Below are 111,254 nucleotides of genomic sequence, written 5' to 3' on the forward strand. Positions count from 1 at the left end.
TACGAGGATTCGTTCCGGGACTACGCAAAGCTCATCAAGGACAGCCCGCGCTACGAGAAGGCCGAATCCGTCGCCCAGTCCGGCTCGGCCATGGCCTATGCCTCGGCGCTGCAAAAGGCGGGCTACGCCACCGACCCCGAGTACGCCAAAAAGCTCGGCGGTGCCATCAATAGCGTGCTGCGCACGCTGCGCGCGCAGGCTTGACCATGCAAACACCCCCTGAGTCGCTTCGCGCCTTCCCCCTCTCTCGCTTCGCGGGAGGGGGACGCCCCCAGCGCGGCGGGGCGGCCCTTGCGCGGGGGCACTGGCTAGGGCCGCGCGAGTCTCACGCGCTGGGGGTGCAGGCAGCGCTGGGGATCACTGAAATGCGAGGTGAGTCATGAGCTTGCTCAACGTCGGCGCCCGCGCCCTGTTGGCCAACCAGGTGGCGCTGCAGACGGCGGGCCACAACATTGCCAACGTCAACACGCCCGGCTATTCGCGCCAGACCGTGGTGCTGCAGACCGTGCAGGGTCAGTTCACGGGCGGCGGCTACATCGGCCAGGGCGTGGATGTGCAGACCATCCTGCGCAACCAGAGCGAGCTGCTCACGCGCCAGTCGGCCACGGCGGGTTCGGTGCAGTCGTCCGACATCGTGCGGGCCGAGCGCCTGCGCCAGCTGCAGGAGGTCTTCAGCGGCGGCACGGCGGGCCTGGGTGCAGCCATCAATGACATGATGAATGCGTTCTCGGACGTGGTGAGCGCCCCCACGGACATCACTGCGCGCACCGTGGTGCTCACGCGCATGGACGAAACCGCCTCGCGCATGCGTGCGGCCGCCGACCGCATCAACGAAATCCAGTACACCGTGACCGAACAGCTGCAAAGCAGCATCACCGCCGTCAACAGCCTGGCCGGGCAGATGGCCAGCGTGAACGAGCAGATCGCGCGCGCCAAGGGCAATGGCCAGACTCCGAACGACCTGCTGGACCAGCGCGACCAGATCATCCGCGACATCAACCAGTACGTGCAGACCACGCAGATCCCGGCTGACGATGGCACCGTGGGCCTGTTTGTGGCGGGCAGCCAGCCGCTGGTGCTGGGCACCACGGCCACCAGCCTGTCCATCGATGACGCGACGGCCTTCCCCGGCAGCGGCCAGATCAAGCTGTTCTTCAACCGGCCCGGTGCGCCAGCCGTGGAGATGGACGAGAACGTGCTCGGCGGGGGCTCGATGTCGGGCCTGCTGCGCTTTAACAACAACGATCTGGCCGAAGGGCGCAACCTGCTGGGCCGCATGGCCATGGCCATCGGCATGACGATGAACGACCAGCACAACCTGGGCCTGACGCTGGACGGTGCGCTGGGCAAGGACCTGTTCGCGCTGCCCGCCAGCATGCCGGGCCACACCAACGGCGCGGGCGTGGGCACGGTGTCCTTCACCGGCCCCACGGAGTTCGCGGCGTCGGACTACGAAATCCGCTTTACCACCGGCACGGCCGGGCAGGTGGTGCGCTTGTCGGACGGCACGTCCACCCCGTTCACCGACGCGGCCAACCTGGCCACGCTGCAGATCGACGGCCTGAACTTCAACCTGACCACGCCCGGCAACCCCGGCGAGCGCATGTTGTTCAAGCCGTTCAGCACGGCGGCGGCCAACATCCAGTCGCTGGTGTACTCACCGCGTGATCTGGCTGCGGCCAACCCCATCAACGCGGCCATGGGCACCTCCAACGGCGGCACGCTGCAGCTGGCGGGCCTCAAAGCCACGGGCCTGCCCAATCCGCCGGGGCTGGTTCTGCCGCCCAACGCCAACCCGGCGGCGTTGCCCCCCATCCTGGGCGGTATCCAGCTGCAGTTCACGGCCGGCCCGCCCACCACGTACGACGTGCTGGACCGGGGCACTGCGCCCCCCACCACCATTGCCGCTGCGCAGCCCTACACGCCGGGTGCACCCATCTCGATCAACGGTTGGGAGATCAAGCTGCAGGGCAGCCCCAACACGGGCGACACCGTCGTGATCGGCAATGCATCGGACCCGCAGTACGGCGACATCTTCACGCGCAACGCGGGCAACGCGAGTGCACTCATGGGCCTGCGGGACGTGAAGATGTTCGACGAATCCACACTATCCGACGGCTACGCAGGGGCCATGGCCCAGGTGGGCACCCGCACCCAGAGCGCGCTGTTCGCGGCCGAGCTGTCCACCACCATCGCGGCCAACCTGGAACGGGACCGTACGGCGATTTCGGGCGTGAACCTGGACGAGGAGGCTGCAAGGCTGATCCAATACCAGCAGGCGTACCAGGCATCGTCCAAAATGATCCAGATTGCGCAAAACATCTTTGACTCGCTGCTGCAGGGCCTGGGCCGCTGACGGCGGGACAGGAGTTAGGAGTTCGACATGAGTAACAGCATCTACCGCCTTGGCACGGCCAACATGTATGACAACGCGCTGCGCAACCTGGGCACGCGCCAGACCAACCTGTCGAACCTGCAGGAGAACCTGACCTCGGGCAAACGCGTGGTGCGGGCCAGCGATGACCCCGTGTCGGCCGCGCAGGCCGAGCGCGCCATCAACCGGCTGGCACGCATCCAGACCGAACAGCGCGCCCTGGAAACGCAGCGCAACGCCATCGCGCAGGCCGAGTCCGCCCTGGGCGACGCAGTGGACTTGGTGCAGAACTTCCGCGAACTGGTGGTGAACGCCGGCAGTGCGGCTCTGACCCCCAACGACCGCAACACCATCGCCAACCAGCTGCAAGGCCTGCGCGAGCAGCTGCTGGAAGTAGCCAACCGCAAGGACACCAACGGCGTTCCCCTGCTCAGCGCCCTGGGCAGCGCGCTCGCGCCGTTCCTCGGTCCCCTGAGCACCAGCCCCGACTACAGCTTTGAAGGACTGCCTGGCCAGACAGCCAGCAGTGGCGTGTCGATTCCCAACACCCTGGATGGCGAAGCCGCCTTCATGTTCGACCCGCAGCGCGATGGTGTCTACACCGCAGGCGTCAGCGCCATTCCCTCCAGCCGCTTCCTCAACACCACGGCGGTCACCCCCGTGGACCCGAGCCTGGTAACGGGCGACAACTACACCATCACCTTCAGCGCGGTCGGCCCGGGTGCCACACCCGGCACCACCACCGCCACCTACACGCTCACCAACACCACCACAGGCGCCGTGTCACCGGCCGTGGTGGTGCCCGACTATCCCACCGATAAGCCAGTGACCATCGCCATCACCAGCATCCCGGGCCTGAGCTTCGACATCAAGGGCAACCCTGCCACCGGGGACACCATTACCCTGCAGCCCAGCCCGAGCATGTTCAGCACCCTGGACAACGCGATCCGCGACATCCGCAGCGCCCCCGACAGCAATGCAGCGGCGCAGGCAGTGGGGCAGGCCCTGGGCAACATGGACATTGGCCTGGAACGCCTGCACAACATGCGCGGCTACGCAGGCGAGCTGCTCAACCGAGCGGACCGCATCACGGGCGACCAGGAAAAGCGCTCCATCCAGCTCGAAGGCGACCGCTCGCGGGCCGAGGATCTCGATATGATCCAGGGAATTTCAGACTTCCAGAATCAGCAGGTGGGCTACGAGGCAGCGCTCAAGTCCTATGCGCAGGTTCAGAAGCTGTCCCTGTTCAATTTCATCAGTTAAAGCGGGCCTGCCCACGCTGCACAGCCCCGGGCGGGGACAGGCCCCAACGACGAGACAACCGCCTAAGAGCACATGGTCCAATCTGTCCTTGGCAGCCTGATTCTGGGTTACCGCCCTTTGTGGAACCGCGCCCGCAAGCTCGCGGCCATCCAGCTTTATGTGCACAGCGAGGCCTCGGCCCTGGTCGATACCGCCCACCTGCTGCGCACGCTGCAGGAGTTGTGGTCTGCCAGTTCTCCCCCGATTCTGCTGTCCCCCCAAAGCCACCAGCTGTTGTCCAACATGCTGGAGCACGCGCCACGTGGCGCGCCCTGGATCGAGGTGCGCGGCAACTGGCTGTCCGACTCCACCATCTATGCGCTGGTCAAGGCCGCCCACCAGCGGGGCCTGAAGCTCGTGTGGCGTGGCGAGCTGGGTCGGCTGCCCGAGCCCGACATTGCCCAGTGCTTTGACAACAGCCTGCTCACCCTGCGCCCCGAAGACGCCGTGGCGGCCCTGACGGCGGCCCCCGCCGCACGCCCTGGCGGCACCCCCACGCAGCCCGCGCGCACCACCAGCCCGGTGCTGGCCGGGCAGATGTACGAGAACATTGCCAGCCGCGCGCTCATGGAGCATTGCCTGGATCAGCACAACGCCCTGGCACTGGCCGGCTGGCCCACCGAAGATGTGCTCTACAGCCTGCGCCACCATCCCCAGCAGCCATCGCACGCGGTGATCTTCAAGCTCATGAAGGCCATCGACGCAGAGCAATCGCTGGAAACCTTTGAAGACATCATGGGCCAGGACCCGATCCTGGCGTACCGCTTCATGGTGTACACCAACTCTGCGGCCCTGGGCCTGCGCACCGGCATCGATTCGCTGCGCCGGGGCCTGGTGATGATGGGCTACGGCTCCATCAAGCGCTGGCTGTCTGACCAGCTGCCCCATGCCAGCACCGACCCGAACATGCAGCCGGTGCGCGAGGCCATGGTGATGCGTGCCCAACTCACCGCACAGCTGCTCGACGCGGGCGTGGAGAACGATCTGCGCCGCGAGATCTACCTGTGTGGCCTGCTGTCGCAGATCGACGACCTGCTGGGGGAGCCGCTTGGCACCATCCTGCGCCGTCTGCCCTTGTCTGAGCGCATCTATGACGCCACGGTGCTGCGCACCGGCCCCTACACCGGTGGCCTGCAGATGGCCTGCGCGCTGGAGACCGACGACGCCAGTGCCATTCGCAACCTCTGCGAGACGTTCGAGCTGGACCTGGAAGAGGTCAACCGCGCGCTGCTGCGGGTGCTGGCCGACCTGGAAGTAGAGAGAAGATAACCCCCCTGAGCCGCTGCGCGTCTTCCCCCAAGGGGGACGCCACCGGTGGCCCGGCAAAGCCGGTTCCACGGTGGCACTGGCTGGGGCCGCGCCAGTATTTGCCGACAGCGCCAGTCTGGGACATGGGCTCAAAGGCAGTGGGTCGGCTCACCGTGCCTGCTCATCGCGCACCCGCGCAAAAGTCTTCCAGAACTCCGCCTCCTGCGTGGTCGCAAAGTTGATGCGCATGAGGGTGCTGGGTTGGCGCTCTGCATGGAACAGCGCGCCCGGCGCCAGCAGGTAGCCCTCGTCGAGCATGCGCTGCGACAGCGCGTCGGTGTCCACCCCTGTCTCCACCCAGCCAAACAGGCCCACGGGCTCGGCTGCAAAGGTGCAGCCCGCGCCCAGCGCCAGCTTCACGCTGCGTGCACGCGCAGCGTCGAGCCGCGTACGGATGCGCTCGGCGTGGCGGCGCAGTTGGCCCTGTTCGATGCACAGGGCCAGGGCTTTTTCCAGCAGCGCGGGCGTGGTCAGCGTGGCCAGGAGTTTGGTGTCCAGCAATTGCTCCACCAGCGCGGGCGGTGCGGCCATGAAACCGATGCGCCAGTTGGGCGCGAGGATCTTGGCAAAGCCGCTCACGTAGATGGTGCGCTGCAGCCCATCGAGCGCCGTGAGGCGCGTGGCGTGCTCGGGCGCGATGTGGCTGTAGGTATCGTCCTCCACCACATGGAAGTTGTACTGGTTGGCCAGCTGCAGGATGCGATGCGCGCTGCCTGGAGACAGGCAGTAGCCCGTGGGGTTGTGGAACACGCTCACGCTCACGTAAAGCTTGGGCTGGTGCACCTCGCAGTACTTCGCCATGACCTCCAGGTCTGGCCCGTCGGCACGGCGCGGCACCGGCAGGATGTGCATGCCCAAAGCAGACAAGCGCGCAAACTCCACCGCCCAGCCGGGTTCCTCCACCATCACCGGGTCGCCCGGGCGCAGCAGCGTACGGCTCACGATGTCGAGCGCGTGCGTGGCACCCACGGTGGTGATGATGTTTTCGGGGGCCGCATGCACATTCAGCGTGGCCAGCTTCTTGGACAGCACCCGGCGCAGCCCCGTGTCGCCCAGAGGCTCGCCGTACTGCAGCGAAAAATCATTCAACGCGCGTGTGCTGGTCACCTTGCGCACAGCGGCGGGCATGAACGTGGACTCCAGCCAGGCAGGCGGAAACACGCCCATGCCGGGTTGCGGCTTGTCGCTGATCTTGTGGAACATGCCCCGAATCAGCGCCGTGGCGTTGACGGGCGGCGCCCCCCGCGCTGCACCGCGCCCGGCGCCCCGCGCGGCAAACCAGTGCGCGGTGCTCCAGTTGCCCATGGCACGCTCGACTTCCTGGGCGCCCGCGTCGTCGTCCTCAGCGCCCCTGTCCAGCAACCCGTTGGCCATCTCGCGCACAAAAAAGCCCCGGTTCTTGCGCGCCTCCACCAGCCCCTGCGCCAGCAATTGGTCGTACGCTGCAACCACAGTGGAAGGGCTCACGCCATGCTGCTGCGCGCACTGCCGCACCGAAGGCAGGCGCGCGCCGGGCGCCAGCAGCCGGTTGCGGATGCGCTCGCCGAAACGCGCCGACAGCTGCTCGGTCAGCGACTGGGTGGTGGTTTTCATCAGCATGGCGGTGTCCTTGTGTACTGTTATCGCAGCCAATACAGATCACGAACTGCGCTGCTTAACTGTACTGGTTGTGTACTGACATCGAAGATTACATTGAAGCCCAGGCGATGACAAGCCACCCGCCATAAAGCCCGGACCCACCTGCCCATGACCGCCCCCGAACTGACTGCCCTGCTGCTGTTCTGCACCGCGATGAGTTTTTCGCCGGGGCCCAACACCACCTTGTCCACTGCGCTGGCCGCGAACCTGGGCCTCAAGCGCGCCCTGCGCTTTTGCTTTGCAGTGCCCACAGGCTGGACGCTGCTCATGCTGGGCAGCGGCCTGGGCCTGGGCGCCCTGATCACCGGAGTGCCCGCGCTGCGCTGGGCCGTAACACTGCTGGGCGTGGCCTACATGCTCTGGCTGGCCTGGAAGCTCAGCAGGGCAGGCAAGATGACCGAGATCGACACCACGCGCCTGAACGTGACCTTCTGGCAGGGCGTGGGCCTGCAGTTCGTGAACATCAAGGCCTGGATGCTGGCGCTCACGCTCAGCGCGGGCTGGGTGGTCAACGCCGCAGGCCAGCCCTCGACCAATCCGGGCGAGCGCCTGGCCATCATCTGCGGGGTGATGATGGTGTTTGCGTTCACCAGCAACTTTGCCTACGCGCTCATCGGCTCGCTGCTGCGCCAGTGGCTGGCGCAGGGCCAGCGCCTGCTCTGGTTCAACCGCGCACTGGCCCTGGTGCTCGTTGCCACTGCCCTTTGGATGCTCGCGCTATGAACAACGCACAAGAACGCGAGGCGCTGGTCTGGGGGCTGGTGGGCGTCACCCTGTTTGCGGCCACGCTGCCGATGACCCGCCTCGCCGTGGGGCCCACCGACGCGCCGCAGCTGTCGCCCTGGTTCGTCACATTCGGCCGCGCTGCCGTGGCAGGGCTGCTGTCCATCGCCTACCTGTGGCTGCAGCATGCGCGCGGGCGCCTCAACCTGCCGCAGAAAGCAGAATGGCCGCTGCTGGCCATCACGGCCTTTGGCGTGATCGTGGGGTTTCCGCTGTTTCTGGCTCTGGCGCTGCGCCATGTGCCCAGCACGCATGGGGCCGTGGTCACCGCCTTGCTGCCACTGTCCACCGCCTTGCTCGGCGCGCTGTGGTATCGGCAAAGGCCCTCCGCCGGATTCTGGGCCTGCGCGGTGCTGGGCAGCAGCCTGGTGCTGGGCTTCATGGTGTGGCGTGCCGGCGGCATCTACCTGGGTGCAGCCAACATCTATCTGCTCATAGCCATGACCACGGGCGCGTTCGGCTACATCGGCGGCGCCCGCCTCACGCCAAGGCTCGGCGCCGAGCAGGTCATCTGCTGGGTACTGGTGTGCTCCCTGCCGCTGACCATTCCCATCGCCTGGTGGTTTGCACCGGCCATGCCCTCGGCCATCGGCGGCATGAGCTGGCTGGGCTTTGTCTACGTGGCGCTGTTCTCGATGTGGATCGGCTTCTTTGCCTGGTACCGGGCGCTGGCACTGGGTGCCGTGCGCGTGAGCCAGATCCAGCTGATCCAGCCGTTCCTGAGCCTGCTCTTCGCCGTGCCGCTGCTTGGAGAGCGGCTGGATACCGTCACGGTGGTGTTTGCACTGGCCGTGATCGCCACCGTATTTGTGGGCAAGAAGATGCCCGTTCACCAAGGAGCTGCCGCATGACCCCCATCACCCCAGAAGAACGCCTGCAGCAGCTGGGCCTGGTGTTGCCCGCCGTGACCGCACCCCGTGGCAACTTCGACGCCTATGTCCTCGACGGCAACACACTGTACCTGTCGGGCAAGGGCGCTCCCGCCCGCGAAGACATGGCCACCGTGCCCAAGGTGGGGCGCGAAATCAGCGCCGCAGAAGCCAGGGCCCATGCCCGCGAGGTGGGACTGCACCTGATCGCGACGATGAAGGCTGCACTGGGCGACCTCTCGCGGGTGCGCCGCGTGGTCAAGGTGCTGGGCATGGTCAACGCCACCCCCGACTTCATGCAGCACACCGAGGTCATCAACGGCTGCTCGGACCTGCTGGTCGAGGTGTTCGGCGACGCGGGGCGGCATGCGCGCTCTGCCGTGGGCGTAGGCTCCCTGCCGCGTGGCTTCGCGGTGGAGATTGAAGCGGTGGTTTCCGTGAAAGACTGACAGCCATGCAGATACACAACATCCCGTTTGCCACCACCGACTGGTCCAGCATTCCCCGCGAAGAAAAAAGCGCACAGGCAGGCCAGGCCTTCTGGCGCACGCAGCAGTTCGGCGACATGCGCGTGCGCATGGTGGAGTACACGGCCGGATACGTTTCGGACCACTGGTGTGTCAAGGGCCATGTGCTGCTGTGCCTCAGCGGAGAATTGCACACCGAGCTGGCCGACGGCCGCCGTTTCACGCTGACGCCGGGCTTGAGCTACCAGGTGGCGGACAACGCCGAGCCCCACCGTTCCAGCTCACCCCAAGGGGCAACCCTGTTCATCGTGGACTGACCAGGAAGATGGGAACGCCTGTGAAATACTCCGTGGAACACGCATTGCAGCAGCTACCTGGCCCGGGCGGTGAGCGGTTCGTGGAACTCTTGCGCCACGGCAGCATGCGCACGGAGCTGTATGCGCCACGCGGCCACGACCCGCAGCAGCCGCACGCGCAGGACGAGTTGTATTTCGTCCAGCGTGGAAGCGGAGAATTCGTGCAAGGTGAAGCCCGCCACCACTTTGCAGCCGGAGACGCCTTTTTTGTACCTGCGGGACAGCACCACCGCTTTGAGAATTTTTCTGACGACTTTGCAACATGGGTAGTCTTTTGGGGACCGCCCGGAGGAGAACGAGAGTGAAACTGAACGACCTTCCACAGACCAGCACCTGGACCCTGGCGCGCCGCGCCGAGCGCATGAACCCTTCGGTCATCCGCGAAATCCTCAAGGTCACGGAAAAGCCCGGCATCATCAGCCTGGCGGGCGGCCTGCCCTCGCCCAAGACTTTCCCGGTGTCGGCCTTTGCCGAAGCCTCGGCCGCCGTGCTGGCCAATGACGGCCCCGCTGCCCTGCAATACGCCGCCAGCGAAGGGTATGCCCCGCTGCGCCAGGCCATCGCGGACTTCCTGCCCTGGGATGTGGATGCCGACCAGGTGCTCATCACCACTGGCTCGCAGCAGGCGCTGGACCTGATCGCCAAGGTGCTGATCGACACCGACAGCCGCGTGCTGGTGGAAACACCCACCTACCTGGGCGCGCTGCAGGCCTTCACGCCCATGGAGCCTGCCGTGGTGTCCGTGGCCAGCGACGACGAAGGTGTGCTCATCGACGACCTGAAGGCCAAGGTGGGCACGGGTGCCAACAAGGCGCGCTTTTTGTACGTGCTGCCCAACTTCCAGAACCCCACGGGCCGCACCATGAGCGAAGCCCGCCGCGCCGCCCTGGTGCAGGCTGCCGCTGAACTGAACCTGCCGCTGGTAGAAGACAACCCCTACGGCGACCTGTGGTTTGACAACCCGCCACCCGCGCCGCTGACGGCCCGCAACCCTGAAGGCTGCATCTACATGGGCTCGTTCTCCAAGGTGCTGGCACCCGGCCTGCGCCTGGGTTTTGTGGTGGCGCCCAAGGCGGTTTACCCCAAGCTGCTGCAGGCCAAGCAGGCCGCCGACCTGCACACGCCCGGCTACAACCAGCGCCTGGTGGCCGAGGTGATGAAGGGCAATTTCCTGGACCGCCATGTGCCCACCATCCGCGCGCTGTACAAGCAGCAGTGCGAGGCCATGCTGGCCGCGCTCGACAAGGAAATGCAGGGCCTCGGTGTGCAGTGGAACCGCCCCGATGGCGGCATGTTCCTGTGGGTGCGCTTGCCCGAAGGCATGAGTGCCGTCGAACTGCTGCCCAAGGCGGTGGAGCGCAACGTGGCCTTCGTGCCCGGCGCGGCGTTTTATGCCGACAACGCCGACCCGCGCACACTGCGCCTGTCGTTCGTCACGTCGACGGTAGAGCAGATTGCCACCGGCATTGCTGCGCTGGCAGCGGCCATCCGCGATAACAAGTGAACAACCCCCTGTGGCGCTGCGCGCCTTCCCCCTTCTCTGACATCGCTGTGCGATGCGGAAGGGGGACGTCGCCAGCGCGGCGGGGCGGCCCTTGCGCGGCGGCCGCTGGCCGGGCCACGCCCGCTTCATACATCACAGTTCGTTCAACGCACATGAAAGTTGATTCAACATGCTGAGGCTCTGGGGGCGCCTGTCGTCCATCAACGTGCGCAAGGTGGTGTGGGCTGCGCAAGAACTCGGCATCACGGTGCAGCGCACCGACGCGGGCGGCCAGTTCGGGCTGGTGCGCGAGGCCGACTATCTGCAGCGCAATCCCAATGGCCTGGTGCCGCTGATGGAAGACGACGAGACCAGCACCGTGTTGTGGGAATCCAACCCCATCGTGCGCTACTTGTGCGCGCGGCACTCGCCGGGCGAGCTGTACCCTGAAACCTTGCGTGAGCGCTTTGTGGCCGAGCAGTGGATGGACTGGCAGCAGACCACACTGAACCCGGCCGGGCGCGATGCCTTTGTGCAGTGGATACGCACCCCAGCGGCCCAGCGGGACGACGGGCTGATTGCAGCATCCGTGGCGGCCACGGAGCCTCTGATGGGACTGCTGGATGCGCATCTGGCGCGCCAGCCCTTCATGGCGGGCGACCGGTTCACCATGGCGGACATCCCTGTGGCCTGCGAGATCCACCGCTGGTGGGGCCTGCCACAAGAACGTGTGGCGCGCCCTCACCTGGAGCGGTGGTACAACACGGTCAGCACCCGGCCCGGCGCACGCGGGGTGCTGGACCAGCCCCTGTCGTGATCCCGGAGCCCCCCATGCACCAGCGTCCCTTCAAGCAAATCGATGTGTTCAGCGATCGCCCGGGTTTTGGCAACCCGGTCGCCGTGGTGCTGGATGCAGAGGGCCTGAGCGACAGCGACATGCGCCGCTTTGCGGCGTGGACCAACCTGTCGGAAACTACCTTTCTGCTGCCCGCCACCGAGGCCGGGCGCGCCGCGGGTGCCGACTACCGCCTGCGCATCTTCAGCCCCAATGGCGAACTGCCCTTTGCGGGACACCCCACGCTGGGCACCTGCCACGCGTGGCTGCAGGCGGGCAACACGCCACGCCAGCAGGGCATGGTGATCCAGGAGTGCGCGCTGGGTTTGGTGCGTATTGCGCAGGCCGATGGCACCCTGGCCTTTGCCGCCCCGCCCCTGAAGCGCAGCGCGCCCAGCCCGGCCCTGGTGCCGCTGATTGCGAGCGCGCTGGGCCTGCGCCCCCCGCAGATCCTGGGGGCACAACTGCTGGACAACGGCCCAGTGTGGCTGGGCCTGCTGCTCGACAGCGCAGACACCGTGCTGGGCCTGCGGCCGGACCACGCGCGCCTGAAAGATCTGGGGCAGGACGTGGGCGTGATCCATGTCGGCCCCACCGCCAGCGACACCGCCCAGCCCGGCGTGGTGGTGCGCGCCTTTGCCGCCCCCATGGGCAACCCCGAAGACCCGGTCACCGGCACCTTGAACGCCAGCTTGGCCGAGTGGCTGGTCGCCGATGGCCTGGCGCCACGCAGCTATCTGGTCGCCCAGGGTGAATGCCTGGGCCGCGCCGGCCGCGTGCACATCCGCCAGGACGACGATCACCAGATCTGGGTGGGCGGGCGTGCAGTCACCTGCATCGAGGGCACGGTGCTGCTATGAATTTGATGGTTTCCGTGCCGCGCCCCAGCGGCTGAACTTCACGCCTGCGGGCTCCTGACGGGGCCTACCGAATCCACACCAAAAACACCGGGCAACACACCCGGTAAGCCCCCGGCGTGCCTCCACCGTCACCTCACTGGCCGCATCACCGATTTTTCTACCAAGGACCACCATGCAACAGCGCCCCTTCCAACAAGTCGATGTTTTCACCGCCCAGGCCTACCGGGGCAACCCGCTGGCCGTGGTGCTCGATGGCACGGGCCTGTCCACCGAGACCATGCAGGAGTTCACGAACTGGACCAACCTGTCCGAAGCCACCTTCTTGTTGCCACCCACTCCCGAAGGCCGCGCCGCCGGTGCCGACTACCGCGTGCGCATCTTCTGCCCCGGGCGCGAGCTGCCTTTTGCCGGCCACCCCACGCTGGGCAGCTGCCACGCCTGGCTGCAGGCCGGGGGCAAGCCCCAGGTGGCGGGCAAGGTGGTGCAGGAATGTGGCGTGGGCCTGGTCACGCTGCGCCAGGATGGCGACCGCCTGGCTTTTGCCGCGCCTGCATTGATCAAAAGCGGACCGCTGGCGGAAGACGACGTGGCCTTGATTGCCAGGGGCCTGGGGGTGGACCGCAGCGACATCCTGCACCACGCCTGGTGCGACAACGGCCCCAACTGGCGCGGGGTGATGCTGCGCTCGGCTGAGCAGGTGCTGGCGCTCAAGCCCGACGCCAGCATCCTCGGCCAGCTCGATGTGGGCGTGGTGGGACCGCGCGGAAAAGTGGGTGTCATCGGCAGCACGGACGCAGAAGGCATCGCCTTCGAGGTGCGCGCTTTTTTCCCCGGCAACAACGGCCTGGCCGAAGACCCCGTCACCGGCAGCCTGAATGCCGCGCTGGCGCAGTGGCTCATCGGCGCCGGGCTGGCCCCCACGCAGTATGTGGCCGCCCAAGGCACCTGCCTGGGGCGCGCCGGGCGGGTGTACGTGCAGCAGGACGGCGACACCATCTGGGTGGGCGGGAGCTCGGTCACCTGCGTGTCGGGCGAGGTGCAGCTGTGACCACGGCCATCCCCCAGCACCCACCCTGCGTGGACCATCTGGTTGTGTTGGCTACGGACCTTGCCAGCGGCGTGGCGTGGTGCGAGCGCACGCTGGGCATCACCCCCACGGCGGGCGGTGAACACCCGCTGATGGGCACACACAACCGCATCATCAACGTCTCTAGCCCGGCGCATTCGCGCGTCTATCTGGAGATCATTGCTATCAACTCAGGAGCATCCCCCGCAATACCAGCGGGCGCAAGGCGCTGGTTTGACATGGACGATGCGGCTCTGCAGCAGCAGGTGGCAGCGCACGGCCCGCAGCTCATCCACTGGGTGGCCTCCGTGCCCGACGTGGCCGAGCGGTGTGCCGCGCTGGGGGCGCTCGACATCGAGCGTGGCGCCATCGTCACCGCCAGCCGGCCCACGCCAAACGGCCTGCTGCAATGGCAGATCACCGTGCGCGACGATGGCCTGCGCCTCATGGACGGCTGCCTGCCCACCCTCATCCAGTGGGGCGGCGTGCACCCGTGCAGCAGCCTGCCCGCCAGTGGTGTGCAACTGCAGCAGCTCGCACTACAGCATCCGCAGGCCGCCACGCTGCAGGCCGCGTGCGAAGCGGTGGGGGTAGCAAACTGCGTCGCCGTCACACCCGGCGACACGCCCCAGCTCACCGCTCAGCTCAGCACGCCACGGGGTCCGGTCACCCTCTCGTCGTTCACCCCTCAGGAGTAACCGCCATGCTTTTCTCTGTACAGGAACTGCTGCTCTTCACACTCGCCGCGCTGGTACTGGTGCTCACGCCGGGCCCCAACATGGTGTATTGCGTTTCGCGCAGCCTCACCCAGGGGCCGCGCGCCGGGCTTGTCTCGCTGACCGGAGTGGTGCTGGGTTTTGTCGTGCACCTGCTGGCAGCGGCGCTGGGCCTCACAGCGCTGCTCGCCGCCGTGCCACTGGCGTTTGACGCCATCCGCTACGCCGGTGCCGCCTACCTGCTGTGGATGGCCTGGCAGGCCGTCAAACCCGGCGGCGCTGCTCCCTTCGAGGCGCGCAACCTGCCGCACGACAGCCCGCGCACGCTGTTCCTGATGGGCTTCATGACCAACCTCCTGAACCCCAAGGTGGCCATGTTCTACCTGTCGTTCTTCCCGCAGTTCCTGCACCCCGAGCGCGGCCAGCTGCTGCAACAAAGCCTGACGCTGGGCGCGGTGCAGATCAGCACCAGTGCCGCCGTGAACGCGCTGCTGGTGCTGGGCGCCGCGCGCGTGGCGCTGTTCCTCAACCGCAATGCTGCATGGATGCGCGCCCAGCGCTATTTCATGGGCACCGTCCTGGGTCTGCTCGCCCTCAAACTGTTGACTGAAAAGAAAGCCGCCGCATGAACACCCGCCTCGACCCCACCGCCCTGCTACCCACCCTGGCCGACATCGAAGCCGCTGCCGAGGTGGTGTACCGCGACTTCGCCGCCACGCCCCAGTACCGCTGGGGCCTGCTCAGCCAGCGCCTGGGCACCGATTGCTGGCTCAAGCACGAGAACCACACGCCCGTGGGCGCCTTCAAGATCCGCGGCGGGCTGACCTACTTTGACCAGCTCGCACAACACGGCTCGCTGCCCATGGAAGTGATCAGCGCCACACGCGGCAACCACGGCCAAAGCATGGGCTGGGCCGCGCGCCGCCACGGCGTGGCCTGCACCATCGTCGTGCCACGCGGCAATTCGGTCGAGAAAAATGCTGCCATGCGCGCACTGGGCGTCACGCTCATCGAACACGGCGACGACTTCCAGGAAGCGCGCGAACACGCCATCCAGCTCGCGGCCCAGCGCGGCGCCCACATGGTGCCCAGCTTCCACCCCGACCTGCTGCGCGGCGTGAGCACGTATTGGTGGGAGTTCTTGCGCGCCGTGCCTCAGCTCGACGTGGTGTATGTGCCCATCGGCCAAGGCTCGGGTGCGTGCTCGGCCATCGCGGCCAAGCTGGCCCTGCAGCACTCGGTGCGCGTGGTCGGCGTTGTGAGCAGCCACGCCACCACGTACGCCGATTCGCTGGCCGCCGGCCGCGTGGTCGAGGCGCCCGTCACCACCCAGCTCGCCGACGGCATGGCCTGCCGCGTGGCCGACCCCGAAGCCCTGGCCGTGATGGCCCCGCACATCGACCATATCGTGCAGGTAAGCGATACCGAAGTGGCCGCCGCCATGCGCGCCTTGTTCACTGACACGCACAACGTGGCCGAGGGTGCAGGCGCTGCGGCGCTGGCGGCAGCGCTGCAGGAACGCGACCAGCTCCAGGGCTTGCATGTGGGCCTGGCGTTGACAGGCGGCAACGTGGACGCGCCGATGTTCAGCAGCGTTCTGGCAGGCTGATCCCGTTGCACACACAAGCTACCACGCTATTCATTCAGTAGCATTGGTCGCTTGTGTGACAAGCGCCAGGGCCCTGTTCTGGCCACAATCCGCCGCATGGGAACCCTCTACCTCGTGCGCCACGGCCAGGCCTCGTTTGGCGCAGATGACTATGACGTGCTCAGCGCGCGCGGGCGCGAACAGGCCGTGCGCCTGGGCGAATACTGGCGAGCGCGGGGTATGGCGTTCGACGCCGTCATCACCGGCACGCTGCGCCGCCACACGCAAACGCTGGAAGGCATTGCCGAAGGCTTGCAGGCCATGCCCCAAGTGCTTCAATTGCCGGGCCTCAACGAATACGACAGCCACGCACTCATCGCGGCCATCCACCCCCAGCCGCTGGGCAAAGCCGACACGCCCGAGTTGTACCGCGCGCACTTTCGCATCCTGTGCGACGCGCTGGCGCAGTGGATGGCGGGCGTCATCAGCCCGCAGGGCATGCCGACGTGGAACGAATTTTCTGCTGGCGTGCGCGCTGCGCTCGACCATGTGCGCCACCACCACGCGGGCCACAACGTGCTGCTGGTAAGCAGTGGCGGCCCCATTTCCACGGCCGTGGGCGAGGTGCTGGGCACCGCACCCGAGGTGACCATTGCGCTGAACATGCGCATCCGCAACAGCGCGGTGACGGAGTTCTCGATCTCGCCCAAGCGGCTGATGCTGCAGACGTTCAACACGCTGCCGCACCTGAACGAGCTGGAGCATGCGGGATGGGTGACGCATGCTTGACGCCTGCGGTCGGAATTTTGGGTGTTTTTGGCTTCTAGCGCCTATTGGACAAGCGCTAAAAGCTATGTAATTTATAGCAAACTGACATTCCTGCCCCCCAAACTCCGCCAGGCAGCAGCACCGCGACTCCAGGCCGCTCCCACACCGGAATCCGTGTTGGGGGACCTTACCGCCCCTCTACAAATTCAGCGCCAGAAACCGGGTTCCCGGCACCGGGTTGAAGCTCACGGGCTCAGCCGTGACAAAGCCCAAGGATTCATAGAGCCTTTGGGCCGCGACAAATTCGGGAAGCACGTCCAGGCACATGCGCCGGTAGCCGGCCTCCCTCGCGACGCGCAGCATCTCCTCGACCAGCTTCCGCCCCAGATCCATCCCCCGGGCCACAGGCCGCACATACACGCGCTTCAACTCGCAGGTGCCGTCCTCCACACGGCGCAGGGCCGCACAGCCCACCACACGGCCCTCGACGACGGCCAGCAGGACACCGCCATCGGGCTCCGCGTACTTGCCGGGCAGCTCCGCGAACTCCTGCTCATAGTCCTGAAAATCGAGATTGGCGGTCGGACTCTGGACGTACTCGCGAAAGATCGCGGTGACTGCGGGGAGATCGTCGGGGAAGATGGCGCGCCGGATCGTGGTCATGCGGGGACGGACGGGAGGGGTTGCGCAAATGCGCTCATTCGGTCTCGGGGCGCACAGTCTGCAGCGGCAGGTGCACCAGCTCCTGCAGCAGCGCCACCAATTGCCCCGCCGCAGCGTCCACCACCGCCTGCCCTTTGTCGGCCGTGGCTCCAGCCGCATTGCCCACCGCACCGGCCGGGTGGTAGTCCTGCATCTGCCAGCCCAGCTTGGCGCTTTTGCCGTTGCCCAGAATGGCGTAGCGCTCCGACCGGTCCTGCGACGTGGAGCGGAAATCCCGCGCATGTTCCATGTGCACCGCGCCGGGTGCCAAGTGCAGCATCATCGAGGTCTCGATCTCGCCCGCGTGGATGCCAAAGCGGTGCTCCTGGGCGCTGAACTGGCCCGCCACCGCCTCGGGCAGCGGCAGGCTGAACCAGCTGGCGCTGTAGACGATCAGGTCGCAGCGCGTGCGCAGCTCGCGCGCGACGATGTCCATCACGCTCACCTGGCCGCCGTGGCCGTTGAACAGCAGCAGCTTCTTGACGCCCGCACGGGCCACACATTCTCCGATCTCGGTCCACAGTGCAATCACCGTGGCTGGAGACAGCGTGAGCGTGCCCGGAAAGCGGATGTGCTCCGGGCTCAGGCCCACGTTCTGTGACGGTAAAAACAGCACGGGCAGGTCGGCAGGCAGTTGCGGCAATGCAGCGTCGATCACGCCCTGCAGTAGCGTGGCGTCCACCGACAGCGGCAGGTGCGGGCCATGCTGCTCGACGGCGGCCACGGGCAACACCGCCACGACCTGATCGGCCTGGCCGCTGTGCTGCAGCGCGGCAAAGTCGCGGGTGGACAGGTCGGCCCAGAAGCGCGAGGGCAAGGAGAGTGGTGCAGATTGGGGCGCGGCGGCAGCGGTCATGCCGCGATGTTAGGGCCTGTTCCGGGGCGCGTCACTTCAGCGCCATCTTGCCCAGCCACACCAGCAGGTGTGCCACGCCCATCACCAGCAGAGCGGTGGATGCCAGCCCACTGGCCCAGCTGCCCAGGCCACGGCGGCGCTGCCAGGCGCGTACCACCAGAGCCACCACCCAGCCCACCGCTGCCAGCCCGGCCCACAGCATCCACAACAGCCCCACGCCCAGGCAGCCAAAGCTCTCGCAGTACAGCGAGAAGGTGTAGTAGGACAGGCCCCCCAATGCCACGCAAAGCCCCAGCAACAGCACGTCCAGCGTGCGCGAGACCCACACCGCCCTGCGCGAAAGCGGGGCCGAAGAAGACGACTGTGGCGATGAGGGCAAGGGCGTGTTCATGAAAAACCGAAGGTGGAGCGGCGCGGGATGATGCGTGGCAGAAACCCCTGCAGCCCAGCATAGCGCCCGCCCCACCGCCGCGCGCCGCTGCCCATCCCGCTACCATCACCGCATGACCCAAGACCTCTTCCGCCAAGACGCCTACCTGCGCGAATGCAGCGCCCACATCACCGCCGTCACCGATACCGGCATCGTGCTGGACCAGACCGTGTTCTACCCCCTGGGCGGCGGCCAGGCCGGTGACAGCGGCGTGCTGGTGCTGGCAGACGGCACCGAGATCGCCATCGCCGACACCCGCAAGGGCAAGGACGCCGACGGCAACCCCACCAGCGACATCGTGCACATCCCCGCCCCCGGGCAGGAAGACCGCGTGGCGCAGCTCAAGCCTGGCACGGCTGTCACCGCCCGTATCGACTGGGAGCGCCGCCACCGCATGATGCGCCTGCACACCACCAGCCACCTGCTGTGCCATGTGGTGCCGCAGCTGGTCAACGGCTGCTCCATCACGCCCGACTACGCTCGGCTGGACTTCGCGATGACCGACCCGCTGGACAAGGAGCAGCTGACCGCCGCCATCGCCACCCTGGTGGCCGCTGCGCACCCGCTCACCGTGGCATCGATCAGCGACGAAGAACTGGACGCCAACCCCGCGCTGGTCAAAAGCATGAGCGTGCAGCCCCCGCGCGGCACCGGGCGCATCCGCACCATCCGCATCGGTGGCGAAGACAACGCGCCGCTGATCGACCTGCAGCCCTGTGGCGGCACGCATGTGGCCAACACGTCGGAGATCGGCGCCATCGTGGTGACCAAGATTGAAAAGAAAAGCGCCACCACCCGCAGGGTGGTGCTGGGCTTTGCCCAGTGAGCGAAGCGAAGAGCGCTTTTCTTTGGGACGGAATCATTTGCACGCAGTGCAAGTGAGGCCGCGCCAAAAGTCCCAGCCATAAACCCACCACCCGCAGGGTGGTGCTGGGTTTTGCTCAGTGAGCGCAGCGACGAGCGCGCCCCTCAAATGTCAACAATCTTGAGCCGCCGCAGCCCCCGGTTGCAATGGCTTACCCCGCCAGACCCACAACGGGGACAATAGCGGCCCGCGCGCGCGGCCTTTTTTGGACTTCTTGCACCCGGCGTCCTGGGGCTGCGGCGCTCACTTTTGCCTGCCGCCATGCCGATCTCCCTGCGCTCCGTCTCGTTTGCCTCCCTGCGCCAGCACCGCTGGTTCCGCCCCGCCGTCCGCGCGCTGGCGGCGTTGATCGTGTTGTGGCTGGTCACCTGGCTGGCCATTCCGCCGCTGGTCAAGGGGCCGCTGGAGCGCATTGCGTCCGAACAACTGGGCCGCACCGTCACCGTGGGGGGCATCGACTTTGAGCCCTGGAGCCTGGAATTCGCGCTGCGCGACGTGGCCGTGGCGGGTGCCAACGGCGCGCCCCCACAGCTGACCATTGGCCGCGTCTATGCCGATGGGGAGTTGCAGTCGCTGCTGCGCCTGGCGCCCGTGGTGGACGCCTTCACCATCGAAAACCCGGTGCTGCGCATCACCCACCTGGGCGACGGCCGCTATGACGTGGACGACATCATCGCCAAGGTCACCGCTCCCACCACCGAACCCGAGCCCGACAAAGGCCCCGCACGGGTGGCGCTGTACAACCTGGCACTGACGGGTGGCAGCATCGACTTCTCGGACACCGCCGTGGATAAAACCCACGAGGTGCGCGATCTGGCCCTCAAGGTGCCTTTCATCAGCACCCTGCCGTCGCAACGCGAGGTGAAGGTCGAGCCCCACCTGGCGTTCACGCTCAATGGCAGCCGGTTTGACTCGTCCGCCCAGGGCACGCCGTTTGCGCAGACCGGCCAGGCTGACGCGCAGATTCGGCTGGACGGGCTGGACCTCGCGCCCTACTTGGGCTATTTGCCAGCCAACCTGCCCGTCAAGGTGTTGGGCGCCACGCTGGATGCGGATGTGAAGGTGGCCTTTGAGCAGCACCCGCGCATGGCCGTGAAGCTGACCGGCACCGTGCAAGCCAGCGGCGTACGCATCGCAGACCGCCAGGGCGCCGACCTTCTGAGCTATGAGCGCCTGAAAGTCGACATGGCCGATGTGCGCCCGCTGGACCAGGTGGTGCGACTGCAGCATGTGGAGCTGACCGCGCCCGTGGTCACCGCCACGCGCGATGCAGCAGGCCAGATCAACCTGGCGCAACTGGCACCGCCTGCACCGCCGCCATCGGCGGTCAAGGGCAAGACCCCCGCACCTGCGGCACCTGCATCTGCTGAACCGGCGTCTTCGCCACTGGCCAGCGCCAGCGCAGCATCGGCCTCTGCCTCGCCCGCTTCCTCCAGCAAAGCCAAGGCCAAGGCCGCACCCGCCTGGGTCGTGGAAGTCGCCACCGCCGCAGTGCGCGGCGGCACCCTGCGCTGGGCCGACCAAACCACGCGCCCCGCAGCGGCCCTGCAGGCCACAGAGGTCACGCTGGATGCGGCCGACGTCGCCGTCCCCTTCGCCAAACCCTTTACCTTCAAGGGCGGGCTCAACCTGCAGGGCAGCACACTCAGCTTCACCGGCGAAGCCACGGACCAGAAGGCCCAGGTCAACGCCACCCTGAACGCCCTGGCCCTGCAACTGGCCGCGCCCTACCTGGCCCAGACGCTGGAGCCCACGGTGACCGGCCAGCTCAGCGGAGATGTGGGTGTGCTGTGGCAAGCGCCCACGCCACAGGCCGCGCAGGCAGGCGCCACCGGCGTCACCCTCAAGGCAGGCCCCCTGGCGCTGGAGCAACTGGCCGTCAAGCAGGGCAAGACCACCTTGGCCAGCCTGGGCAAGCTCGACATAGCGGACGCCGAAGTGCCCCTGGACGCGCGCAGCGCCACGCTGGAGCGCCTGGCCATCAGCCAGCCACAACTGGCGGTGGAACGGGGCGCGGACGGGCGCTGGATGTTCGAGCGCTGGCTGAAGGCGGCGCCAGGCGGCACCACGGCCCCGGCGACAACGGCTGACGCAGCCCCCGCCAGCACCAGCACACCCTGGAAGCTGCGCGTGGCCGATTTCTCGGTGCAAGGCGGCACCGTCTCGCTGGCCGACAACGCCCAGCCGCGCCCCGTGGCGCTGGAGGTGACGGCCCTGGGCATCACCGCCCGCAACCTGGCCAGCGACGGCAGCAAGCCCGAAGCTTTCACGCTCACCGCCCGCGCCGCCGCACCGGGCAAGGGCAGCAAGGCCGCGCCGGGCAAGCTCGACTACCAGGGCACGCTGGCCCTGCAGCCGCTGACCACCCAGGGCAAGCTCGACGCCACCCGCCTGCCGCTGCACGCACTCGACGGCTACCTGGCCAGCCAGCTGTCGGTAGAACTGCTGCGCGCCGATGTGGGCTACCGGGGCCAGGTGGCCCTGGCGCAGACCGACAAAGGAGTCAGTCTGCGTCTGAACGGTGATGCCGTGGTGGAAGACCTGCAGGCCAACAGCACCGCCGCCTTCACCCCCAAGACCGAAGCACAGGTGGGTGAGGAATTGCTGGCCTGGAAGAGCCTGAACCTGCGCGGCCTGGCCGTGGCCACCGCCCCCGGCACCGCGCCGCGCGTGGAGGTCAAGGAGACCAGCCTGGTGGACTTTTTTGCCCGGGTCACCATCAACGAGGCCGGCCGCATCAACCTGAGCGACATTGCCAAGACCCCGGCCGAGGCACGTGCGGCCAATGCGGCCAGCGCTGCGGCCAGCACGGCCGCCCCCACGGCATCGGCCCCCGCCTCAGCCACATCGGCAACGCCCACCGCCCCTGCCCAGGCTGCGGTGGCCCAGGCCGACCCGCTGGCCCCTGTGGTGGTCTTTGGCCCCGTGAGCCTGGTCAACGGCAAGGTGCTGTTCTCGGACTTTTTCATCAAGCCCAACTACTCGGCCGACCTGTCGGAGCTGACTGGCAAGCTCAGCGCGTTCTCGTCCGAAGCCTCGGGTGGCGAGCCCGTGCTGGCCGACCTGGAGCTGCGCGGCCGCGCCGAGGGCTCGGCGTCGCTTGAAGTGACCGGCAAGCTCAACCCGCTGGCCAAACCGCTGGCCCTCGACATCGTGGGCAAGGTGCGCGACCTGGAGCTGCCCCCGCTCACGCCCTATTCCGTCAAATACGCGGGCCATGGCATCGAGCGCGGCAAGCTCAGCGTGGACGTGAACTACAAGGTGCTGCCCAACGGCCAGCTCACCGCCAGCAACCGGCTGGTGCTCAACCAGCTGACCTTTGGCGAGCCCGTGGAGGGCGCGCCCAACAGCCTGCCCGTGAAGCTGGCCGTGGCCCTGCTGGCTGACCGCCAGGGCGTGATCGACCTGGACCTGCCCATCAGCGGCTCGCTCAACGACCCGCAGTTCCGCATTGGCCCGGTGATCTTCAAGATCATCGTCAACCTCATCGGCAAGGCGCTGACCTCGCCCTTCAGCCTGCTGGCCAGCGCCTTCGGCGGTGGCGACGAGATGAGCCACGTGCCCTTTGCCCCCGGCAGCGCCACGCTCACGCCCGAGGCGCAGCAGAACCTGGACAAGGTGGCCAAGGCCCTGGCCGACCGCCCCGCGCTCAAGATCACTGTGACCGGCACGGCCAGCCTGCCAGACGAGCGCGAAGGCCTGCGGCGCGAGAGCCTGCAGCAGCGGGTGCTGGCCGAAAAACGCCGTGCCAACCCGGGCGATACCGCCCCCGTATCAGCCGCCGAATACCCCGCCCTGCTCAAGGAGGTGTACCGCCGCGCCGACATCCCCAAACCGCGCAACCTGGTCGGCCTGGCCAAGGAGCTCACCGTGCCCGAGATGGAAGCCCTGCTGCTGGCCAACCAGCCCGCCACCGAGGCCATGGCCGCCGAACTGGCCACGCAGCGCGGCCAGGCGATCCGCGCGTATCTGGTGGCACAAAAACTGCCCGTGGAGCGACTGTTTGTGGCGGCGCCCAAAGCGGGCAAACAAGCCGAAAAGTGGACCCCGCGTGCGGATTTGAGCCTGGCGACACAATAGGCGCCTGGCTGGCGGAAGGTTCCGGGGAATCCCCCTCCGCCAGTCTGATCGCCCCGCAGGCAGAGCACAGGGGCGCCGGAACCAAACCCGCCCTGCCAGCTCCCACACTGCACCATGCCTTCACGCCCGCTTTACCGCCTCGCAGTTACTCTGTTTTTGATAGCTGCAAGCGCTTTATGGACGGGCGCAAACGCCCAATTTAGCCCCAAAACCAGCGGACAGGGCACCAGCGTGGTCACCACGCCCTATGTGCGTGCCGAGCTGCTGGCCCATGCACCCCAGGGCGTGGCGCCCGGCCAGCCGCTGTGGCTGGGCCTCTCGATCACCCACCAGCCCGAGTGGCACACCTACTGGAAGAACCCTGGCGACTCCGGCCTGCCCACCGACCTGGCCTGGACGCTGCCCGCCGGCCTGGACGCGGGCGAGATCGCCTGGCCCCTGCCCAAGAAGATCCCCATCGGCACGCTGGCCAACTATGGCTACGAAGGCACGGTGCTGCTGCCCGTACCCGTCACCGTGGCCAGCAGTTTTGCCCCCAGCCCGTTGGCCAAGGACGCAACGATCAAGCTGCGCGCCTCCTGGCTGGTGTGCCGCAAGGAGTGCATTCCCGAAGAAGGCGAATTCACGCTGCAGTTGCCCATCCAGAGCACCACGGCGCTCAACGGCGCCGCCTTTGAGGCGGCCGCCAAGGCCCTGCCCCAACCCGTGCTGGCAGGCACCAACGGCATCGTGCCGGACAGCCAGGCGCAGATTGCCGACGGCAACCTGCTGAACGTCAGCGTGCAGGGCCTGCCCGTGGCGCTGCGTGGCAAGACACTGGACCTGTTCCCCGAAACCGCCGAAGTCATCGACAACGCCGCGCAGTGGAAGCAGGCCTGGAACGGCAGCGTGTGGACCGCGCAGATTCCCCTGTCTGCCCAGCGCAGCGCCAGCCCCAGCCTGATGCCCGTGGTGCTGGCCGAGCAGTCGCCCGCACATGCCACTGGCCCCGACACGCGCACCGGCTACCGCGCAGAGCTGAAGGTGCTGGGCACCTGGCCGCAGGTGGCGTCGGTTGCCAGCGTGTCGCCCGCGCTGGAGGCCGCGCTCAAGGCCAATGCTGCGCAGGCAAGCGGCGCTGCCGCGCCAGCCATGGGCTCCGGCGCCTCGTCCCTCACCCTCACGGCCGCGCTGCTGGGCGCCTTGCTTGGCGGGCTCATCCTCAACCTCATGCCCTGCGTGTTCCCGGTGCTGGCGATCAAGGTGGTGGGCTTTACCCAGCATGCGCAAGACCGGCGCGCGCACCGCGTGAGCGGCATCGCCTACACAGCGGGTGTGGTGCTGTCGTTCATCGCCCTGGGCGCCCTCATGCTGGGCCTGCGCGCAGCAGGCGAGGCGGTGGGCTGGGGCTTTCAGCTGCAGTCGCCCGCCGTGGTGGCATCGCTGGCGGCACTGTTCACGCTGATCGCGCTGAACCTGGCGGGCGTGTTCGAATTCGGGCATTTCCTGCCGTCCTCGGTGGCCAGCCTGCAGGCCCGCCACCCGGTGGCCGACAGCTTCCTCACCGGCGTGCTGGCCGTGGCCGTGGCATCCCCCTGCACCGCGCCGTTCATGGGCGCTTCCCTGGGCCTGACCGCCACGCTGCCCGCGCCCCAGGCGCTGGCCGTGTTTGCGGCGCTGGGCCTGGGGCTGGCGCTGCCGTACCTAGCGGCCAGCTTTGTGCCCGCCGTGGCGCGCGCCCTGCCCCGCCCCGGCGCGTGGATGGACACCTTCCGCAAGCTCATGGCCTTCCCCATGCTGGCCACTGTCGTCTGGCTGGTGTGGGTGCTGGGCCAGCAAAGTGGCATCGACGGCGCGGGGGCGCTGCTGATCCTGCTGGTGGGCCTGTCGCTGGTGGTGTGGGCCCTGTCGCTGGCCGGGCGTGCGCGCGTGTGGATGGCCACGGTGTCCATCGCGGCCATGTCCTTGCTGGTCTGGGCCTTTGCGCCCCACATCACGCACATTCCTACCGCGCAGGCCGCCACACCGTCCACGCAGGCTTCGGCCACCGGCTGGCAACCCTGGGCACCCGGCGCGGCCGAGCAGATCGTGGCCACGGGCCGCCCGGTGTTTGTGGACTTCACCGCCGCCTGGTGCGTGACCTGCCAGTACAACAAGAAGACCACGCTGGCCGACGCCGATGTGCTGGCCGACCTGCAGACCAAGAACGTGGCCCTGCTGCGCGCCGACTGGACGCGCCGCGACCCTGCCATCACGGCGGCGCTGACCCAGCTTGGACGCAGCGGCGTGCCGGTGTACGTGTTCTACCGCCCCGGCAAGCCGCCGGTGGTACTGACCGAGGTGCTCAGCGTGGACGAGGTGCGTGCCACCATCGCCCAGCTATAGCCCTCCCTGCTTTCGACCACCCGCCAACCCTTCAGGAGACCCCGCCATGAAGCTGCTTCGCCGTACGTTGATCGCCACCGCCGCCCTGGTTGCCCTGGGCGCACAGGCCGCCGCCACCGTGGGCCAGCCCGCACCCGACTTCACGCTCAAGGACACGTCGGGCAAAACCGTGCGCCTGTCGGACTTCAAGGGCAAACACGTGGTGCTGGAATGGACCAACCCCGGCTGCCCCTTCGTGCGCAAGCACTACGACAGCGGCAACATGCCCGCCACGCAGAAAGACGCCATCGGCAAAGGCGTGGTGTGGCTGTCCATCAACTCCACCGAAAAAGCCAGCAGCGACTACCTGGAGCCCGCCAAGCTGATGGCCTGGAAGCAGGAGCGCAAGGCCACCCCCACCGCCGTGCTGATGGACGAGGAAGGCACCGTGGGCAAGAGCTACGGCGCCCGCACAACGCCCCACCTGTACATCGTCAACCCGCAGGGCCAGCTGATTTACGCGGGCGGCATTGACAGCATCCCCTCGGCCCGCCCGGCCGACATCGAAAAGGCCACCAACTATGTGAAGGTGGGGCTGGCAGAAACGCTGGCGGGCAAGCCGATTTCGGCGGCCACGACGCAGCCTTACGGCTGCAGCATCAAGTACAAATCGGCCAGCTGAAAAAAGAATTTCAGCGCGCCACGCAGTTCACCCGCAGAGCGCGCGGACTGTGGAAGTACATGGTGTTGCCCTTGCCACGGATGTAGGTGCCGCCATCACCGTATCCAAAACCCGACGCCACGCGCTCAGGCTGCAGCGGCACGGTGCGGCCATTCATTTCCAGCAGCGCAGGGCCATCGGGCTGGGCGGGCCAGTGCACCACCATCATGGGGCCACGGTCACAGGCGTAGGTCGTGACGCGCTGGACCTTGGGCACATCGGGGGCACGGGGCGGTGTGCAGGCGCTCAGGGCAAAGGTGGACAAGACAACAGCCGTGGCGACAAGGCCAGTGGTGCGGCGGGCGCGTGGTGGGTTCTGCACGGGATCTCCTCGGATTCTGGGTCGGTGCCACCGTGTTGATGGCAGTGTGGGTGGACAACGCGGGGGTCTGGCGCCGCAGCGGTTCGCCCCCATACACTGCCATGTATGAAACGCACGCCCGACACCATCAGCACCCTGCGCGATATTCTGACGCACTGCCGCACCCTTGCGGTGGTGGGACTGTCGCCCCAATGGCACAGACCCAGCTATTTCGCGGCCAAGTACATGCAGGCACATGGCTACCGCATCGTGCCGGTGAATCCGCTCGTCGCGCGCGAGGGCGGGCAGATCCTGGGCGAAACCGCCTACGCCAGCGTGACCGAAGCCGCTGCCGCGCTGGCGGCGCAGGGGCAGAAGATCGACATGGTGGACTGCTTTCGCAAAAGTGAGGACATCCCGCCGCTGGCCGATGAAGCCATCGCCATCGGCGCAAAGTGCCTGTGGCTGCAACTGGGGGTGTTCAACGAGGCGGCCAGGCAACGCGCCGAGGCCGCCGGGCTGCAGGTGATCGAAAACCGCTGCGTGAAGATCGAGCACGCGCGGCTGTTTGGCGGCCTGGGCTGGATGGGCGTGAACACACGGGTCATCAGCGCCAAGCGCCTGCGGCAGCTGCCTTACTAGCCAATTCGCAGCCAAACTTAAAGCTATCAAATTCATAGCTATTAGCGCTTATCCATAAAGCGCTAGCAGCCAATTTCCTCAAGATCCCATGTCCTCAGCCCCCTCCAATGGCGCCGACCGCGAGTTCGGCTTCGGCACCCGCGCCATCCACGCCGGCGCCCAGCCCGACCCCGTGACTGGCGCACGCGCCACGCCCATCCACCAGACGACGAGCTTTGTGTTCGACAACGCCGAGCACGCCAGCAGCCTGTTCAACCTGCAGACCTTTGGCAACGTCTACAGCCGCATCAGCAACCCCACGGTGGCGGTGTTCGAGGAGCGCATTGCGAGCCTCGAAAACGGCCGTGCCGCCCTGGCCTGCGCCAGCGGCATGGCCGCGCAGATGGCGGCGCTGCTGGCCATCCTGAAAACCGGCGACCACATCGTGGCGGCCAGCACGCTCTACGGGGGCACGGTGGGCCAGCTGGGAGTGGGCTTCTCTCGCCTGGGCATCGAGACCACATTTGTGGACCCGGCCGACCCAGAAAACTTTGCACGCGCCATGCGCCCCAACACCCGCGCCGTGTATGGCGAAACCATTGGCAACCCACTCGTCAACGTGCTCGACATCGCCGCCGTGGCCGAGGTGGCGCATGCGCACGGCGTGCCGCTCGTCATCGACAACACGGTGGCCAGCCCCTACCTGTGCAACCCCTTGCAGCTCGGCGCCGACATCGTGGTGCACAGCGCCACCAAGTACATCGGCGGCCACGGAACCACCATGGGCGGCGTGGTGGTCGAGGGTGGCAAGTTCCCGTGGGACAACGGCAAGTTCCCCGAGATGGTGGAGCCCAGCCGCGCCTACCACGGCGTGAAGTTCTACGAGACCTTTGGCGACTTTGGCTACACCATGAAGGCGCGCATGGAGGTCAACCGCACCTTCGGCGGCGTGCTCTCGCCCATGAACGCGTGGCAACTGTTGCAGGGCGCCGAGACGCTGCACCTGCGCATGCGCGAGCACTGCCGCAATGCGCTGGCCGTGGCGAAGTTTTTGCAGAGCCACCCACAGGTGGCGTGGGTCAACTACCCCGGTCTGGCGGATTCGCCGTACTACGATCTGGCGCAAAAGCAGTTTCGTGCTGTGGACGGGGCGCCGGGCGCCTCGGGCATCCTCACGTTCGGCGTGAAGGGGGGCGCTGCGGCGGGCGAGAAGTTCATCGACGCCTGCGAGTTCCTGAGCCACCTCGCCAACATCGGCGACGCCAAGACGCTGGTGATCCACCCCGCATCGACCACCCACCGCCAACTGAGCGAAGAAGAGCTGGCCCGCGCTGGCGTGAGCGCGGACATGGTGCGGCTGTCGGTGGGGATTGAAGACCTGGACGACATCCTGTGGGACGTTGACCAGGCACTGGCGCGCTCTCAAGGAGCCTAGATCCAGCGCCGCACATCCCGGCAGTAGTCCGCGTACTGGCGTCCAAAACGGGCCGCCAGCTTGCGCTCTTCGAGCGGGATGTACCAGCACTGCGCGAGCACAAAAAACTGCAACACCAGCAACCACGGCGACAAAGTGCCCAGCGCCAGCGCCACACCCGCCAGGGCCAGCAGCATGCCCAGGTACATGGGGTTGCGCGTGTGTGCAAACAGGCCTGCTGTGGTGAGCGTGCCGGGCTCGCCAAAGGTGTTGATGTTGGTGCCGATGCGCTTGAACAGGCGAGCATGCCACTGGGCCATGGCCAGGCCCGCCAGCACCAGCACACCCCCCGCCCACCAGGCCAGCACGCGCCCATCGGCGGGCAGCACGGCCACGGGCCAGGTGCGCTGCAAAATCACCATCGCACCGACCGACGCAAACCAGACCACAGGGGGCAGCAGCAAACGTTGCATTCCAACTTCTCCTTGCACAATGAAGACATGGCCCGCAGTCTGCCGATGGCGTGCTGTGCTGGCGATAACCTGGGTTAACGGAGTCCTCTTTTGCCGACCTTTTCTCATTCCACCCACACGGTGCTGGAGCAACTGGCACAGGCCCCGCTGCCCGAGTGGGAGGCTCTGGACCGCGCCACCACGGTGCGGCAGCTGCGGCCGGGCGAGGTGCTGTTCCACGCGGGCGAGGCGCAGCCCCGGGTCTTTGTGGTGAACCAAGGGCTCATCAAGATGGTGTACGAGACGGCCGTAGGTGAGGCCTGGGTCAAGGGGTTTGTGCCGGCCGGCATGTGTTTTGCCAGCCTCACGGCACTGCAGCCGGGCGGCGTTACCAGCTACACCGCCCTGGCGGAAGGCGGGCCCTGCACGGTGGAGCAGATCGACCATGCCGCGCTGGAAGCGCTGGCCGCGCGCCACATGGGGTGGCAACGCGCGCTGAGCAATGCCTACCGCATGTACGGCCAGCGCAAGGAGCAGCGCGAGATGGAGTTGCTCACCCTGTCGCCCGAAGAGCGCTACCGGCGCTTTCTGCAGCAGCACCCGCAGATCGCCGCCCAGGTGCGCCAGCGCGACATTGCCAGCTATGTGCGCGTGACGCCGGTGGCGCTCAGCCGCATCAAGGCGCGCATATTGCGCGGCGGCTGACGGCGGCTCAGGGTTTGGTGCCCTGCGCGGCGCCCAGGCGCTGCGACAGGCTGCGCGCGGTGTCGCGCAGATGGCCTGCGGCAGCACTGCCCGGCCCCGTCTGCAGCGTGGCGCTGGGCCCTATCACCGCCAGGCACAACACCAGCTGCCCAAACCCGTCAAACACCGGCGTTGCCAGCGCGCTGATGCCGGGCAGCAGCTGGTCAGTCACTTCGCTGATCTGGTGCTGGCGCACAGCCTCCAACTCGGCCGCAAATGCGGGCTCATCCAGCGCGCCCGCAAACCCTTCGGCAGCCAGCGCAGCCGCAGCGCGCTCGCGCGGGCCGAAGGCTGCAAACACCTTGCCCGTGGCCGTGTGCCGCACCGAGGCCGTGGTGCCATGGCGCATGGCCACGTACACGGCCGTGGGGCCTTCTTCCACACGGATGATGGTGGGGCCGTTGTCACCCCAGACCGAGGCCGACACGGTGTAGCCGATGCGCTGGGCCAGCGCGGGCAGCTCGGCAATGGCTAGGCGCACCGGGTCCACCTGCTGCAGGCTGATGAGGCCCAGCTGCATGGCCAGCGGGCCCAGGCCGTAGTGGCCGCTCACGGCGTCCTGCTCGATGAGGCCCAGCTTGCCAAAGCTCACCAGATAGGGGTGGGCCTTGGCGGCCGTCATATCCGCCGCGCGGGCCAGGTCCTTGAGAGCCATGCGCCGGCCGGTGCGCGCCAGCACCTTCAGCAGCTGGCCGCCCACCTCAACGCTCTGGATGCCGCGCGGGCTGCGGGGCGTGTCTTCGTCGTCGGCGGGGGTCAGGTCGGGGGTCGTGGTGGGCATGGGGCGATTGTCCACGCAGCGCAGCATCCACCACCCGTTCGGGTTTACACCTAAACAAATGCGTTAGACATGAACGAATTTCTTGCCTAACATCAACACATTCCGTTTAGATAAACGCATTCACCATTAACAAATCACCACCATGAGCACCGTCAAAACCTTTGCCTCCGCCGCCGACCTCGAAGTGAAGAAGGTGAGCTTCGACAAGCTCTCCGACCACGCCTATGCCTACACCGCCGAGGGCGACCCCAACACCGGCATCATCATTGGCGACGACGCGGTGATGGTCATCGACACCCAGGCCACGCCCGTGATGGCGCAGGACGTGATCCGCCGCATCCGCGAGGTGACGGACAAGCCCATCAAGTACGTGCTGCTCTCCCACTACCACGCCGTGCGCGTGCTGGGGGCCAGCGCTTACGGTGCCGAGCACATCATTGCCAGCGAGGACACGCGCGACCTGATCGTGGAGCGTGGCCAGTTCGACAAGGACAGCGAGATCGGCCGCTTTCCGCGCCTGTTCCAGAATGTGGAGAGCGTGCCGGACGGCCTGACCTGGCCGACCATGACCTTCAACAGGAAGATGACCCTGTGGCTGGGCAAGCTGGAGGTGCAGATCCTGCAACTGGGCCGGGGCCACACCAAGGGCGACACGGTGGCCTGGCTGCCGCAGGAAAAGATCCTGTTCAGCGGCGACCTGGTGGAGTTCGACGCCACGCCGTATGCGGGCGATGCGTACTTCCAGGACTGGCCGCAGACCCTGGACAACATCGCGGCGCTGAAGCCCGAGAAGCTGGTGCCCGGCCGGGGCGCCGCGCTGCAGACGCCCGATCAGGTGCAGGCGGGCCTGGCGGGCACGCGCGCCTTCATCAGCGACCTGTACGAGAGCGTGAAGGCCAGTGCGGCCAAGGGCGAGGACCTGCGCAAGGTCTACGAGGCCACGTTTGCCAAGCTGCAGCCCAAGTACGGCCACTGGGTCATCTTCAACCACTGCATGCCGTTTGACGTGACCCGGGCCTATGACGAGGCCACGCAATACCCCGACCCACGCATCTGGACCGCCGAGCGTGATGTCCAGATGTGGAAAGCCCTGGAAGGCTGATCCGCCGAGGCTGGAGGAGACAAAAGATATGAATCCCAGAGACATTCCCACCGAAGCCTTCCACGCCAGTGGCGCTGAGGTGCAGGCCATCGACTTCGGCTACGTGCGCTCGCCCGACCAGGACCGCGCCACGCCCGCACAGCACCCCATCGTGGTCATCGGCGCGGGCCCTGTAGGCCTGTCGCTCGCCATCGACCTGGCCCAGCGCGGGCAGCGTGTGGTGGTGCTGGACAACGACCACAAGCTCTCCATCGGCTCGCGCGCCATCTGCTTTGCCAAGCGCACGCTCGAAATCTGGGACCGCCTGGGCGTGGGCCAGCGCATGGTGGACAAGGGCGTGTCGTGGAACCTGGGCAAGGTGTTCCTCAAAGACGAGCAGCTGTACGAATTCAACCTGCTGCCCGAAGAAGGCCACGAGCGCCCCGCCTTCATCAACCTGCAGCAGTACTACGCCGAGGCCTACCTGGTGGAGCGCGCGCTGCAGTTGCCGGGCATCGACATCCGCTGGCACAACAAGGTCACTGCGGTGGAGAGCCGCGCGGACGGCGCGCTGCTGAGCATCGACACGCCCGAGGGCGCCTACCAGATGGATGCGCAATGGCTGGTGGCTTGCGACGGCGCGCGCTCGCCCACGCGGCAGATGCTGGGACTGGAGAGCAAGGGGCGCATCTTTCAGGACCGCTTCCTGATCGCCGACGTGAAGCTGGCGGACGAGGCGAACTTCCCGACCGAGCGCTGGTTCTGGTTCGACCCACCCTTTCATCCCAACCAGAGCGTGCTGCTGCACCGCCAGCCCGACAACGTCTGGCGCATCGACTTCCAGCTGGGCTGGGACGCCGACCCCGAAGAAGAAAAGAAGCCCGAGAACATCATCCCGCGCGTGAAGGCGCTGCTGGGTGCGGATGCGCAGTTTGAGCTGGACTGGGCCAGCGTCTACACCTTTGCCTGCCTGCGCATGGACCAGTTCGTGCACGGCCGCGTCATCTTTGCGGGCGACAGCGCCCACGGCGTCTCGCCCTTTGGCGCACGTGGCGCCAACAGCGGCGTGCAGGATGCCGAGAACCTGGCCTGGAAGCTGGACTGGGTGCTCCAGGGTCGCGCCAGCACCGCACTGGTGGGCACGTATGGCCCCGAGCGCGAATACGCGGCCGATGAGAACCTGTGCAACTCCACCCGCGCCACCGACTTCATCACGCCCAAGAGCGAGGTGAGCCGCCTGTTCCGCGACGCGGCACTGCACCTGGCGCGTGAACACGCCTTTGCACGGCGCATCGTCAACAGCGGGCGCCTGTCGGTGCCGGCCACGCTGCACCAGTCGCCGCTGAACACGCCGGATACCGACACCTTCGTGAGCACGCAGGTGCCCGGCGCCGTGTTGCTGGACGCGCCCTTGACGAAGCAGGGCCAGCCCACTTGGCTGCTGCGCGAGCTGGGGCCGGACTTCACGCTGCTGGTGTTTGGCCCGGCCCCGGCATGGGCCCATGACCTGCCCGGCGTGAAGGTGCTGCAGATCGGCATTGACGTGAACGACCACCAGGCGCTGGCCGCCCAGCGGCTGGATGCGCTGCCGCGCACCGTGTACCTGGTGCGGCCCGACCAGCATGTGTGCGCACGCTGGCGCACGCCCACCGAAGCGGCTGTGCACAGCGCACTGGCCCGTGCCACGGCCGCAGCCGTCTGACCAGGAAGACGACAAGGAACATGCCCATGCTGAACACCCAACCGAACCTGCAGGCCTGCGACGACTTCTATGAAGCGCTGATTGCGGCGCACCAGGGTCTGTCCACGCCCGAGAGCCACGCCATGAACGCACGCCTGGTGCTGCTGCTGGCCAACCACATCGGCGACCAGTCCACGCTGCAGCACGCGCTGCAACTGGCGCGCGGCAGTGCCGTGCCCACGGCCGACCGTCGCAGCACCCCCGCCATCACGCCGGTGGTGCCCACCCACGCGGTGGCGGCCTAACCTCACCTTTTTTACCCCACAGCTCCAGCACCGCGCAGATGGTGCAAGGCCCGGGCTTTGCCTTGATTTTTTGACAACACCACGGAGACAACACATGCAGCGCAAACACTTCCTCGCCACCCTTGCCGGGTTGGCCCTGGCCACCACCCTCCCCCTGGCCCACGCCCAGGACACCAAACCGCTCGAATGGGTGGTGGGCTACGCGGCAGGTGGCGGCTCAGACATCGTGGCGCGCACGATTGCCGAATCGATGTCGGCGACGCTGGGCCGCCCCATCGTCATCAACAACAAGCCCGGCGCGGGTACCAACATTGCCGCCGAGTACAGCGCCCGCCACAAGGACTACGGCAACCTGATGTTCTCGGCCGACTTCGCCACGCTGGCGGCCAACCCGTTCTTGTTCAGCAAGCTCGCCTACAACGCCGAAAAGGACTTCCAACCCGTGGGCCTGCTGGTGCGCTTTCCGATGTTCCTGGTGGTGTCCAACAACGTGCCCGCCAAGAACCTCAAGGAATTCATGGCCTGGGCCAAAGGGATGCCCGATGGGGTGAACTGGGCGTCCGCCGGGCCGGGCAGCCCGCACCACCTGGTAGGCGAGCTGTTCCGCGAGCAGAGCGGACTCAAGCTCACGCATGTGCCGTATCGCGGCGCAGCACCGGCCATCCAGGATGTGATCGGCGGCCAGGTGCCCGCGATGTGGATCGACAGCGCCACGGTGTACCCGTTTCTCAACGGCGGCAAGGTCAAGGCCATTGGCGTGGCCAGCCCGCAGCGCGTGACCACCATGCCCGATGTGCCCACGATTTCAGAGCAAGGCCTGCAAGGGTTTGAAGGCTTTGCATGGCAGGGCCTGGTGGTGCCCGCGGGCGCATCAGCCGATGTGGCCGCGAGTTTCAGCAAGGCGCTGCAGACGGCCCTGGCCGACACGCGCACCAAGGCCCGGCTGCAGGCCCTGGGTGTGGAACCCATGCCCGGCACGGCCGCCCAGATGGGCAGCTTTGCGCGTGCCGAGCGGGAAAAGTGGGGCCGCGTCATTACGAAGGTGGGCGTGAAACTCGATTAACTCCCTGAACGGCTGCGCCGGTTTCCCCCGGAGGCGACGCCACCCGTGGCCTGGCGGCGCCAGTTCCACGGTGGCGCAGGCAAATGCCACGCTCCTGTCGCAGGGCACTCAGCGGCTGCGTGCCAGCCGCCGCTTGCGCTGTAGGGCGGGCGCCAGCCACAAAAGTTGCACCGTGGCATAGCCCAGCGCCGCCATCACCAGGCCCAGCGTGGGCAGGCCCACCAGCAGCGGTGTGCCCAGGGCCTGCATCCAGGCGCCCAGCGCCTGCACCGAGAAGTCTCCGCCCGGCACCACGCTGCTCCACGCGGGCAAAGTCTGGGTGCCCGGCATCACCAACGCGCCCACATAGAAGGCCAGTGCATACAGCGGCACGGTGGTGAGCGGGTTGGTATAGAACGTGGCCACCCCGCCCGCCACGATGTTGCCGCGCAGCCATGCGCAGACCAGCAGCGTGCCCGGAATCTGCAGCGGCCCGGGGATCAGCCCACAGAACAGGCCCGCCGCCACCCCACGCGCCAGGGGCTGGCGCTGAAAGCGAAACAGCTCGCGCCGCTCCAGCCAGGGGCGCAGGCGGATGAGCCAGTCCCGGTCCAGGTGTGCGCGGGCGCGTGGCTCCAGGGCGCGCAGCCAGCGGCGCATTGAACAAAGCATCTGGCTTACCACTGCACTCAGTCCTTGCGCGGCAGGGCCGGAGCGCCATGGGCGCTTTCGCCCGAGCTGCGCAGCGACAGGAAGATCGAGCCAGCAATCAGCGACGCCGTCACCAGCAGCGCATAGCCGATCGGGATCTTCACAAAGTCGATGAGCAGCATCTTGCCGCCAATGAACACCAGCACCAGCGCCAGGCCATAGGCCAGCAGGTGGAAGCGGTTGGCAAGGTCAGCCAAAAGGAAGTACAGCGCACGCAGGCCCAGAATGGCAAAGATGTTGGCCGTGAGCACAATGAACGGGTCGCTGGTGATCGCGAAGATGGCCGGGATGCTGTCCACCGCAAAGATGATGTCGGTGGTGCCGATGAGCACCAGCACCACAAACAGGGGCGTGAAGTGCTTGACGCCGTTGATCATGGTGGAGAGCTTCTCGCCATCGAACTGGTCGGTGATGCGAATGCGCTTCTTCAGGAACTTGAGCACCGGGTTGGTGGCGATGTCGGGCTCCTGCCCGGCGGCAAACCACATCTTCACACCCGTGACGACCAGGAACGCACCAAACACATACAGCAGCCAGTGGAAGGTGGCCAGCAGCCAGGCGCCTGCCAGGATCAGCAGCGTGCGCAGCACGATGGCACCGATGATGCCGATGATGAGCGCACGCTTCTGGTACTGCGGCGGCACCGCGAAGTAGCTGAACAGCATCAGGAAGACAAAGATGTTGTCCACCGACAGGCTCTTTTCGACCAGATAGCCGGTGATGAACTGCATCGACACCGTGTTGGCCACCTCGCGGCCCTGGCTGCCGTCCAGGTACCACCACAGGATGGCGACGAACACAAAGGCCAGCGAGAACCACAGCAGGCTCCAGCGCGCTGCCTCGCCCATGGTGACCTTGTGCGCCCCCTGGCGCTCCATGACCAGCAGGTCAACGCCAATGGCGATGACCACGAAGACGGCAAATCCCGCCCACATCCACCACGTTCCGATCGTTTCCATCAAGTTTCTCCAAAGATGCCCTCACACGCCCAGGCACGCTGGACGCCCAAGCCCCGGACTGTAGGGGCTGGGGTACTTCTTTAAAACCTGTGATCACAGTAGTATTGGTTCGGTTTTTACGAACCAACCGATTCATCCAAGAGGGATGCCCATGAGCCAGAGCTTCAACTACCGCCATCTTTTCTACTTCTGGGTGGTCGCCAAGGAGGGCGGCATCGCACGCGCCGCCGAGCGGCTGGACATGGCCGTGCAGACCATCAGCGCCCAGGTGCGCGAGCTGGAAAAATCGCTGGGCGTGAGCCTGCTGCGCACCGAGGGCCGCAACCTGGTGCTGACCGACGCGGGCGTGGCCGCGCTGCACGAGGCGGACCACATCTTTGCGCTGGGCGAGCTGCTGCCCGTGCGCGTGCGCGAGGCCGCCAGCGGCCAGACGCTGCGCCTGAACCTGGGCATCTCCGACGGCATTGCCAAGCTGGCCGTGCACCGGCTGCTGACCCCCGTGCTGGACGAGCCGCACCTGCGCCTGCTGTGCCACGAGGGCGAGTTCCAGCCCCTCTTGGGCGAGCTGGCGCTGCACAAGCTCGACGCGGTGCTGGCCGACCGCGCCGCGCCCCCCAACCCGGCGCTGCGCACCACCAGCCAGTTGCTGGGCAGCAGCGCCATCGCCTGGTACGCGCCGCCGCTGTGGGCCGAGGCGGCGGCCAACAACTTCCCCCACAGCCTGGCCGTGGTGCCCGTGCTGCTGCCCACCGACCACGCCGCCATGCGCGCGCGCATCGACCACTGGCTGGAGCGCGAACGCATCCGCCCGCGCATCGCGGGCGAGTTTGAAGACAGCGCCCTCTTGAGCACCTTTGCCGCCACCGGCATGGGCGTGATGCCCGCGCCGGTGTCGCTGGGCGAGCACCTGGCACAGACCCACGGGCTGGTGCAGGTGGGTACCGCACCCGACGTGCAGGAGCAGTTCCACCTGATCTACAGCGCCCGCAAGGTGATGCACCCGCTGCTCACGCGGCTGCTGGAGGCGGGGAGCAGCGGATCACTCCTGAATTGATAGCAATCAGCGCTTACCCAGCAGGCGCAAGAGGCCAAAAGCCTTGTAGTCAGCGCAAAAAAGCTCTGGTTCCCTTCAGTCGCGCCCTGCCCGCTCGATGTGCAAGGCAGCCGATGCCGGGTCGGAAAAGCACAGCTCATGGCTGCCCGGGCACTCCACCAAGCGGAACAGGCCCAGCCGCTCCGACAGGCGCGGGTGCCAGGGCAGGCTGTGCGGCAGCGCAGTGTCCTGCTGCGCGTTGAGGTAGCTCTTGCCCACCTCCAGCGCGGCCAGCGGCACGGGCAGTTGCGCGGGTTCGGTGAAGGTGCGGTAGGGATGGGGGTTGAGCAGCGCGTAGGTGCTTTGCGCCAGGGCCTCGTCGGCATCGTTGATGAAGGCCTCGCGCCAGATGGGGTACGACAGCATCACGGCATTGCCACTGCTGGCCGCCACCTGGTCGAACAGCGCGCGGTAATGCGGCGGCACCAGGTCGTTCAGGCATTCGCCTGGCTGCGGCACGAAGGCGTTCCAGTACACCAGACGGCAGATGCGCCCAGGCAGACGCGCGGGCATGTGGCTGATGACCATGCCGCCGTAGCTGTGGCCCACCAGGCGCACGTCGGTCAGGCCCTGGCCTTCGATGAAGGCCGCAAGCGAATCCACCGCGTCGGCCAGGCCCGTGGCCGCGCGGTCGTCGCCAGGGTTGTTGCCCGCGAGCGTGGGGCAGTGCACGGCGTGGCCGCGCGCCCGCAGGTGCGTGGCGGTGGCTTCCATTTCGGCGCCGGTGTGCCAGGCGCCATGGACCAGGACATAGGTATCCGGCATGCGTGTCTCCTTGGGGTTGTGTTGCTGGACCGGGCGATCCGCCCTGCCGCTACCTTAGAAACACCTGGTGGCAAGGAATGGCCTGCGCGTGCCAGCCGGCTGTGCTGGGTGTGCCAAAAGCTTCACCGCCGTGTAGCGCGGCAAGGCGAAGCAACAACGACGCGGATGATTTGTAAACGGAATCAGCCGCCACGCCGCCACTGCGCGGGCGACACGCCCATGGCGCGCTGGAAGGCGCGTGCGAAATGCGAAGGGTCCGCAAAGCCGCAGCGCCGCCCAATCTCGCCCACGGCCACATGGGCCAGCTGGGGGCGGCGCAGCAGCTCGCCTGCACGCGCCAGGCGCAGTTCGCGCAACGTGCCCGCAAAGGTGTGGCCTTGCGCCGCAAACGCCCGGTGCAGGGTGCGCAGCGACACGCACGCCTCCTGCGCCAGCGCCGGGGCCGAGAGGCCCGGCTGGTCGATGCGCGCCCGGATCAGCGCACACAGATGGGCATGCAGGCTGCGCGCCGCAGTGGGTGCCGGTGGCTGGGGCGGCTCCAGCGCAGCGCACAACAGCGCCCCAGGTGGTCGGACAGCAATGCTGGCGGCAAGGCCTGCGCCGAGGACGGGTCACGCGCCAGCTGCACGGCCAGCGCCCCCAGGCTCTGGCCCCAGCCCTGGTCGCGCCAGGCCACGCGCGGGCCGGGCGCCTCGGCCTGCTGCAGCCACTGCCCCACCCAGGCGCGCGGAAGCTGCAGCGACACACAGTGCACGCCTTCAGGAAAGTGCAGTTCATAGGGCCTAGCCGAATCCAGCAGCACCACATCGCCCGGGCGCAGATGGGCCAGATGGCCGTCCTGGCGCACATGCCACGCGGTCTCGGCCTGGCCGATCAGGTAGAAGGGCAGCTGGCGGCTGCGCGCAATGCCTGCGGGCGTGCGAAACACGTCCTGGGTGGAGGCCCGCACGCGGTTGATGGACAGCGTCTCCACCGGCAGGCTTTGCAGCTCCCCGCCAAACAGCGGCGCCTCGCGGGAGCTGCAATCCATCTCCAGAAACGCCTCGCAGATCGCGCCCACCCAGTAGTCCAGGCGCGCGGGCGGCGCCACCACGTCGGTGGTCCACTGGCGCACAGCAGCGGGGGACGAAGGCGCGAAGGCGGCGGCGGGCATGGCGCCCAATCTACCGGCAAGCGGGGCGGGCAGGCAACAGGGCAAGCCCTCCCGCCCACACTCCTGACGACCTGCCCGCCAGGCTCAGCGCTGCGGCATGTCCTTCACCGAATACCCCAGGCTCACCGTGGCATCGTCAGGAATGGCGGGCATGGTCGCATTCCAGGCCTCCCACGCGGCGCGCATGGTCTGCAGGCGTTCGGGCTCCACAGGCGCGCGGTTGGCGCGCTCGCGTTGATCGTCGGCCAGGTTGAACAGGTAGTCGTCGCCGTCCACGCGCAGGTACTTCCACACGCCCTGGCGCATGGCGCGCTGGCCCCGGTGGTTCATGCGCCAGAACAGCGGGGGCTCGTCGTGCAGGCTGGCATCGCGCAGCAGCGGCATCAGCGATCGGCCGTCCAGTGGGTAGTCCACATGCGCGCCGGCCCCTGCTGCGTCGAGCATGGTGGCCGACCAGTCCATGGTCATGCAGGTCTGCGCGCTCACACCGCCGGGTGCGATCACAGCAGGCCAGTGGGCAATCCAGGGCACGCGGATGCCGCCCTCGGTCAGGTCCATCTTGCCGCCCACCAGCGGCCAGTTGTCCGAGAAGCGCTCGCCACCGTTGTCGCTGGTGAACACCACCAGCGTGTCGCGCGCAAGGCCCTTTTCCTCCAGCAGCGCCATGATGCGGCCGATGCCCTCGTCCATGTGGTGGATCATGCGGCGGTAGGTTTCGATGTTGCCGCCGTGCAGGTGGAACAGGTTCGTCTTCACCTCCTGCGCCAGCGCCTCGTCGTCGCGGGTCTCCCAGGGCCAGTGGGGGGCGGTGTAGTGCAGGCTCAGGAAGAACGGCGTGCCCGCCTGCGCGCCCGGCGCCATGCGCTGCACATAGTCGAGCGCGTGGTCGGTGATGAGGTCGGTGAGGTAGCCCTCCTGCTGCTTTTCTTCTTCGCCCAGGTACAGGTCGTGCGTGCCGGTGGAGCTGCAGTGGGTGAAGTAATCCACCCCGCCCGACATGGGACCGAAGAACTCTTCATAGCCCGAGCGCAGGGGCCCGAACGCGGGCGGGTAGCCCAGGTGCCACTTGCCCATCAGCGCCGCGCGGTAGCCCGCTGCACGCAGCAGCGACGGTAGCGTGGGGTGCTCGGGGGGCAGGCCCAGCGTGGTACTGCCCCGGCTCTTGCTGTTGATGGGCTCCTCGGCCGCGCCGCGCAGGCGGTACTGGTAGCGCGCCGTCATCAGCGCAAAACGCGTGGGCGAGCAGACGGGGGAGTTGGAGTAGCCCTGCGTGAGCTTGAGACCGTTGGCCGCTAGTTGATCGAGCACCGGCGACACCGGGCCAAACGCCGCGTCGCGGCCGCCATAGCAGCCCAGGTCGGCATAGCCGAGGTCGTCGGCGACGACGAAGATGATGTTCGGGCGGGTGGTCATGGTTTGAAGCCCGAGCGTTGGACCACCGGGGCCCATTGCGCGCGGTAGGCCTTGAGCATGGCTTCGGTCTGCGCCATGGTCGCCACCACGGGCTCCATCTTGGCGGTCTCGAACTTGCGCTGGGTGTCGGGGTCCTTCATCACTTCATGGATCAGACCAGCCAGGCGCTCGGCCTGCGCCTTGGGCATGCTCATGGGCGCAAAGAACGTGTTCCAGCCGGTGGCGGCCAGGTCCAGGCCGCTTTCCTTGAAGGTGGGGATCTTTCCATCCAGCGCACTGCGCTTGGCACCCGACACCGCCAGGATGCGGATCTTGCCCGCCTCGTGCTGCGGCAGCAGGGTGTCAAACGTGTCGAACGCCACGGGCACCTGGCCGCCCAGCAGGTCGTTGAGCAGAGGCGCCGAGCCCCGGTAGCCCACCACCTCGGCGCGCACCTTGGCGGCGTCGCCCACCATCAGGCCAAAAAAGTGCGGCAGGCTCCCGGTGGCGGGCACGCCGAAGTTGGCCTTGTCGGGGTTGGCGCGCAGCCAGGCCATGAGGTGTGGCAGTTCCTTGACGGGCACGGCGCTGCCCACGGCCACGCCGAATTCGTAGCTGTTGACATGGCTCACGGGGCGGAAGTCGCGCTCGGGGTCGTAGCCTGCATCGGGGAAGACCAGCGGTGCCACCAGCATGACGGCGGGGTTGGCCAGCAGCAGCGTGGGCTGGTGGGCGGGGGCGGCTTTGACGGCCTGTGCCGACAGGCGGCCGCCCGCGCCGGTCTTGTTCTCCACAATCACAGGCGTGCCAAGCTTGCTACCCAGCTTGTCCGCCACGATGCGGGCCACGCGGTCGGTGGAGCCGCCGGGGGCGTAGCCCACCACGATGCGCAACGGGGCTTCCTGCGCTTGCGTGATGGAGGCGGCCAGGGCCAGGGCCAGCGCTATGGCCAGTACCGATGAAAGGGGTTTGCGCATCGTCGAAAAGTCTCCAGGGACAATTGCAGGGCCCTGCACCATCGCGCAGGTTGATGGGCGCACTGTATTGGCCACACAATCGATTGATCTAATCAACTATTGCACGGAAATACCCTGATGTCCGCGCCCACCCCGGCACCCCCAGGCCCCGCCGAGCCGGGCCACCGCCTGACCCATCCGGAAGCGGCCAACGACCTGTTGATGTACCGCCTGAACCGACTGCTGGCCGTCGCGGGCAGCCTGGTGGTGCGGCTGTGCGAAGGGGGCTACGGCATCACGCGGCGCGAGTGGGGGCTGCTGATGATGCTGGCGCAGCACCCGGGCATGCCCCCGGCCGAGCTGGCCCAGCGGCTGGGGCTGGACCGGTCGCGCACGTCACGCGCCATCACGTCGCTACTGGCCAAAAAGCTGCTCACCCGCGATGCGATGCCGGGCGACCGGCGCCAGGCGGTGCTATCGCTCACCCCGGCGGGGCAGGCGCTGCACGATCAGCTGTTCCCCCAGGTGAAGGCGCTTAACCAGGAACTGCTGGCGGGCCTGAACACGGGCACGGTTCAGGCCCTGGACCACGCGCTGGCCGATATGCAAAAACGGGCGGAAGCCCTGGTGGCAAGCCGCACCGATGTGCCGCGCACTTACCGGTTGCGAGGGGGCCGGAACACCTCGCGAACAGACCAAGACTGGTGACGGCAGCGCCACCAACGGTCCTTTCCAAACCCCCTGGAATCGCAGTTTCCTATTTTTCAGTATTTGCCTGAATGTCCATGAGCTGGTTCAAATCAGCTCGCAGCATTCCATTTGGATCCACAGCGGCATCGTTTGCTGAAGATCGGATTCCTGCCGCCGTAATGGCCGCCGTGACATCGGTAATAGAAATTTGAACCTGATAAAGGTTTCCATCATTTGCATACTCCTTGGTGAAAGCACAAACAGCCTCCCCTGGGTCTGCAAAGTAGATGACTGCCGCGTCGGTAGCCCGCTTAGGAATTCGCAAAAAGCTGGAATACAAAGACGCCGGTACAGGGGTTCGTGCTGAACCATTGACATAGTATTCCTCCTCCCAGTCGTCGTTCTGCATCACATAGTTGTATTTCAGCGAGCTGACTTTGAGCATGGGATCACGCCCAGTACCCATCGATTCGGCAAAGATATACAGCACCTTGGTACCACGGTACGACGCCCCATCGTACCCGGCTATAGTGCAAGCGATGGCCTCCAGATTGGTTGCGGAATGAACTCCGCCCGCGCTGATATTTTTGAGATCTGCATGTGCAAATCCAGCCGCACAAATAAACCCCAAAGAAATAATGCTTTTTTCCAACATACCCTCTCCTCCGTCGGTGAATTGACCTAGCCTTGCCACTGCTCTACACAAATAGCTACAACACGCACAAATACTAACAAACGCCCACCTCAGCGTCATCCCCCGTTTTGGGGATTGACTGCACAGGGCAGCACCCAACGGCGGGACGCGTTGGCAAAGGTCGCATCGGTGGGCGTGGCTGCTCCAGTGCATTCCTTCTGGTCCGCCTTTTTCTTTGCCCACACGCCATGTCATCACCCCCGACCTCTTTGTGGAGCCCCCTGCGCCAACCCGCTTTCCGAGGCCTGTGGATCTGCGGTGGCATTTTTTTTGTGGGCAGCGGCATGCAGACCATGGCCGCTGCGTGGCTCATGGTGGAGTTGACGGGCTCGTCGTTCCTGGCGGCGTTGGTACAGACGGCCGTGTTTTTGCCCATGTTTTTGCTGGCCCTGCCTGCCGGTGTACTGGCCGACACCACAGACCGGCGCAGGCTGATATCGGGCGCGCTGATGGCACAGGTGGGCGCCTGTGCACTGCTCACGCTGCTGGTGCTGGGCGGTTGGGGCGGTCCGGCGTCGGTGCTGTTTCTGGTGTTTGTGTGTGGCTGCTGCACGGCGGTGCTGACGCCTGCGTGGAACTCATCCGTCATCGACCCGGTTCCGCGCGACGAGTGGCCCCAGGCCATCACCGCCGTGAGCATCGCCTACAACGCCGCGCGCGCCGTGGGGCCCACGCTGGCCGGGCTGGTGTTTGCGCAGCTGGGTGCGGGCTGGGTGTTTGCCGTCACGGTGACCACAACGCTGGTGATGTGGGAGTCCATCCGCCGCTGGCCGCCCAAGGCACACCCACCGTCCAAGCTGCCCGCCGAGCGCCTGTGGGGCGGCACGCTCAGTGGCCTGCGTTTTGCTTGGCACTCGCGCATCATCCTGGCGCAGCTGGTGCGCGTGATGGCGTTCAGCGCGGCAGGCTCGGCCCTGTGGGCGCTGCTGCCGGTGATCGCGCAGCGCCAGCTGGGCACCGGTGCGCAGGGCTTCGGGCTGCTGATGGGTTGTCTGGGTACGGGTGCCGTGGCCGTGGGCCTGGTGCTGGGGCGGCTGCGCGCGCGCTTTGGCATGGAGGTCATCGTAGGCGTGGGCGGCGTGGTGTTCGCTGCCGCTATGCTGGTGGCAGCGCTGACCAAGGTGGCGTGGGTGGTTTACATCGCCATGCTGTTTGCGGGCGCGGCGTGGATGTCGGCGATGTCCACCTTCAACACCGCCACGCAGGCCAGTGCCCCGCAGTGGGTGCGATCCCGCGCCGTGGCCATGCACATGGTGGCCGCGCTGGGCGCGTTTGCCATGGGCTCGGCATTCTGGGGCGCCGCATCCGACATCGTGGGCCTGGCTCCCACGCTGTATGTGGCCGCTGCGCTCATGGGTGTGGGGCTGCTGCTGGCACGCCCCATGCCGCTGCGCATGGGCGGACTGCACGAAGTGACTCAGGCCACACCGTGGGATGAACTCTTCATCGAGGCTGAGCCTCTGCCCGAGGCCGGCCCCGTGGCCGTGGAGGTGGGCTACCGCATTGCGCCCGGCACCGATGCAGCGTTCCTCGACACCATCAGCCGCATGAAGGCCCCGCGCAGGCGCGACGGCGCCACCTTTTGGCGGGTGTACAAGGACCTGGGTGAACCCTCGCGGTACGTGGAGCGCTTCATCGTTGAATCCTGGGCCGACTACCTGCACCAGCGCGCCCGCGCCACGATGGCCGACCAGGCGCTGGAAACCGAAGTGCGGGCGTTTTTGGCGCCCGGCGAGACCGTCCGCATGTCGCACTACATCGCAGAACGGTGAAGCCCCCCTGAGCGGCTGCGCCGGTTCCTCCGGGAGGGGGACGCCACCCCTGGACCGGCGAAGCCGGTTCCGCGTGCGCTCTGGCTTGATGCGCATCAATTTCTGCCGCCAGGCCGGGTGCCGAGGCTGGCGGTCGGCCTGCGACAATCGCAGGATGACCTTCGCCCCCCTTGCCAACGACACCTTCCTGCGTGCCTGCCGCCGCCAGGCCACCGACTACACGCCCCTGTGGCTCATGCGCCAGGCGGGGCGCTATCTGCCGGAGTACAAGGCCACGCGCGCCCAGGCCGGCAGCTTCATGGGCCTGGCCACCAATGTGGACTACGCCACTGAAGTGACCCTGCAGCCGCTGGAGCGTTTTCCGCTCGATGCGGCCATCCTGTTCAGCGACATCCTCACCGTGCCTGACGCCATGGGCCTGGGCCTGTCGTTTGCCGAGGGCGAAGGCCCGCGCTTTGCCAAAGTGGTGCGCGACGAAGCCGCCGTGGCCGAGCTGGCCGTGCCCGACATGGACAAGCTGCGCTACGTGTTCGACGCGGTCACCAGCATCCGCAAGGCCCTGAACGGCCGCGTGCCGTTGATCGGTTTTTCGGGCAGCCCCTGGACACTGGCCTGCTACATGGTCGAGGGCAAGGGATCGGACGACTACCGCCTGGTCAAGAGCCTGATGTACGCGCGTCCCGACCTGATGCACCGCATCCTGGCCATCAATGCCGACAGCGTGGCCGCATACCTGAACGCCCAGATCGACGCAGGCGCACAGGCTGTGATGATTTTTGACAGCTGGGGCGGCGTGCTGGCCGACGGCGCGTTCCAGGAGTTCAGCCTGGCCTACACCACGCGCGTGCTGGCGCAATTGAAGCGCACCGGCGTGGACGGCACCGACGTGCCGCGCATCGTCTTCACCAAGGGCGGCGGCATCTGGCTGGAAGACATGAAGGACATCGACTGCGAGGTGCTGGGCCTGGACTGGACGGCCAACCTGGGCAAGGCCCGCGCCATCGTGGGCGGCCAGCCAGGAGGCCCGGGCAAGGCGCTGCAGGGCAACATCGACCCCAACGTGCTGTTTGCGCCGCCCGCGCAGATCGTGCAACAGGTGCACAAAGTGCTCGACAGCTTCGGCAAACCCCACACCGACCGCAACACCACCGGCCCCACCCACATCTTCAACCTGGGCCACGGCATCAGCCAGTTCACCCCACCCGAGCATGTGGCGGCGCTGGTAGAGGCGGTGCACAGCCACTCGCGCGCGCAGCGCCAGGGCTGATCCCCCGGGCGAGGGCTCCAGACCGCGCGGCGCACCCGGCAGGGACCAGGTGATGGCAATGGAACAGCCCGTACCGCCGCCAGCGGAGCCACCCACCGGCCCGCAGGCGCTGCCCGCCTCGACCCTGCAAGCCCCACCCGGCGCGCTCGCGGACTGCGTGCGCGCCTTTTTCTGGCGCGACCTGGGCCGCCAGCCGCCCCACACCCTGGCGGACACGCGCGTGCCGCCCAGCCCCTACCCGGGCATCATCTGGCTCACGCGGGGCACGGCCCAGCTCGTGGAATGTACGGGTACGGCCACGGCAGCGGCCATGCCCACCATCACGCTGTCGGGCGCCCACCGCCATCCTTACCACTCGGTCTCTTCCCGCGATGGCGATTCGTTCTGCCTGGCGTTCCAGCCCGGCGCGCTGGGGCTGCTGACCGGGCAGGACCTGGCGCCGCTGACCGACCGCATCACGGACGCGGTGACCTGGTTGCCCGAGGAGTGGCACCCATTCCTGGCAGCCGTCCACGCGGCGCCCGACCATGGTGCGCGCAAGGCGCTGTGTGTGGCCTTCCTCACCCCGCGCTGGGGCGCCGTGGCAGACCGGCACGCCGCCTGGCTGCAGGTGTTGCAACAAGACTGGCAGCGCGGCGCACGCCAGGCCCTGGCCACCACGCTCGGCTGGACGCCCCGGCACCTGCAGCGCCGCACACGGCAACTGGTAGGCCTGCGGCCTGGCGAGATCGAGCGCATGCTGCGGGCCGAACACGCCCTGCTGACCATGCGCGACGGCGATGCGGGTGCGCTGGATGCAGCGCTGCGCCATGGCTACGCCGACCAGGCACACTTCAGCCGCGAGGCACGCAGCCTTTTCGAACGCCCTCCTGCTGCACTCAAGGCCCACACCCAGCAGCCGGGTGACGATGCCGACTGGCTGCTGCGGCGCAGTTGAAGGGGCCGCCGCGCTTTGCGACCGCTTTACCGCTGGATCACACGGGGGCGCTTGATCTTGGCCTGCAACTGCAGGATGCCGTAGAGCAGCGCCTCGGCCGTGGGCGGGCAACCGGGCACATAGACATCCACCGGCACGATGCGGTCGCAGCCGCGCACCACCGAATAGCTGTAGTGGTAGTACCCGCCGCCGTTGGCGCACGAGCCCATCGAGATCACATAGCGCGGCTCGGGCATCTGGTCATAGACCTTGCGGATGGCGGGCGCCATCTTGTTCGTCAGCGTGCCGGCCACGATCATCAGGTCGCTATGGCGTGGACTGGAGCGCGGAATGATGCCGAACTGGTCCAGGTCGTAGCGCGCCATGGCGGCGTGCATCATCTCGACGGCACAGCAGGCCAGGCCAAAGGTCATGAACCACAGGCTGTCGGCGCGTGCGGCCTGCACCACATCGTCCAACCGGGCCAGCACAAAACCATCGCGCTCCATGGAGGGAGCTACTGCAAGGGAAGGAGAAGAGTTGTTAGCCATAGCCGCATCGTCGCCACGCGGGCCAACGTCGTCTTGAAGCAAAGCGACATCGGCCGCCATCACCGGGTACCTGTGACGACACCAGCCCCACCGCACAGCGCCCCGGCAGGCCCTGCGACAATCCTTAGAACCTGTTCAAGATCTTCAGGTGCCGGCGAGCCCGCTTCCAAGGCGCACTTATGCACAAAATTGGAGCATCCAGCGGCCCCGCCCCACCGGAGGTGGCAACTTGTAAAAAAACTTTGCGCAACCGCTAAGTCATTGATTTATATGAATTTAAATCCCCTGCTTTTTTGACAGGCAATCCAGCCAAAGCACGGATTTTCAAGGGCTTGCGGGGCAAACCCAAGGGATATCAACAAAGTTATCCACAGAAATTTTGGATTTCTTACAAATACCCTGTGAAATCAAGCACTTGCAGGCCATATCGAAGAAATGCGTGAACATGACATCACACCGCTAGCACAAAAAGGGGGCCATCTGTCCTCTTGACGAAGCTCTCGTGTCCGACTTATGCACACCAACCGTGATGCGGCGCAACATACGTCCGTCACAACGGCCTAGCACAAAAATTCGTGGGAAATTTCTTCAGATGCTTGATTCATAACGATTTTTTTGCTGTGCCGCATTTCCGGGCAATCTGTTCGCAGCCAGCATTCATGCGGGCTGGCAGGGTGTCCGGACAGGATGTCAACAAAGTTATCCACAGAAAGTCGGGATTACTTGGGCCCCCTCATCAAATCAAGCACTTAGCCCCCAAACCTCCACGCGACCTCCACAAGCTGCTGTAACCCGCCCTCTGCCGTGCCTACCCCCTCCACCATCGTCCAGGTTGCCCTGCACACCCCGTCACACAGCGGCGTGGGCGATCTGCTGAGCTACGCCAGTGAACACCCGCTCGCGCCCGGCACGCTGGTGCGCGTGCCGCTGGGCACCCGCGAGGTGCTGGGCGTGGTGTGGGATATCGACGAGGCCACCGGCGAGTTGCCTGACGGCGCCACGCTGCGGCCGATTGCCGGTGTGCTCGACGGTGTGGCGCCGCTGGACCTGCCTTGGCGCCGCCTGGTGGCATTCGCCGCGCGCTACTACCAGCGCGCCCTGGGCGAAGTCGCTACGGCCGCCTTGCCGCCCCAGCTGCGCGACCTGCGCCCCGAACAACTCGCCCGCCGCCTGCGCCGCCCGGCCAAGGCAGGGGGCGACGCTTCAAATGCTATTGAAAACATAGCACTTACCCCAGAACAGGAGAGCGCTAAGGCCCGAATTTCTGCTGAAAAAGGCCCTTTCCTGCTGTTTGGCAGCACGGGCAGCGGCAAGACCGAGGTGTATTTGCGCTGTGTGCAGGAGATGCTGGAGGCCGACCCCACCGCGCAAGCCCTGGTGATGGTGCCCGAGATCAACCTGACTCCCCAGCTCGAAGAGCGCTTTGTGGGCCGCTTTGCCCCGCGCTTCGGCCCCGGTGCCGTGGTGTCGCTGCACAGCGGCATGACGAACCCCCAGCGCCTCAAAAGCTGGCTGGCCGCTCACAGCGGCAGCGCGCGCATTGTGCTGGGCACGCGCATGGCGGTGTTTGCCAGCCTGCCGGGGCTGAAACTCATCGTGGTCGATGAAGAGCACGACCCCAGCTACAAGCAACAAGAGGGCGCACGCTACTCGGCCCGCGATCTTGCCATCTGGCGTGGGCGCGAGCAGGGCGCCAAGGTCATTCTGGGCTCGGCCACACCATCGCTGGAGAGCTGGTACGCCAGCCGCCCCCCCACGGCCGACGACCCCGAAGGCGGCCGCTATGTGCGGCTGCACATGCCCAGCCGCATCGGTGCCGGCGCCCTGGCGCGTGTGCGCCGGGTGGACATGAACCAGCAACCCCGCCGCACCGTGTTCAGTGCCCCCCTGCTGCAGGCCATCACTGAGCGCGTGGCGCGCGGCGAACAAAGCATGGTGCTGCTGAACCGCCGGGGCTACGCCCCCGTGCTGCACTGCGTGGACTGCGGCTGGAAAAGCGACTGCCCGCACTGCAGCGCGCACCAGGTCTTCCACAAGACCGACCGCACCCTGCGCTGCCACCACTGCGGCTACACCGTGCGCGTGCCCTACCACTGCCCCACCTGTGGCAGCCCCGACATTCACCCCATGGGCCGGGGCACCGAGCAGCTCGAAGAGCAACTGGGCGCCCTGCTGTCCGAAGTGCTGCGGCCCGACCGCACGCCGGCCCGCATCGCCCGCATCGACGCCGACACCACCAAGGCCAAGGGTGCGCTGGAGGCGCAGCTGGCGCAGGTGCATTCTGGTGAGGTGGATGTGCTGGTGGGCACGCAGATGATCGCCAAGGGGCACGACTTCCGGCGCATCACGCTGGTGGCCGCGGTGCAGCCCGATGGCGCGCTGTTCAGCAGCGACTTCCGCGCGGCCGAGCGGCTGTTTGCACTGCTCATGCAGGCCGCAGGCCGGGCTGGGCGCGATGCGGCCTACATGGCCGCGCAAGCGGTGCATGGCACGCAGCCCGAGATGTGGGTGCAGAGCTTTCACCCCAAACACGCCGTGTTCGAAGCGCTGCGCACGCACGACTACGAGGCTTTTGCCGCCCAGCAGCTCAAGGAGCGCGAGGAGGCCGCCATGCCGCCGTTCTCGTACCAGGCGCTGGTGCGGGCCGATGCCCGCACGCAGGAGGTGGCGCAGGGCTTTCTGTCAGCTGCCACCGCCGCCGCCCACGCCGCGCAGCTGCCAGGGCTGCCCGATGGCACGGTCATCCTGTTCCCGCCCGTGCCGCTGACCATCCAGCGTGTGGCCAATGTGGAACGCGCCCAGATGCTCATGGAAAGCAGCAGCCGCGCCACCCTGCAGCGCTTTCTGGCCGCGTGGCAGCCAGTGCTGCAAACCACCCGCAGTCAGCCCGAGCACAAGGGGCTGATACGGTGGCTGGTGGATGTGGACCCGCTCGCGATATGACGCCGGTCAACCGGGCAAACTGTCGTTATAGACCTTGATGTAACAGACTTCGTTGGGCTGCAGCACCAAGCCCACGGTGCATTCCGGCGTGAAGCCCGTGGGAGGAAGCACAACCAGTCCGGATATGACGCTGACGCCGGTCACCCGCTGCGCGCGGTCCGTCAGGTTCTGGGCGGTATAGATATGAAACAAATCCCCAAAGAAAAGATCGGTGCTGTGGGGAATGTTGGCTACGCCGCCTGTGGCCTGGTCAAAGGCGATCTCCACCGGCGCGGGGGTCGCAATGGCGGGGTGATTCCAGAGGCTCGCTGAGAGCACTCCGCAAACCAGCAGACCCGTTGCCCACGCCTTCAGCGCACGGCCGCCCTGGGCACGCATCGCGTGATAGGCCGCCAGGGCCACCAAAACCGCCATTCCGATCAGCCCCCATTCAGACACCGTGGGCACGTTCGAGGCCGCCAGGGGCGCGTAGGACACGCTACCCATGGATTGCGCGGCTGCGCCCTGCGCCACGAGCAATCCCACCATCGCGACGACACTAGCCCGCGCACCCAACATCACTTGCTTCATTCTGGAATCCCTTTTTTGCGTAAAACAGAAAGTGTTACAAGGGATTACTGAATCGGCAAGCAAGTTATTGCCATGCGCAGACCATCAGCGCTTGCGCAATACTTTCGGCTTCTGGAAACGATCATGACCCCCGACCACTTCACCCACGTTCTTGCCCAGGAAGGCTTTGCCGAGCCAGTACGCGTTGAGCGTGAACCTCATGGCTTTTGGGACAACCATACCCACCCGTTCGAAGCCAAGGCACTGGTGCTGGCGGGCGATATCCGCATCGTCACCGCAACCTCTGAGCGGGTGTATCGGCAAGGTGAGGTGTTTCACCTGCAGGCGAACGAGCCGCATTCGGAGTTTTATGGGCCGATGGGTGTGAGCTACCTGGTGGGGCGCAAGCCGGTGCCCTGAGTGCTGCGGGTGCGCCAATGGAGTGCCGCACACCGTCCGGTGCGCACTGCGGTATCGCAATGCGCTACTGCGGGTAGCCACACGCGGGCCGAGCGCTGAAATCCGGCGCCATCGACGGCACTGCTGGACACATTCCATGGCACGGCCACAGTTCATGCTCCACACACTCGCAATCCCAACCCTGATGCGTTCCTACTACAACCTGCTGCCCCCGCTGTGGCAGACCATCGCCGTCATCGTGGCCACCCTCGCGACCAACTGGATCTGGGGTTCGTGGTTCATCAAAACCAAGGGCACGGGCCTCGCCGCGCTGATGATTTACAGCATCTTCGGGTGGCCGCTGATGTTGGCCGTCACTTACCTCATCCTGGGTTATGCCCTCAAGTTCTGCGGCGGCCTGACCTTGCTGCGCATGGCCATCGTGCTGGGCGTGGTCGGGTTGGGCTTCGCTGTATATGGGGTGCCGGGCGCGTGGAACCTGCTTCTCTGCGCCGCCGTCGCCATCCCCGTTGCGTTTCAGGCCTGGCGCGCGGCACAGGACGATGCCGACCTGGAGAAGCTGTAAATGGCCGTCAAAGAGAAGCCGCCCAGCGGGCTGCTCGACAGTTTTTCGGCACCGCTGTGGGTGCGGCTGGGCTTGACAGCCCCTCGGCCCGTGTGGATCGTCAAGAGCCATCACCGGGGCTATGACTGGATGGCCATCGAGCTCGATCACGGCGGTACGGGCTTCCAGCAAACGCGTGCCACCACCACTGTCTTTGTCGTGTGGCTACCGCACAAGTCCCAGGACTGGTACCTGCCAGGCCACCGCATCACGCCCGAGCAGCAGGTGTGCGTGGACGACACGTGCGTTTACGCTGCGGCACTGGGCCAGCAACCCCGCGTGCGCACCTGGACCCACTGGCTGGACCTGGCCGTGGACGCGGCCGAGGAGGTGATCAGCACCGAAGGCATGCGCCGCGATGAAAGCCCGCAGCAGAAAGCGGAGCGGGCAGACGAAGCCAGCTGGAACCCTACCGACGTCAACCTGGTTTTGCTCTGCCTGGTGTCGATGGCAGTATTCAGCTTTCTGAACGTCATGATGCTGGTCGAGGCGTACGGCGAATGGCAACGGCACGGTGCCATCCTCGTGTGCCATCCGAAGACTTCCATCGGGACCTATCTGCAAGGCTGGAAGGCCGTGGCCTATGCCGTTTCGTTATCGGCACCCCTGCTGATAGCACTCAAGGCGCTGCACACCATGGTCACGCGCGTTCACAGGCCGAATTTTTTCTTTCGACTCTGTTTCGAAGGGCTGATCTGGGTGGGCGCCATGTATGGGCTTCACCACGCCCGGCAGGCTCTGATTGAATCGATGCAGCGGGCTTGCTAGTCCGCCTTCAGCGCTTTTTTGACTGATCGGGTCCCAGGGCTGTCACGTGCCATGGTGGACGGTGCGGACCAATGCACACGCATCCATGCGCCGCCCCACACCATGGAGCGTTCCACCGCCCTGCATCATCCCTCCAGCGCGCGGCGCCCCGGTGCCTGATAAAACTTGCATGCCGCGGACTGACCCCAGATACTGCGGCATCGCACGGCGTCACCTCGGGCCAACTGTGCTGCACGGGCTCGATAGCCCTGGGGTCAGTGCGTGACCGATGCCCCGTGCTCCCGCTTTGTCCCTCCATAGTCAGAAAGCCCTTCCAATGACAGCCATTGTTCGTGCCCTGATCTTGCTGCTCCTCCTGGCGGGGGGAACCGCCGTGCGTGCCCAGAACCTGCTCACCAACGGCAACTTCGAGGCCGGCCTGGCTGGCTGGAGTACCTGGACGGCGCCGCCGGGCTTCTGGGACGGCACCTGGATACACAGCAACGACTGCGATATCTGGGTGCCCACCCAGTGCCCGTTCGGAGGCGCCGGAACGTCCCACGCGCAGAAAAAAGGCAGTGGCGCGGGCAATGCACACGGGGGCCTGTTCCAGACCGTGGCGGTCACCCCCGGGCGGGTGTACCGGCTGCGCGGCGCATGGTCGGGGGGCGTCACGGGCAATGCCGGCGGCAACGCCACCTGGTGGGAAGTGGTGGCCTACGACGGCGCCGTGGGCGCAGCCACCATCGACGCGGCGCCCGGCCCGCTGGATACGCTGATTGCCCGGCGCGACGTGTCGAACCTCGCGCTCAACGGCGTCTTCCAGTTCCAGTGGGAACCCTTTGACGGGACGTTTACGGCGACCTCCAGCCAGGTGACCATCGCACTCAAAACCGGCAGCTTCTTCACCTTCGACGCGGCGGGCTACCACGACGACCTGGTGCTCGAAGAAGTGGCATCCAGCAACATCCCCGTCAACTCGCCCTGGGCGCTGGTGGTGCTTTGCCTGGGGCTGCTGGCGACCGGCGCCTGGATGCGGCGCGGCCCGGGAATGCGACGCGGGTAGAAGGCAGCGCCAAAAATTCAAGCATTTTGGGCCGCCAGCGCTTTATGGAAAAGCGCCAATAGCTATCATAAATATAGCAATCAGGTCAGCAGCGCCACCGCTGCTGAAAAGCTCAGAAACGCCAGCGCCGTGGACACCAGAATGATCCGCGCCACACGCCCATTGTTGGCGCCGAACTTTTCGGCCAGCAGCGAGACGTTGCTGGCGCTGGGCAGCGCGGCCAGCAGCACCAGCACCGTCAGCGCAAAGGGCGTGAGCGGCACCCCCATCGCCATGCCCGCCGTGCCCACGCCCCACACCAGAAGCGGGTGCACCAGGAGCTTGGCCAGCGCCACCGGCACATAGTCGCGCGCGGGCACCTGCTCGTGCTGGTTCATCTGCGAACGCGCCAGCACGGCACCGATGGTGAACAGCGCCACGGGCGAGGCCGCGTCGGCCAGCATGGCGATGGTCTTGTCCACCGGGCCGGGCAGCTTGAACTGCAGGGCCGAGGCCAGCGCCCCCAGGGCAATCGACCAGGGCATGGGATTGGTCGCCATGCCCTTGAAGGCGTTCTTCAGCGCCACCCCCACGCCGTGGGTGCCCGCACCATCCAGGCGCGAGAGCGCAATACACAGCGAGCTGGTGATGACCATGTCCACCACGATGGTGACGATGGCAGGGCCCGCGCTTTGCGCCCCCAGCAGTGCGACCAGCAGCGGCACGCCCATGAAGCCGGTGTTGGGAAAAGCGGCCACCAGCGCGCCAAAGGCTGCGTCGTTCCAGCCGATGTGCGCCTTGCGCGTGAGCGCCACCGTGGCGCCCACCATCACCAGCGCACAGAGCACATACACGCCCGCCACGGCCGGGTCCAGCAGCTGGGCGATGGGTGTGCTCGCGCCAAAGCGGTACAGCATGCAGGGCAGTGCAAAGTACAGCACGAAGGCGTTGAGCCCCGGGATGGCCGGCTGGGGAAGCACTCCGCGCCGGGCGGCGAGATAGCCGCAGAGCACCAGCGCAAAGAAGGGGAAGGTGATGAGAAGGACGGAGAGCACGGTCCCATTGTCCTTGCTGCGCCTGCGGCCGGGGTCTGCGGCGCCCGGTGTGGTCAGCGCAAAGTCAGGTGGGGGCCATCACCCATGGCGAATGCACGGCAAGGATCTCCAGCCAGCGTTGCGGTTGAAGGCGCATCCACTTCACTGCTTGCGCTGGATGATCAGGTTGCGCTTGGCGTCTTCGGGGTAGGCGAAGGTGATGGCGCCGTTCTTGACCATGCCCATGACCAGCATGTTGCGCGTGATCGCGTCCTTGTCCTGCACGCTGAAGGGCTTGTCGTAGGTGGTGACCACGCCGTAGTAGGTCTTCATCTTGCCCTCCAGCGACTCCTTGATGGCTTTGCCGGTGAGGTTGCCGTCGCGGATGCCGAGGAAGGAATACATCAGCAGGTAGGTGGCATCGTAGGCGTTGGCCGCTGCCATGGGCACGGCCACCTTGCCGTGGTACTTGCGGGTGTAGCTCGACAGGAACGATGCACGGCGCTCGTTGCTGGGCTCGGCGATGAAGGTCTGCACCATGAGCGCACCCTCGGCCGCGTCCTTGGCGCCTTCGAGGAAGAAGGGGAAGGACAGTGGCCACGGCCCCACCTGCGGCACCTTCCAGCCCAGGGCCTTCTTGCCGTTGGCGATGGTGGCGTTTTCCGGCCCCACGGTGTAGCTGTAGACCACGTTGGCGCCCGCGTTGCGCGCGGCGGTCAGCTCGGCCGTGAGGTCCTTCACCCCCAGGTCAAAACGCGCCACATGCACGGGCTTGAGGTTTTTGGCCGCCAGCGCGGCCACCACGTCGTTGTAGCCGCCTTCGCCATAGCCGGTCTTGTCGGCAAAGATGGTGACCTTGTCCCAGCCGCGCTTGACGATGTCGTCCACCAGGAAGGGCGCCTGGATCGCGTCGCGCGCCTGCACGCGGAAGATGTAGCTGTCGGGCGCGGGGTATTTGGCCGTCACGGCAGTGCCCGTGGCGCAGGGCACGATGAGGGGGCTGGCGGCGCCCTGGAACAGGTCGATGGCCTTGAGCGCCACGCCGGTGTTGCAAAAGCCGATGGTGGCGACCACTTTTTCATTGAGAAGCTCTTGCGACACCTTACGCCCCTGGTCGGGGTCGGCCGTGTCGTCCTTGATGACCAGTTCCAGCGGGCGGCCCAGATAGCCGCCCACGGCATTGATTTCGTCCACCGCCAGCTTGATGCCGTTGAGCATGGGCACGCCAAAATCGGCCGATGGCCCGGTGAACGGCCCCACGACCCCCACGCGCACAGGCACGGTGCTGCCGATCTGGGCCTGTGCCGGCAGCAGGGCCGTGCAGGCCAGTACACCGGATGCCACCACAGCGCTCCATGCGCGAAGGTGCACACAGCGGCGGCGTGCGTCCGGGATGCCCGATGCGGCGGTCTGAGCGGTGGAGGGCTGGTCAGTGGGGTTCATGGCGGGGCTCGGTTCTCTACACCAGCATCCCGGCAAGAGATGCACTGGCCTGCGAGTATCAAATTGTGAAAACAAAGCCCCTAGCGGGGTTTCCCGGAGCGTCCGGCCCGCCAGGTGCTAGTGGCGCCCACCCGTCAGGGGCCTGTCAGCCGCCCGCCCGGCACACGCGGTCCACCCCGACTGGGCACGGGCTAGACAGGCTGCCGGACCGCGCCGGTATCATTGCGCCCTTGCACGGCCTGACCCGGCCGCGCCACCACCCGCCCCTGGGCATGCGCCGCCCACACCCGCCCTCCCTGTCCCGCTCCCCGCTGCTCTGCTGCCCTCCCTCCCATGTCTGCCGGTCTCAATCTCGCCCAGCTCCAGGCTGTCCACTACACCGACGGGGCTTGCCTCGTGCTGGCCGGGGCGGGCTCGGGCAAGACGCGGGTGATCACCATGAAGATCGCCCACATGATCGAAAAGGGCATGGACCCCAAGCGCATTGCGGCCATCACCTTCACGAACAAGGCTGCCGCCGAAATGCGCGAGCGCGCCAAGGGCCTGATCGGCCGGCGCGCCAAGGATGTGCTGGTGTGCACCTTCCACGCCCTGGGCGTGCGCATGGTGCGCGAGGACGGCCATGTGCTGGGCCTCAAACCCCAGTTCAGCATCCTCGACGCCGATGATGTGACGGGCATTCTGAAAGAAGCCTCGGGCGGCACCACCGACATGGCCACCGCGCGCCAATGGCAGTGGGTCATCAGCAAGTGGAAGAACATGGGCCTGACTTCCGAGCAGGCGCTGGCCCAGGCGGCGGACGACAACGAACGCATCATCGCCACGCTGATGGCCCGGTATGAAGAGCGCCTGGCTGCCTACCAGAGCGTGGACTTTGACGACCTGATCGGCATGCCGCTGCGGCTGCTGCGCGACTTCCCGGAGGTGCGTGCCAAGTGGCAGGCGGCCCTGGGCCATGTGCTGGTGGACGAGTACCAGGACACCAACGCCACGCAGTACGAGCTGCTCAAGCTGCTGGTGGGCGAAAAGGGGCACTTCACCGCCGTGGGCGACGACGACCAGTCCATCTACGGCTGGCGCGGCGCGACGCTGGACAACCTCAAGAAGTTGCCGGTGGACTACCCCCACCTCAAGGTCATCAAGCTGGAGCAGAACTACCGCTCCACCAGCGCCATCCTGCGTGCGGCCAACAACGTGATCGGGCCCAACCCGAAGCTGTTCCCCAAAACCCTGTTCAGCGAACTGGGCGAAGGCGAGCCCGTGCGAGTGGTGGACGCCGACAGCGAAGAACACGAAGCCGAGCGCGCCGTGGCCCGCATCCAGAGCCTGCGTGCGGCCAGCAACCCGCCACCGGACTGGAAGAGTTTTGCCATCCTGTACCGCGCCAATCACCAGGCCAAGCCGTTCGAGAAGGCGCTGCGCAAGGCCAATATTCCGTACAAGGTGTCGGGCGGCACCAGCTTTTTCGACCGCGCCGAAATCAAGGACCTGTGCGCCTGGTTTCGCCTGTGGATCAACAACGACGACGACCCGGCGTTTCTGCGCGCCATCACCACGCCCAAGCGCGGCATCGGCCACACCACGCTGGCGGCTCTGGGCGCGTTTGCCACGCAGCACAAGCAGAGCATGTTCGGCGCGCTGTTCAACGGCATGCTGCCAGCGGCGGTGCCCAAGCGTGCCATGGACGGCCTGCACGAATTTGGCCGCTACATCAACTACCTGGAGTACAGCGCGCGCCGCACCCATGGCGCCGAAGAGGCCCGCGCCTTTCTGAACGAATGGCTCAAGGAAATTGGTTACGAGCAGCACCTGTACGACAACGAAGACAGCGAAAAAGTGGCGGCCGCCCGCTGGAGCAACGTGATGGAGTTCTGCGACTGGATGGCCCAGCGCGCGGGCGGGCAGATCGACGATACGGCCGGTGCCGTGGTGGCCAAGGAGACCAAGAGCCTGCTGGAGGTGTCGCAGACCATTGCGCTGCTGTCCACCATCAGCGAGCGCGAGCAGGAGCAGGACATGGTCACGCTCTCCACACTGCACGCCAGCAAGGGGCTGGAGTGGCCCCACGTGGTGCTGGTGGGCGTGACCGAGGGCATGCTGCCCTTCAAGCTCGACGACGACGAAGGCCGCCAGCAGAAGGTGAGCGACGACACGCTGCAGCGCCTGCAGGAAGAGCGCCGCCTGATGTACGTGGGCATCACCCGCGCCCAGCGCACCCTGGCCGTGAGCTGGACCAAGCGGCGCAAGAAGGGCCGCGAGATGGTGGCCGCGCAGCCCAGCCGCTTCATTGCCGAAATGGGCCTGGACAAGACCACCGCCCGCGAAGACCCGCGCGAGAAGCTCAAGGCATTGCGCGCCGAATTTGCGGCCAAGGCCCAGGCCACCACCGCAGCCACTGCAGCCGCAGCCGCCACCCCGGAATGAGCGCCCCACCGCAGCCACGGCACCCACCACAACGCACTCCACCCATGGCGCCCGACACCCACCGACACACGCCGCTGTTGGCAGTTGCTTTTGTTTTGATAGCTATCAGCGCTTATCCTACAAGCGCCAGTAGCCAGAATGACCCAAAATCCACGGCAGCATGCCCGTCGGCGGCAGACATGGACCACCAGCACCTGCAAGGGCGCTGGCTGGCCCAACTGCAGGGCGCAGCCCCGGATGCACCTGGCGCCACCGCCACACTGCAACTGGGCCCGCATCCCGAGCTGGCACAGAGCGTGCGTGGCACCGTGCAAAGAAATGGCGCCACGGCGCAGGTCAGCGGAGACGTCGATGGCGGCGACCTGACGCTGGAAGAATCGATCAATGGCACGAACATCAGCGCCACCTGGACAGGCCAGGTGGTCGATGGAAGTTGCGGCAAGGAAATACGCGGAACATGGAACAACGCCAACCCCACCCCTTCGGCCCCCTCGGCTCCTTTTGTGCTGCGCAAGCAGGTGGGCTGGCAATGACGGCCGCGCCAGCCTCACCCCGCCGCAGCGGCGGCCACCGGCGTGGCACGCTGGCCCTGCTGGTGGCCGCTGCGCTGGCGCCTGCTGGCGCCGCGCTGGCGCAGACCCCGCCTGCTGGCGGCTCGGCCACCCCGAGCGGCGACGCTGCCTGGCGCCGCTGCGCCGCCCTGTCCAATGACAATCAGGCGCGCCTGGCCTGCTTTGACCAGTGGGCCACCGACCAGCAAGGCTGGAACGCGCCTGGCGCCACGGCGTCGGCCTCGACAGACGTGCCGCCCCCGGTGGACACCACGCTACCCGCCACCCGTGTGATTGACGTGGCCCGCACCGAGGGCTGCCGCGATCCGCAGTACAGCGACCTCTCGCGCTTCTGGGAACTGGAGTCGGGCAGCGACTGCGGCACCTTCAGCTTCCGGGGCTACCGGCCCATCACCGTGTCGGTGGTGGCGTCAAGCAATGTGAACCGCCAGCCCACGTCGGATGCAGCCGACCATTCGGCCACCGAGTCCACGCCCTACCGCCGCACCGAGAACCGCATCCAGCTGTCGGTGCGTACCAAGGTTGCGCAAGGGCTGCTGACCCAGGGACATCCCACGCTCAAGGACTCGGTGTGGTTCGGCTACTCCCAGCAGTCGTACTGGCAGCTATTCACCCCCGAGATCTCGCGCCCCTTCCGCGCCACCGACCACGAGCCCGAGGTCATGTATGTCTACCCCACCACGGCACAACTGCCGTTTGGCTGGAAGTGGCGCTACAGCGGCATCGGACTGGTGCACCAGTCCAACGGCCAGAGCAAGCCCCTGTCGCGCAGCTGGAACCGCGCCTACCTGATGACGGGCATGGAGCTGGGCAACAGCGTCAGCGTGAACGCGCGCATCTGGAAGCGCATCCCCGAAAGCTCGGGCAGCGACGACAACCCCGGAATCAGTGACTACATCGGGCGGGGTGAGCTGTCGGCATTCTGGAACGTCAACAAGGAGAACACGGTGGGCGCCACGCTGCGCCACTCGTTGTCGAGCAGCGACCGGGGCTCGGTCCGCCTGGAATGGCTGCAGACCGTGGGCACGGGCCTGTTTGGCAACAAGAGCAACCTGCGCCTGCACACGCAGCTGTTCAGTGGCTACGGCGACAGCATGATCGACTACAACCGCAAGCGGACCGTATTCAGCGTGGGGTTGAGTCTGGTGGACTTCTAGAGTCCATCCCCCTGAGGCGCTGCGCACCGTCCCCCTTCTCTCGAATGGCTGTGCCATTCGGGAAGGGGGACGCAGCCCTCGCTGCAGGGCGGCCCTGGCTCGGCTGCCCGCGCCTGGGGCAGCGCCAGTCTCACAGGCTGCGCACAAGGCAAAGCGCAGCGAACTCCGCGCTGGATTGCTCACAACTCGTTACGACATCGTCCTCAAGTTTTGTGTGACGGCGCCGACAGGCCGCCACAATGGCACGCGCACAGAAACCGGCGTGGCCATCTGTGAGAGGCGTTCAAAAAGAGCCCCTTTCCCACCGTTTTACCTGCCATTGCCCGCACCGTGCGCCCTCGACAATGCCGACAAAGAGGAACACACCCATGGACATGCAATACCAGCTCAAGGCAGGCAGCTACTACCTCTACGACATGCGCGAGGCGCCCAGTGCCGTCACGGGTGAGCGCAGGTTCAAGCTCAAGACCGACACGGTGGCCATTGCGTTCGATGCGCACACGGGCGAGGTACACCAGCATGGCAGCCCCACGCGCATCCAGTCCTGGGCCAACAACACGCGCCGCCGCCTGCGCGCCGCCGGGGCGCAGGACATGGCCAACGACATCGTGGTGGTGTCCGGCCCACTGCCGGTGGACGAACTCAACAAATGCCTGTGGGTGCGCGGCTATGTGCGCCGCATGTTCTCGCGCCTGGCCACCTTGCCCCACGGCAAGCTGCAGCGACCTGCGGAGCCGTTTCGCAAGGCAGCCTGAAACCAGGCGAGCTTCCTCAAAGATCCCGATCAGGGCCGCACACAGCGGCCCTTTTCTTTTTTCTGGGAGCGCTCAGGCCTCCGTGTCCTCGGCCACGTCGCTGTCTGTGTTCTCCAGCACCTCGGCGTGTTTGACGATGGTCACCGGCACGGGGCTGGCATGCGCCACCTCGTGCGACACCGAACCCAGCAGCGCACTGGTGATGGCGCCCTGGCCCTTGGCGCCGATGATGACCATGTCGCAGCCCGAGCGCTCGATCATGTCCACCAGCGTGTGCGCCACATCGCCCACACCCACATCGGTTTCATAAGCCACCCCGGCCGCATCGAGCAGTGCGCGCGCCGACGCCATGAGATGGTCACCCGCCTCCAGGCTGGCGGCGGCGATCAGGTCGGGGTCGCGCGTGGTCACCAGTTCGTACAGCGTGGCGGGCTCCTGCACGTTGGCCAGCACCATGGTGGCCTGGAGCCCCTGGCCCACCAGCGCCAGTGCGTGGTGCACGCCATCCAGGGAGAGTTCGGAGCCGTCCACGGCGATGAGGATTTTGAGCATGGTGTTCTCCTTGTAGTACCTTGGTCCAGTGTAGCCACGGCCTCGTCGAAAACCCGTCCATAACCTTGAGCGAGGTCAGGGTAGCGTGTCTGGGACAATGCCGCCCATCATGCTGCAGTTCGACCTCCTCAAAACCGACCCCACCAGCCACGCACGCCGTGGCACGCTCACGCTCAACCATGGCGTGGTGCAAACCCCCATCTTCATGCCCGTGGGCACCTATGGCACCGTCAAGGGCGTGATGCCGCGCAGCCTGCACGACATGGGCGCGCAGATCATCCTGGGCAACACTTTCCACCTGTGGATGCGCCCGGGCCTCGATGTAATGCAGAGCTTTGGCGGCCTGCATGGATTTGAAAAGTGGGACAAGCCCATCCTCACCGACTCGGGAGGCTTCCAGGTCTGGAGCCTGGGGGCCATGCGCAAGATCACCGAAGAAGGCGTGACCTTTGCCAGCCCCGTGAACGGCGACAAGCTCTTCATGTCGCCCGAGGTGAGCATGCAGATCCAGACCACGCTCAACTCCGACATCGTCATGCAACTCGACGAGTGCACGCCGTACGAGACCAAGGGCCACAAGACCACCGAGGCCGAGGCGCGCAAGAGCATGGAAATGAGCCTGCGCTGGGCCAAGCGCTCGCGCGATGAGTTCCAGCGGCTGGAGAACCCCAACGCCCTCTTCGGCATCGTGCAGGGCGGCATGTTCAAGAACCTGCGCCAGGAATCGCTGGAGCACCTGGTCGAGATGGACTTCCCCGGCTACGCCGTGGGCGGCGTGAGCGTGGGCGAGCCCAAGGACGAGATGCTGGACATCATGGCCCACACGCCCCACCGCCTGCCCGCGCACAAGCCGCGCTACCTGATGGGCGTGGGCACGCCCGAGGACCTGGTGCAGGGCGTGGCCGACGGCGTGGACATGTTCGACTGCGTGATGCCCACCCGCAACGCACGCAACGGCACGATGTTCACGCGTTTTGGCGACCTGAAGATCCGCAACGCACGCCACAAGGCCGACCACCGGCCGATGGACACCAGCTGCACCTGCTACGCTTGCGCGGGCAGTTCGGGCGTGTCGTGGGACGATGGCGGGCGCGAGGGCTTCAGCCGCGCCTACCTGCACCACCTGGACCGCTGCGGCGAGATGCTGGGCCCCATGCTGACCACCGTGCACAACCTGCACTACTACCTGAACCTGATGCGCGAGGTGCGCGAGTCGCTGGACGCGGGCACGTTCGCCGAATTCCGTGCACGCTTCAAGACCGAGCGCGCACGGGGCGTGTAAGCACAGCCAATAGCTATGAAAATAATAGCTATTAGCGCTTGATAGATAAGCGCCAGAGGCCAAAATCATCCAAAAACTCCTGCACCAACTGCTGCGCTGGCCCGCCCGCATGCTGACCGGCCTGGGCAGCGGGCTGCTGGCGCTGCTGATCCTGTTCGAGGAATGGGGTTGGGAGCCGCTGCAGCGCCTGCTGGCGCGCATCGGCCGCTGGCCCGGCCTGCGCTGGATTGAAGGCTGCGTGCGCGCCCTGCCCCCCTGGGCTGCGGTAGCGGTGTTTCTGCTGCCCACGGCACTGCTGCTGCCCGTCAAGCTGCTGGCCCTGTGGGCGGTGGGCCGGGGGCACGTGGTACTGGGCATGCTGGTGATCGTGCTGGCCAAGGTGGTGGGCACCGCCGTGGTGGCGCGGCTGTTCAGCCTGACCCAGCCCGCCCTGATGCAGCTGCACTGGTTTGCCTGGACCTATGCCCACTGGATGCGCCTCAAGCACGCGGTGCTGGAGCGCGCCCGCGCCTCGTGGGCATGGCGCGTGGCGCGGGTGGTGCGGCGGCAATGGCGGCTGCGCTGGCACAGGCTTCGCGCCAGGTAATGTTGGGTAGCGCCAGGGTAGCGCCCGCCGCTGTTTTGCTGCCAAGATATGCGCTCCTGCAAAAGCCCTCCCCAACGTCATCCCCCACCGCCACCGCATTGCGACATGGGTATGCAGCTTGACCTCCCGACCATCCTCCTGCTCTACAAGACCGCGCTGGTGGCGGGGGCGCTGAGCATCTTTCATGTCAGCCGCCATTCGTGCCGCCCGCAAGGGCTCAAGCCCCTGGCAGCCGCCTACCTGCTGCTGGCCGTTGGTGCCGAACTGGCAGGCCAGGGTGAATATTCCATGCTGCCGCTCTGGTTCTGGACCCACACCAGCCTGCTGCTCGGGGCACTGGGGTACACCCTCTTCTGGGCAGGTGTACGGGCACTGAGCGGCCGCAGGCGCGTCCTGCCTGCCGTGCTGATACTGGTTTCCGGAGGCTGGCTGGTGCTGGGCCTGGTCACGCAGTTTCCGCTGGACAACCTGCTGCGCGCAGGCGCCTTCCACCTGACCGCCGCAGTGTCACTGACCGCGGCAGCCTGGGAGGTGTGGCACGACCGCCGCACCGAATCCCTGCCATCGCGTCCCCTGCTGGCCGGGCTGCTCCTGGCCAGCGCGGGCACCTTTGCCCTGCAGCTGTTGTACATCGCCACGCACACCGCCAGCCCACAGGGTTTTGCGCTGGCATTCTCCGTGCAGATGTTCTGCCACTTTGGCGTTGCGCTCATGGTCTCGTCCCTCTCCAACGAGCGCGCCGAAGTGCGCCTGGAAAAAGTGGCGCAGACCGACACGCTCACGGGCGTGGGCAACCGCCGCTGGGCCATGTCCATGCTGCCCGCGCGGCTGCCCGTGGGCAGCGCCATCGCGCAGCTCGACCTGGACCACTTCAAGCACATCAATGACCGCTTCGGCCATGCGGCGGGCGACCGCGTGCTGGTCGCCACGGCCGACGCGCTTCGCCACCAGCTGCGCGATTCGGACCTGCTGGCCCGCATGGGCGGTGAAGAGTTCCTGGTCTACCTGCCGGACGCCAGCGCCAGTGCTGCAAGCGCCATCGCCCAGCGCCTGTGCGGGGCCGTGCAGCAGATCCGGCTGTCCGAGCTGGGCGAGGACATCCCCATCACCGTGAGCATTGGACTGGCCTGCGTGACCTCCCCCGGCGGAACCTGGGCCGACTGGCTGGCTGCGGCCGACCGGGCGCTCTACGACGCCAAGCGCGCGGGCCGCAACCGCGTGGTGACAACGCACGAGCGCACTACCTGAAACCGGTCCTTCTCACCCGAGCCGCGCCGCTGACCTGCGGCAGAATCCCACCCCATGCCCGCACCGCCCTATGCCGCCCTGAACGAAGCGCTGGAGCTGGCCTTTAACCTGGCGCCGGTGGGCATGTGCGTGACGCGCGAGCGCAGCATCGAGATCTGCAACGACGCCTTTGCCCACATGTTCGGCCACGAGCAGGCCGAGCTGCTGGGCCAGCCGCTGGCGCCGCTGTACCCCTCGTTCGAAGAGTTCACCCACACGGGCCACCTGGGCCTGCAGGCGATGAAGGCGTCGGGAAGTTATGCGGATGAGCGCATCATGCGACGGCGCGATGGTTCGCTGTTCTGGTGCCACGTGGTGGGCCGGGCACTGGACCGGTCGGACCCGTTTGCACGGGCGGTGTGGATGTTCGAGGACATCTCGCACCGCCGCCCCGTGAGCACGCCGCTGACCCTGCGCGAGCGCGAAATCGCCCAGCACATCGTCACCGGCGCCACCAGCAAGCAGATCGGGCGCTACCTGGACATCAGCCACCGTACGGTGGACGCCCACCGCGCGCGGCTCATGCGCAAACTGGGGGCCAGCAGCACGGGGGAGCTGGTGGCGCTGCTGCTGGGCAACACCTGAGAGCTGGCAACGATCTCACAGGCAATCATCAACAATTGTTTCCCCAGCCAACGCTGCGGAGTCTCCCGCGCACCCGGCCCGGGGACAATCGGCACTGACGCGCGCGCCGCTCCCCGCCCATCAACTGCTGCCCCCATGTACCGCCCTTTTTTGCTCCACCGCCCGCTTTCGCCGCCCCTGGCCTGGCTGGGTTTGTCCGTGCTGATCTTCGCCGCCTGCCTGGTGGGCATCTTTGCGCGGCCCATCGGTTTTCTGTCGGTCTTCTGGCCCGCCAATGCGCTGCTGCTGGGGCTGCTGGTGCGTTATCCCAGGCTGGCGCGCCCGCCAGCCTGGGTAGCTGCGGCCGTGGGCTATGTGGCGGCAGACCTGGTGACGGGCAGCTCCTGGTCCATGGCCCTGTGGCTCAACGGCGCCAACCTGCTGGGCGCCACCGCGGGCTGGCTGGTGCTGCGTCGGCTGGACGAACGCATCCGGCGCCTGCAACGCACCATCTCTGCCCTCTACCTGCTGCTGGCTGCGCTGGCAGCCAGTGCCGTGGGGGCACTGGCAGGCTGCGGCGCCGCGCCGGTCTACTTCAACAGCCCGTGGACCGACCTGCTGTCCCTGTGGTTCAGCACCGAACTCATGAACTACATGCTCATCGTGCCGGTGGTGCTGGCCGCGCCGCGCGCCGACGACCCGCCGCCCGCAACGCAGGAGGTGCCCCTGATCTGGCGTGTGGCACCCGTCAGCTCGCTGCTGCTGGCCGAAGGCGTGCGCACTGTGATTGGGGGGCCCGGCATGCTGGCCTTTGTGGTGCCAGGGCTGCTGTGGTGCGCGCTCAGCTACAGCCCGTTTGTCTCCAGCCTGCTGTCGCTGGTGGTGTGCCTGTGGACCATGGCCGGCGTGGCCACCGGCGTGCTCAACTTCACACCTGCCCATGCCAGCGACGTGTTCTCGCTGCGTGTGGGCGTCACGCTGCTGGCACTGGGGCCGCTGGCCGTGGCCTGCGCCAGCGCGGCGCGCGCAGAGGCCCTGCGCCGCCTGGACCACGCCGTGCGCCACGACGACCTGACCGGTGTGCTTGCGCGGCGCGCGTTCCTGCAGCAAGGTGAGCGCTTGCTAGCGCGCTACCAGCGCGAATCCGCCGGATTGGCCGTGTTGATGGTGGACGTGGACCACTTCAAGCAGGTCAACGACCAGCTGGGACACGGTGCGGGCGACCAGCTTCTGATTGGCATCGCCCAGGCCATGACCAGTGCGCTGCGCCCCCAGGATGTTCTAGGCCGCCTGGGTGGCGAGGAGTTTGCGGTGGTGCTGCCCGATGCCTCGCCCGCCGAGGCCCACGCAATCGCAGAACGGCTGCGTACGGTGGTGGAACAGCGGCCCTTTGGTACTGCGCAAGCACCCGAGCAGCACGCCACGGTCAGCATCGGCCTGGTGCACAGCGCCTCGCTGGGCGGCGACGCCGACCTGGACACGCTGCTGCTCGCCGCCGATGCAGCGCTCTACCGGGCCAAGGCGGAGGGGCGCAACCGGGTGATGACAGGGTAGGTCCAAGCGCGCCCCCGCGCCTCCGCAAAGCGCCCCCCTGCGGGGAGGGCGCCGGTGGTACGACAGGGGCTGGCTCCATGGAAGCTCGGGCTTTCCATGCGCCGATTTCATCCGCCGAGCCCAACCAATGGGCACACGGCCCCATCAACGCGCAGGCAGACCGTCACTCCTGCGCCAACTTCACCCCCGCCCCCGTGCCGCAGGCATGGCAAAAGCGTGCAAAAGCGCTCTTGCGGGTGCTGCAGTGGCCGCAATGGTCGAACAGCCCAATGCCGCAATGCGGGCAAAAGTCGATCTTCTCGTTTTTCAGGTCCACCGGCCGCTCGCAGCCAGGGCACACGCTTTTGGCCAGGCGGGCCAGGGCCACGTCGTAGCTCAGCTCCTTGCGGCGCTCCTGGTCGGGCAGGGTTTCGGCCAGCTTCTGGCGCTCCAGGTAGCGGTTGAGCGCCAGGATGGCGTAGCGCCCCACCACGGCCGTCAAGGCAATGCCCACCACGTAGCGCACATAACCGCCGTAGCTGGGCAGGTAAGGCACCAGCTCCACAAAGAAGGCAAACAGCGCAAAGAAGATGAAGCCCCACACAAACGGCCAGTAGGTGCTTTTACGCTTCTTGACGAACAGCCAGCCCGCAACCGCCAGCAGCGGCAGCGTGAGGGCCAGGCGATAGAGGAACACCCGCAGCTCGACCTTGCGGCGCTCGGCATTGAGCTTCACGTAGCCGTCGGACTCCATGCGGTTCAACTGCTCCTGCCGGGCGGCTGCGGTCTGGCGGGCATCGAGCGCAGCCTGCTGCTGCGCCTCCACCGCCTGCTGGGTCTTGCGTTCGGCGAGCTTGAGCACGTCCAGCGCCTGGGTGCGCGCCAGCACCTCGGGGTCCTGATCGGCGCGCTGCGTGGCGCTGCGGGTGGACAGCCAGTTGTTGAAGCTGTCCCTCTCGGCCTGCACCTCGCTGCGCACCTTGCTGCGCTGCAGCTGGGCCTGCTCCAGCGCGGTCTGCGCATCCTGCTCGGCCTGGCGCGCGGCTTTGACCTCGGCGCGCAGCTTGTCGGCTGCGGCTTTGTCCAGAAAGTCGTCCACCCGCAGCGGGGTCTCGACTTTGGGCAGATCGCCCACGATGGTGCCACCCAGGCCGATGAGGAAGCTGGCAAACACCAGCGCCACCAGCCACAGGCCACGGCGAAACCATTTTTCGGACAGCCGCAGGGATTTGCTCATGATCGTTCCCCTCTGGAAATGCTATGCATTCGATAGCTTCCAGCGCTTACCAAGCAAGCGCTAGAGGCCATTTTTATTCAATTATTTACCGCCAGCACCGTCGGCGGTGCCGCCAGTTGCGCGCGCTGCAGCCAGGCCAGTACCGAATCGACGGTGACGGTTTCAATGCGGTCCGAAAACCGCTTCTCGTTCGGGTGGTCGTCAAACGCAATGTTGGCCGAGCCCACCCGCCCGCCCATGCGCGTGAGCGGCCCGAGCTTCAGTGCAGTGGGCTCGTAGCCCTTGAACTGCAGCCAGGCCTGCGCCTGGTTGCGCGAGCGCACGGTGGCGGGCTCCATGGCCATCGCCAGGGTCTCCAGCGCCCACTGGTTGGACTGCTGGTATTTGCGCCCCCACGCATAGCTGACCATGCTGTAGGGCGGATGCTGCAGCGCCTTGGTGCGGCCCTTGTCCTGCAGCACGGCCAGCAGGCGCTGCTGCACCTCGGGCGTGGGCACGGCATAGACGGCTTCATAGCGCCACAGGTCGTCCAGGAAGAACTCCCCCAGCCCCTGGCGGTACAGGTGCCCCACGGCCGTGCCACATTCGTTGAGCTTGTGCGCCACGCGCCAGGGGCCTTCGGCCGTCTTGTAGGCCCAGCCCATGTGCGAGTAGCGCAGGCCATATTTGGAGAGGTCCTGCCCCGCACGGGCCAGCACCACCACCTGCGCGCCCGACCTGGCGTGCTCGGCATCGAGCGCGGCCGAGGTCTGCTCGGCCAGCTTCATGCCGCGCTCGATCACCTGCGGCGGCACGGGCTTGCGGGATTCGCAGGAGCGGCCGGCGTGCGCTGGAGCCGTTGCTACGACCGCTAAAGCAACTGCCAGCAACGCAAGCCCATGGCCCATGAAACTGACGCGACCCAAGAGAGGGATGCCAAGCAAGGGCCGCCCCGCAGTGAGGGCATCGTCCCCCTTCCCGGAGCGCGCAGCGCGCAGAGAGAAGGGGGAAGCCGCGTCGCGGCTCAGGGGGTTGTACTTCATATTCAAAGACGCTCGTTGTGCAGAAGCGCACGGCCGATGGCGTTGGGCACAAAGGCAATCGCCTCACCCGCTGCCGACAGGATCACACCCGTACCGATCACGCTGCAAGTCACCACGGTGCCCGCCGCGTAGGCTGAGCTCGCAACGCCGCGCCCCACCACCTCCACACTCACCTGGGCGCCGTCCGAGGCACGCTCCAGCAGGTACACCGTGCCCACGGCCGAGGCCTCCACCGCCTTCACGGACAGCACCGCGCCGCCCACCGACAACGCTGCGGGCACTGCCGCCACTGCGCCCGCAGCAGCGGAAGCCACAGACGCCGTGCCCACCACCGAGGCCACCGGCAACAGCGACAGCGCGGCAGAGGCCTCGCTCTGGGCGCGCGCGGGAGCCATGGCCATCACGGCACACACCACACCGGCCGCGAGCAGAGCGCGAGACAGGCGGGCAGAGCCCCACGAAGAAAACACAGCATTCATCATCATTCACTCCTCAAAATGCGGCCCCACCGCGCACCCGGGGTTCCGGAGAAACCGGGTCGATAGACCAGAAAGAAAAATCACCCGAACAGGCAGCGGATTGCCGCCTGCGCACGTTCGATGCGATCAGTTCGCGCTGCTGCCGTTGGCTGCCGCCGGGGCGGCTTCGCGGCGGCCTTGCAGGCGGGCGTCCATCAGATCAGCCTCGTGGCGATCGCGCAGCATCTTGGCCAGCGTGAAGGCGGTGGTGATGAGGTAAAGCCAGCTCACGCCCAGAAACGCCTTGTAGGTCACGTTAATGTCCATGCTCATCAGGCCCCAACCCGTGAGGCCCATGGCCACCGCAAAGCCGCCCCACACCACCAGCTTCCACATGGGGGTGTCGCCACCGCCACGGCGCGAAGCGCTTTCGTTGTCCCGCACAAACTTGGCCAACACAAACGCGGCCGAGAGGCAGAACACGTAGCCCATCACCATGAAGGCCTGCTCCAGTTGCTCGCCAGGCAGCCATGCCAGGCCCACGGCACACAGAAAAACCGCGATGCCGAACGAGACCCACACCTGCAACTGCCAGGCCTTGGTGTCACGCTGAACAACGATGGGAGAAGAAGACATTGCAGTGGTGCCCCGGGGGGACGTTGGTTGAACACGGAGCGAATGGTGCCCAGACGTAACTTGCGTGTCTGCATTGAACCGTAACAGTGGCTACCCGCAGGCTACCCGGTATCGTTTGGCGGTACTTTTTCTCGAAAAACTGGCCGAAGTCCGTTGTTATCGCCCTACGCAGCCCCTGCAACGCACCTGCGCGACAGAGCCTGCAGGCCCCGCCAAAGACAATGGCAGACCCCCGGCGTGGCAGCCCCTGACCGCTGCGCGTGCTTGCTTTTTTGATGGACGGAGACCGAAACCATGACCAAACCCTTTGACCTCGTCGTCCACGGCGCTACCGGCTTCACCGGCCGCCTGGTGGTCGAATACCTGCTCCAGCGCTACCCCGCTGGCAGCGGCCTGCGCTGGGCCATGGGCGGGCGCAATGCCGACAAACTCGCCGCCGTGCGCGACGAAGTGGGCGCACCGGCCGACACTCCGCTGGTCGTGACCGACACCAGCAACCCCGCCAGCCTGCAAGCGCTGATGGATTCCACGCGCCTGGTGCTGACCACGGTAGGCCCCTACCAGCTCTATGGCAACGAACTGGTGGCCGCCTGCGCGAAGGCTGGTGTGGACTATGTGGACCTGTGCGGCGAGCCCGCCTGGATGCGCCAGATGATCGACGCGCACGAAGCTGCGGCCAAGGCCAGCGGCGCGCGCATCGTGTTCTCGTGTGGGTTCGACTCGATCCCGTTTGACCTGGGCGTGTTCCTGCTGCAAAAGGAATTTGCCCAGCGCTTCGGCCACCCCGCCCCGCGCGTGCGCGGCCGGGTGCGCAAGATGAAGGGCACCTTCTCTGGGGGCACGGCCGCCAGCCTCAAGGCCACCATGGCCGCGGCTGCCACCAACCCTGCGGTGCTGGATTTGCTGAAGAACCCGTTCTCTCTCACGCCCGGGTTTGAAGGGCCGCGCCAGCCAACCGGCCACAAACCCATGGTGGACGAGGCGCTGGGCGATGGAATCTGGGTGGCCCCGTTTGTAATGGCCGCCATCAACACGCGCAACGTGCACCGCTCCAACTTCCTGTTGCAGCACGCCTATGGCACCGACTTTGTCTACGACGAAATGCTCATCACCGGCCCTGGCGAAAAGGGCGAGGCCATCGCCAACGCGGTGGCGGGCGACAAGTCGCTGGGCTCGGACAAAGGCCCCAAGCCCGGCGAAGGCCCTTCGCGCGAAGAACGCGAAAACGGGTTCTACGACGTGCTGTTCCTGGGTACTGACGATGCAGGCAACACCTTGCGCGTGGGCGTGAAGGGCGACCGTGATCCGGGCTATGGCTCCACATCCAAGATGATCTCCGAGGCGGCTGTGTGCCTGCTGCAGGATGCCACCACCACCCCCGGCGGCATCTGGACCACGGCGCCCGCGCTGGGTGACAAGCTGATAGCGCGGTTGCAGGCGAATGCGGGCCTGAGCTTTGCGGTGGAAACGGTGTGAACACATAGCTCCCGGGCGGGCCGTGCAGCGCCTTCGCGGGTAGGCACGTACAAAGCCGCAGGAAAGGCCGCGGGAAGTGCCTTGCACACACCTGCACGCCAGATGCGCCGAGGCTATGGGCGCGTCACACGGCGTGCAGGGAGGAGTTGGCACCGCCCACCAGTCCGGCGCCCGCTCCACAGCACACCCCATGACGCGCCTTTTTCTGTCTCCCCTACTCCACCATCCCAGGGCTGTGCAGCCCCCCCAGCACCCGCGTAACCAGAGACTCCAGCGAGCCGTCATGCCGGAAACCGGCAGCCTCTGACTGAGGCGTTCGCAAGGCTGGCAAACGCCCGAACAGTGCTTCGGTGCGCGCGTCGGGTGCGTACCGGATCCAGTCCTTGGGATCGAGCCCCTGGGCGTGCGCGATGGCTTGCACCACATCACCCACCGATGACTGCAATACCGGCGTCTGCCAGCACCGCGCGGTCGGCATGCCCCGCGTGGGCAAGCGCGCGGCATGCACCAGGTTGTCCAGACAGCACTGCAGCGACATCCACCAGGCGGTGGCCTGTGCCGACACGGGGCAGGTGTACATCTGCCGCGCCCGCAGGGCATGGAAGATCTGGCTCATGAACACGGAGCCATGGCCCGTTTCTGCGGGTGGCCGCGCCACGATGCCAGGCAGCCGGAGGCTGCAGCCATCAATGTCGCCGCGCCGTCCATAGTCGGCCACCAGCAGTTCCGTCATCCACTTGTGCACCCCATAGCTGAGGGTGGGCTGCGGCCCCTGGCGCTCATCTACCGCTTGGGTGCCCAGCGCACCGTACACCGCCACCGAACTGGCAAACACCAGCCGGGGGGCACGCACCCTGCCTTCGCGCACCGGGCGCGCAAGCCCCTCGCACAAGGCCACGGTGTCCAGCAGATTGGCCTGCACACCCAGCCCAGGTTCCCGCTCGGCCAGCGATCCCGGCACACTGGCCAGGTGGAATACGCAGTCGGGCGGATGGTCCTCCAAGACTTCGAACAGTGCGCGGTCTGCAAAGCCGCCGATATGCCAGTGCACGGCCGGTGCGCAAAGGGCTGCGGGCCCGGCTCGGTCCACCAGCGTCAAGCGCAGGGGCAGACCGGGCACCAACGGCACGGACTGCAACCGCTCGGCCAGGGCGGCGCCAATGAACCCGCCGGCACCGGTGACAAGCACATGCATCAGCGCACCTCCGAGCCCACAGCCACCACGCGCTGATGCACCACGCCAAAAGGCCCATCGCGGCCATCGGGCCAGCGCGCCTGCATGCGCACGCGGTCACCGTAGCGCATGAACGGCGTTTTGGCCGCACCTTCGTCCAGTATCTCGATCACGCGCCGCTCGGCCAGGCAGGCAGAGCCTGCATCGCGCGCCTGGTTGGACACCGTGCCCGAACCGATGATGGTGCCCGCCGTGAGCCGCCGTGTGCGAGCCGCGTGGGCAATGAGCTGGCCGAAACTGAAATTCATTTCTCCGCCATGGGGGTGGCCAAACCACTTGCCGTTGGAGTCCACATGCAATCGCAGATGCACCCGCCCACCCTGCCAAGCGTCGCCCAATTCATCCGGCGTCACGGCCAAAGGGGCAAAGCTGGTAGACGGCTTGGCTTGCAGGAAGCCAAAGCCCGTCTTCATTTCGTGCGGGCCCAGCGCGCGCAGGCTCCAGTCGTTGATCTGGACGACCAAGCGCACGCAGTTCAATGCCGCTTCGGCCGTCACACCCATGGGCACGGGGCCACAGACGACGCCGAACTCGCCTTCGAAATCGATGCCGTCGGCCTCACTGGGCAAGGGCACATCGTCGCAAGGGCCCAGAAAATCGTCGCTAGCGCCCTGGTACATCACGGGGATGGTGTCAAAGTGCGGGATGGGCGGCGTGTTGAACGCCCGCTCCATCAAGCGGCCATGGTTGAGGAACGCCGATGCATCGAGCCACTGCGGGCTGCGCGGCAAGGGAGCGCTGCATGCGGCGGGATCGAACGCAAAGATGCCGGTGGCAGTGCCAGCCTCCAGCGCAGCAGCGCGCTCGCGCAGGGCGGGCTCCACAGCATCCCAGTTCTGCACAGCGGCCAGCAAGCTGGCCGCTATCGGAGCGGCATCGACGGCCCGCAGGCCGTTGGAAGAAACCAGTACTAGGCGGCCGTCCAGGCTGCCGTCTTTCAAAGTTGCAAATCGCATCGCCAGTCCCATCAGGAAGAATCAGGAAGAAGGTGTTTCAAGACGCAGCCCCGCCGCCCGGATGACGCGGGCATAACGGTCTGTCTCTGCTGCCAGAAATGCGCCAAATTCGCGCGCGCTTTGGGTGGGTGTATCAGCACTGCCCAGCAAGGCCAGTTTTTCGCGCAGCTCTGGCAGGGCCAGGATGCGAACGCATTCCGCGTTGAGCCGGCCCACAAGGTCGGCCGGCATGGCAGCAGGTGCCAACAAGCCAAACCAGCCTGTCACCTGAAAGCCCGTCAGGCCCAGCGTCTCGGCCACCGTGGGCAGATCGGCGGGCAAGGCAGGCGAGCGCTGTGCGCCGGTCTGCGCCAGCAGGCGGACGCGCCCGTCCTTGACCATCGGGGCCGCGGCCAGGGCGCTGTTGAACATCAGATTGACTTGCCCAGCCGCCAGGTCGTTGAGGGCAGGCGCAGCGCCCTTGTAAGGCACATGCAGCAGCTGCACTCCGGCCTGCTGCGCCAGCATCTCGCCCGCCAGGTGCAGCACGTTGCCGACCCCGGCCGATGCGTAGCTGACCTGCCCGGGCTGCCGCCGGGCCAGTGCGATCAGGTCCGACAAGCTGCGCACCGGCAGGGCCGCAGGCACCGCAATCACCATCGGCCCGGGGCTGGCCACCAGGGCCACAGGGGCAAAGTCGCGCTGGCTGTCGTAAGGCAGCCGGGGGTAAAGGCTGGCATTGATGGCGTGGGCTGCGCTGATCCACAACAGGGAGTGCCCGTCTGTGCTTCGCGCTACAGCCTCCGAGGCAATGATGCCGTTGGCCCCTGCACGCGACTCCACCACCACTGGGCTGCCCAGGGCCTGGCCCAGCTTGTCGGCCAGCAGGCGTGCCACCAGGTCAGAGCTGCCTCCGGCTGCGAACGGCAGGACGATGCGCAACGGCCGTGTGGGCCAGGTGGCAGCCCACGTGCTCAGCGGGAACGCCAAGGCACTCACCACCAGGGTTCTTCGGTTCAACATGCGGTGCATGGTTTCAACTCCCATCGCTGATGGTGGTGCCGCCATCGACCACCAGGTTGTGTCCGGTCACAAAGGCCCCGGCGGGGCTGGCCAGCATGGCGACCACGCCGGCCACTTCCTCGGGTTCTCCTGCGCGCCGCAGCGGGGTGGCCTGGATGCGCCTGGCCATGAAGGCTTCATCGGCCATGAGCTGCTCGGCCAACGGCGTGCGGATGAGGCCGGGTGACACGGCGTTGACCCGCACACCCGCAGGGCCCCACTCCACAGCCAGGTTGCGCGCAAGCTGGGCCAGCGCAGCCTTGGTCAAACCGTACAGGCCAATCGAACGGTTGCCGCGCAGGCCTGCAATGCTGGAGATGAGCACGGCACTGCCACCGCCCCGTGCCGCCATGCCGGGCAGCACCAGCGCACACAGCCGCGCTGCGGCCCGCAGGTTGATGTCAAACACCTGATGCCAGTCGGCGTCGCTGGCATCGGCCAGCGGGCCGGCGGGCCCCTGGATACCGGCGTTGCACACGAGGATGTCCAGCGGTCCGGCGCGCTCCACCAGCGCGGCGATCGCTGTGGGCACCGCCATATCGGCCGCAACACCGATGGCATTCCGCAACGATGCAGCCACCTGCTCGCAGGCGAGTGCATCGCGGTCGGAGACCACCACCCGGGCGCCCTGCTCGGCCAGGGTGCGCGCAATCGCCAGACCCAGGCCCTGGGTGGCCCCCGTGACCAGGGCGGTGCGGCCCTGCAGGTCAAAGAGGCTCATTCGACCTTGATCCCAGCTTGGCGAATGGCCAAACCCCACCGCTGCGATTCGCCCTGGATGAACTCGCCGAATGCAGCTGGCGTGAGTGGTGCAGGCTCCAGGCCAAGCGGCCGGTAGCGGCCCAGCACTTCGGGAGACTCCAGCGCGGTCACCACCGCCTTGTGAAGCACATCGACCACGGACGCCGGGGTACCAGCCCGCACCATGACACCATTCCAGCCCGGAATATCGAGGTCCGCATGCCCGGCCTCGGTCAGGGTGGGCACCTGGGGGAGCACCTGCAGGCGCTGCTCGCTGCCCACGCTGACCAGCGCGCGCAGCTTGCCTTCGCGCACCAGTGGCAGGCTCGAAGCCACAACATCGCACATGAAGTCCAGGCGCCCGGCCATCAGGTCCTGCAGCGCGGGCGCTGCGCCCTGATAGGGCACATGGGTCATGCGCGAGCGTGTCTTGATGCGCAGTTGTTCGGTCCACACATGCGGCTGACTGCCCTGCCCATATGAGCCGTAGTTGAGGCCATCGCCTGCAGCCGCCGCGCGCAGCAAGTCGGCCAGGGACTGGAACGGGCTGCCCGCTGGCACGACCACGACCAGTGGCGACTTGAACAACCGCGTCAGGGGCGCAAAGTCCTTGAGGGGGCTGAAGCTCAGTTTGGCATACAGCGCCGGGTACATGGCCAGCGGGCCGATGTCTGCGTACAGCAAGGTGTGGCCATCGGCGGGTTGCTGCTTGACGTACTGCGCCGCCAGTTGCGCGGCACCGCCGGGCTTGTTTTCCACGACCACGGCTTGCTGCATGCGCTCTCCCAGCTTCTGCACCAGCAGGCGCGACATCGCGTCGCCAAAGCCCCCGGCCGGGTAAGGTACCACCCAGCTCAAAGGGCGCGCGGGATACGGGGCCTGCGCCCACGCCCGGGGGACCACCGCTGCGGACACTGCAGCGCCCAGCCATTGACGGCGCGTGCTCATGGCTGCTCCTTGGCAGGTGCGGCCACTGACGCATCAAAGCGCCCGTCCACCAGCACAAACAGCATGCGGCACGGCGCGCCCGAACGGTTGGCCCATGCGTGGTTGGTACCCCGCTGCACCACCACGCTGCCGGGGCGCAGTGGCACTTCGCCTTCGTCCAGCACAAGCGTCAGTTCGCCTTCAATCACCACGCCGTAGTCCACCGATTCGGTACGGTGCATCAGCGGGTGGGGGGAGTCGGTTTTCACCGTGGAGGCGGCCGCATCGCCAATCTGGCTGAAGGCGTCATGCATGCGCTCGGCACCCCGTGCGAGGAACTCGGGAGTATCGGGCGGAATGTCCACGAACCGGATGAGCGTGCCACCCTGCGGGGGCGGCAGCACCAGCGGACCTAGCGTAGGGTCCGGGCCGTTGTCCACGACGGCGGGCGATTGCAATGTGCTCCAGACCTCATGGAACACCGTACCGGGAATGGCCGCAATCTCGACCACGGTGGGCAGCGGCCCCTGGCTGGCGACCACGGCCCGGCCTTGAGTGTTGTGGCCCGTGACCACGCGGTGTATGGATGGAAAACCCATGAATGGACTCCTCAGTCTTCAAAAATGGCGACCGCGCGCGTCCAGCCTGCCGAGGCACCGCGGATCTTGTGGGGGAAGCAGCTGATCGTGAACCCCGTGGCCGGCAGCGCCTCCAGGTTGTGCAACTTCTCAAGATGGCAGTAGCCGATGTCGCGGCCTGCCTTGTGGCCCTCCCAGATCAGGGCCTTGTTGCCCGTCTCGGCCACGCGCTGGGCGGTGTAGGAAAACGGCGCATCCCAGCTCCAGGCGTCGGTGCCCGTGAGGCGCACACCACGCTCCAGCAGGTACATCGTCGCTTCGTAGCCCATGCCACACCCCGCGCCCAGGTAGTCCTTGTGCCCGTAGCGCGACCCAGCGCGGGTGTTGACCACCACGATGTCGAGCGGCTGCAGCGTGTGGCCGATGCGGGCCAGCTCGGCCTGCACATCGGCGGCGGTGGCGACGTAGCCATCGGGCAGGTGGCGAAAGTCCAGCTTCACACCCGGCTGAAAGCACCATTCCAGCGGCACTTCGTCAATCGTGATGGAGGGGCGGGCTCCGCCGTTCTTCGCGTCCTGCGTGGAGTGGAAGTGCCACGGCGCATCCAGGTGGGTACCGTTGTGCGTGGTCAGCGTCACCCACTCGGCCGCTGCTGCTTCGCCATCGGGGTAGTCCTCAGGCTGGGTGCCGGGGATCATGGTCATGAACTCGGGCAACGTATCGGCGTGTTTCTGGTAGGTGATCTTGGGCGCCAGGGGCGGCGGGTCGGAGAGCACGTCGTTTTCGAGGTAAATGGACAGGTCCACGAAGCGGCGTTGGGGTTTGGTCATACGGGCACAGGAGTTGGCGCTGAACGCGACCGAAACGGGAGCGTTCAGCGGGGCATGGAATAGAGAAGGCAAACGTTGTCACGCCACCCCGGGCAAAGGCTTCGCTTTGTGAGGGGCACGGTGGATGCGTGCAAATGCATAGACCGCCACCGCGTCGATCACCACGGCTGCCACCCCCAGGCTGCCATAGCCCCAGGCCTTGACCAAGGTGCCGCCGAGGATGGGCCCAATGGCCGCGCCGAACATGAGCATGGCGGGGGTGGCGGCCAAGGCACGGCCGCTGGGGTCCAGACGCGCCAGCACGCCAAAGGCGAAGGTGTGCGTGAAGATCATCACGGCCGCAAACACGGCAGCGGCTGCGGCATAGGGCGCAAACACGGGCGAGTTCATGATCACCACCACCAGCAAGGCCTGCAGCGCAGGCCCCGCCAGCAGCACGCTGCGGGCAGCCCAGCGCTTTTCCAGCACAGCGGCCAACGCTGCGGGAAAGAGGTTGACGACGCCCAGGGCAATCAGCACGCCGGTGACGGCCTGAAGTCCGTAGCCCCGGTCACTGCCCACGCGCTCCAGAAAACTGAAGGTCATGGACTGCACCAGCCCGAGCGCCGCGATGCCCAGCACGCCCCACCAGACCGCAGCGGGCAGAGGCGCAGCCGGAGCCCGCGAAGTGGCCGCGCCGCCTACGCTGTCGGCCTCGGGAAACGCCAGAGCCGCCACCACCGCGCCCACTGCCATGACGCCGGCAAAGACCTGGAACAACGCGGGTCCACCCAGCTTGGCCACCAGCACGGGGGTGCCCCCCAGGAACGCGATGGCAAATACCCCCAGTGCCATGCCCACCAGGGCGAACATGCGGTGGGGGTTGGGGCTGCGGGCAATGGTGCCATGGGTAACACTCAGGGCCGTGCCCGCAGCAATACCTGCCCCCGCATGCAGCAGCGCCAACAAGGCGAACTGGGTGGTGGTGGACGCCACGGCAAACGCCACGGCCGCGCCGGCAAAGCCGCAGGTCGCCACGGTGCGCCCGCGCAACAACTGAAAGAACGGCGCCAACACCAAGCTGGCGGCCACCGCTCCAGCCAAAAACAGCGTAGCCAGCAAGCCGGCCTGCTGCGGGTCGAACCGGCACACCGATATCAGCGTGCCCACCCAGACGGGCAAGGCCACCAGATCCACCATGCCTGCGCAGTGGCCCACCATCAGGGCCACCCGGCCCCGCAGCGATTGGGTTGTGATCATGCGCACCTCGCCTCAGATGGGTTGGGACAACGCCATGAGGGACTCGCGCATGATGCGCGAGTGCTCCTCCTTGTCGCCGCCTTCGATCTCGATCTCACCCAGCCGGGCGGAGTTTTCGACCACCATGCGGCAGCGCTCCCAGCGCCGGGCTTCAAAGGCCGACAACGCGGTCGGTACATCGCCCGCCTGCGCCAGTTCATCGGCCAGCACCAAGGCGTCCTCGATCCCGATGCAGGCCCCGGACGCCAGATGCGGCGTGGTAGCGTGCACCGTGTCACCAATTAGCACCACCCGGCCGCGCGACCACGGGCGTGGCATGAGCAGGCCTTCGAGCGGGCGAAACACAATCTGTGAATCCGGTCCGATCTGGCTGCGGATGGACTGCAGCGTGGGGGCGGAAAACCCGTCGAGCAATGCGCGCAAACGGTCCGCAAAGGTGGCCGGATCAACATGGTCGTTGGTAGGGCGCGGCTCGGTGACGAAGAGGTACATCTCGGTCTTGGAGACAGGGTTCACGCCAGGTTTGATCTTCGGGCCCATCCACATCGTGGCGGTCTCGATCTCTGGCGGCCTGGGCAGGACGGCGCGCCACACGGCCTGGCCGCTGTAGCGCGGCTGGGGTGCGTTTTCAAACACCGTCTCACGAACCTTGGAGTACAGGCCATCGGCACCGATCAAGAGTTCATAGCGCTGGCGCTGTCCATCGGTGAAGGTGACCTGCACGCCGTTGGCCTCTTGCTCAATGGCAGAGAAGGTGCAGCCCAGGCGGACGTTGGCGCCCGCCGCGCGGGTGGCCTCAGCCAGGATGCGGGCCAGCACCGGGCGCATGATGGCGCCACCGCCCGGGATATCGTCCCCCGCAATGCGGGGCGTGGGCAAGGTGGCCACCAGAGGGCCGTGGGGCAGGTGCAGGTTCACGCCGTCCGAGGCGTTGCCCTGCGCCAGAAACGCTTCGAGAATTCCCAGGCGCCGAAACGCCCGCAGCGTGGCGCCCCCCAGGCTGATGCCCGCACCGTAGCTGCGCCAGCCAGGGTCGATCTCTACCAAGTCCACCTGCGCACCCAGCTTGCGCAGTTCGATGGCGGCTGCCATGCCGGAAAAGCCCCCGCCGATGATCAAAATCCGTTGGTGAGAAAGGCTCATGGGTTTGTCTCCTTGTGATTGGTAGGGGCGATATGGATCTCGCCGTTCGCTTGTACTTTCAATGGCACGGGCACCAAGGCGTCGCCCAGGCACGGGCCCAAGGTACACAGCCCATTGGTGATGTCAAACAGCGCGCCGTGGGCCGCGCAGACGATGCGATCACCCACCGCATTCAGGTACTTGTCCTTGCGCCATGCCATGGGGGTGTCCAGGTGGGGGCACAGATCGGCATAGGCGTACAGCCGCTCGCCCTGGCGCACGATGAGCACCGTGTCCTGCCCACGGCCTGCGGGGTCAAAGCCCCGCGACTCGCCATCGGGCAGATCGTTCCAGTGGCAGAGCTTCATGGTCGGCTCTCAGTGCGGTGCACCCGCAGGTGGCGGGCCCGAAGGCGCCCACTTCTCGCGGTGTTGAAAGAGGAAGAGCTGCGAAGCATCGGCACTCATCGGCACCTCGCGCGCGGCCCAGGTGTCGTCATGCTGGTCCATGTCGGCGTCGTACTCCACGTGGCAGCCCAGGGGCGAGTTGAAGTACCAGAACCAGTTGCTGCCAAACTTGTGGCGCCCCGGCCCCCAGAAGCTCTGGTAGCCCTTCTCGACAAAGCGGGTGCCGGCCAGCAACACATCGGTAGGGCCACCCATGTGGAAGGTGAAGTGTTCGCAGCCCTTCATGAACGGCGGTGTCTGGATCATGAACAAGGTGTGATGGTCTTGCGTGCCCGCAGGGCGCAAGAACGGCCCCACACCCTTGAAGCGATCGGTGCACACAAAGCCCAGTCGGGCATAGAACGCCTCGGCCTTGGCCGCGTCGGGCACGAAATACACCACATGCGACAGCGAACGGGGCCGCGCCGCCATGTCGGGCGACAGGCCCAGGGCGTTGGGCCCACGCTGCGGGACGGCACCGGGCGCGTTCACGGCCTCGGCAGGCAATGCCAGCGGCTTGCGCACCGTGACCTGGAAAGCGAGGGCAAAGCCCAAGTCATCGGTGGTGCGCAGCACGCCGCCCTGGCGTACTACGTCGCGGTCGCGCGCCAGCTCGGCTTCGATGGCGTCGAGCGTGGCCGCATCTGCGACCCCGTAGACCGTTTCGCGCAACATGCTGGCAGTGCCCAGCGCGGGTGGCAGGGAAGGATCGCCCTGGGAGCGGATCTCCACGCATGTGCCGTCCAGCGCTTCAAAGCGCCCACCAGCAGCGGTGACGCCCACGGGAGTGAGTCCGTAGTCGGTGAGGTACTGGGCGCAGGCAGCGACGTCGTCCACGCCAAAAACGAGCGCGTCGGGTCCGATGATGTTCATCTGTTGATCCTTGGTGGTAGAGGTTGTCAGGGCAGGTGCGGGGCTCTCAGGCGGTATGACCACCCAGGGTCTGGGCCACCCAGTCGGCGATGTAGTGGCCGGCATTGATGCTGTTGTCAAAGCTGGCGTGCTGCGATCCACCCTCGCGGTCGGTGAACACCTTGAGTTCGCGCAGGGGGCTGTTGACCAGCTGCTCATAGGTGCGGTGCGCCCACTTGAGCGGGATCTGCGAGTCGCGCTCGCCGTGCGTGACCAGGAAAGGCACCTTGATCTTCTCGACCACGCCATCGAGGTGCACGTTTTCCGCGATGCGCATGAAGTCGTCCACGTCCTTGGCCCCCCAGACCCAGCACACGTGAGCCCAGTAGTGCGGCACGGGGAAGTCGCCTTCCTTCTCCAACCGGCGCTTTTGCACATCGCGCCAGTCGTGGTTGGCGCCCCAGGCCACGCCGCAGGCAAAACGCGGCTCCATGGCCACCACGCGGGGACAGTAGTAGCCGCCCAGCGAGACACCCTCGCAGCCGATGCGCTTCGGGTCCACGTCGGGGTGCTGCTCCAGCCAATCCACCACGCGGCTGGCCCAGTGTTCGGCGTCGTAGCGTGCGGTCAAGCCCTGCAGGCGCAGTGCCTCGCCCGTGCCGGGCTGATCCACCACCAGGGAAGACACGCCGCGCTTGGCCAGCCAGGCCGGCAGGCCCACGAGCACCTTCATCTCCTTGCTCGAATCCAGGCCGTTCAGCTGCACGCACAGCGGTGCGCGCTCGCCGGGCTGGAGGCCGTCGGCGGGGTAGTACAGGGCCGAAAGGTGTTTGCCTTCGTAGGGAATCTCCACACGCTGCACGCGGTCGCCCATCAGGCGCGAGCCCTGGAGGAACAGCGCCAGCGCGCTCTGGTAGATGGCCAGACGGCCCGGCGCGTTGTGCGCCTGGAGCCGCTCGGCGGTGATCAGGTAGCCCGAGGCGCGGCGGTACTTTTCGCCGGCCGACAAAAGGCGGCCCTTGGCCTCGTCTTCGGCGGCCAGTTCGCAGAGCCGGTCGGCCATGCTCACCCAGGTCTCGCGGAAGGCCGCGGTGCCGGCAGCGTCGGGCGCCTTGGCGGCCTCCTGCAGGGGGGCGCACATCTGCTCGATCTCGCCGATGCGCGCGCCCATCTCGATGGCCAGATTGACGGAGAGGTTCCAGACGTAGTTGGTGGGGAAGTACTTGAACATAGGATCACTTTGCGGGGGCTTGGGAGGCACGCGGGCCAATGCCCAGCGTGCCAAAAAAGACGGCCGTGGGCGCGTCGGAATAGTCAGGGACAAAGCGGAAAGACCGGATCTGCCCATCGGTCACACGGAGCACGTCGCGGCCCACGATGCGTTCCACACCGGCGCGGCGATACAGCTCGCTGCGCACCTCCAGCAGTGCAGACACCCGGTCCCCATCCACCTCGGTGCTCAGCACAGACAAACGGGCCTGCGGCCGAACCACCGTGGCGTCGACGTAGTGCGCCAGGCAACTGGGGTTGTCCATGGCCGGAGTGCAGCCGGGAAAGTCCGATCGCTCCACATCCGGCGCGATGAGCGCGCGCACGGCGGCCATGTCACCCGCGTGCACTGCGGCGATGTAGCGATCCAGCACTGCGGCCGGTTGGGGGCTGGGCTGGGCCTGTGCGCTGACGCATGCCAGCAACATACCGGCAGCAACGCACATCGTGTGGGTCGTGGTCATGGTTCGTCCTCGTTGTCAGTCAATGAGCGCCCTGCGGCACCCCGTGCACACCGCGCCCAGTCGCGCGGACGTTGGCGATGGGCGTCGCAGGCTTCAGTAAAAAGTGGGCCAGTGCGGGCAACAACACCAGCGCCCCCAGCATGTTCCAGAGGAACATGAACGCCAGCAGCAAGCCCATGTCGGCCTGGAACTTGATCGGGCTCGCCACCCAGGTGATCACGCCCACAGCCAGCGTGACGCCCGTCAGCATCACGACCTTGCCGGTGAACAGCAGGGCGCGGTAGTACGCCTCCGACAGGCTCTTGCCTTCGCGCAGTTGCGACAGCGTGATGGACAGGATGTAGAGCGCGTAGTCCACGCCGATGCCCACGCCCAGCGCAATCACCGGCAGCGTGGCGACCTTTACGCCCATGCCCAACGCCACCATCAACGCTTCGGCCAGGAAGGACGTGACCACCAGCGGCAGCACGGCCACCACCACCGCCTTCCACGAGCGGAAGGTCACAAAACACAGCACGACCACCGCCCCGTACACCATGAGCAGCATGGTTCGCCACGCGTCCTTGACCACGATGTTGGTGGCCGCCTCAATGCCCGCAGACCCGGCGGCCAGCAGAAACTGGGTGTCTGCCGTGTTGTTGCGCTGGGCAAAGGCCTCGATGTGGCCCACGACGCGCGCCAGGGTGTCGGCCTTGTGGTCGCGCAGATAGACGTACACCGTCAACAACCCACAGGCATCGTTGTAGAGCCCACGGGGTGCGCTGGCCGTCACGGTGTTGAGCATGTCCTGGTTGGGCAAGAACTCGTACCACCGTGGGTTGCCTTCGTTGAGGCTCGACAGCACCCGGCGGTTGAGCAGAGAGAGCGAGTTGGTGCTCTCCACGCCGTCGATCTGGCGCAGCTCCCATTCGAGCGCATCGACCTTGTTCAGCGCATCGAAGTGGGAGCACTGACCCTCAGGCGTCTTGACCATCACCGCCAGCACGTCACTGCCCGCGCCGTAGGCTGCGTTCATGAATCCCACATCGCGGTTGTAGCGGCTGTCTGCGCGCAACTCGGGCGCCCCCGGGTCCAGGTCGCCAATCTTGAGCTGCGTGCTGACAAGAAAGCCCCCCGCCCCCATGACCAGCCCGGCGGCCACGGCCACCGTGGCCCAGGGCCGCTGGGTGAAGCGGTCGAGCAGAGCCCACAGCGGGTGTTTGGCTGAGCCCGCCGCATCGGCCTGTTCGGCGCGCAGGCTGCGCTCGGCAGCCACCGCACTGACGCCGGTGTAGCTCAACAAAATGGGCAACAGGATCAGGTTGGTGAAGATCAGCACCGCCACGCCAATCGACGCGGCAATCGCCAGTTCGCGGATGACCTGGATGTCGATGACCAGCAGCACGGCAAACCCAACTGCGTCTGCCAGCAGGGCCGTCAAGCCCGCCAGGAACAGGCGCCGGAATGTGAAGCGCGCAGCCACCAGCTTGTCCACGCCCCGTCCCACGTCCTGCATGATGCCGTTCATCTTTTGCGCACCATGGCTCATGCCGATGGCAAACACCAAAAACGGCACCAGGATGGAATACGGGTCGAGTGCATACCCCAGCAAAGGCAGCAGGCCCAGCTGCCACACCACGGCCACCAGCGACGCCAGCACCACCAGCAGCGTGGAACGGATGCAGCGCGTGTACCAGAACACCATGGCCGTGGCGATGGCTACCGCCATGGCAAAGAACACCAGCACGGCCCGCACGCCATCAATCAGGTCGCCCACGATTTTGGCAAAGCCAGTGATCTGGATAGCCACGCCTTCGGCCTCGTACTTGCCGCGCAGCGTCTCCAGCTGCCGCGACAGCAGGGCGTAGTCGAGCGACTGGCCCTGAGCATCCTTGGCCAGCAGGGGCACAAAGATCACGGTCGATGCGGCATCGCGCGCTACCGTCTGGCCGATCTCTCCGGAGCGCGCCACGTTCGCCGCGAGTTGCTGCAGCTTGGCTGACGATCCATCAAAACCATCGGGAATGACCGGCCCACCTTCCAGGCCGTCTTCGGTGACACCCACCCAGCGCGTGGTGGGGGTCCACAGCGACTTCATCCGCGCACGGTCCACACCCGGCAGCAAGAAGACCTCATCGGACAGGCGGCGCAAGGTGTCCAGGTACTGCGCGTCATAGATGTTGCCCTGGGGGCGGGCAACGGCCACGCGCACCGCATTGCCCAGGCCACTGAGTTCCGACTGGTAGGCCAGAAAATTCTGGATGTAGGGGTGGCTCGTGGGAATGGTCTTTTCAAAGCTGGCATTGAGCTGAAGCCGCGTGGCCTGCCAACCCAGCAGGGCTGTGACCAGGGCGCACAGCAACACGACTACGGCTCGGTGGTTGAACAGCGCGCGCTCGATCAACGAGCCCGAGCGGGTATCGAAGGAGGGCACGCTCATGGCCGTGCCTTCTGTGCCACCACAGGCACTACACCGGCTACGCCCAGTGCGAGCAAGGGGCCCTCGCGCTGCGGCAGCAGCGCGGACGGCACGGGTACGGGTGCCGCGTTCAGGGGCACCAGTGCCTCGCCCTGCTGGCGCAGCACTGCGCCCGCCTGTGTGGCAAACCACAGTCCGCCCTTGCCATCGTCGGCAGCCGCGGTGATCGTGCTCTGGGTGGGCGATGCTAGCTGCGACCAGGTGTTGCCCGCGTCGTCCGAGCGCCAGGCGTTGCCCCGCAGGCCCGCCAGGACCACACGCCCGTTGGCGTTCAGATCGCCCGCAAACCAGCTGCCCTTGTAAGGCGATGGCAATGCCTCAAACGTATCGCCGCCGTCGCTGGAGCGGGCAAGCAGCCCCTGCTCCCCCGCCAGCAGCAGGGTATTGCCCTGGCGCCGCGCCACATACCAGTGCAGGGCCTTGGGATTGGGCAACCTGCCCATCCAGGGCGCCCAGGTCTGTCCGCCATCGGCGGTGTAGAAGGCCAAGCCATAGGCGCCCACCGCCAGCATGCGCTGGGCGTCCCACACCACCACATCCATGAAAGGCTTGTCCGGGCCATCGGCCACCAGGCGCTCTGCGTCCTGCAGCGCCTGGGGCGTGGTAGCGGCCGCCTTGGCCAGCGCGGCCAGGCGCCGCCCGTCCAGCCGCAGCGCCCAGCTGGCGCCGGCATCGGACGTGGTCAGCACCGTGCCGCCATGGCCCACGGCTACACCGTGGCGCTCGTCCGCAAAACGTACCATCGTCAGGCTCACACTGACCGGGCAGGCCGCCTGTTGCCAGGTCACGCCCCGGTCGTCGGACAGCGCGACCACTCCGCGCTCGCCCACCGCCACCAGCCGCTGCCCTGCAGCGGCAGCTGCCAGCAGCACGGCGCGCTGAGGTGCCTTCACGCTCAGTGCAGGGCGCTGGAGTGCATCCCCCACCTGTGCGAAGGCGCAGCCCGCCCCCGCCGCAGCGATGGCTGCAGCTACATAGATCGCAATACGCATGGTTCCGTCCCGCTCAGCGGACACCCTCACCCGCCATGGCATCGGGCGAGAAGAAGCTGTCCGGGCGACGCGGCACGATCTTGTAGTGCTGGTTGCGCTCGTTGACCACGCCGCTGGCATACCAGGCACCAGAGATCAGATCGTTGAAGCCCCACTGCTGCTGCGGCGTGGTGGCAGGAAGGTCAGGCATCACCACCGGGTGGGACCAGATGGTCTTCCACAGCTGGCCCTTGGCATCCCAGCGGTCGCCCAGCACAGCCACCCAGGTGTCTTCGTCCACGTAGTAGCGGCTCTTGGGTGCCTGATGGCGCTGGCCGGGCTTGAGGGTGGCCTCCACCACCCACACGCGGTGCAGCTCCCAGCGCACGTGGTCGGGGTTCAGGTGATTGGCCAATAGCACATCGCTGTCCTTGGTGGGCGCATGCAGGCGGTTGCTGTTGTAGGGGATCAGCATCTCCTGCTTGCCCACGACCTTCCAGTCAAAGCGGTCGTTGCGCCCGGCAAAGACGTCGATTTCGTCGAAACTTGCCACGCCTGCGGTGGCAGGCGTGGGCGTGTCGCAGCAGGCATTGGGCAGCTTGCGCACACGGCGCTGCCCCGTCAGGTACACCCACGATGCGCTCTTGTCCTGGTCCAGGTGCGACCGGCCCGTGATGGCCTCGCCCGCACGCACCGGTGGGCCGCTGTTGACCAGGCGGATGGTCCAGTACTCGCCCGTGAACTTGTCGTGCTGCCCCTGGGCGTAGTAGGGCATCTGGAAGTCGCCGCGCCCCTCCACCGACAGCACGCGCTGGCCGTTGGCCGTGCCCAGGTAGCCCCGGAAGTCGGCCTGCCAGGCCTCGCCGCGCCAGTGCAGTTCGTGGTTGGCCATGATCTCCTCGCCGGTCTTGGGGATGGGGAACGGAATGCCACCGTAGGCACCTGTGACCTTCTCGCCATCGAGCTTGGCCTGCACGGCATTCTTGGCTGTGTAGTCATAAACCCACTGCGGCGCAGCGGCGGTGCGGTGCGTTTTGTATACATCGACCCGGAAGGTCTGGGGGTATTTTTTAAGCAGGGCCTGGGTGCCTTCGGTCAGCTTGCTCGCATGTTCGGCCATGTTGGCGGCGGTGACGCTGTACAGCGGCTTTTCGCCCGCGAACGGGTCGCCCCGGCGCCCGCCATTCTGGAACCCCGCGATGGGGGTGGTGTAGCCACCACTCCACGCGGGGATGGTGCCCTCCTTGTTGCCCGCGCGCTCGGCCCCCAGGGGAGTCAGCTCGGTTTTGAGTTTGGCGGCTTCCTCGGCGCTCACGGCGGCGTGTGCAGCGCTCAGGGCCACAGACGACAGCAGGCAGGCGCCCGCGATGTGCAGGTAGTGCTTCATGACAGAGTTCCAGATCAGAAAGTGGTGCGGACCGAGAGCGTCAGCGAGTTGCGGTCTTTGAGCGCTTGCTTGTATTGCGCGTTGTTGGCGGCATCGAGCGTGGGCGCGGCCTTGCCCAGGTAATGCACATAGTTCAGCGACACGTTCCATGTGCCCAGGTACACCCCGGCCAGACCGAGGTTGATGTCCCCGCCCTTGTCCACCCCAAACCCCGGGCCAACGGCTGACGAGGCGCCGAACGTGTAGCCCATGCCGATGGAGGGGGTGAGATCCAGGCCCGGCAGCACCTGCCGGTAGCTGGGCGAATACACCATGCGCACGCCAGTGGCCGATTTGTCGGCATTGGGGTTGAGCATCTGCGCATTGCGTGTGACCTTGGTGCGCTGGTTCCAGGCCACCTCGCCCACAAAGGACGCTTCGCGCGATATCCATGAAGGGCCCAGCGATGCAATCCAGGACACCTGCGCATGCGCTGTTTCGCCGACTGCGTAGCCCGGATTACTGTTGTTGTTGAGGCCCGCATTCACGCCAATGGTGGCCAGCGTGGACTGCCCAGAGCTGGCCAGGGGCGCGTTGTGGCGCACCGAGACTTCGCCCGCCAGGCCCCAGTTATCAATCGTCTTGGAGAAGCTGGCGCCATAGGCGCGCACACCCTCGTGGTACATCCAGCGGTAGCTGCTGGCCCTCAGCGCGGGGGGCAGGCCTACCAGCACGTTGTTGATGTTGCTGGGGGTGGTGGCGTGGTATCGGATGGCATAGAAACCCAGATCGGTGTCGATGGACTCGACCCGCCAGCGCAGCTGCAAGCCGCCCTGGCCCGAGTTCTTGGCATCCAGGTCCGCCTGCCGGATGAACGTGCCCGTTGGCCCCGCATTGATGCGCTCTGCACCCGGGCCCAGCGAATCACTGGTCGAGAGGTAGGCCCCCACGGGCATCAGCCGGGTCTTCTCCCACTCGTAGTTCACGTACGCGCCCACCGTCACGTCGGACGACAGTTGCACCTGCCCCGAGACCTTGCCGGTCGGCCGGGCCACTTCCTTGAAGGTGGAGTTGGGCACCGACAGCAGCTTGATCAGGTCCAGCGGGGCCTGGCCGCCCGCGATGCCGTTGGCGCCGAAGAACAGACTTTCGCCCCACAGCAGGGTATGGCGGCCCAGGCGCACGGTGGCCGGCTTGTCAGCCACGTCAAAACGCCCGTAGACAAAGGCGTCCAGCAGCTCGGCCTTGCGCCCCATGAGCTTGCGGGTCTCCGCCGGAAAATCGCTCGCAGGGCTGTGGTTGGACGTGAAGCTGGTGTTGTCCGTGTGGCTGTTGTAGACCTGGTCGTACCAGGCCGCCGCACTCAGGCGCGCACCGTAGCTGGGGCCGGTCAGATCCAGCTCGCTGAGCAGGTCCACGCGGTTGGACACCACGCCGCGCTTGAAATTGTTGTTGCCGTCGTTCTGGTTGGCCGTCACGGGCAACACGGAAGACAACTCAGGCAAGGCCGTGTTGAGGCGTCCGGTGAGGCTGTATTTGACGGTGTTGTCCCAGCGCAGCTTCCAGTCGGGGTTGCCAGTGTCCAGCTCGATGGCAGAAACACAGGGGGTGACAGCCAGAGTGGCAAGGGCCAGCGTGAGGCGGCTTCTGCGGCTTTGGGCAGCACCCCGCCGCACTGCGCCTGATGGGCAGTGTTTCATCATTTGTCTCCGTTCTGTTTTTTTGAGAATCTGATGACCAAAGGGGCTGGACATCGGTTCGGTGGCTACTGTAGGGAGTAAGCTCGCATTCGAAAAATGGATTTTTCAGATTCCATCAATTGATATCGCGAATATCAATATTTACCCGTAGCTCATGCGATTCAACAAACTCGACCTAAACCTGCTGGTGGCGCTGGACGCGCTGCTGACCGAACGCAATATCAGCCGCGCGGGTGAGCGCATCCACCTGAGCCAGCCCGCCACCAGCAATGCGCTGGCGCGGCTGCGTACGTATTTCGACGATGAGTTGCTGGTGCCGCAGGGCCGTCAGATGGTGTTGACGCCCCGCGCCGAGGCGCTGCTGGACCCGGTGCGTGAAGTGCTGATGCGCATCGACAGCACCATCGCTGAGAAGCCCCGCTTTGACCCCTCTACCGACACCCGGAGCTTCACGCTGCTGGTGTCAGACTTCACCACCACCGTGTTCATGCAGCCGCTGATCGAGAGGCTGTTTCACGAAGCGCCCGGGGTCCAGGTGCATCTGCGGGCGCAAAACGCCCGCCCCGTGGAGCAGCTGGAGGAGTACGGGGCCGACATGCTCATCATCCCCGAGCAATATGTGTCGGCCAAACACCCGAGCATGACGCTGTTCGAGGAGACATACATGTGCGTCACCTGGACGGGCAACCCGCACATCCAAGGCCAGCTCAGCTTTGACGACTATCTGGCGGCGGGACATGTGGTGGCCGACTACTCCGGCGCGCGGCAGATCCCCGCGTTCGATGGCTGGTTTCTGGAGCGCTTTGGCGTCAAGCGCCGCATCGAAGTCACCGCGCCCACCCTCGCATCCCTGCCTAGCCTGGTGATCGGCACAGCACGCATTGCCACCGTGCACAAGCGCCTTGCTCAACGCGCGCTGCAGTACGGGCTGCCCATCCACGTATGGGAGCCCCCCCTGGAAATCCCGGTGATGCGCCAGACCCTTCAATGGCACCGCCATCGGGACAAGGACCTGGCTCTGCAGTGGTTGCGCGAGCGCGCGATCGAGGTGGCTGCGCTTATTTAGAACGTGTTCAAGATTTTTTCAGGGTCGCACAAGGCCCTTGCCGGGATGGTATGCAAGGCGCAAGGCGCGCGAGAAATGTCTTGTTTTGATCGATATCCGGCCCATCGGTACCGGCCACCCCCAGCATGCCCACGCACAATCTCCCCATCCAGCCAGACCCTTCTACGGCCTCACCATGAATTTGCCCCTGCGCCCCCGTGACCTCGCCCTCGCCCTGCTCGTCATCGTCGTCTGGGGGCTGAACTTTGCCGTGATCAAGGTGGGCGTGGCCGACATCCCTCCCATGCTGCTGGGCGCGCTGCGCTACCTTCTGGCGGCGTTTCCGGCGCTGCTGTTCGTCAAGCCACCCAAGGTACCGCTGCGGCTGTACCTGCTGTACGGCATGACCATGGCCGTGGGCCAGTTTGCCCTGCTGTTCACCGCCATCCACATGGGCATGCCTTCGGGCCTGGCCTCGCTGGTGCTGCAGGCGCAGTCGTTCTTCACGCTGCTGCTGGCAGCCTGGTGGCTGCGTGAGAAATGGCTGGGCAACCAGGTGGCGGGCCTGGCGCTGGCAGGCGTGGGGCTGGTGCTGATTGGCAGTGCACCTGGGGCCTCCATGCCGCTGGCGGGCTTCGCGCTGACCGTGGCGGCGGCAGCGCTGTGGGGCTGCGGCAATATCGTGACCCGCGCCGTGGGGCGTTATGGGCCGATGAACCAGTTTGCCTTCATCGTCTGGTCCAGCCTGGTGGCGCCCCTGCCGTTTGTGGCCCTGGCGCTGGTGATGGACGGCCCCAGTGCTGTGCTGGCAGCGGTGCAAAACCTGTCGCTGAAATCCATGGCCGCCGTGGCCTACATCGCGTGGATCTCCACGCTGCTGGGCTTCGGGCTGTGGACCTACCTCATGTCGCGCTACCCCGTGAACCGTGTGGCGCCGTTCACGCTGCTGGTGCCCGTGGTGGGCCTGACCACGGGCTGGGTGGTATTTGGCGAGCAGTTGCTGCCTGTGCACTTTGCGGGCGCCGGGCTGCTGATGGCGGGGCTGGTGGTCAACCTGTTTGGCGGCACCGCCTGGACGGCGGTGATGGGGCGGCTGCGCGGGGCGCAATAAAGAAATGGGGCTTGCGCTACACCGCCAGCGGCAGCTCTGTGGTCGAAAGCACATTGCGCAGCACCATGAATGAGCGCACCTGCCGCACGCCCGGCAGGTAGAGCAGTTGCTCGGCGTGCAGGCGATTGAAGCTGTCGTTGTCGCGCGTGCGCACCAGCATGAAGTAGTCAAACTCGCCAGTGACTACATGGCATTCCATGCAGCCCGACACCTTGGCCGCCGCCTTTTCAAATTCGGCAAACGACTCGGGCGTGGAGCGGTCCAGCACCACACCAATCATCACCAGCATGCCCGCCCCCACGGCCTGGGGGTTGAGCAGCGCGACCACCTTGTCGATGAGCCCCAGGCGCTTGAGACGCTCCACCCGGCGCAGGCAGGCGGGTGGGCTCAGGTGCACCTTTTCGGCCAAAGCCACGTTCGACAGCGACGCGTCGCGCTGCAGCTGGCGCAAGATGGCTTTGTCGGTGCGGTCCAGTTCGGCCGAGACATCGGCCTGCGGCACATTCTTGACACGAACTTTTGTTGCGCACATAGATTATTCAGAGAAATATTTTCCACTCATATTCTCTTCCATAAACCTTAAACGCCGTAATTCGAACAAATTTTGCAACCACGTGATGCGCGCATTTTTCTACGATGAAGGCACTGCAAGCCCCCCGCTTGCGCCTTCTCTTCATCGACCGGAAACCGCCATGAACCTGCAGAAATTTGCCCGCCACCCGCTAACCTTCGGCCCCTCGCCCATCACACCGCTGCCGCGCCTTTCGGCCCACCTGGGCGGCAAGGTGCACCTGTACGCCAAGCGCGAAGACTGCAACTCGGGCCTGGCTTTCGGCGGCAACAAAACCCGTAAGCTCGAATACCTCATCCCCGAAGCGATTGCAGGCGGCTACGACACGCTGGTGTCGATTGGCGGCATCCAGTCCAACCAGACGCGCCAGGTGGCTGCCGTGGCGGCGCACCTCGGCATGAAGTGCGTGCTGGTGCAGGAAAACTGGGTCAACTACTCCGACGCGGTGTACGACCGTGTGGGCAACATCGAGATGAGCCGCATCATGGGCGCCGATGTGCGCCTGGATGCTGCGGGCTTCGACATCGGCATCCGCCCCAGCTGGGAGCAGGCCATGGACGATGTGAAAAAGGCCGGTGGCAAGCCCTTCCCCATCCCGGCCGGTTGCTCCGAGCACCCGTATGGCGGCCTGGGCTTTGTGGGCTTTGCCGAAGAGGTTCGCCAGCAAGAGAAGGAGCTGGGCTTCCAGTTCGACTACATCGTCGTGTGCTCGGTCACGGGCAGCACGCAGGCCGGCATGGTGGTGGGCTTTGCGGCCGATGGCCGGGCGCGCAAGGTGATCGGCATCGACGCCTCGGCCAAACCCGAGAAGACCCATGCGCAGATCCTGCGCATCGCCCAAAACACCGCCAAGCTCGTGGAGCTGGGCCAGGAGCTGACCGCCGAAGACGTGGTGCTGGACACCCGCTACGGCGGCCCTGAGTACGGCCTGCCCAACGAGGGCACGCTCGAAGCCATCCGCCTGTGCGCGCGCCAGGAAGGCATGCTCACGGACCCGGTGTACGAAGGCAAGTCCATGCACGGCATGATCGACATGGTGCGCAAGGGCGAGTTCCCCGAAGGCTCCCGCGTGTTGTACGCGCACCTGGGAGGCGTGCCAGCGCTCAACGCCTACAGCTTTCTTTTTCGCAACGGCTGACGCGTCCAGCGAGCAGCACCAGCTGGCACCGCTGGCCGGGCTGTCGTTGATCTGAGTGGCCCTGGCCTCGATGCTGGAGGCCGACGCTTTTCCCCTCCAAGGAGTGCCCCATGAAGTGCTTGCAGATCGACAGACGGCGTAGCGTGATCCACTTGGCAGCAGCCCTCGCGGGGCTGGGACTCGGCACGCCGTGGCTGGCGCACGCCGAAGGCTATCCGGCCAAGCCAATACAGCTCATCGTTCCCTTCCCGCCAGGGGGCGCCGTGGACATCGTGGGTCGAACGATCAGCAAGAAGCTGGGCGACCGCCTTGGCCAGCCCATCGTGATTGAGAACAAGGCGGGTGCAGGCACTGTGGTCGGAGCGGCCTTCGTGGCCAACGCACCCGCTGATGGCTACACGCTGTTGATCAGTTCAGGCTCCACGTTCACCGTGAATCCGGCGCTCAATGCCAAGCTGCCCTACGACCCCGTCAAGAGCTATGAGCCCATCGGCATGGTGGCCCGCGTGCCGCTGATCCTGCTGGCAAACCGCGAGGTGCCCGTGGGCAATCTCAGGCAGCTGATCGTGGCAGTGCAGCGCGCCCCCGACAAGTTCTCCTACGGCTCCTTTGGCAACGGCACCACCGGCCACTTCGCGGCAGAGCTGACGTGGTCTGCCGCCGGCATCAAGGTGATGCACGTGCCCTACCGAGGCAGCGCGCCCGCCATGAGCGACCTGATGGGCGGGCAGATCCCGTTCACCATCGACACCGTGGCCGCAGCGCTGCCACAGCTCAAGGCGGGCAAGATCAAGGCCATTGCCGTCACGGGTGCAACGCGGGCCACGCAACTGCCCGACGTGCCTACGGTGGCGGAAAGTGGCTTCCCCGGGTTCTCGGCCGACTCCTGGCTGGCCGTGGTTGCGCCACGCGGCTTACCCGCCGAGGCCAAGGCCAAACTGCACAAGGCCCTGGCCGACACCCTGGCGGACGCGGAGGTCCGCAGCAAGCTCATCGCCGCCGGGCTGGAGCCGTCGTACGCCACGGGCGATGCCGTGCTCACGCAGATCGAAGACGAGTTGCCACGCATGCGTGCAATTGCACAGCGCGCGCAGATCCGCGCGGATTGAACGCCGCGCAAGGCCCCTTGCTTTTGGCGTTTTTTGACTCTCAGCCTCGCAGCCAGGCCAGCATGTGCGGATAGGCCGGGGTTCCGCCCGGCAGGACCTGCGCGGGCAGCAGGGTGAGCCCCGCAGCGGCCAGGCCCGAGGCGCCCAGGTACACCCCCAGCTCAAAGGTGGTGCGCAACCCGACGGAGCGCCCGTGGTAACCGCCGTCATGGAACAGCACGGCGGAATCCAGCCCCAGGTGCCGAGTGGCCGCCCAGGCCCAGGCCGTGGCTTCGATCTCACCACCGTGGGCCACCTCGGGCAGGTCCTGCAGCGCATCATCCAGGGTGGACCGCAGCGCCGTGGGTACCACCGCCAGGTGGCCAGCTTCATGCAGCAGGTCTCCAGGCCAGCGCAGCCGCGCCCGGTCCACACGCAGGCCACCCCGCTCGATGCGGACGCCGGGTAGAAAACTGCCTTCGGGGACCTCGGCCTCGCAGACCGCAACGCCAATGCTGCGCAGGAAGGCCAGGATGCGGTCCGTCAATGCGCCGTGGTCCGCCGCTGCCGCTGCAGCGTTGGAGGATTCTTCGCGGCTCATGCTTGCAGCAGGTCCGCCACCCGGGTGCGCAGCAGCGCAGGCTGCACCTGCGTCGATGCCACCGGGCGGCCCACATTGAGCCCCACACGGCTGAAAAATCCCCGCCGGAACGGTCGCACCATGGCGCCGCCCTGCTCGATACGGCTGAAGTACGAGCCCCACAAATTGGTCAGCGCCATGGGGATCACGGGGGCCTCGATGCCCTCGGCACGTGCGCGCTCGATGATCTTCATGATGCCGCCCTTGAACTCCTGCAGCTGCCCGTCCTTGGTGATTCCACCTTCAGGGAAGATGGCCAGCAGGTCTCCCTCGCGCAGCACCTGCGCGGCGCGGTCGAAGGCGGCTTCGTAAGTCTTGGGGTCTTCCTTGTAGGGTGCAATCGGAATCGCCTTGGCGAGGCGGAACAGCCACCCCAGCACCGGCACGCGGAAGATGCGGTGGTCCATCACGAAGTAGATGGGGCGCGGGCTGGCCGCCATGAGCAACACGGCATCGACAAAGCTCACGTGGTTGCAGGCCAGGATGGCCGCGCCCGCCGAAGGCAGGTTCTCGTCGCCCTGCACCTTGAAGCGGTACACGAAGCGCGACGACACCCAGGCCACAAACCGCAGCAGGTACTCGGGCACCAGCATGAAGATATAGAACGCCACCACCGCGTTGGCGATGCCCGTGAACAGGAAGATCTGCGGCACCGTGAAGCCCGCGCCCAGCAAGGCACCGGCGATGAGCGAGCTGGCAATCATGAACAGTGCGTTCAGGATGTTGTTGGCCGCGATGATGCGTGCGCGGTGCGTGGGCTGGCTGCGCATCTGGATCAGTGCGTACATGGGCACGCTGTACAGGCCCGCAAACAGGCTCAGCAGCAGCAGATCCAGCATCACACGCCAGTGCGCGCCCTGGGCCATGAAGGCGGCCAGGCCCATGATCTCGGCAGGGGGCAGGCTGCGCGAGGCGAAGTACAGGTCGATGGAGAACACGCTCATGCCGATGGCGCCCAGCGGCACCAAGCCGATCTCGACATGGCGGCGCGAGAGCACCTCGCACAGCAGCGAGCCGATGCCGATGCCGATGGAGAACACCACCAGCAGCAGCGAGGCCACCTGTTCGTTGCCGTGCAACACCTCCTTGGCCAGGCTCGGAAACTGGCTCAGGAACACGGCGCCAAAGAACCACATCCAGCTGATGCCGAGCAGCGAGCGGAACACTGCGACGTTCTCGTGTGCCAGTTTCAGGTTGCGCCAGGTTTCCGTGAAGGGATTCCAGTTGATGGTCAGGCCCGGGTCGGTGGCGGGCAGCGGGGGAATGAACTGCGCGACCGCGCGCCCGGCCAAGGCCGCCACCACGCAGGCCACGGCCACCGTGGTGTGGCCAATGCCCGGGATGGCCACCAGCAGGCCACCGGCCACGTTACCCAGCAGGATGGCCACAAAGGTGCCCATCTCCACCATGCCATTGCCGCCGGTCAGTTCACGTTCGTTGAGCACCTGGGGCATGTAGGCGAACTTGACGGGGCCGAACAGCGTGGAGTGCACGCCCATCAGAAAGGTACACAGCAGCAGGATGGGCACGTTGTCGGTCATGAACCCGAAGGCCGCCACCAGCATGATGGCGATCTCCATGTTCTTCACGAACCGGATCATCTTGGTCTTGTCGTACTTGTCGGTCAGCTGCCCCGAGGTGGCCGAGAACAGCAAAAACGGCAGGATGAACAGCGCACCAATCACCAGCCCCGCCATCGCTGGCGGTAGCCACGACACGCTGAGCTGGTAGGTCACCATCACGGTGAACGCGAACTTGAAGAGGTTGTCGTTGGCCGCCCCAGAAAATTGCGTCCAGAAGAACGGCGCAAAGCGCCGCTGGCGCAGCAGGGCGAACTGGTTCGGGTCCTCATGCGTCGGCACTGGCGCCGCGCTGGCTGAGGGAGTCTCGGGGTGCATGCGTTTCTCCTCGTTTCCGATGGGTTGGCTTGTTGGAATTTTCCGTGCCCGCACTTCATGCGCCTTCATGGCTCTTCATGCGCGTGATCTGCGGGCAACACCCACGGCGTGGGCGCCATTCTGCCCGGACAGCGTGACGTGCGGCGCGCTCCGTGCAGCACTGTTGCGCAATGCCGCCAGGGCCCCAGAACGTGTTTACGATCTTTTCGGGGCCGCGTTGGGACGCAATCGGGATGAGTGGACGCTCCGGCTGCTTGCATGGGCTCGTGCCCATGCAAGCAGCCGGAGCGTCCAATCGCCCGATTTCGCCCCAACCCTTCGGGCAAGCACCTTGCCGGGCGGTCTGCGGCGTTGAGGCGCTTGTGGATAGCCGAGCTATCCACTGCGCACCACGCCTTGCATCCCATCCCGACAAGGTGCTTGCGCGGCCCTGAAAAGATCGTAAACACGTTCTTAACACGGGCCAGGCGGCGCCAGCAGCAAATACATGTTTGATGCTGTGGCCTGACACCCACTGGTGGGTGGCATCAAACACCGCGTGGTCCGCCGCCTCGAACAACTTGGCCACGGCATACAGGCCAATGACCGCGCCCAAGTGCACCGCCAGCGCGCCATCGCGCCGGGGCAGACAGGCGAGCGCCAATACCACCAGCATGCCGCCCAGTTGCACTACGGCCCAGGGCATCAGGTTGCCGGTGTGTGCCCACCACAGCACGGCCAACGGCCCCGCCAGCAGCACCGCCCACGCCATGGCCCAGCCTGCCCGTTCGCTCACGCGGCTGGCCGCCAGCCCCAGCAGTCCTGCAAACGGCAGCACCATGCCCAGCCGGTCCCACAGCAGGCCCGCATCCTGCGGTTGCCAGTGGTAAACGCTGGAGCCCACGGCCGTACACAGCAGCCCCGCAAAAAACAGGGCGGCCAGCGCGCGCGAGGTGGGATCCAGCGCTCCTGGCGCCAACCGGCGCAGCGCCCACAGGCCCCACACCCCTGCGATGGCAAACGGCAGATTGCTGAGTACATCCACCGCGCAAGGAATGCCCCACAGCGCCCGCTGGTCGGCAAAGGCATGCTGGTGTGCGCTGGCGGGCAGCACCGGGCCGAACAGGGCCAGCGCCAGCAACGCGGCCGCGCCCAGCACGAGAGCCATTTCAGCGCGGGTCGCGGGCTTGTGGCGCCGGGTGGGGAGAGAAATCAGAGAGGTCATGGTCGTCACTTCCGTGGATGAGTGGGGATTGCCGCGCAGTGTGTTCAGCCGCAGTCACCCGGACACCAGAAAGTCGCTCAGAGGGCTACCAAAGCCACCTCAGGTATTGATAATTGATACCAAGGAGCCAAAACCCATGAGCACGACCGCCGACCTCGTCACCGCCCTGAAGAAGGAACTCAAGACCGCGCAGATGACCTACGCCGACCTGGCGTTGGCATTGGGCATGGCCGAGTCCAGCGTCAAGCGCATGCTGGCCAAGGGCGACATGCCGCTGTCGCGCATCGACGCCATCTGCCGCGCACTGGCGCTGGACTTTGCCGATCTGGCGCGGCGTGTGGCCGACGAACAGCCGCTGTTGAAAGAGCTGACGCAAGAGCAGGAAAAAGCCGTGGTGGGCGACAAGAAACTGCTGCTGATGGCGATTTGCGTGCTCAGCCAATGGACGCTGGAGCAGGTGACCACCGCCTACCGCCTCACCGAGGCCGAGGGCATCAAGTACCTCGCACAGCTCGACCGCATCGGCATCATCGAGCTGCGGCCACTGAACCGCTACCGCCTCAAGCTGGCCAAGACCTTTCGCTGGCGCCCGCATGGCCCGGTGATGAACTACTTTCGTGACCACGCGTTGCTGGACTACTTCGCGGGCGGCTTTGACGGCGCGGGCGAAGGCGTGCTGCTGGTGCACGGCAACATCAGCCGCAGCCTGGCCCCAGCGTTCATGGAGCGCATGCAGCGCGTGGCCCAGGACTTTGCCCAGCAGCACCTGGCCGATCAGAAGCTGCCCGACCGCGAGCGCGAGGGCTACACCTTGCTGCTGGCGATGCGCAGCTGGGAGTTTGAGGCGTTTGCGTCCATGCGGCGCTGATTTACTCTTATTTTGATAGCTATCAGCGCTTTACCAAAAAGCGCCAGAGGCCAAAAACACCCTGAATTTATGAGTTGAGCACAGCGCTAGCAGCTGTGCTGTGCCACCCCTGCTTGACGCAACAAACAGAAAATACTATTCTTTAAATAACAAATTTTGTTTATTTAAAGATAGTCAAATGAAAACCACCCGCCAGCAACAAGACGCCACGCGCCGCCAGATCGTGGCCAGCGCGGTGGACCTCATGACCCGCCAGGGCTTTGACGGCACGACGATGAAAGACATCGCGCGTGCAGCAGGCATTGGCGACGCCACGATCTACAAATACTTCCCCACCAAGGACCGCATCGTGCTCGGCTACCTGGACGATGTGGTCCACCAGGCGCTGGCCGAAACCCTGCAGACGCCAGGCTTCGCGGGCTATCAGCTGCAGGAAAAGCTGCAGCGCCTGACCGACGCCGTGCTGGAGCGCCTGCTGGCCGACCGCGAATTTGTGGCCCAGGTGCGCAGTCTGGCGCGGCGCTCGCCGCTGTCGATGCTGGCCGAGCCCCTGGCGGCGCGCCAGAGCCTGCGCGAGGCCGTCGCCAGCTTTCTCGAAGCGGCAGAGGCCAGTGGCGAAATCGAGCCCTGCGACTTCAAAGGCATGGCGGGTGGGCTCTACACCGACTACCTGGCCGGTGTGGTGACCTACTGGCTGGCCGACACCTCCGACGAATTTGCCGACACCACGCAGCTGGTGGACCTTTCGCTGGGTGTGCTGGTGCAGGCGCTGCGTGGCGGGCTCGTCAACCGCGTGCTGCAACTGGGCGGCTTTGTGCTGCGCAGCCAGATGGCCCGCATGGTGCAGCACAGCAGCGGCCTCATGGGGATGCTGCAGCTGGCCAAGCAGGCCATGGCCAGCGCGCCCTACAGCACTCCCCAGGCACACCAGGCCCACACGGCAAACGCCGGTTCACCCGCATCGCCAGAGCCTTCCAAGCCGCCCCGTGCGCCGCGCAAACCACGCGCAGCCAGCCCAGTCCCGCCCCCCAGCACCACCGCCAAGCCCGCCGCCACGCCACGCAAGAGGAAGTCCGCATGACCACCGCCCCCACCGTGCGCGAAACGCAGGTGCCCGCAGGCACCGCCATCCATGCCAGCTTGCCCGGCGCCCATTTTTTTGATGCCTACGAGGTGGCTGACGGCCAGCCATCCCATACCGCCCTGCAGGCCTGGCTGGACGTGGTGGCCCGCACGCCGCGCTGGACACAAATGCTCATGACCGTGCGCAACAAACTGGTGCGGCTGGTGGGCCTGAAGGACCTGGGGCAACTGCACGATGGGTACCCCCCCGCCAGCGGCAGATCGCTGCGCGAGGCCAGCAGCTACCGTGTGGGCGACCGCGTGGGCATCTTCCGCATCCGCCACCTGAGCGACACCGAAGTCGTGATGGGCCAGGACGACAAGCACCTCGACGTGCAGGTTGCACTGACCAAGCACAGCGGACGGACCGAGACCTCTGGGCCGCCGACCATGGTGCTCAGCACCGTGGTGCACATCCACAACACGCTCGGGCATGCCTACATGGCGGTGGTGACACCCTTTCACCGCCGCATCGCACGGGCCATGGTGCAACGCCTGGCAGACCATGGCACGCACTGAACCGCCGCGCACCGGCCGCCTGGCGCGCGGCACCATCACGGGCATCGCTGCCGCGCGCATCGGGATGGCCCAGCTGGGGCACCGCGTGCGCACGCCATCTGCCCAAGCGCAGGCCGACCACGAAGCCGCCCTCGGCCGCATCCTCTTTGGCGCGCTGGGCCAGTTGCGGGGCTCGGCGCTCAAGGTGTCGCAGTTGCTCAGCATGCACCCCGGCCTGCTGCCCGACGGCGTGCGGCAAGAGCTGGCGCGCGCCCACCACCAGGCCCCGCCACTCAACCGCGCGCTGGTGGGCCGCGTGTTCCGCCAAGCTTTCGGGCAGGAGCCCGAGGCATTGTTTGAACACTTCGAACCCACCGCCTTCGCCGCCGCCAGCCTGGGCCAGGTGCACCGCGCGCAGCTGGCAGGCCACGGCACGGTGGCCGTGAAGGTGCAGTACCCCGGCATCGCCGCCACCATCACCAGCGACATGCAGCTCATGCGCGCCGCGCTGCGCGCCCTGGCCCATACCGACATGCCGCTGCCCGCCAACACCGTGGTGGACAGCGTGATGACCGAGATCGAGGCCACGCTGCTGCGCGAGGTGGATTACCTGCAGGAGGCCGAACAACTGCAGTGGTTTGCACAGCACGCGGCGCTGCCGGGCGTGGTGCTGGCCCAGCCCATCCTGTCGCACACCCGGGCCCAGGTGCTCACACAGCAGTTTCTGCCGGGCCAGCATCTGCAGGACTGGCTGGCCTCGCAGCCCACGCAGGCGCAGCGCGACTGTGCCGGACAGCACCTGTGGGACTGGTTCATGCACTGCCTCTTTGTGCTGGGCCGAGTGCACGCCGATCCGCACCCGGGCAATTTCTTGTTCGCACCCGATGGCACCGTGGGCGTGCTGGACTTTGGCTGCACGCGCAGCCTGTCGGAGCACTTTCGCACCCAGGTGACAAAAGCATGGTCCGCACTGCTGCGCCCTCCCACCGACCCACAGCGAGACGCGCTGGTGCTGCAAGCCTACCAGGCACTCGGACTCGTCAACGCCCGCCTCACCGTGCCGGCCTACACCGCCGAACTCGCGCCCGCACTGGCCGACATGCAGGCCTGGCAGATGGAGCCCTTCACGCAACCGATTTTCGATTTTGGCGTCAAGACGCCGCCACCCATCACCGCCGGACGGCACCAGCGCATGCTGGGCGAGCACCTGGTGCAGGTGCCCTGCGAGATGCCCGCGTTCGAGCGCATGTGGATGGGCCTCATGCACCTGCTTACGGGGCTGGGCGCGCGTGTCCACACGCATTGCCCCGCCCTTCTTCCTTCATAGGACCGCACCCACATGACCTCCCTGACCTCCCCGTCCCCTCGCTCCACGGCCATACCGTTTCGCAACCGCTGGAAGGGCCAGTGGATGCTGGCCGTGGCGGTGCTGCACACTCTGTATGCCGCCGTCGTGTTTCCGACCCAGCTGCAAGAAATCGTGCGGCGCGGCGTTTTCAACAGCGTACAAAAAGACCCGGCCGTGGGCGCCGTGGTCTGGTTTGTATTGTTCGGCGTGTTGTTCGCGTTGCTGGGCTGGGCCATCCTGCTGGCCGAACGCAACGCTGCCCTGGCGCCCGTTCCTTTGCGCGGGCTGGGTGCCGGGTTGCTGGCACTCACGGTGCTGGGCATTGTGCTCATGCCTTCCTCCGGTTTCTGGCTGGCGCTGCCGCCCGCGCTGGCGCTGTGCTGGCCCCAAAGCGCTGAAGGCGAAAAAGGCGGTTGATGCGCAGCGTCTGCACCTTCCACGGCCATCCTGATTGAACTAGAAACTGTCCATGAATACTGCGCTGGTACTGGCAGCCGGGGGCCTCGCCCTGGTGGGTGTTGCGCACTCGGTGCTGGGTGAATTGCTGGTGTTTCGCGCCCTGCGCACAGAGGGCATCGTGCCCACCGGCGGACGGCCCGTGCTGCGGGAGTGGCAGGTGCGCATTCTGTGGGGCACCTGGCACCTGGCCACCGTGCTGGGCTGGGCCCTGAGCGCCTTGATGTGGCGCCTGGGGACCGCGCCCGTGGACGCGGACCTGGGAGCCTGGGTGGCCGATGTGGCCGGGGTCGCCACGCTGGCCAGCGGCGTGCTGGTGTTCTATGCCACTGAGGGCCGACACCCTGCCTGGTTTGCCCTGCTCGTGGTGGCGGCGCTGGTGTGGTGGCGCTGAAGGGCCGCACTACGTTCACGGGGTGGGCAGCTTGCCGGAAGTGTGAGAAAAATCACGGAAACCGCTGCTGCTCCTGCTGCAGGAAACACAACTTCACAAGACTTCGCAATTCGCCTACACCGGCTTGACGCAGCATCTGCACCATGAAGTCTCCGGTTCCGCAAGGAATCATTCTGAGGAGATCACCATGGCCCGCAATGCACTCGCCGCTGTTTCCATCGCCTTGCTGTCTCTGGGCGCCGCAACGGTGGCGCAGGCACAGACCAGCGCCACCGTTGTCATCCAGTCGGGGCAGCCCCACCACTACCAGGCGCCAGCGCCCATGGTGGTGCAATACGGCCCACCACCGCCCCCCCGCCATGAAGTGGCGCCCCGCCCTCGGCACAACATGGTGTGGGTGCCCGGCTATTGGGATTGGCGCGGCCACCGCCATGTCTGGGTCCAGGGCCACTGGGTGAAGGCGCGCCCTGGTTACTACTACCGCGAGCCGCGCTGGGTGGAACACGGCGGCCGGTGGGACCTGCGCCCCGGCCGCTGGGACCGTGATGGCGACGGCATCCCCAACCGCTATGACCGTGACCGCGATGGTGATGGTGTTCCCAACCGCTACGACCGCGATCACCACGACCGAGACCGCGATGGCGTGTCCAACCGCTACGACCGCGACCGTGACGGAGACGGCGTTCCCAATCGGCACGACCGCCGCCCGGACAACCCCTACCGCAATTGAACGATTGAACAGCTGAAGGAGCGCGGAGGCTCGCGAGCCCCCGCGCCCACTCCCCCCTTTGGCCTACGCCCGCCCCCGCTGAGCACCTACGTGGCGCCGCGCACCAGGCCGCCACCATGCAAAGACCGATTCCGCCAGGAATCACCCCGGAGACCACCATGACCCGCCAAACACTGACCGCAGCCGCCATCGCCCTGATGGCACTGCTGCCCCTCGTACCGACACACGCGGCCATTCAAGGCACCGTCGTCATTCAGTCCGACCAACCACAGCGTGGGTACCAGCCCACGCAGACCTACGAGGTGATTCCCGCGCCCCCACCACCACGGTACGAAGCCGTGCCGCGCCCACGCCGTGGCCAGGTGTGGGAACAAGGCCATTGGGAATGGCGCGGCAACCGCCACCGCTGGGTGAAGGGCCACTGGGTACAAGCGCGCAGCGGCTACCAGTACCGGCAGCCCCAATGGGTGGAACGCGATGGCCGCTGGGAAATGCAGCGGGGCCGCTGGGACAGTGACGGTGACGGCATTGCCGACCGCAACGACCGGGACCGCGATGGCGATGGCATCTCCAACCGCAATGACCGTGATCGCGACGGTGACGGCGTGTCCAACCGCCGCGACAGCCAGCCGGACAACCCGCGCCGCAACTGATCTGCCGCGTTCCACGATCCTCGAAACGGTTCAGTCGAATTTCACCTCGGCGCGACCGACACCAGGAAAGTCGGCAACCACCACCGTGCCCGGCGCCACCATCACGGTGCCGGTGCAGGACCCGGTGGTCACCCACTGCCCTGCGCGCAGCCCTCCCAGGCTGCGCGCGCCTTCGTTGGCCAGCCACACCAGCAACCGCAGCGGGTCACCTGCCGGGTTACCCCAGGTGGCGTGCTGCACGGCCACCGACCCGTTCACCGACAGGCTGACCCCTTGCACCAAGGGCTGCACCGAAGCCACATCGGTCAAACCCGAACCCACGATCAGCGCCCCATGGCAGGCCTGGTCGGCCAGGCGACTCCACTCCCCTTGTTGTGCCCAGGCGGCAAAGCGCGTGTCGCACACCTCAATGGCGGCACGCACCGACACCATGGCGGCCAGCACCTCGGCCGCGCTGTAGGGCGTGGCGCGTGCGGGCAGGTCTGCGCCCAGTTCGTACACCAGCTCCGCCTCCACCCCCATCACGGCAAAGCCTGTGGCCGACAAGTTGACCTCCTGGCCAGGTTGCTCCACCCACACCGAGTCGCGGGTCAACGCCGCACGCGCGGGTTGGGCCTGGGGCGACGCGGCGCCCACTTTCCATCCCGCGACCTCGCCGCGCTCACGCACTACGGCGTCCTGCACGGCGTAGGCCTCGGCCGCATCGCGAGGGCGCAATGCAACGGGCAGATCCAGCGGCCGGGGCGTGCGTCCCTGGCGCGCCATGGTGATCACGGCGGCGCTGGCGAAGGGGTCAAAGGCGGTATCGGGCATCGGGAAAGCGTCCTGGGGGTGGGTCAAATCGCCGGATTATGGCGACCCCATGTCGCCGCCAGCATCAGCAACGATTGCCACCCATTAGCCGCCCCAAACACCCCACCGCCGCCCGCACCCTCCTAGAATGGCCCCCGCAGGAGAGCACGGCAGGCCACAAGGCCCACCGCTGCACCGAAGGCGCAAACTCCCATACACGCTCAGGTCCCGTACTGCACCATTTATCAAAGCCGTCTGGAGAGCCGCCACCACCTGTCAGCAGCGTGGAGGCGCACCGAAGGAGCAAACCGCGTGCCATGTGGGCAGCGCGGTGAATCTCTCAGGTACCAAGGACAGGGGGAGCGGCAGCTTGGCGGACGCGCGCTGGCTGCTTGCTATTGAATCAATAGCTGCCAACGCATATCCATCAAGCGCTGAACCCTTAAAAGGCTTCAAAAATGCGCGTGATCGTTTTGGGCGCCGGCTTGCTCGGCGTGACTTCGGCTTATTTCCTGCAACAACTTGGCCATGAGGTCACGGTCATCGACCGCCAGGGTGCGCCCGGTGCCGAGACCAGCTTTGCCAACGGCGGCCAGATCTCGGTGAGCCACGCCGAACCCTGGGCCAACCCCAGTGCGCCGCTCAAGGTGCTGCAGTGGCTGGGCAAGGAGGATGCGCCCCTGCTGTTCCGCATCCGCGCCGACATGCGCCAGTGGCTGTGGGGCCTGTCCTTTTTGCGTAACTGCACGCCAGCGCGCACGCGCCACAACATCGAGCAAATCGTGCGCCTGGGCACCTACAGCCGCGACACGCTGCAGCAGCTGCGCGCGGCAACCGGCCTCCAGTACGACCAGCGCACGCAGGGCATCCTCCACTTCTATACCAACCAAAAGGAATTCGACGGCGCGCTGGCCCCGGCCGAGCAGATGCGCCAGCTGGGCTGCGAGCGCCAGGTCATCAGCGCCGACGAGGCCGTGCGCCTTGAACCAGCGCTGGCCCACATCCGCCCACAACTGGCGGGCGCCACCTACACGGCCGAGGACGAATCGGGCGATGCCAACCAGTTCACACGCGAGCTGGCCAAGCTGTGTGAAGCGGCGGGCGTGCAGTTCCGCATGGGCCACCACATCACCGCACTGCGCGAGGCAGGCGGCCGCATCGACCACGTGGAAGTGACCAATGCCGAAGGCCGCTTCGAGCGCGTGCGCGGCGATGCGTTTGTGCTGGCCATGGGCTCGTTCAGCCCGCTGCTGGCACAGCCGTTGGGCATCCACCTGCCGATCTACCCAGCCAAGGGCTACTCGGTGACGATGCCGGTGAAAGACGCCAGCAAGGCGCACCAGGTGAGCCTGACAGACGACGAGTTCAAGCTCGTGTTCTCGCGCTACACCAGCGAACGCGGCGGTGATCGCCTGCGCATTGCAGGCACGGCCGAGCTGAACGGCTACGACCGCCACCTGAACCAGGTGCGCTGCGAGGCCATCGTGCGGCGCGTGGAGCAGCTCTTCCCTGGCGCGGGCGACGCGAGCCAGGCCCAGTTCTGGAGCGGACTGCGCCCGGCTACACCGAGCAACGTGCCGCTGATCGGCAAGACCAAAGTGGGCAACCTGTTCCTCAACACTGGCCACGGCACGCTGGGCTGGACGCATGCCTGCGGCTCGGGCAAGGCGCTGGCCGACATCGTGAGCGGCCGTGTACCCGAGGTGGACTTTGCGTTCCAGGGGTTGCAGGGGCGCGCAGCCGGGGCGGCGCTGGTGCCGTCGCGCACGGCGGCCTGAAGCAGCGCGCGGTTGCAGCGAGGCAGCGCTGCAACCGCCACGAAAGCCCGCGCCTACTTGGCCGCGCCCGTGGCGTGCGCCACAAACTGTGCCACGGCCAACATGTCCTTTTCGCTCATGCGCTCGGCATACGAGGGCATCACGCCGATGCCTGCCTTGAGCGCACGCAACACGCGGCCGGCGTCGGGTTTCAGCTCATCCAGCACCGGGCCCACCTGGCCCTCGGCACCGGCGGCCTGCAGCGTGTGGCACACCGCGCAGGCGGGCTGGATCTTGGTGAACAGCTCCTTGCCGCGCGCCAGCTCGGCCGGCTCGGCGGCCCAGCTGGCACCCGCCCACAGTAACGCTAGCCCTACCAGCAAACCGCCTTGCGGCATCCGATGCCGTCCGATAGCGGCGCGCACCCACGCCAGTGCCACCGTGGAACTGGCTCTGCCAGGCCACGGGTGGCGTCCCCCTCTCGGGGGGAAGGCGCAAAGCGCCTCTGGGGGGAGCGATGTCATGCCACAGTCACAGTGACGGCGTGGTCGCGCCAGCTGGCGTTGTTGTAGCCGCCCAGGTTTTCCTCGCGCTGCTCGGCCTGCACATTGCCCGCCGTGTCGGTGGCGCGGCTCGCCAGCACATGGGTGCCCGCCTCCAGGCGCACGGGCAGCGCAAATTGCCGCCAGGCAAACGGGCCCAGGTCGGGGCCGATGAGCTTGGCCGCCAACCAGGTCTTGCCGCCATCGGCCGACACCTCCACGCCCTTGATGCCGCGCGTGCCGCCAAAGGCCACGCCATGCACCTGCACCTGTCCGGGCTTGAGTGCGCCTTTGTCCGGCAGCGGCCCGTTGATCCAGGACTTCACGCCCATCTCCCACACCGAAGGCTGGTCGGGGCTGGCTTTGGAGCCGGGGGGCGACATGCGGTAGCCGTGCGACATGATGCGCGCCTGCGACTGCGCGCTGGTGAAGGCCACGCGCTTGACGTACTTGATGTTGTTCACGCCCTGGTAGCCCGGCACCACCAGCCGCAGCGGGCCGCCATGCGCCAGCGACAGCGGCTCGCCGTTCATCTCCCAGGCCAGCAGGGCGTCGTCCATCGCCTTCACGGGCACCGAGCGCTCCACCAGCACGGAGAGCGGGTCCACACCTTCGGGCAGTTTCTCGCCGCCCGTGCCGGTCAGGTAGGCAGCACCATCGGCCAGCCCGCCCAGGGCGGCCACCACGTTGCGCAGCGGCACACCGCTCCAGACCACACAACCGGCAGCGCCCACCGACCAGGGGGTGCCGCTGGGCTTGCTGGGGAAAAATCCCCGGCCATTGCCCGAGCATTGCAGCACGGTGGCTACGGTCTCCACGCCCAGCGTCCTGAGTTCGGCCAGGGTCAGGCTGCGCGGGCTCTTGACCCCTTCGATCGCCACGGTCCAGGCATCGCGGTTGTCCAGGATGGCGGCGTCGGGCGCGGGCAGGTTGTTGCGCACATACAGCTGGTTGGACGGCGTGATGACACTGGTGCCAAACGCGGAGCGACGGGTTTCGAGAGTGCTGCTGCTGTGCACGATCAGCGCGTCCGGTGACTTCCATCCTGCATACGCGGGCAGCGGCTTGGCAGCGGCTGCTGCCTGCTGGGCACGCGCACCGCCGGCCCATCCAGCCAGGCCCAGCGCGCTCAAGGCGGCGGCACTTCCGGCCAGCATGTGGCGCCGCGGCAGGATCATGGAATCTTTCATGGAAACGTCTCCAAATAATGGGATGGACAAAAACTCTTTGTTGCCCCCGCCCACCCGGCAGGCACAGGGATCGGGTCAGCCCGCATTCTGTGCGGGAGCTCTGCGCGCCGCACGTACGGCTTCGTTAGCAGAAGTAACAAGAACAAAAGATCAGAAACATTCGTACGCAGGTGCGGGGGCCCTGGGCATATTCGCGGTTTGTTTTGGGGAGAGGAACCGCGCAATGAACATCACCAGAAAATCGACCCGCGGCCCGCTGGGACCGCTACTTGGCTTATGGCTGTGTTGCAGCGCCGCCCAGGCCCAGCTGACGGCCATCGTGGCCGTGGAGCCCACGGCCCGCAAGGCGGCGCACTCCATCCTGCGCACCTCCGCAGAATCGGGCCTGTCGAAGGCCGCTGGCCAGCCCGTGGCACTGACCACCAGCGACGACCTGGCCGATGTGATGCGCGCCACGCGCAGCGCGGGATATGACATCTTCATTGGCCCTGCCCAGGTGGCTGCGTCCGCGTTGCAACGCGGCTACGAGCTGGTGGGCGCCACGCACAAATCGGACAGATACCTGCTGGTCGGGCTGCAGCAGATCGCTGCGGTGCCTGCCATGAAAGGCCGACGGCTCTATCTGCCCCAGCAGGATTCGGTCTACACCTACATGGCGCGCGGCATGCTCAATGAGGCGGGGCTGTCGTTCCAGGACCTGCGCGCGGTGCAGTACGAGAAATTTCCCCAGGCCGGCCTGACAGCCCTGACTCTGGGCACGGCGGATGCCACTGTGGTGCGCGAGGACGACTGGGCCGAATGGTCGGTAGCGCACCCCGGCCTTGCGCGGGTGCTGGCTACATCGCAGCCGGTGCCAGGCGGGTTCTCCATCGTGGTGAAAAAAGACCTGCCGGCGGATGCGCGCAACAAGCTGGCCCAGTGGTTCAGCGCGTCGTCCTCCGCCAGCGGCCTGCCACCAGCCTCCGTCCGCCCGGAGGCCGTTGAGTACCGACGTGTGGCCGAGCTGGGGCTGTTCACCCCCACGAGCCTGCCTGGGGTGAAGCGCATAACTGCGCGCGAGGCCCAGACCCTGCTGGTGCAGGGCGCCACGCTGGTGGACACCCGCACCGAGAAGGAATTCAAGACCAAGCGCATCCGGGGCGCCGTGTTTGCAGCGTATGTGGAAAAGAGCCTCAAGGACGTGGCCTTCAATGCCGCACAGGATGATTTCCAGGCGCTGGACAAGCTTCAGGGCGTGGACAAGGCCAAGCCGGTAATTTTTGCGTGCAATGGCGCCGAATGCTGGAAGTCCTACAAAGCTGCCAAGGTGGCCACAGCCAAGGGGTTCCAGTCCGTGTACTGGCTGCGGGGGGGACTGCCCGAGTGGGACGAAACGGGCCTCCCGACCGAAGGTGGCTAGGAGCCAGCGCAGGGTCTCTGGCCCCTGTCCTTACAATTGGTCGCTTCTCAACACCCAAGGGCGCGCAAGGCGCCCTTTGTATGGAAATAGCAATACTGTTCGCCCTCATCCTTCTCAACGGCCTGTTTGCCATGTCCGAGATCGCTCTGGTCACGGCCCGCAAAGCCCGGTTGCAAAAGCTGATTGATGAGGGCGATAGCGGCGCCGCCGCTGCCGTGAAGCTGGGCGAAGACCCCACGCGTTTTCTCTCCACCATCCAGATCGGCATCACATCGATTGGCGTGCTGAACGGTATCGTGGGTGAGGCCGCCTTGGCTGGGCCCTTGGCGTTGTGGCTTGAAGCACTGGGCGTTCCCATGCCTTTTGGCAGCTACGCGGCCACCGGCCTGGTGGTGGTGCTGATCACGTATTTCTCTATCGTGGTGGGTGAACTGGTGCCCAAGCGCATCGGCCAGTCGTACCCCGAGACCTTTGCCCGCCTGGTGGCGCGGCCCATCAACTTTCTGGCGCTGGCCACCAAGCCGTTTGTGCTGCTGCTG

General features: G+C 66.5%; 111 protein-coding genes and 1 riboswitch (2 of these 112 cut by a window edge). Of the genes, 63 read left to right on the forward strand and 48 right to left on the reverse strand.

Going from position 1 to position 111,254, the window contains the following annotated elements; translation table 11 throughout:
* From flgJ to AC2YJX_RS21195, 4 genes are all read left to right on the forward strand, one after another.
* Nucleotides 1–204 carry the 3' end of a flagellar assembly peptidoglycan hydrolase FlgJ gene (gene flgJ, locus AC2YJX_RS21180; protein WP_121421305.1) on the forward strand. Its footprint begins 717 nt before the window's first position, so 204 of the gene's 921 nt are visible here — the last part of the coding sequence; the start codon falls outside the window, past its left edge; it ends in the stop codon at nt 202–204.
* Nucleotides 205–379: 175 nt separating this feature from the next.
* Nucleotides 380–2,356 carry a flagellar hook-associated protein FlgK gene (gene flgK, locus AC2YJX_RS21185; RefSeq protein ID WP_055398315.1) on the forward strand — a complete coding sequence of 659 codons (1,977 nt, stop codon included), beginning with the start codon at nt 380–382 and terminating at the stop codon, nt 2,354–2,356.
* Between the two features lie 27 nt (nt 2,357–2,383).
* Nucleotides 2,384–3,637, forward strand: coding sequence for a flagellar hook-associated protein FlgL (flgL, locus tag AC2YJX_RS21190; RefSeq protein WP_055398316.1), 1,254 nt, complete (start codon nt 2,384–2,386; stop codon nt 3,635–3,637).
* Nucleotides 3,638–3,709: 72 nt separating this feature from the next.
* Complete coding sequence (locus AC2YJX_RS21195; RefSeq protein WP_487257190.1) at nt 3,710–4,945, forward strand: HDOD domain-containing protein; 1,236 nt, start codon at nt 3,710–3,712, stop codon at nt 4,943–4,945.
* A 147-nt stretch (nt 4,946–5,092) separates the two neighbouring features.
* Here AC2YJX_RS21195 and AC2YJX_RS21200 read toward each other — a convergent pair whose 3' ends face one another.
* Nucleotides 5,093–6,583 carry an aminotransferase-like domain-containing protein gene (locus AC2YJX_RS21200; protein ID WP_121421309.1) on the reverse strand — a complete coding sequence of 497 codons (1,491 nt, stop codon included), beginning with the start codon at nt 6,581–6,583 and terminating at the stop codon, nt 5,093–5,095.
* 147 nt (nt 6,584–6,730) lie between these two features.
* Between AC2YJX_RS21200 and AC2YJX_RS21205 the strand changes: the two genes are divergently transcribed.
* The 13 genes from AC2YJX_RS21205 to AC2YJX_RS21265 all read left to right on the forward strand — a co-directional run bounded on the left by AC2YJX_RS21205 (nt 6,731) and on the right by AC2YJX_RS21265 (nt 16,434).
* Nucleotides 6,731–7,345 (forward strand): LysE family translocator, encoded by a 615-nt coding sequence (locus AC2YJX_RS21205; RefSeq protein ID WP_121421310.1) that lies wholly within the window; start codon nt 6,731–6,733, stop codon nt 7,343–7,345.
* Nucleotides 7,342–8,256, forward strand: a complete 915-nt coding sequence (locus tag AC2YJX_RS21210; protein WP_431150872.1) for a DMT family transporter — start codon at nt 7,342–7,344, stop codon at nt 8,254–8,256. Before AC2YJX_RS21205 ends, AC2YJX_RS21210 begins: the two co-directional genes overlap by 4 nt.
* On the forward strand, nt 8,253–8,723 hold the full coding sequence (locus AC2YJX_RS21215; RefSeq protein ID WP_121421312.1) for a RidA family protein: 471 nt from the start codon (nt 8,253–8,255) through the stop codon (nt 8,721–8,723). The genes AC2YJX_RS21210 and AC2YJX_RS21215 overlap by 4 nt, the downstream gene beginning before the upstream one ends.
* A gap of 5 nt (nt 8,724–8,728) precedes the next feature.
* A complete protein-coding gene (locus tag AC2YJX_RS21220) occupies nt 8,729–9,058 on the forward strand; it encodes a DHCW motif cupin fold protein (RefSeq protein WP_121421313.1) in 330 nt (109 codons plus the stop codon).
* Between the two features lie 8 nt (nt 9,059–9,066).
* The gene (locus tag AC2YJX_RS21225) at nt 9,067–9,402 is read left to right on the forward strand and encodes a cupin domain-containing protein (RefSeq protein ID WP_121421314.1); all 336 of its coding nucleotides are present in this window, start codon (nt 9,067–9,069) and stop codon (nt 9,400–9,402) included.
* Nucleotides 9,399–10,601 carry an aminotransferase-like domain-containing protein gene (locus AC2YJX_RS21230; RefSeq protein ID WP_176887189.1) on the forward strand — a complete coding sequence of 401 codons (1,203 nt, stop codon included), beginning with the start codon at nt 9,399–9,401 and terminating at the stop codon, nt 10,599–10,601. The genes AC2YJX_RS21225 and AC2YJX_RS21230 overlap by 4 nt, the downstream gene beginning before the upstream one ends.
* Nucleotides 10,602–10,770: 169 nt before the next feature.
* Nucleotides 10,771–11,397 carry a glutathione S-transferase gene (locus tag AC2YJX_RS21235; protein ID WP_055398324.1) on the forward strand — a complete coding sequence of 209 codons (627 nt, stop codon included), beginning with the start codon at nt 10,771–10,773 and terminating at the stop codon, nt 11,395–11,397.
* A 14-nt stretch (nt 11,398–11,411) separates the two neighbouring features.
* Nucleotides 11,412–12,275, forward strand: coding sequence for a PhzF family phenazine biosynthesis protein (locus AC2YJX_RS21240; protein ID WP_218301565.1), 864 nt, complete (start codon nt 11,412–11,414; stop codon nt 12,273–12,275).
* Between the two features lie 172 nt (nt 12,276–12,447).
* Nucleotides 12,448–13,323, forward strand: coding sequence for a PhzF family phenazine biosynthesis protein (locus tag AC2YJX_RS21245; RefSeq protein ID WP_487257191.1), 876 nt, complete (start codon nt 12,448–12,450; stop codon nt 13,321–13,323).
* Between the two features lie 29 nt (nt 13,324–13,352).
* Entirely contained in the window at nt 13,353–14,039 is a 687-nt protein-coding gene (locus AC2YJX_RS21250) for a VOC family protein (protein WP_487257192.1), read from the forward strand.
* Between the two features lie 5 nt (nt 14,040–14,044).
* Complete coding sequence (locus tag AC2YJX_RS21255) at nt 14,045–14,686, forward strand: LysE family translocator (RefSeq protein ID WP_121508429.1); 642 nt, start codon at nt 14,045–14,047, stop codon at nt 14,684–14,686.
* Nucleotides 14,683–15,666: a threonine dehydratase gene (locus AC2YJX_RS21260; RefSeq protein WP_218301562.1), complete on the forward strand. Its 984-nt coding sequence runs from the start codon at nt 14,683–14,685 to the stop codon at nt 15,664–15,666. The genes AC2YJX_RS21255 and AC2YJX_RS21260 overlap by 4 nt, the downstream gene beginning before the upstream one ends.
* 96 nt (nt 15,667–15,762) lie before the next feature.
* The gene (locus AC2YJX_RS21265) at nt 15,763–16,434 is read left to right on the forward strand and encodes a histidine phosphatase family protein (protein WP_055398330.1); all 672 of its coding nucleotides are present in this window, start codon (nt 15,763–15,765) and stop codon (nt 16,432–16,434) included.
* Between the two features lie 177 nt (nt 16,435–16,611).
* On the opposite strand, the gene AC2YJX_RS21270 is transcribed toward AC2YJX_RS21265, so the two are convergent.
* Genes AC2YJX_RS21270 through AC2YJX_RS21280 form a run of 3 tightly spaced genes read right to left on the reverse strand, consistent with a single transcriptional unit; the run spans nt 16,612 to nt 18,362 of the window.
* Nucleotides 16,612–17,076 carry a GNAT family N-acetyltransferase gene (locus AC2YJX_RS21270; protein ID WP_436130800.1) on the reverse strand — a complete coding sequence of 155 codons (465 nt, stop codon included), beginning with the start codon at nt 17,074–17,076 and terminating at the stop codon, nt 16,612–16,614.
* A gap of 34 nt (nt 17,077–17,110) precedes the next feature.
* Nucleotides 17,111–17,971: a creatininase family protein gene (locus AC2YJX_RS21275; RefSeq protein WP_436130799.1), complete on the reverse strand. Its 861-nt coding sequence runs from the start codon at nt 17,969–17,971 to the stop codon at nt 17,111–17,113.
* Nucleotides 17,972–18,002: 31 nt separating this feature from the next.
* On the reverse strand, nt 18,003–18,362 hold the full coding sequence (locus tag AC2YJX_RS21280) for a hypothetical protein (protein WP_055398333.1): 360 nt from the start codon (nt 18,360–18,362) through the stop codon (nt 18,003–18,005).
* Between the two features lie 112 nt (nt 18,363–18,474).
* On the opposite strand from AC2YJX_RS21280, the gene AC2YJX_RS21285 reads away from it, so the two are divergent.
* The 4 genes from AC2YJX_RS21285 (at nt 18,475) to AC2YJX_RS21300 (ending at nt 26,371) form a co-directional block, all read left to right on the forward strand.
* On the forward strand, nt 18,475–19,227 hold the full coding sequence (locus AC2YJX_RS21285) for an alanyl-tRNA editing protein (protein WP_487257193.1): 753 nt from the start codon (nt 18,475–18,477) through the stop codon (nt 19,225–19,227).
* A gap of 300 nt (nt 19,228–19,527) precedes the next feature.
* A complete protein-coding gene (locus tag AC2YJX_RS21290; RefSeq protein ID WP_487257194.1) occupies nt 19,528–23,346 on the forward strand; it encodes a DUF748 domain-containing protein in 3,819 nt (1,272 codons plus the stop codon).
* A gap of 114 nt (nt 23,347–23,460) precedes the next feature.
* The gene (locus AC2YJX_RS21295; protein ID WP_487257195.1) at nt 23,461–25,710 is read left to right on the forward strand and encodes a protein-disulfide reductase DsbD family protein; all 2,250 of its coding nucleotides are present in this window, start codon (nt 23,461–23,463) and stop codon (nt 25,708–25,710) included.
* Nucleotides 25,711–25,756: 46 nt separating this feature from the next.
* Entirely contained in the window at nt 25,757–26,371 is a 615-nt protein-coding gene (locus tag AC2YJX_RS21300; RefSeq protein WP_436130795.1) for a thioredoxin family protein, read from the forward strand.
* Nucleotides 26,372–26,381: 10 nt separating this feature from the next.
* On the opposite strand, the gene AC2YJX_RS21305 is transcribed toward AC2YJX_RS21300, so the two are convergent.
* Nucleotides 26,382–26,732 carry an MliC family protein gene (locus AC2YJX_RS21305; RefSeq protein WP_228899006.1) on the reverse strand — a complete coding sequence of 117 codons (351 nt, stop codon included), beginning with the start codon at nt 26,730–26,732 and terminating at the stop codon, nt 26,382–26,384.
* A 105-nt stretch (nt 26,733–26,837) separates the two neighbouring features.
* Between AC2YJX_RS21305 and AC2YJX_RS21310 the strand changes: the two genes are divergently transcribed.
* On the forward strand, nt 26,838–27,353 hold the full coding sequence (locus tag AC2YJX_RS21310) for a CoA-binding protein (RefSeq protein ID WP_176887211.1): 516 nt from the start codon (nt 26,838–26,840) through the stop codon (nt 27,351–27,353).
* An 88-nt stretch (nt 27,354–27,441) separates the two neighbouring features.
* The gene (locus AC2YJX_RS21315; protein ID WP_436130794.1) at nt 27,442–28,767 is read left to right on the forward strand and encodes an O-acetylhomoserine aminocarboxypropyltransferase/cysteine synthase family protein; all 1,326 of its coding nucleotides are present in this window, start codon (nt 27,442–27,444) and stop codon (nt 28,765–28,767) included.
* Here the strand turns inward: AC2YJX_RS21315 and AC2YJX_RS21320 are convergent.
* Nucleotides 28,764–29,219: a methyltransferase family protein gene (locus AC2YJX_RS21320; protein WP_487257196.1), complete on the reverse strand. Its 456-nt coding sequence runs from the start codon at nt 29,217–29,219 to the stop codon at nt 28,764–28,766. The genes AC2YJX_RS21315 and AC2YJX_RS21320 overlap by 4 nt on opposite strands.
* A 90-nt stretch (nt 29,220–29,309) precedes the next feature.
* Between AC2YJX_RS21320 and AC2YJX_RS21325 the strand changes: the two genes are divergently transcribed.
* Complete coding sequence (locus AC2YJX_RS21325) at nt 29,310–29,903, forward strand: Crp/Fnr family transcriptional regulator (RefSeq protein ID WP_487257197.1); 594 nt, start codon at nt 29,310–29,312, stop codon at nt 29,901–29,903.
* Nucleotides 29,904–29,910: 7 nt separating this feature from the next.
* Here AC2YJX_RS21325 and AC2YJX_RS21330 read toward each other — a convergent pair whose 3' ends face one another.
* The gene (locus tag AC2YJX_RS21330) at nt 29,911–30,723 is read right to left on the reverse strand and encodes an IclR family transcriptional regulator (RefSeq protein WP_487257198.1); all 813 of its coding nucleotides are present in this window, start codon (nt 30,721–30,723) and stop codon (nt 29,911–29,913) included.
* A 142-nt stretch (nt 30,724–30,865) separates the two neighbouring features.
* On the opposite strand from AC2YJX_RS21330, the gene AC2YJX_RS21335 reads away from it, so the two are divergent.
* From AC2YJX_RS21335 to AC2YJX_RS21350, 4 genes are all read left to right on the forward strand, one after another.
* Complete coding sequence (locus AC2YJX_RS21335; protein ID WP_487257199.1) at nt 30,866–31,825, forward strand: MBL fold metallo-hydrolase; 960 nt, start codon at nt 30,866–30,868, stop codon at nt 31,823–31,825.
* Between the two features lie 28 nt (nt 31,826–31,853).
* Nucleotides 31,854–33,506 carry an FAD-dependent oxidoreductase gene (locus AC2YJX_RS21340; RefSeq protein ID WP_487257200.1) on the forward strand — a complete coding sequence of 551 codons (1,653 nt, stop codon included), beginning with the start codon at nt 31,854–31,856 and terminating at the stop codon, nt 33,504–33,506.
* A gap of 26 nt (nt 33,507–33,532) precedes the next feature.
* Complete coding sequence (locus AC2YJX_RS21345; RefSeq protein ID WP_487257201.1) at nt 33,533–33,790, forward strand: DUF2783 domain-containing protein; 258 nt, start codon at nt 33,533–33,535, stop codon at nt 33,788–33,790.
* Between the two features lie 94 nt (nt 33,791–33,884).
* Nucleotides 33,885–34,853 carry a Bug family tripartite tricarboxylate transporter substrate binding protein gene (locus AC2YJX_RS21350; protein WP_487257202.1) on the forward strand — a complete coding sequence of 323 codons (969 nt, stop codon included), beginning with the start codon at nt 33,885–33,887 and terminating at the stop codon, nt 34,851–34,853.
* 108 nt (nt 34,854–34,961) lie between these two features.
* On the opposite strand, the gene AC2YJX_RS21355 is transcribed toward AC2YJX_RS21350, so the two are convergent.
* On the reverse strand, nt 34,962–35,492 hold the full coding sequence (locus AC2YJX_RS21355) for a DUF2062 domain-containing protein (RefSeq protein WP_487257203.1): 531 nt from the start codon (nt 35,490–35,492) through the stop codon (nt 34,962–34,964).
* Nucleotides 35,493–35,521: 29 nt separating this feature from the next.
* Nucleotides 35,522–36,502: a TerC family protein gene (locus AC2YJX_RS21360; RefSeq protein WP_487257204.1), complete on the reverse strand. Its 981-nt coding sequence runs from the start codon at nt 36,500–36,502 to the stop codon at nt 35,522–35,524.
* 151 nt (nt 36,503–36,653) lie between these two features.
* Here AC2YJX_RS21360 and AC2YJX_RS21365 point away from each other — a divergent pair, with 151 nt between their 5' ends.
* Complete coding sequence (locus AC2YJX_RS21365; RefSeq protein ID WP_487257205.1) at nt 36,654–37,556, forward strand: LysR family transcriptional regulator; 903 nt, start codon at nt 36,654–36,656, stop codon at nt 37,554–37,556.
* Between the two features lie 75 nt (nt 37,557–37,631).
* Here AC2YJX_RS21365 and AC2YJX_RS21370 read toward each other — a convergent pair whose 3' ends face one another.
* From AC2YJX_RS21370 to AC2YJX_RS21390, 5 genes are all read right to left on the reverse strand, one after another.
* The gene (locus tag AC2YJX_RS21370) at nt 37,632–38,360 is read right to left on the reverse strand and encodes an alpha/beta hydrolase (RefSeq protein WP_487257206.1); all 729 of its coding nucleotides are present in this window, start codon (nt 38,358–38,360) and stop codon (nt 37,632–37,634) included.
* 182 nt (nt 38,361–38,542) lie between these two features.
* A complete protein-coding gene (locus tag AC2YJX_RS21375) occupies nt 38,543–38,776 on the reverse strand; it encodes a helix-turn-helix transcriptional regulator (protein ID WP_487257207.1) in 234 nt (77 codons plus the stop codon).
* A gap of 59 nt (nt 38,777–38,835) precedes the next feature.
* Nucleotides 38,836–39,513, reverse strand: a complete 678-nt coding sequence (locus tag AC2YJX_RS21380; protein WP_487257208.1) for an AraC-like ligand-binding domain-containing protein — start codon at nt 39,511–39,513, stop codon at nt 38,836–38,838.
* Nucleotides 39,514–39,597: 84 nt separating this feature from the next.
* Nucleotides 39,598–40,926 carry a sulfatase family protein gene (locus AC2YJX_RS21385; RefSeq protein WP_487257209.1) on the reverse strand — a complete coding sequence of 443 codons (1,329 nt, stop codon included), beginning with the start codon at nt 40,924–40,926 and terminating at the stop codon, nt 39,598–39,600.
* On the reverse strand, nt 40,923–41,882 hold the full coding sequence (locus tag AC2YJX_RS21390) for a Bug family tripartite tricarboxylate transporter substrate binding protein (protein ID WP_487257210.1): 960 nt from the start codon (nt 41,880–41,882) through the stop codon (nt 40,923–40,925). Before AC2YJX_RS21390 ends, AC2YJX_RS21385 begins: the two co-directional genes overlap by 4 nt.
* A gap of 117 nt (nt 41,883–41,999) precedes the next feature.
* Between AC2YJX_RS21390 and AC2YJX_RS21395 the strand changes: the two genes are divergently transcribed.
* Nucleotides 42,000–42,569 (forward strand): MarR family winged helix-turn-helix transcriptional regulator, encoded by a 570-nt coding sequence (locus tag AC2YJX_RS21395; RefSeq protein WP_218301538.1) that lies wholly within the window; start codon nt 42,000–42,002, stop codon nt 42,567–42,569.
* Between the two features lie 49 nt (nt 42,570–42,618).
* Here the strand turns inward: AC2YJX_RS21395 and AC2YJX_RS21400 are convergent, their stop codons facing one another.
* Nucleotides 42,619–43,206 carry a hypothetical protein gene (locus AC2YJX_RS21400; RefSeq protein ID WP_487257211.1) on the reverse strand — a complete coding sequence of 196 codons (588 nt, stop codon included), beginning with the start codon at nt 43,204–43,206 and terminating at the stop codon, nt 42,619–42,621.
* A 227-nt stretch (nt 43,207–43,433) separates the two neighbouring features.
* On the opposite strand from AC2YJX_RS21400, the gene AC2YJX_RS21405 reads away from it, so the two are divergent.
* From AC2YJX_RS21405 to AC2YJX_RS21415, 3 genes are all read left to right on the forward strand, one after another.
* The gene (locus AC2YJX_RS21405) at nt 43,434–45,017 is read left to right on the forward strand and encodes an MFS transporter (protein ID WP_055398942.1); all 1,584 of its coding nucleotides are present in this window, start codon (nt 43,434–43,436) and stop codon (nt 45,015–45,017) included.
* A gap of 154 nt (nt 45,018–45,171) precedes the next feature.
* The gene (gene hemE, locus AC2YJX_RS21410; RefSeq protein WP_487257212.1) at nt 45,172–46,284 is read left to right on the forward strand and encodes a uroporphyrinogen decarboxylase; all 1,113 of its coding nucleotides are present in this window, start codon (nt 45,172–45,174) and stop codon (nt 46,282–46,284) included.
* Between the two features lie 58 nt (nt 46,285–46,342).
* Nucleotides 46,343–47,221 (forward strand): helix-turn-helix domain-containing protein, encoded by an 879-nt coding sequence (locus AC2YJX_RS21415; RefSeq protein WP_487257213.1) that lies wholly within the window; start codon nt 46,343–46,345, stop codon nt 47,219–47,221.
* A gap of 26 nt (nt 47,222–47,247) precedes the next feature.
* Here the strand turns inward: AC2YJX_RS21415 and AC2YJX_RS21420 are convergent, their stop codons facing one another.
* Nucleotides 47,248–47,709, reverse strand: a complete 462-nt coding sequence (locus tag AC2YJX_RS21420; protein WP_370110892.1) for a NuoB/complex I 20 kDa subunit family protein — start codon at nt 47,707–47,709, stop codon at nt 47,248–47,250.
* Nucleotides 47,710–48,555: 846 nt separating this feature from the next.
* Between AC2YJX_RS21420 and priA the strand changes: the two genes are divergently transcribed.
* Nucleotides 48,556–50,694 carry a replication restart helicase PriA gene (gene priA, locus AC2YJX_RS21425; RefSeq protein ID WP_218301534.1) on the forward strand — a complete coding sequence of 713 codons (2,139 nt, stop codon included), beginning with the start codon at nt 48,556–48,558 and terminating at the stop codon, nt 50,692–50,694.
* A gap of 6 nt (nt 50,695–50,700) precedes the next feature.
* On the opposite strand, the gene AC2YJX_RS21430 is transcribed toward priA, so the two are convergent.
* On the reverse strand, nt 50,701–51,264 hold the full coding sequence (locus AC2YJX_RS21430; RefSeq protein WP_487257214.1) for a midcut-by-XrtH protein: 564 nt from the start codon (nt 51,262–51,264) through the stop codon (nt 50,701–50,703).
* A 123-nt stretch (nt 51,265–51,387) separates the two neighbouring features.
* Here AC2YJX_RS21430 and AC2YJX_RS21435 point away from each other — a divergent pair, with 123 nt between their 5' ends.
* The 4 genes from AC2YJX_RS21435 (at nt 51,388) to AC2YJX_RS21450 (ending at nt 54,080) form a co-directional block, all read left to right on the forward strand.
* Entirely contained in the window at nt 51,388–51,663 is a 276-nt protein-coding gene (locus tag AC2YJX_RS21435; RefSeq protein ID WP_487257215.1) for a cupin domain-containing protein, read from the forward strand.
* Between the two features lie 184 nt (nt 51,664–51,847).
* Nucleotides 51,848–52,228 (forward strand): hypothetical protein, encoded by a 381-nt coding sequence (locus tag AC2YJX_RS21440; RefSeq protein WP_487257216.1) that lies wholly within the window; start codon nt 51,848–51,850, stop codon nt 52,226–52,228.
* Nucleotides 52,229–53,035, forward strand: a complete 807-nt coding sequence (locus tag AC2YJX_RS21445) for a hypothetical protein (protein WP_487257217.1) — start codon at nt 52,229–52,231, stop codon at nt 53,033–53,035. It begins immediately after the preceding gene.
* Between the two features lie 316 nt (nt 53,036–53,351).
* A complete protein-coding gene (locus AC2YJX_RS21450; RefSeq protein ID WP_121508399.1) occupies nt 53,352–54,080 on the forward strand; it encodes a hypothetical protein in 729 nt (242 codons plus the stop codon).
* 80 nt (nt 54,081–54,160) lie between these two features.
* Here AC2YJX_RS21450 and AC2YJX_RS21455 read toward each other — a convergent pair whose 3' ends face one another.
* Both AC2YJX_RS21455 and AC2YJX_RS21460 read right to left on the reverse strand, forming a co-directional pair.
* On the reverse strand, nt 54,161–55,114 hold the full coding sequence (locus AC2YJX_RS21455; RefSeq protein ID WP_121508398.1) for an AEC family transporter: 954 nt from the start codon (nt 55,112–55,114) through the stop codon (nt 54,161–54,163).
* A 141-nt stretch (nt 55,115–55,255) separates the two neighbouring features.
* Entirely contained in the window at nt 55,256–56,536 is a 1,281-nt protein-coding gene (locus AC2YJX_RS21460; protein ID WP_487257218.1) for an ABC transporter substrate-binding protein, read from the reverse strand.
* Nucleotides 56,537–56,869: 333 nt separating this feature from the next.
* Between AC2YJX_RS21460 and AC2YJX_RS21465 the strand changes: the two genes are divergently transcribed.
* The 4 genes from AC2YJX_RS21465 (at nt 56,870) to AC2YJX_RS21480 (ending at nt 61,444) form a co-directional block, all read left to right on the forward strand.
* On the forward strand, nt 56,870–58,960 hold the full coding sequence (locus AC2YJX_RS21465) for an ATP-dependent helicase (protein ID WP_121508396.1): 2,091 nt from the start codon (nt 56,870–56,872) through the stop codon (nt 58,958–58,960).
* 179 nt (nt 58,961–59,139) lie between these two features.
* Nucleotides 59,140–59,493, forward strand: a complete 354-nt coding sequence (locus tag AC2YJX_RS21470) for a hypothetical protein (protein WP_228899049.1) — start codon at nt 59,140–59,142, stop codon at nt 59,491–59,493.
* Nucleotides 59,490–60,689, forward strand: a complete 1,200-nt coding sequence (locus AC2YJX_RS21475) for a phospholipase A (RefSeq protein WP_487257219.1) — start codon at nt 59,490–59,492, stop codon at nt 60,687–60,689. Before AC2YJX_RS21470 ends, AC2YJX_RS21475 begins: the two co-directional genes overlap by 4 nt.
* A 368-nt stretch (nt 60,690–61,057) precedes the next feature.
* Nucleotides 61,058–61,444 carry a hypothetical protein gene (locus AC2YJX_RS21480; protein ID WP_055392926.1) on the forward strand — a complete coding sequence of 129 codons (387 nt, stop codon included), beginning with the start codon at nt 61,058–61,060 and terminating at the stop codon, nt 61,442–61,444.
* 72 nt (nt 61,445–61,516) lie between these two features.
* Here AC2YJX_RS21480 and AC2YJX_RS21485 read toward each other — a convergent pair whose 3' ends face one another.
* A complete protein-coding gene (locus tag AC2YJX_RS21485; RefSeq protein ID WP_487257220.1) occupies nt 61,517–61,996 on the reverse strand; it encodes a universal stress protein in 480 nt (159 codons plus the stop codon).
* A 109-nt stretch (nt 61,997–62,105) separates the two neighbouring features.
* Here AC2YJX_RS21485 and tgt point away from each other — a divergent pair, with 109 nt between their 5' ends.
* From tgt to AC2YJX_RS21510, 5 genes are all read left to right on the forward strand, one after another.
* Entirely contained in the window at nt 62,106–63,278 is a 1,173-nt protein-coding gene (gene tgt / locus AC2YJX_RS21490) for a tRNA guanosine(34) transglycosylase Tgt (RefSeq protein ID WP_121508943.1), read from the forward strand.
* 109 nt (nt 63,279–63,387) lie between these two features.
* A complete protein-coding gene (locus AC2YJX_RS21495) occupies nt 63,388–63,864 on the forward strand; it encodes a hypothetical protein (RefSeq protein ID WP_228899054.1) in 477 nt (158 codons plus the stop codon).
* Nucleotides 63,865–63,975: 111 nt separating this feature from the next.
* On the forward strand, nt 63,976–65,112 hold the full coding sequence (locus AC2YJX_RS21500) for a GGDEF domain-containing protein (protein WP_487257221.1): 1,137 nt from the start codon (nt 63,976–63,978) through the stop codon (nt 65,110–65,112).
* 54 nt (nt 65,113–65,166) lie between these two features.
* Complete coding sequence (locus AC2YJX_RS21505) at nt 65,167–65,736, forward strand: LuxR C-terminal-related transcriptional regulator (RefSeq protein WP_055392918.1); 570 nt, start codon at nt 65,167–65,169, stop codon at nt 65,734–65,736.
* Nucleotides 65,737–65,871: 135 nt separating this feature from the next.
* A complete protein-coding gene (locus AC2YJX_RS21510; RefSeq protein ID WP_121421356.1) occupies nt 65,872–67,269 on the forward strand; it encodes a sensor domain-containing diguanylate cyclase in 1,398 nt (465 codons plus the stop codon).
* A gap of 163 nt (nt 67,270–67,432) precedes the next feature.
* On the opposite strand, the gene AC2YJX_RS21515 is transcribed toward AC2YJX_RS21510, so the two are convergent.
* The 4 genes from AC2YJX_RS21515 to AC2YJX_RS21530 all read right to left on the reverse strand — a co-directional run bounded on the left by AC2YJX_RS21515 (nt 67,433) and on the right by AC2YJX_RS21530 (nt 70,601).
* Nucleotides 67,433–68,485 carry a serine endopeptidase gene (locus AC2YJX_RS21515; RefSeq protein ID WP_487257222.1) on the reverse strand — a complete coding sequence of 351 codons (1,053 nt, stop codon included), beginning with the start codon at nt 68,483–68,485 and terminating at the stop codon, nt 67,433–67,435.
* A gap of 77 nt (nt 68,486–68,562) precedes the next feature.
* Complete coding sequence (locus AC2YJX_RS21520; RefSeq protein ID WP_487257223.1) at nt 68,563–69,507, reverse strand: DUF2145 domain-containing protein; 945 nt, start codon at nt 69,505–69,507, stop codon at nt 68,563–68,565.
* Nucleotides 69,508–69,509: 2 nt separating this feature from the next.
* Nucleotides 69,510–69,992 (reverse strand): hypothetical protein, encoded by a 483-nt coding sequence (locus tag AC2YJX_RS21525; protein ID WP_487257224.1) that lies wholly within the window; start codon nt 69,990–69,992, stop codon nt 69,510–69,512.
* A gap of 120 nt (nt 69,993–70,112) precedes the next feature.
* Nucleotides 70,113–70,601, reverse strand: a complete 489-nt coding sequence (locus tag AC2YJX_RS21530; protein WP_487257225.1) for a YiaA/YiaB family inner membrane protein — start codon at nt 70,599–70,601, stop codon at nt 70,113–70,115.
* Nucleotides 70,602–70,895: 294 nt separating this feature from the next.
* Here AC2YJX_RS21530 and AC2YJX_RS21535 point away from each other — a divergent pair, with 294 nt between their 5' ends.
* Nucleotides 70,896–72,077 (forward strand): saccharopine dehydrogenase family protein, encoded by a 1,182-nt coding sequence (locus AC2YJX_RS21535; RefSeq protein ID WP_487257226.1) that lies wholly within the window; start codon nt 70,896–70,898, stop codon nt 72,075–72,077.
* A gap of 214 nt (nt 72,078–72,291) precedes the next feature.
* Here the strand turns inward: AC2YJX_RS21535 and AC2YJX_RS21540 are convergent, their stop codons facing one another.
* From AC2YJX_RS21540 to AC2YJX_RS21620, 17 genes are all read right to left on the reverse strand, one after another.
* The gene (locus AC2YJX_RS21540; protein ID WP_487257227.1) at nt 72,292–73,272 is read right to left on the reverse strand and encodes an NAD-dependent epimerase/dehydratase family protein; all 981 of its coding nucleotides are present in this window, start codon (nt 73,270–73,272) and stop codon (nt 72,292–72,294) included.
* Nucleotides 73,272–74,267, reverse strand: coding sequence for a fumarylacetoacetate hydrolase family protein (locus tag AC2YJX_RS21545; RefSeq protein ID WP_487257228.1), 996 nt, complete (start codon nt 74,265–74,267; stop codon nt 73,272–73,274). Before AC2YJX_RS21545 ends, AC2YJX_RS21540 begins: the two co-directional genes overlap by 1 nt.
* A 21-nt stretch (nt 74,268–74,288) precedes the next feature.
* The gene (locus AC2YJX_RS21550; protein WP_487257229.1) at nt 74,289–75,278 is read right to left on the reverse strand and encodes a tripartite tricarboxylate transporter substrate binding protein; all 990 of its coding nucleotides are present in this window, start codon (nt 75,276–75,278) and stop codon (nt 74,289–74,291) included.
* A gap of 4 nt (nt 75,279–75,282) precedes the next feature.
* The gene (locus AC2YJX_RS21555) at nt 75,283–76,029 is read right to left on the reverse strand and encodes an SDR family NAD(P)-dependent oxidoreductase (protein WP_487257230.1); all 747 of its coding nucleotides are present in this window, start codon (nt 76,027–76,029) and stop codon (nt 75,283–75,285) included.
* Nucleotides 76,026–76,997, reverse strand: coding sequence for a Bug family tripartite tricarboxylate transporter substrate binding protein (locus AC2YJX_RS21560; protein ID WP_487257231.1), 972 nt, complete (start codon nt 76,995–76,997; stop codon nt 76,026–76,028). The genes AC2YJX_RS21555 and AC2YJX_RS21560 overlap by 4 nt, the downstream gene beginning before the upstream one ends.
* Nucleotides 76,994–77,575 carry a cupin domain-containing protein gene (locus AC2YJX_RS21565; protein WP_487257232.1) on the reverse strand — a complete coding sequence of 194 codons (582 nt, stop codon included), beginning with the start codon at nt 77,573–77,575 and terminating at the stop codon, nt 76,994–76,996. The genes AC2YJX_RS21560 and AC2YJX_RS21565 overlap by 4 nt, the downstream gene beginning before the upstream one ends.
* An 11-nt stretch (nt 77,576–77,586) precedes the next feature.
* Entirely contained in the window at nt 77,587–78,384 is a 798-nt protein-coding gene (locus AC2YJX_RS21570) for a cyclase family protein (protein ID WP_431150921.1), read from the reverse strand.
* Between the two features lie 78 nt (nt 78,385–78,462).
* Nucleotides 78,463–79,623: an MFS transporter gene (locus AC2YJX_RS21575; RefSeq protein WP_487257233.1), complete on the reverse strand. Its 1,161-nt coding sequence runs from the start codon at nt 79,621–79,623 to the stop codon at nt 78,463–78,465.
* Nucleotides 79,624–79,635: 12 nt separating this feature from the next.
* Entirely contained in the window at nt 79,636–80,766 is a 1,131-nt protein-coding gene (locus AC2YJX_RS21580) for an FAD-dependent oxidoreductase (RefSeq protein ID WP_487257234.1), read from the reverse strand.
* Entirely contained in the window at nt 80,763–81,113 is a 351-nt protein-coding gene (locus AC2YJX_RS21585; protein ID WP_487257235.1) for a Rieske (2Fe-2S) protein, read from the reverse strand. The genes AC2YJX_RS21580 and AC2YJX_RS21585 overlap by 4 nt, the downstream gene beginning before the upstream one ends.
* Nucleotides 81,114–81,122: 9 nt before the next feature.
* Nucleotides 81,123–82,064, reverse strand: coding sequence for a VOC family protein (locus AC2YJX_RS21590; protein WP_487257236.1), 942 nt, complete (start codon nt 82,062–82,064; stop codon nt 81,123–81,125).
* A 46-nt stretch (nt 82,065–82,110) separates the two neighbouring features.
* Nucleotides 82,111–83,274, reverse strand: a complete 1,164-nt coding sequence (locus tag AC2YJX_RS21595; protein ID WP_487257237.1) for an alpha/beta hydrolase family protein — start codon at nt 83,272–83,274, stop codon at nt 82,111–82,113.
* A 4-nt stretch (nt 83,275–83,278) separates the two neighbouring features.
* On the reverse strand, nt 83,279–83,776 hold the full coding sequence (locus AC2YJX_RS21600; protein WP_487257238.1) for a nuclear transport factor 2 family protein: 498 nt from the start codon (nt 83,774–83,776) through the stop codon (nt 83,279–83,281).
* Nucleotides 83,777–83,795: 19 nt separating this feature from the next.
* The gene (locus tag AC2YJX_RS21605; protein WP_487257239.1) at nt 83,796–86,195 is read right to left on the reverse strand and encodes an efflux RND transporter permease subunit; all 2,400 of its coding nucleotides are present in this window, start codon (nt 86,193–86,195) and stop codon (nt 83,796–83,798) included.
* The gene (locus tag AC2YJX_RS21610) at nt 86,192–87,226 is read right to left on the reverse strand and encodes a WD40/YVTN/BNR-like repeat-containing protein (protein WP_487257240.1); all 1,035 of its coding nucleotides are present in this window, start codon (nt 87,224–87,226) and stop codon (nt 86,192–86,194) included. The genes AC2YJX_RS21605 and AC2YJX_RS21610 overlap by 4 nt, the downstream gene beginning before the upstream one ends.
* A 13-nt stretch (nt 87,227–87,239) precedes the next feature.
* A complete protein-coding gene (locus AC2YJX_RS21615) occupies nt 87,240–88,592 on the reverse strand; it encodes a DUF1329 domain-containing protein (protein ID WP_487257241.1) in 1,353 nt (450 codons plus the stop codon).
* 14 nt (nt 88,593–88,606) lie between these two features.
* On the reverse strand, nt 88,607–90,271 hold the full coding sequence (locus AC2YJX_RS21620; RefSeq protein WP_487257242.1) for a DUF1302 domain-containing protein: 1,665 nt from the start codon (nt 90,269–90,271) through the stop codon (nt 88,607–88,609).
* Nucleotides 90,272–90,425: 154 nt separating this feature from the next.
* On the opposite strand from AC2YJX_RS21620, the gene AC2YJX_RS21625 reads away from it, so the two are divergent.
* Both AC2YJX_RS21625 and AC2YJX_RS21630 read left to right on the forward strand, forming a co-directional pair.
* Complete coding sequence (locus AC2YJX_RS21625) at nt 90,426–91,337, forward strand: LysR family transcriptional regulator (protein ID WP_055401989.1); 912 nt, start codon at nt 90,426–90,428, stop codon at nt 91,335–91,337.
* 187 nt (nt 91,338–91,524) lie between these two features.
* Complete coding sequence (locus AC2YJX_RS21630; RefSeq protein ID WP_487257315.1) at nt 91,525–92,427, forward strand: EamA family transporter; 903 nt, start codon at nt 91,525–91,527, stop codon at nt 92,425–92,427.
* Between the two features lie 16 nt (nt 92,428–92,443).
* On the opposite strand, the gene AC2YJX_RS21635 is transcribed toward AC2YJX_RS21630, so the two are convergent.
* A complete protein-coding gene (locus tag AC2YJX_RS21635; RefSeq protein WP_055401991.1) occupies nt 92,444–92,959 on the reverse strand; it encodes an Lrp/AsnC family transcriptional regulator in 516 nt (171 codons plus the stop codon).
* Between the two features lie 160 nt (nt 92,960–93,119).
* On the opposite strand from AC2YJX_RS21635, the gene AC2YJX_RS21640 reads away from it, so the two are divergent.
* Nucleotides 93,120–94,136 (forward strand): 1-aminocyclopropane-1-carboxylate deaminase, encoded by a 1,017-nt coding sequence (locus tag AC2YJX_RS21640; RefSeq protein WP_055401993.1) that lies wholly within the window; start codon nt 93,120–93,122, stop codon nt 94,134–94,136.
* A gap of 110 nt (nt 94,137–94,246) precedes the next feature.
* Nucleotides 94,247–95,245, forward strand: coding sequence for a Bug family tripartite tricarboxylate transporter substrate binding protein (locus AC2YJX_RS21645; protein WP_082437638.1), 999 nt, complete (start codon nt 94,247–94,249; stop codon nt 95,243–95,245).
* 40 nt (nt 95,246–95,285) lie between these two features.
* Here the strand turns inward: AC2YJX_RS21645 and AC2YJX_RS21650 are convergent, their stop codons facing one another.
* Genes AC2YJX_RS21650 through AC2YJX_RS21660 form a run of 3 tightly spaced genes read right to left on the reverse strand, consistent with a single transcriptional unit; the run spans nt 95,286 to nt 98,966 of the window.
* A complete protein-coding gene (locus tag AC2YJX_RS21650) occupies nt 95,286–95,825 on the reverse strand; it encodes a hypothetical protein (protein WP_055401995.1) in 540 nt (179 codons plus the stop codon).
* On the reverse strand, nt 95,822–97,762 hold the full coding sequence (locus tag AC2YJX_RS21655; protein ID WP_487257243.1) for an MFS transporter: 1,941 nt from the start codon (nt 97,760–97,762) through the stop codon (nt 95,822–95,824). Before AC2YJX_RS21655 ends, AC2YJX_RS21650 begins: the two co-directional genes overlap by 4 nt.
* 55 nt (nt 97,763–97,817) lie before the next feature.
* On the reverse strand, nt 97,818–98,966 hold the full coding sequence (locus AC2YJX_RS21660; protein WP_487257244.1) for a hypothetical protein: 1,149 nt from the start codon (nt 98,964–98,966) through the stop codon (nt 97,818–97,820).
* 136 nt (nt 98,967–99,102) lie between these two features.
* On the opposite strand from AC2YJX_RS21660, the gene AC2YJX_RS21665 reads away from it, so the two are divergent.
* From AC2YJX_RS21665 to AC2YJX_RS21700, 8 genes are all read left to right on the forward strand, one after another.
* The gene (locus AC2YJX_RS21665) at nt 99,103–99,834 is read left to right on the forward strand and encodes a helix-turn-helix domain-containing protein (RefSeq protein WP_055401999.1); all 732 of its coding nucleotides are present in this window, start codon (nt 99,103–99,105) and stop codon (nt 99,832–99,834) included.
* A 178-nt stretch (nt 99,835–100,012) separates the two neighbouring features.
* Nucleotides 100,013–100,915: a TetR/AcrR family transcriptional regulator gene (locus AC2YJX_RS21670; RefSeq protein ID WP_487257245.1), complete on the forward strand. Its 903-nt coding sequence runs from the start codon at nt 100,013–100,015 to the stop codon at nt 100,913–100,915.
* Nucleotides 100,912–101,475, forward strand: a complete 564-nt coding sequence (locus AC2YJX_RS21675) for a DUF2867 domain-containing protein (RefSeq protein WP_487257246.1) — start codon at nt 100,912–100,914, stop codon at nt 101,473–101,475. Before AC2YJX_RS21670 ends, AC2YJX_RS21675 begins: the two co-directional genes overlap by 4 nt.
* Nucleotides 101,462–102,781 carry an ABC1 kinase family protein gene (locus AC2YJX_RS21680; protein WP_487257247.1) on the forward strand — a complete coding sequence of 440 codons (1,320 nt, stop codon included), beginning with the start codon at nt 101,462–101,464 and terminating at the stop codon, nt 102,779–102,781. Before AC2YJX_RS21675 ends, AC2YJX_RS21680 begins: the two co-directional genes overlap by 14 nt.
* A 12-nt stretch (nt 102,782–102,793) precedes the next feature.
* Nucleotides 102,794–103,219, forward strand: coding sequence for a DUF6463 family protein (locus AC2YJX_RS21685; protein WP_487257248.1), 426 nt, complete (start codon nt 102,794–102,796; stop codon nt 103,217–103,219).
* Nucleotides 103,220–103,271: 52 nt separating this feature from the next.
* Entirely contained in the window at nt 103,272–103,652 is a 381-nt protein-coding gene (locus AC2YJX_RS21690; protein WP_121508378.1) for a hypothetical protein, read from the forward strand.
* A gap of 187 nt (nt 103,653–103,839) precedes the next feature.
* Entirely contained in the window at nt 103,840–104,382 is a 543-nt protein-coding gene (locus AC2YJX_RS21695; protein WP_121508377.1) for a YXWGXW repeat-containing protein, read from the forward strand.
* 158 nt (nt 104,383–104,540) lie between these two features.
* On the forward strand, nt 104,541–105,035 hold the full coding sequence (locus tag AC2YJX_RS21700) for a YXWGXW repeat-containing protein (RefSeq protein WP_218301489.1): 495 nt from the start codon (nt 104,541–104,543) through the stop codon (nt 105,033–105,035).
* A 30-nt stretch (nt 105,036–105,065) separates the two neighbouring features.
* Here the strand turns inward: AC2YJX_RS21700 and AC2YJX_RS21705 are convergent, their stop codons facing one another.
* Nucleotides 105,066–105,848: a 2-keto-4-pentenoate hydratase gene (locus tag AC2YJX_RS21705; RefSeq protein ID WP_487257249.1), complete on the reverse strand. Its 783-nt coding sequence runs from the start codon at nt 105,846–105,848 to the stop codon at nt 105,066–105,068.
* A gap of 224 nt (nt 105,849–106,072) precedes the next feature.
* Nucleotides 106,073–106,194: riboswitch (glycine riboswitch) on the forward strand.
* 91 nt (nt 106,195–106,285) lie between these two features.
* Between AC2YJX_RS21705 and AC2YJX_RS21710 the strand changes: the two genes are divergently transcribed.
* Nucleotides 106,286–107,605, forward strand: a complete 1,320-nt coding sequence (locus tag AC2YJX_RS21710; RefSeq protein ID WP_487257250.1) for a D-amino acid dehydrogenase — start codon at nt 106,286–106,288, stop codon at nt 107,603–107,605.
* 53 nt (nt 107,606–107,658) lie between these two features.
* On the opposite strand, the gene sorU is transcribed toward AC2YJX_RS21710, so the two are convergent.
* Entirely contained in the window at nt 107,659–107,982 is a 324-nt protein-coding gene (sorU, locus tag AC2YJX_RS21715; RefSeq protein ID WP_055395367.1) for a SorU family sulfite dehydrogenase c-type cytochrome subunit, read from the reverse strand.
* A 122-nt stretch (nt 107,983–108,104) separates the two neighbouring features.
* Nucleotides 108,105–109,316 (reverse strand): SorT family sulfite dehydrogenase catalytic subunit, encoded by a 1,212-nt coding sequence (sorT, locus tag AC2YJX_RS21720; protein WP_487257251.1) that lies wholly within the window; start codon nt 109,314–109,316, stop codon nt 108,105–108,107.
* 223 nt (nt 109,317–109,539) lie between these two features.
* On the opposite strand from sorT, the gene AC2YJX_RS21725 reads away from it, so the two are divergent.
* A complete protein-coding gene (locus AC2YJX_RS21725) occupies nt 109,540–110,715 on the forward strand; it encodes a rhodanese-like domain-containing protein (RefSeq protein ID WP_487257252.1) in 1,176 nt (391 codons plus the stop codon).
* Between the two features lie 80 nt (nt 110,716–110,795).
* On the forward strand, nt 110,796–111,254 hold the 5' end (the start) of the coding sequence (locus AC2YJX_RS21730) for a hemolysin family protein (protein WP_055395363.1). Its footprint extends 867 nt past the window's final position; the window shows 459 of its 1,326 coding nt (coding positions 1–459); the start codon lies at nt 110,796–110,798; its stop codon lies off the right edge, out of view.

This window comes from Acidovorax sp. SRI_002, from assembly GCF_057586455.1.

Coding starts and splice junctions, on each gene's coding strand:
- AC2YJX_RS21665 (WP_055401999.1), top strand. CDS start 99,103: ATGAGCACGACCGCCGACCTCGTCACCGCCCTGAAGAAGGAACTCAAG.
- AC2YJX_RS21680 (WP_487257247.1), top strand. CDS start 101,462: ATGGCACGCACTGAACCGCCGCGCACCGGCCGCCTGGCGCGCGGCACC.
- AC2YJX_RS21355 (WP_487257203.1), bottom strand. CDS start 35,492: ATGCGCCGCTGGCTGCGCGCCCTGGAGCCACGCGCCCGCGCACACCTG.
- AC2YJX_RS21445 (WP_487257217.1), top strand. CDS start 52,229: ATGGCCGTCAAAGAGAAGCCGCCCAGCGGGCTGCTCGACAGTTTTTCG.
- AC2YJX_RS21530 (WP_487257225.1), bottom strand. CDS start 70,601: ATGTCTTCTTCTCCCATCGTTGTTCAGCGTGACACCAAGGCCTGGCAG.
- AC2YJX_RS21545 (WP_487257228.1), bottom strand. CDS start 74,267: ATGCGATTTGCAACTTTGAAAGACGGCAGCCTGGACGGCCGCCTAGTA.
- tgt (WP_121508943.1), top strand. CDS start 62,106: ATGCTGCAGTTCGACCTCCTCAAAACCGACCCCACCAGCCACGCACGC.
- AC2YJX_RS21595 (WP_487257237.1), bottom strand. CDS start 83,274: ATGTTCAAGTACTTCCCCACCAACTACGTCTGGAACCTCTCCGTCAAT.
- AC2YJX_RS21590 (WP_487257236.1), bottom strand. CDS start 82,064: ATGAACATCATCGGACCCGACGCGCTCGTTTTTGGCGTGGACGACGTC.
- AC2YJX_RS21300 (WP_436130795.1), top strand. CDS start 25,757: ATGAAGCTGCTTCGCCGTACGTTGATCGCCACCGCCGCCCTGGTTGCC.
- AC2YJX_RS21575 (WP_487257233.1), bottom strand. CDS start 79,623: ATGATCACAACCCAATCGCTGCGGGGCCGGGTGGCCCTGATGGTGGGC.
- AC2YJX_RS21310 (WP_176887211.1), top strand. CDS start 26,838: ATGAAACGCACGCCCGACACCATCAGCACCCTGCGCGATATTCTGACG.
- AC2YJX_RS21615 (WP_487257241.1), bottom strand. CDS start 88,592: ATGAAGCACTACCTGCACATCGCGGGCGCCTGCCTGCTGTCGTCTGTG.
- AC2YJX_RS21725 (WP_487257252.1), top strand. CDS start 109,540: ATGAACATCACCAGAAAATCGACCCGCGGCCCGCTGGGACCGCTACTT.
- sorU (WP_055395367.1), bottom strand. CDS start 107,982: ATGCCGCAAGGCGGTTTGCTGGTAGGGCTAGCGTTACTGTGGGCGGGT.
- AC2YJX_RS21465 (WP_121508396.1), top strand. CDS start 56,870: ATGTCTGCCGGTCTCAATCTCGCCCAGCTCCAGGCTGTCCACTACACC.
- AC2YJX_RS21495 (WP_228899054.1), top strand. CDS start 63,388: ATGCTGACCGGCCTGGGCAGCGGGCTGCTGGCGCTGCTGATCCTGTTC.
- AC2YJX_RS21555 (WP_487257230.1), bottom strand. CDS start 76,029: ATGAGCCTCTTTGACCTGCAGGGCCGCACCGCCCTGGTCACGGGGGCC.
- AC2YJX_RS21540 (WP_487257227.1), bottom strand. CDS start 73,272: ATGCATGTGCTTGTCACCGGTGCCGGCGGGTTCATTGGCGCCGCCCTG.
- AC2YJX_RS21605 (WP_487257239.1), bottom strand. CDS start 86,195: ATGAGCGTGCCCTCCTTCGATACCCGCTCGGGCTCGTTGATCGAGCGC.
- AC2YJX_RS21625 (WP_055401989.1), top strand. CDS start 90,426: ATGCGATTCAACAAACTCGACCTAAACCTGCTGGTGGCGCTGGACGCG.
- AC2YJX_RS21435 (WP_487257215.1), top strand. CDS start 51,388: ATGACCCCCGACCACTTCACCCACGTTCTTGCCCAGGAAGGCTTTGCC.
- AC2YJX_RS21275 (WP_436130799.1), bottom strand. CDS start 17,971: ATGACCGCTGCCGCCGCGCCCCAATCTGCACCACTCTCCTTGCCCTCG.
- AC2YJX_RS21460 (WP_487257218.1), bottom strand. CDS start 56,536: ATGAACCCCACTGACCAGCCCTCCACCGCTCAGACCGCCGCATCGGGC.
- AC2YJX_RS21500 (WP_487257221.1), top strand. CDS start 63,976: ATGCAGCTTGACCTCCCGACCATCCTCCTGCTCTACAAGACCGCGCTG.
- sorT (WP_487257251.1), bottom strand. CDS start 109,316: ATGAAAGATTCCATGATCCTGCCGCGGCGCCACATGCTGGCCGGAAGT.
- AC2YJX_RS21395 (WP_218301538.1), top strand. CDS start 42,000: ATGTCCGCGCCCACCCCGGCACCCCCAGGCCCCGCCGAGCCGGGCCAC.
- AC2YJX_RS21225 (WP_121421314.1), top strand. CDS start 9,067: ATGGGAACGCCTGTGAAATACTCCGTGGAACACGCATTGCAGCAGCTA.
- AC2YJX_RS21400 (WP_487257211.1), bottom strand. CDS start 43,206: ATGTTGGAAAAAAGCATTATTTCTTTGGGGTTTATTTGTGCGGCTGGA.
- AC2YJX_RS21380 (WP_487257208.1), bottom strand. CDS start 39,513: ATGCCCGCCGCCGCCTTCGCGCCTTCGTCCCCCGCTGCTGTGCGCCAG.
- AC2YJX_RS21585 (WP_487257235.1), bottom strand. CDS start 81,113: ATGAAGCTCTGCCACTGGAACGATCTGCCCGATGGCGAGTCGCGGGGC.
- AC2YJX_RS21405 (WP_055398942.1), top strand. CDS start 43,434: ATGTCATCACCCCCGACCTCTTTGTGGAGCCCCCTGCGCCAACCCGCT.
- AC2YJX_RS21520 (WP_487257223.1), bottom strand. CDS start 69,507: ATGAAGTACAACCCCCTGAGCCGCGACGCGGCTTCCCCCTTCTCTCTG.
- AC2YJX_RS21610 (WP_487257240.1), bottom strand. CDS start 87,226: ATGCGTATTGCGATCTATGTAGCTGCAGCCATCGCTGCGGCGGGGGCG.
- AC2YJX_RS21365 (WP_487257205.1), top strand. CDS start 36,654: ATGAGCCAGAGCTTCAACTACCGCCATCTTTTCTACTTCTGGGTGGTC.
- AC2YJX_RS21345 (WP_487257201.1), top strand. CDS start 33,533: ATGCTGAACACCCAACCGAACCTGCAGGCCTGCGACGACTTCTATGAA.
- AC2YJX_RS21360 (WP_487257204.1), bottom strand. CDS start 36,502: ATGGAAACGATCGGAACGTGGTGGATGTGGGCGGGATTTGCCGTCTTC.
- AC2YJX_RS21350 (WP_487257202.1), top strand. CDS start 33,885: ATGCAGCGCAAACACTTCCTCGCCACCCTTGCCGGGTTGGCCCTGGCC.
- AC2YJX_RS21690 (WP_121508378.1), top strand. CDS start 103,272: ATGAATACTGCGCTGGTACTGGCAGCCGGGGGCCTCGCCCTGGTGGGT.
- AC2YJX_RS21710 (WP_487257250.1), top strand. CDS start 106,286: ATGCGCGTGATCGTTTTGGGCGCCGGCTTGCTCGGCGTGACTTCGGCT.
- AC2YJX_RS21240 (WP_218301565.1), top strand. CDS start 11,412: ATGCACCAGCGTCCCTTCAAGCAAATCGATGTGTTCAGCGATCGCCCG.
- AC2YJX_RS21640 (WP_055401993.1), top strand. CDS start 93,120: ATGAACCTGCAGAAATTTGCCCGCCACCCGCTAACCTTCGGCCCCTCG.
- AC2YJX_RS21700 (WP_218301489.1), top strand. CDS start 104,541: ATGACCCGCCAAACACTGACCGCAGCCGCCATCGCCCTGATGGCACTG.
- AC2YJX_RS21420 (WP_370110892.1), bottom strand. CDS start 47,709: ATGGAGCGCGATGGTTTTGTGCTGGCCCGGTTGGACGATGTGGTGCAG.
- AC2YJX_RS21705 (WP_487257249.1), bottom strand. CDS start 105,848: ATGCCCGATACCGCCTTTGACCCCTTCGCCAGCGCCGCCGTGATCACC.
- AC2YJX_RS21550 (WP_487257229.1), bottom strand. CDS start 75,278: ATGCACCGCATGTTGAACCGAAGAACCCTGGTGGTGAGTGCCTTGGCG.
- AC2YJX_RS21265 (WP_055398330.1), top strand. CDS start 15,763: ATGGGAACCCTCTACCTCGTGCGCCACGGCCAGGCCTCGTTTGGCGCA.
- hemE (WP_487257212.1), top strand. CDS start 45,172: ATGACCTTCGCCCCCCTTGCCAACGACACCTTCCTGCGTGCCTGCCGC.
- AC2YJX_RS21440 (WP_487257216.1), top strand. CDS start 51,848: ATGCGTTCCTACTACAACCTGCTGCCCCCGCTGTGGCAGACCATCGCC.
- AC2YJX_RS21430 (WP_487257214.1), bottom strand. CDS start 51,264: ATGAAGCAAGTGATGTTGGGTGCGCGGGCTAGTGTCGTCGCGATGGTG.
- AC2YJX_RS21525 (WP_487257224.1), bottom strand. CDS start 69,992: ATGATGATGAATGCTGTGTTTTCTTCGTGGGGCTCTGCCCGCCTGTCT.
- AC2YJX_RS21270 (WP_436130800.1), bottom strand. CDS start 17,076: ATGACCACGATCCGGCGCGCCATCTTCCCCGACGATCTCCCCGCAGTC.
- AC2YJX_RS21205 (WP_121421310.1), top strand. CDS start 6,731: ATGACCGCCCCCGAACTGACTGCCCTGCTGCTGTTCTGCACCGCGATG.
- flgK (WP_055398315.1), top strand. CDS start 380: ATGAGCTTGCTCAACGTCGGCGCCCGCGCCCTGTTGGCCAACCAGGTG.
- AC2YJX_RS21480 (WP_055392926.1), top strand. CDS start 61,058: ATGGACATGCAATACCAGCTCAAGGCAGGCAGCTACTACCTCTACGAC.
- AC2YJX_RS21535 (WP_487257226.1), top strand. CDS start 70,896: ATGACCAAACCCTTTGACCTCGTCGTCCACGGCGCTACCGGCTTCACC.
- AC2YJX_RS21560 (WP_487257231.1), bottom strand. CDS start 76,997: ATGAGCACGCGCCGTCAATGGCTGGGCGCTGCAGTGTCCGCAGCGGTG.
- AC2YJX_RS21255 (WP_121508429.1), top strand. CDS start 14,045: ATGCTTTTCTCTGTACAGGAACTGCTGCTCTTCACACTCGCCGCGCTG.
- AC2YJX_RS21210 (WP_431150872.1), top strand. CDS start 7,342: ATGAACAACGCACAAGAACGCGAGGCGCTGGTCTGGGGGCTGGTGGGC.
- AC2YJX_RS21580 (WP_487257234.1), bottom strand. CDS start 80,766: ATGAGCCTTTCTCACCAACGGATTTTGATCATCGGCGGGGGCTTTTCC.
- AC2YJX_RS21280 (WP_055398333.1), bottom strand. CDS start 18,362: ATGAACACGCCCTTGCCCTCATCGCCACAGTCGTCTTCTTCGGCCCCG.
- AC2YJX_RS21515 (WP_487257222.1), bottom strand. CDS start 68,485: ATGAGCAAATCCCTGCGGCTGTCCGAAAAATGGTTTCGCCGTGGCCTG.
- AC2YJX_RS21385 (WP_487257209.1), bottom strand. CDS start 40,926: ATGACCACCCGCCCGAACATCATCTTCGTCGTCGCCGACGACCTCGGC.
- AC2YJX_RS21670 (WP_487257245.1), top strand. CDS start 100,013: ATGAAAACCACCCGCCAGCAACAAGACGCCACGCGCCGCCAGATCGTG.
- AC2YJX_RS21335 (WP_487257199.1), top strand. CDS start 30,866: ATGAGCACCGTCAAAACCTTTGCCTCCGCCGCCGACCTCGAAGTGAAG.
- AC2YJX_RS21475 (WP_487257219.1), top strand. CDS start 59,490: ATGACGGCCGCGCCAGCCTCACCCCGCCGCAGCGGCGGCCACCGGCGT.
- AC2YJX_RS21450 (WP_121508399.1), top strand. CDS start 53,352: ATGACAGCCATTGTTCGTGCCCTGATCTTGCTGCTCCTCCTGGCGGGG.
- AC2YJX_RS21245 (WP_487257191.1), top strand. CDS start 12,448: ATGCAACAGCGCCCCTTCCAACAAGTCGATGTTTTCACCGCCCAGGCC.
- AC2YJX_RS21235 (WP_055398324.1), top strand. CDS start 10,771: ATGCTGAGGCTCTGGGGGCGCCTGTCGTCCATCAACGTGCGCAAGGTG.
- AC2YJX_RS21195 (WP_487257190.1), top strand. CDS start 3,710: ATGGTCCAATCTGTCCTTGGCAGCCTGATTCTGGGTTACCGCCCTTTG.
- AC2YJX_RS21695 (WP_121508377.1), top strand. CDS start 103,840: ATGGCCCGCAATGCACTCGCCGCTGTTTCCATCGCCTTGCTGTCTCTG.
- AC2YJX_RS21330 (WP_487257198.1), bottom strand. CDS start 30,723: ATGCCCACCACGACCCCCGACCTGACCCCCGCCGACGACGAAGACACG.
- AC2YJX_RS21485 (WP_487257220.1), bottom strand. CDS start 61,996: ATGCTCAAAATCCTCATCGCCGTGGACGGCTCCGAACTCTCCCTGGAT.
- AC2YJX_RS21295 (WP_487257195.1), top strand. CDS start 23,461: ATGCCTTCACGCCCGCTTTACCGCCTCGCAGTTACTCTGTTTTTGATA.
- AC2YJX_RS21215 (WP_121421312.1), top strand. CDS start 8,253: ATGACCCCCATCACCCCAGAAGAACGCCTGCAGCAGCTGGGCCTGGTG.
- AC2YJX_RS21570 (WP_431150921.1), bottom strand. CDS start 78,384: ATGACCAAACCCCAACGCCGCTTCGTGGACCTGTCCATTTACCTCGAA.
- AC2YJX_RS21200 (WP_121421309.1), bottom strand. CDS start 6,583: ATGCTGATGAAAACCACCACCCAGTCGCTGACCGAGCAGCTGTCGGCG.
- AC2YJX_RS21660 (WP_487257244.1), bottom strand. CDS start 98,966: ATGACCTCTCTGATTTCTCTCCCCACCCGGCGCCACAAGCCCGCGACC.
- AC2YJX_RS21470 (WP_228899049.1), top strand. CDS start 59,140: ATGGACCACCAGCACCTGCAAGGGCGCTGGCTGGCCCAACTGCAGGGC.
- AC2YJX_RS21260 (WP_218301562.1), top strand. CDS start 14,683: ATGAACACCCGCCTCGACCCCACCGCCCTGCTACCCACCCTGGCCGAC.
- AC2YJX_RS21315 (WP_436130794.1), top strand. CDS start 27,442: ATGTCCTCAGCCCCCTCCAATGGCGCCGACCGCGAGTTCGGCTTCGGC.
- AC2YJX_RS21650 (WP_055401995.1), bottom strand. CDS start 95,825: ATGAGCCGCGAAGAATCCTCCAACGCTGCAGCGGCAGCGGCGGACCAC.
- AC2YJX_RS21390 (WP_487257210.1), bottom strand. CDS start 41,882: ATGCGCAAACCCCTTTCATCGGTACTGGCCATAGCGCTGGCCCTGGCC.
- AC2YJX_RS21220 (WP_121421313.1), top strand. CDS start 8,729: ATGCAGATACACAACATCCCGTTTGCCACCACCGACTGGTCCAGCATT.
- AC2YJX_RS21645 (WP_082437638.1), top strand. CDS start 94,247: ATGAAGTGCTTGCAGATCGACAGACGGCGTAGCGTGATCCACTTGGCA.
- AC2YJX_RS21685 (WP_487257248.1), top strand. CDS start 102,794: ATGACCTCCCTGACCTCCCCGTCCCCTCGCTCCACGGCCATACCGTTT.
- AC2YJX_RS21620 (WP_487257242.1), bottom strand. CDS start 90,271: ATGAAACACTGCCCATCAGGCGCAGTGCGGCGGGGTGCTGCCCAAAGC.
- AC2YJX_RS21370 (WP_487257206.1), bottom strand. CDS start 38,360: ATGCCGGATACCTATGTCCTGGTCCATGGCGCCTGGCACACCGGCGCC.
- AC2YJX_RS21655 (WP_487257243.1), bottom strand. CDS start 97,762: ATGCACCCCGAGACTCCCTCAGCCAGCGCGGCGCCAGTGCCGACGCAT.
- AC2YJX_RS21510 (WP_121421356.1), top strand. CDS start 65,872: ATGTACCGCCCTTTTTTGCTCCACCGCCCGCTTTCGCCGCCCCTGGCC.
- AC2YJX_RS21505 (WP_055392918.1), top strand. CDS start 65,167: ATGCCCGCACCGCCCTATGCCGCCCTGAACGAAGCGCTGGAGCTGGCC.
- flgL (WP_055398316.1), top strand. CDS start 2,384: ATGAGTAACAGCATCTACCGCCTTGGCACGGCCAACATGTATGACAAC.
- AC2YJX_RS21600 (WP_487257238.1), bottom strand. CDS start 83,776: ATGACCACGACCCACACGATGTGCGTTGCTGCCGGTATGTTGCTGGCA.
- AC2YJX_RS21340 (WP_487257200.1), top strand. CDS start 31,854: ATGAATCCCAGAGACATTCCCACCGAAGCCTTCCACGCCAGTGGCGCT.
- AC2YJX_RS21675 (WP_487257246.1), top strand. CDS start 100,912: ATGACCACCGCCCCCACCGTGCGCGAAACGCAGGTGCCCGCAGGCACC.
- AC2YJX_RS21285 (WP_487257193.1), top strand. CDS start 18,475: ATGACCCAAGACCTCTTCCGCCAAGACGCCTACCTGCGCGAATGCAGC.
- AC2YJX_RS21415 (WP_487257213.1), top strand. CDS start 46,343: ATGGAACAGCCCGTACCGCCGCCAGCGGAGCCACCCACCGGCCCGCAG.
- AC2YJX_RS21635 (WP_055401991.1), bottom strand. CDS start 92,959: ATGTGCGCAACAAAAGTTCGTGTCAAGAATGTGCCGCAGGCCGATGTC.
- AC2YJX_RS21565 (WP_487257232.1), bottom strand. CDS start 77,575: ATGGGTTTTCCATCCATACACCGCGTGGTCACGGGCCACAACACTCAA.
- AC2YJX_RS21290 (WP_487257194.1), top strand. CDS start 19,528: ATGCCGATCTCCCTGCGCTCCGTCTCGTTTGCCTCCCTGCGCCAGCAC.
- AC2YJX_RS21320 (WP_487257196.1), bottom strand. CDS start 29,219: ATGCAACGTTTGCTGCTGCCCCCTGTGGTCTGGTTTGCGTCGGTCGGT.